This window comes from Azospirillum sp. CT11-132 (assembly GCF_047302835.1).
GTDB lineage: Bacteria > Pseudomonadota > Alphaproteobacteria > Azospirillales > Azospirillaceae > Azospirillum.
In genome coordinates, this window is sequence record NZ_JBGLZA010000003.1 from 1,861,277 (window position 1) to 1,972,185 (window position 110,909).

Annotated in this window: 109 protein-coding genes, 3 tRNA genes and 1 other RNA gene (1 of these 113 cut by a window edge); 47 read left to right on the top strand and 66 right to left on the bottom strand. The window is 67.7% G+C overall.

Features of this window, described 5'->3' with window-relative positions:
* Positions 1-64 precede the first annotated feature (64 nt).
* Both ACCD06_RS14615 and ACCD06_RS14620 read left to right on the top strand, forming a co-directional pair.
* Positions 65-499: a CBS domain-containing protein gene (locus ACCD06_RS14615; RefSeq protein WP_109156972.1), complete on the top strand. Its 435-nt coding sequence runs from the start codon at positions 65-67 to the stop codon at positions 497-499.
* Positions 500-532: 33 nt separating this feature from the next.
* On the top strand, positions 533-799 hold the full coding sequence (locus ACCD06_RS14620) for a DUF2934 domain-containing protein (RefSeq protein ID WP_109154475.1): 267 nt from the start codon (positions 533-535) through the stop codon (positions 797-799).
* A gap of 27 nt (positions 800-826) precedes the next feature.
* Here ACCD06_RS14620 and ACCD06_RS14625 read toward each other — a convergent pair whose 3' ends face one another.
* From ACCD06_RS14625 to ACCD06_RS14635, 3 genes are all read right to left on the bottom strand, one after another.
* Positions 827-1,648 carry a cold shock domain-containing protein gene (locus tag ACCD06_RS14625; RefSeq protein WP_413341463.1) on the bottom strand — a complete coding sequence of 274 codons (822 nt, stop codon included), beginning with the start codon at positions 1,646-1,648 and terminating at the stop codon, positions 827-829.
* A gap of 172 nt (positions 1,649-1,820) precedes the next feature.
* Complete coding sequence (locus tag ACCD06_RS14630; RefSeq protein WP_413341465.1) at positions 1,821-2,036, bottom strand: hypothetical protein; 216 nt, start codon at positions 2,034-2,036, stop codon at positions 1,821-1,823.
* Positions 2,037-2,074: 38 nt separating this feature from the next.
* Positions 2,075-2,641 carry a hypothetical protein gene (locus ACCD06_RS14635; protein ID WP_413341467.1) on the bottom strand — a complete coding sequence of 189 codons (567 nt, stop codon included), beginning with the start codon at positions 2,639-2,641 and terminating at the stop codon, positions 2,075-2,077.
* A gap of 222 nt (positions 2,642-2,863) precedes the next feature.
* Here ACCD06_RS14635 and ACCD06_RS14640 point away from each other — a divergent pair, with 222 nt between their 5' ends.
* Positions 2,864-3,802 carry a DMT family transporter gene (locus ACCD06_RS14640; RefSeq protein ID WP_413341469.1) on the top strand — a complete coding sequence of 313 codons (939 nt, stop codon included), beginning with the start codon at positions 2,864-2,866 and terminating at the stop codon, positions 3,800-3,802.
* Between the two features lie 9 nt (positions 3,803-3,811).
* Here the strand turns inward: ACCD06_RS14640 and ACCD06_RS14645 are convergent, their stop codons facing one another.
* The 7 genes from ACCD06_RS14645 to ACCD06_RS14675 form a co-directional block, all read right to left on the bottom strand.
* The gene (locus ACCD06_RS14645; RefSeq protein ID WP_413341471.1) at positions 3,812-6,343 is read right to left on the bottom strand and encodes an ATP-binding protein; all 2,532 of its coding nucleotides are present in this window, start codon (positions 6,341-6,343) and stop codon (positions 3,812-3,814) included.
* A gap of 141 nt (positions 6,344-6,484) precedes the next feature.
* A complete protein-coding gene (gene maiA / locus ACCD06_RS14650) occupies positions 6,485-7,135 on the bottom strand; it encodes a maleylacetoacetate isomerase (RefSeq protein ID WP_136704560.1) in 651 nt (216 codons plus the stop codon).
* A gap of 50 nt (positions 7,136-7,185) precedes the next feature.
* Entirely contained in the window at positions 7,186-7,890 is a 705-nt protein-coding gene (locus ACCD06_RS14655; protein ID WP_413341473.1) for an ABC transporter ATP-binding protein, read from the bottom strand.
* A 14-nt stretch (positions 7,891-7,904) separates the two neighbouring features.
* Positions 7,905-8,729 (bottom strand): ABC transporter ATP-binding protein, encoded by an 825-nt coding sequence (locus ACCD06_RS14660; RefSeq protein WP_109156965.1) that lies wholly within the window; start codon positions 8,727-8,729, stop codon positions 7,905-7,907.
* Entirely contained in the window at positions 8,726-9,673 is a 948-nt protein-coding gene (locus ACCD06_RS14665) for a branched-chain amino acid ABC transporter permease (RefSeq protein WP_109154483.1), read from the bottom strand. The genes ACCD06_RS14660 and ACCD06_RS14665 overlap by 4 nt, the downstream gene beginning before the upstream one ends.
* Positions 9,674-9,687: 14 nt before the next feature.
* Positions 9,688-10,563, bottom strand: coding sequence for a branched-chain amino acid ABC transporter permease (locus ACCD06_RS14670; RefSeq protein ID WP_109156963.1), 876 nt, complete (start codon positions 10,561-10,563; stop codon positions 9,688-9,690).
* 254 nt (positions 10,564-10,817) lie between these two features.
* Complete coding sequence (locus tag ACCD06_RS14675; RefSeq protein WP_413341477.1) at positions 10,818-11,984, bottom strand: ABC transporter substrate-binding protein; 1,167 nt, start codon at positions 11,982-11,984, stop codon at positions 10,818-10,820.
* Between the two features lie 438 nt (positions 11,985-12,422).
* Here ACCD06_RS14675 and paaX point away from each other — a divergent pair, with 438 nt between their 5' ends.
* The 4 genes from paaX (at position 12,423) to ACCD06_RS14695 (ending at position 16,472) form a co-directional block, all read left to right on the top strand.
* The gene (gene paaX, locus ACCD06_RS14680) at positions 12,423-13,367 is read left to right on the top strand and encodes a phenylacetic acid degradation operon negative regulatory protein PaaX (RefSeq protein WP_109156961.1); all 945 of its coding nucleotides are present in this window, start codon (positions 12,423-12,425) and stop codon (positions 13,365-13,367) included.
* A gap of 129 nt (positions 13,368-13,496) precedes the next feature.
* A complete protein-coding gene (locus ACCD06_RS14685; RefSeq protein ID WP_109156960.1) occupies positions 13,497-13,982 on the top strand; it encodes a BLUF domain-containing protein in 486 nt (161 codons plus the stop codon).
* 248 nt (positions 13,983-14,230) lie between these two features.
* Complete coding sequence (locus tag ACCD06_RS14690) at positions 14,231-15,259, top strand: diiron oxygenase (protein ID WP_109156959.1); 1,029 nt, start codon at positions 14,231-14,233, stop codon at positions 15,257-15,259.
* 160 nt (positions 15,260-15,419) lie between these two features.
* The gene (locus ACCD06_RS14695) at positions 15,420-16,472 is read left to right on the top strand and encodes a 2Fe-2S iron-sulfur cluster-binding protein (protein ID WP_109156958.1); all 1,053 of its coding nucleotides are present in this window, start codon (positions 15,420-15,422) and stop codon (positions 16,470-16,472) included.
* Between the two features lie 16 nt (positions 16,473-16,488).
* Here the strand turns inward: ACCD06_RS14695 and ACCD06_RS14700 are convergent, their stop codons facing one another.
* The 3 genes from ACCD06_RS14700 to ACCD06_RS14710 all read right to left on the bottom strand — a co-directional run bounded on the left by ACCD06_RS14700 (position 16,489) and on the right by ACCD06_RS14710 (position 21,056).
* Complete coding sequence (locus tag ACCD06_RS14700) at positions 16,489-18,567, bottom strand: methyl-accepting chemotaxis protein (RefSeq protein WP_413341480.1); 2,079 nt, start codon at positions 18,565-18,567, stop codon at positions 16,489-16,491.
* Positions 18,568-18,850: 283 nt separating this feature from the next.
* On the bottom strand, positions 18,851-19,867 hold the full coding sequence (locus ACCD06_RS14705) for a fumarylacetoacetate hydrolase family protein (RefSeq protein ID WP_413341482.1): 1,017 nt from the start codon (positions 19,865-19,867) through the stop codon (positions 18,851-18,853).
* A 64-nt stretch (positions 19,868-19,931) separates the two neighbouring features.
* Positions 19,932-21,056: a homogentisate 1,2-dioxygenase gene (locus ACCD06_RS14710; protein WP_413341484.1), complete on the bottom strand. Its 1,125-nt coding sequence runs from the start codon at positions 21,054-21,056 to the stop codon at positions 19,932-19,934.
* Between the two features lie 207 nt (positions 21,057-21,263).
* On the opposite strand from ACCD06_RS14710, the gene ACCD06_RS14715 reads away from it, so the two are divergent.
* Both ACCD06_RS14715 and ACCD06_RS14720 read left to right on the top strand, forming a co-directional pair.
* Positions 21,264-21,770 (top strand): MarR family winged helix-turn-helix transcriptional regulator, encoded by a 507-nt coding sequence (locus ACCD06_RS14715; RefSeq protein ID WP_413341486.1) that lies wholly within the window; start codon positions 21,264-21,266, stop codon positions 21,768-21,770.
* A gap of 112 nt (positions 21,771-21,882) precedes the next feature.
* A complete protein-coding gene (locus tag ACCD06_RS14720; RefSeq protein WP_413341488.1) occupies positions 21,883-22,824 on the top strand; it encodes a GNAT family N-acetyltransferase in 942 nt (313 codons plus the stop codon).
* A 106-nt stretch (positions 22,825-22,930) separates the two neighbouring features.
* On the opposite strand, the gene ACCD06_RS14725 is transcribed toward ACCD06_RS14720, so the two are convergent.
* Entirely contained in the window at positions 22,931-23,557 is a 627-nt protein-coding gene (locus tag ACCD06_RS14725; RefSeq protein WP_413341490.1) for a transferase hexapeptide repeat family protein, read from the bottom strand.
* Positions 23,558-23,819: 262 nt separating this feature from the next.
* Between ACCD06_RS14725 and ACCD06_RS14730 the strand changes: the two genes are divergently transcribed.
* From ACCD06_RS14730 to ACCD06_RS14740, 3 genes are all read left to right on the top strand, one after another.
* Positions 23,820-25,475, top strand: a complete 1,656-nt coding sequence (locus ACCD06_RS14730; RefSeq protein ID WP_413341492.1) for an FAD-dependent oxidoreductase — start codon at positions 23,820-23,822, stop codon at positions 25,473-25,475.
* Between the two features lie 26 nt (positions 25,476-25,501).
* Entirely contained in the window at positions 25,502-25,699 is a 198-nt protein-coding gene (locus ACCD06_RS14735) for a DUF2783 domain-containing protein (protein ID WP_413341494.1), read from the top strand.
* Positions 25,700-25,966: 267 nt separating this feature from the next.
* Positions 25,967-27,340 carry a CocE/NonD family hydrolase gene (locus tag ACCD06_RS14740; protein WP_413341495.1) on the top strand — a complete coding sequence of 458 codons (1,374 nt, stop codon included), beginning with the start codon at positions 25,967-25,969 and terminating at the stop codon, positions 27,338-27,340.
* 97 nt (positions 27,341-27,437) lie between these two features.
* Here the strand turns inward: ACCD06_RS14740 and infC are convergent, their stop codons facing one another.
* The 5 genes from infC to ACCD06_RS14765 form a co-directional block, all read right to left on the bottom strand.
* Positions 27,438-27,965, bottom strand: coding sequence for a translation initiation factor IF-3 (gene infC, locus ACCD06_RS14745; RefSeq protein ID WP_109075960.1), 528 nt, complete (start codon positions 27,963-27,965; stop codon positions 27,438-27,440).
* An 83-nt stretch (positions 27,966-28,048) separates the two neighbouring features.
* Positions 28,049-30,013 (bottom strand): threonine--tRNA ligase, encoded by a 1,965-nt coding sequence (gene thrS, locus ACCD06_RS14750; RefSeq protein WP_109075946.1) that lies wholly within the window; start codon positions 30,011-30,013, stop codon positions 28,049-28,051.
* 186 nt (positions 30,014-30,199) lie between these two features.
* On the bottom strand, positions 30,200-31,456 hold the full coding sequence (locus ACCD06_RS14755; protein WP_413341498.1) for an EAL domain-containing protein: 1,257 nt from the start codon (positions 31,454-31,456) through the stop codon (positions 30,200-30,202).
* 117 nt (positions 31,457-31,573) lie between these two features.
* The gene (locus ACCD06_RS14760; protein WP_109075945.1) at positions 31,574-32,647 is read right to left on the bottom strand and encodes a quinone-dependent dihydroorotate dehydrogenase; all 1,074 of its coding nucleotides are present in this window, start codon (positions 32,645-32,647) and stop codon (positions 31,574-31,576) included.
* Entirely contained in the window at positions 32,644-33,018 is a 375-nt protein-coding gene (locus ACCD06_RS14765; protein ID WP_109075944.1) for a DUF952 domain-containing protein, read from the bottom strand. Before ACCD06_RS14765 ends, ACCD06_RS14760 begins: the two co-directional genes overlap by 4 nt.
* A 312-nt stretch (positions 33,019-33,330) precedes the next feature.
* On the opposite strand from ACCD06_RS14765, the gene ACCD06_RS14770 reads away from it, so the two are divergent.
* A complete protein-coding gene (locus ACCD06_RS14770; RefSeq protein ID WP_109075943.1) occupies positions 33,331-33,549 on the top strand; it encodes a hypothetical protein in 219 nt (72 codons plus the stop codon).
* Positions 33,550-33,575: 26 nt separating this feature from the next.
* Here ACCD06_RS14770 and ACCD06_RS14775 read toward each other — a convergent pair whose 3' ends face one another.
* The 10 genes from ACCD06_RS14775 to ACCD06_RS14820 form a co-directional block, all read right to left on the bottom strand.
* Positions 33,576-33,896: a hypothetical protein gene (locus ACCD06_RS14775; RefSeq protein ID WP_109075942.1), complete on the bottom strand. Its 321-nt coding sequence runs from the start codon at positions 33,894-33,896 to the stop codon at positions 33,576-33,578.
* Between the two features lie 171 nt (positions 33,897-34,067).
* Positions 34,068-35,594: a phage terminase large subunit gene (terL, locus tag ACCD06_RS14780; RefSeq protein ID WP_109075941.1), complete on the bottom strand. Its 1,527-nt coding sequence runs from the start codon at positions 35,592-35,594 to the stop codon at positions 34,068-34,070.
* Positions 35,591-37,621: a glycosyl hydrolase family 28-related protein gene (locus tag ACCD06_RS14785; RefSeq protein ID WP_109075940.1), complete on the bottom strand. Its 2,031-nt coding sequence runs from the start codon at positions 37,619-37,621 to the stop codon at positions 35,591-35,593. Before ACCD06_RS14785 ends, terL begins: the two co-directional genes overlap by 4 nt.
* Positions 37,622-37,808: 187 nt before the next feature.
* Entirely contained in the window at positions 37,809-38,624 is an 816-nt protein-coding gene (locus tag ACCD06_RS14790; RefSeq protein WP_413341501.1) for a hypothetical protein, read from the bottom strand.
* A complete protein-coding gene (locus ACCD06_RS14795; protein ID WP_109075958.1) occupies positions 38,624-40,519 on the bottom strand; it encodes a hypothetical protein in 1,896 nt (631 codons plus the stop codon). Before ACCD06_RS14795 ends, ACCD06_RS14790 begins: the two co-directional genes overlap by 1 nt.
* 13 nt (positions 40,520-40,532) lie before the next feature.
* On the bottom strand, positions 40,533-41,102 hold the full coding sequence (locus ACCD06_RS14800) for a hypothetical protein (protein WP_109075938.1): 570 nt from the start codon (positions 41,100-41,102) through the stop codon (positions 40,533-40,535).
* A gap of 78 nt (positions 41,103-41,180) precedes the next feature.
* A complete protein-coding gene (locus ACCD06_RS14805) occupies positions 41,181-41,453 on the bottom strand; it encodes a hypothetical protein (RefSeq protein ID WP_413341503.1) in 273 nt (90 codons plus the stop codon).
* A gap of 62 nt (positions 41,454-41,515) precedes the next feature.
* On the bottom strand, positions 41,516-42,334 hold the full coding sequence (locus tag ACCD06_RS14810) for a phage capsid protein (RefSeq protein ID WP_109075936.1): 819 nt from the start codon (positions 42,332-42,334) through the stop codon (positions 41,516-41,518).
* Between the two features lie 501 nt (positions 42,335-42,835).
* Positions 42,836-43,060, bottom strand: coding sequence for a hypothetical protein (locus ACCD06_RS14815; protein WP_109152216.1), 225 nt, complete (start codon positions 43,058-43,060; stop codon positions 42,836-42,838).
* Entirely contained in the window at positions 43,057-43,503 is a 447-nt protein-coding gene (locus ACCD06_RS14820; protein WP_149197905.1) for a Fur family transcriptional regulator, read from the bottom strand. Before ACCD06_RS14820 ends, ACCD06_RS14815 begins: the two co-directional genes overlap by 4 nt.
* A 141-nt stretch (positions 43,504-43,644) precedes the next feature.
* On the opposite strand from ACCD06_RS14820, the gene ACCD06_RS14825 reads away from it, so the two are divergent.
* Positions 43,645-44,208, top strand: coding sequence for a superoxide dismutase family protein (locus tag ACCD06_RS14825; protein WP_413341506.1), 564 nt, complete (start codon positions 43,645-43,647; stop codon positions 44,206-44,208).
* Positions 44,209-44,527: 319 nt separating this feature from the next.
* On the top strand, positions 44,528-46,033 hold the full coding sequence (locus tag ACCD06_RS14830; protein WP_109075933.1) for a DEAD/DEAH box helicase: 1,506 nt from the start codon (positions 44,528-44,530) through the stop codon (positions 46,031-46,033).
* 78 nt (positions 46,034-46,111) lie between these two features.
* On the opposite strand, the gene gstA is transcribed toward ACCD06_RS14830, so the two are convergent.
* The 7 genes from gstA to ACCD06_RS14865 form a co-directional block, all read right to left on the bottom strand.
* Entirely contained in the window at positions 46,112-46,726 is a 615-nt protein-coding gene (gene gstA / locus ACCD06_RS14835) for a glutathione transferase GstA (RefSeq protein WP_413341508.1), read from the bottom strand.
* A gap of 80 nt (positions 46,727-46,806) precedes the next feature.
* Entirely contained in the window at positions 46,807-47,631 is an 825-nt protein-coding gene (locus ACCD06_RS14840) for an acyl-ACP desaturase (protein ID WP_413341510.1), read from the bottom strand.
* Between the two features lie 273 nt (positions 47,632-47,904).
* On the bottom strand, positions 47,905-48,321 hold the full coding sequence (locus tag ACCD06_RS14845) for a F0F1 ATP synthase subunit epsilon (protein WP_109075930.1): 417 nt from the start codon (positions 48,319-48,321) through the stop codon (positions 47,905-47,907).
* Between the two features lie 145 nt (positions 48,322-48,466).
* Positions 48,467-49,888 (bottom strand): F0F1 ATP synthase subunit beta, encoded by a 1,422-nt coding sequence (gene atpD, locus ACCD06_RS14850; RefSeq protein WP_109075929.1) that lies wholly within the window; start codon positions 49,886-49,888, stop codon positions 48,467-48,469.
* Between the two features lie 86 nt (positions 49,889-49,974).
* The gene (locus tag ACCD06_RS14855; RefSeq protein WP_109075928.1) at positions 49,975-50,862 is read right to left on the bottom strand and encodes a F0F1 ATP synthase subunit gamma; all 888 of its coding nucleotides are present in this window, start codon (positions 50,860-50,862) and stop codon (positions 49,975-49,977) included.
* An 87-nt stretch (positions 50,863-50,949) separates the two neighbouring features.
* Positions 50,950-52,479 carry a F0F1 ATP synthase subunit alpha gene (atpA, locus tag ACCD06_RS14860; protein WP_109075927.1) on the bottom strand — a complete coding sequence of 510 codons (1,530 nt, stop codon included), beginning with the start codon at positions 52,477-52,479 and terminating at the stop codon, positions 50,950-50,952.
* On the bottom strand, positions 52,479-53,048 hold the full coding sequence (locus tag ACCD06_RS14865; protein WP_109075926.1) for a F0F1 ATP synthase subunit delta: 570 nt from the start codon (positions 53,046-53,048) through the stop codon (positions 52,479-52,481). Before ACCD06_RS14865 ends, atpA begins: the two co-directional genes overlap by 1 nt.
* Positions 53,049-53,433: 385 nt before the next feature.
* Between ACCD06_RS14865 and ACCD06_RS14870 the strand changes: the two genes are divergently transcribed.
* Positions 53,434-53,817, top strand: coding sequence for a hypothetical protein (locus ACCD06_RS14870; protein WP_109075925.1), 384 nt, complete (start codon positions 53,434-53,436; stop codon positions 53,815-53,817).
* Between the two features lie 97 nt (positions 53,818-53,914).
* Here ACCD06_RS14870 and ACCD06_RS14875 read toward each other — a convergent pair whose 3' ends face one another.
* Together ACCD06_RS14875 and ACCD06_RS14880 are read right to left on the bottom strand one after the other, a co-directional pair.
* Complete coding sequence (locus ACCD06_RS14875; RefSeq protein WP_413341514.1) at positions 53,915-54,421, bottom strand: cache domain-containing protein; 507 nt, start codon at positions 54,419-54,421, stop codon at positions 53,915-53,917.
* A 196-nt stretch (positions 54,422-54,617) separates the two neighbouring features.
* On the bottom strand, positions 54,618-56,834 hold the full coding sequence (locus tag ACCD06_RS14880; RefSeq protein WP_413341516.1) for a primosomal protein N': 2,217 nt from the start codon (positions 56,832-56,834) through the stop codon (positions 54,618-54,620).
* Positions 56,835-57,029: 195 nt separating this feature from the next.
* On the opposite strand from ACCD06_RS14880, the gene fsa reads away from it, so the two are divergent.
* The 4 genes from fsa to ACCD06_RS14900 all read left to right on the top strand — a co-directional run bounded on the left by fsa (position 57,030) and on the right by ACCD06_RS14900 (position 61,878).
* On the top strand, positions 57,030-57,686 hold the full coding sequence (fsa, locus tag ACCD06_RS14885) for a fructose-6-phosphate aldolase (protein WP_085090287.1): 657 nt from the start codon (positions 57,030-57,032) through the stop codon (positions 57,684-57,686).
* A gap of 17 nt (positions 57,687-57,703) precedes the next feature.
* A complete protein-coding gene (locus ACCD06_RS14890) occupies positions 57,704-58,426 on the top strand; it encodes a DUF484 family protein (protein ID WP_109075923.1) in 723 nt (240 codons plus the stop codon).
* Positions 58,423-59,388 carry a tyrosine recombinase XerC gene (locus ACCD06_RS14895; RefSeq protein WP_413341519.1) on the top strand — a complete coding sequence of 322 codons (966 nt, stop codon included), beginning with the start codon at positions 58,423-58,425 and terminating at the stop codon, positions 59,386-59,388. The genes ACCD06_RS14890 and ACCD06_RS14895 overlap by 4 nt, the downstream gene beginning before the upstream one ends.
* 309 nt (positions 59,389-59,697) lie before the next feature.
* On the top strand, positions 59,698-61,878 hold the full coding sequence (locus ACCD06_RS14900) for a methyl-accepting chemotaxis protein (RefSeq protein WP_413341521.1): 2,181 nt from the start codon (positions 59,698-59,700) through the stop codon (positions 61,876-61,878).
* A gap of 234 nt (positions 61,879-62,112) precedes the next feature.
* On the opposite strand, the gene ACCD06_RS14905 is transcribed toward ACCD06_RS14900, so the two are convergent.
* The 3 genes from ACCD06_RS14905 to ACCD06_RS14915 all read right to left on the bottom strand — a co-directional run bounded on the left by ACCD06_RS14905 (position 62,113) and on the right by ACCD06_RS14915 (position 64,979).
* Positions 62,113-62,475 carry a hypothetical protein gene (locus ACCD06_RS14905; protein ID WP_413341523.1) on the bottom strand — a complete coding sequence of 121 codons (363 nt, stop codon included), beginning with the start codon at positions 62,473-62,475 and terminating at the stop codon, positions 62,113-62,115.
* 360 nt (positions 62,476-62,835) lie between these two features.
* On the bottom strand, positions 62,836-64,233 hold the full coding sequence (lpdA, locus tag ACCD06_RS14910; protein WP_109075919.1) for a dihydrolipoyl dehydrogenase: 1,398 nt from the start codon (positions 64,231-64,233) through the stop codon (positions 62,836-62,838).
* Positions 64,234-64,391: 158 nt separating this feature from the next.
* On the bottom strand, positions 64,392-64,979 hold the full coding sequence (locus ACCD06_RS14915; RefSeq protein ID WP_413341525.1) for a Uma2 family endonuclease: 588 nt from the start codon (positions 64,977-64,979) through the stop codon (positions 64,392-64,394).
* A gap of 174 nt (positions 64,980-65,153) precedes the next feature.
* Between ACCD06_RS14915 and ACCD06_RS14920 the strand changes: the two genes are divergently transcribed.
* Positions 65,154-65,312, top strand: coding sequence for an entericidin A/B family lipoprotein (locus tag ACCD06_RS14920; RefSeq protein WP_014248797.1), 159 nt, complete (start codon positions 65,154-65,156; stop codon positions 65,310-65,312).
* Between the two features lie 178 nt (positions 65,313-65,490).
* Here ACCD06_RS14920 and ACCD06_RS14925 read toward each other — a convergent pair whose 3' ends face one another.
* The 3 genes from ACCD06_RS14925 to rfaE1 all read right to left on the bottom strand — a co-directional run bounded on the left by ACCD06_RS14925 (position 65,491) and on the right by rfaE1 (position 67,860).
* Entirely contained in the window at positions 65,491-65,859 is a 369-nt protein-coding gene (locus tag ACCD06_RS14925) for a DUF6481 family protein (RefSeq protein ID WP_109075956.1), read from the bottom strand.
* 148 nt (positions 65,860-66,007) lie between these two features.
* A complete protein-coding gene (locus ACCD06_RS14930) occupies positions 66,008-66,217 on the bottom strand; it encodes a cold-shock protein (RefSeq protein WP_109052004.1) in 210 nt (69 codons plus the stop codon).
* 197 nt (positions 66,218-66,414) lie between these two features.
* Positions 66,415-67,860 (bottom strand): D-glycero-beta-D-manno-heptose-7-phosphate kinase, encoded by a 1,446-nt coding sequence (rfaE1, locus tag ACCD06_RS14935; protein WP_413341528.1) that lies wholly within the window; start codon positions 67,858-67,860, stop codon positions 66,415-66,417.
* Between the two features lie 130 nt (positions 67,861-67,990).
* Between rfaE1 and ACCD06_RS14940 the strand changes: the two genes are divergently transcribed.
* The 3 genes from ACCD06_RS14940 (at position 67,991) to ACCD06_RS14950 (ending at position 70,642) form a co-directional block, all read left to right on the top strand.
* The gene (locus ACCD06_RS14940; RefSeq protein ID WP_413341530.1) at positions 67,991-69,460 is read left to right on the top strand and encodes a sensor histidine kinase; all 1,470 of its coding nucleotides are present in this window, start codon (positions 67,991-67,993) and stop codon (positions 69,458-69,460) included.
* Positions 69,461-69,579: 119 nt separating this feature from the next.
* Positions 69,580-69,768 (top strand): hypothetical protein, encoded by a 189-nt coding sequence (locus tag ACCD06_RS14945; RefSeq protein WP_085090296.1) that lies wholly within the window; start codon positions 69,580-69,582, stop codon positions 69,766-69,768.
* Positions 69,769-69,847: 79 nt separating this feature from the next.
* Positions 69,848-70,642 (top strand): methyltransferase domain-containing protein, encoded by a 795-nt coding sequence (locus ACCD06_RS14950; protein ID WP_413341532.1) that lies wholly within the window; start codon positions 69,848-69,850, stop codon positions 70,640-70,642.
* Between the two features lie 27 nt (positions 70,643-70,669).
* On the opposite strand, the gene ACCD06_RS14955 is transcribed toward ACCD06_RS14950, so the two are convergent.
* Both ACCD06_RS14955 and ACCD06_RS14960 read right to left on the bottom strand, forming a co-directional pair.
* Positions 70,670-71,293 (bottom strand): AAA family ATPase, encoded by a 624-nt coding sequence (locus tag ACCD06_RS14955; RefSeq protein WP_413341534.1) that lies wholly within the window; start codon positions 71,291-71,293, stop codon positions 70,670-70,672.
* A gap of 11 nt (positions 71,294-71,304) precedes the next feature.
* Positions 71,305-72,909 carry a CYTH and CHAD domain-containing protein gene (locus ACCD06_RS14960; RefSeq protein WP_109075914.1) on the bottom strand — a complete coding sequence of 535 codons (1,605 nt, stop codon included), beginning with the start codon at positions 72,907-72,909 and terminating at the stop codon, positions 71,305-71,307.
* 303 nt (positions 72,910-73,212) lie between these two features.
* Here ACCD06_RS14960 and ACCD06_RS14965 point away from each other — a divergent pair, with 303 nt between their 5' ends.
* The 6 genes from ACCD06_RS14965 (at position 73,213) to ACCD06_RS14990 (ending at position 80,334) form a co-directional block, all read left to right on the top strand.
* On the top strand, positions 73,213-74,406 hold the full coding sequence (locus tag ACCD06_RS14965; RefSeq protein ID WP_109075913.1) for a phosphoglycerate kinase: 1,194 nt from the start codon (positions 73,213-73,215) through the stop codon (positions 74,404-74,406).
* A gap of 221 nt (positions 74,407-74,627) precedes the next feature.
* An RNA gene (ffs, locus tag ACCD06_RS14970) (signal recognition particle sRNA small type) lies at positions 74,628-74,725 on the top strand.
* Positions 74,726-74,829: 104 nt separating this feature from the next.
* Positions 74,830-76,704 carry a DNA polymerase III subunit gamma/tau gene (locus ACCD06_RS14975; RefSeq protein WP_413341537.1) on the top strand — a complete coding sequence of 625 codons (1,875 nt, stop codon included), beginning with the start codon at positions 74,830-74,832 and terminating at the stop codon, positions 76,702-76,704.
* 3 nt (positions 76,705-76,707) lie between these two features.
* Positions 76,708-77,031, top strand: a complete 324-nt coding sequence (locus ACCD06_RS14980; protein ID WP_085090301.1) for a YbaB/EbfC family nucleoid-associated protein — start codon at positions 76,708-76,710, stop codon at positions 77,029-77,031.
* A gap of 182 nt (positions 77,032-77,213) precedes the next feature.
* On the top strand, positions 77,214-77,807 hold the full coding sequence (recR, locus tag ACCD06_RS14985) for a recombination mediator RecR (protein WP_085090302.1): 594 nt from the start codon (positions 77,214-77,216) through the stop codon (positions 77,805-77,807).
* 361 nt (positions 77,808-78,168) lie between these two features.
* Entirely contained in the window at positions 78,169-80,334 is a 2,166-nt protein-coding gene (locus ACCD06_RS14990) for a phytoene desaturase family protein (RefSeq protein ID WP_413341540.1), read from the top strand.
* 10 nt (positions 80,335-80,344) lie between these two features.
* Here ACCD06_RS14990 and gluQRS read toward each other — a convergent pair whose 3' ends face one another.
* Both gluQRS and ACCD06_RS15000 read right to left on the bottom strand, forming a co-directional pair.
* The gene (gene gluQRS / locus ACCD06_RS14995) at positions 80,345-81,208 is read right to left on the bottom strand and encodes a tRNA glutamyl-Q(34) synthetase GluQRS (protein WP_413341542.1); all 864 of its coding nucleotides are present in this window, start codon (positions 81,206-81,208) and stop codon (positions 80,345-80,347) included.
* A 77-nt stretch (positions 81,209-81,285) separates the two neighbouring features.
* Positions 81,286-81,453, bottom strand: a complete 168-nt coding sequence (locus tag ACCD06_RS15000; RefSeq protein WP_014248815.1) for a hypothetical protein — start codon at positions 81,451-81,453, stop codon at positions 81,286-81,288.
* A 418-nt stretch (positions 81,454-81,871) separates the two neighbouring features.
* On the opposite strand from ACCD06_RS15000, the gene ACCD06_RS15005 reads away from it, so the two are divergent.
* Positions 81,872-82,435 (top strand): HNH endonuclease, encoded by a 564-nt coding sequence (locus ACCD06_RS15005; protein ID WP_042688610.1) that lies wholly within the window; start codon positions 81,872-81,874, stop codon positions 82,433-82,435.
* A gap of 39 nt (positions 82,436-82,474) precedes the next feature.
* On the opposite strand, the gene ACCD06_RS15010 is transcribed toward ACCD06_RS15005, so the two are convergent.
* A complete protein-coding gene (locus ACCD06_RS15010) occupies positions 82,475-83,059 on the bottom strand; it encodes a demethoxyubiquinone hydroxylase family protein (protein WP_413341544.1) in 585 nt (194 codons plus the stop codon).
* Positions 83,056-83,592, bottom strand: coding sequence for a disulfide bond formation protein B (locus tag ACCD06_RS15015; protein ID WP_413341546.1), 537 nt, complete (start codon positions 83,590-83,592; stop codon positions 83,056-83,058). Before ACCD06_RS15015 ends, ACCD06_RS15010 begins: the two co-directional genes overlap by 4 nt.
* A 216-nt stretch (positions 83,593-83,808) precedes the next feature.
* On the opposite strand from ACCD06_RS15015, the gene ACCD06_RS15020 reads away from it, so the two are divergent.
* Positions 83,809-83,893, top strand: a tRNA-Leu gene (locus ACCD06_RS15020).
* Between the two features lie 50 nt (positions 83,894-83,943).
* Here ACCD06_RS15020 and ACCD06_RS15025 read toward each other — a convergent pair.
* Positions 83,944-84,297 (bottom strand): carboxymuconolactone decarboxylase family protein, encoded by a 354-nt coding sequence (locus tag ACCD06_RS15025; RefSeq protein ID WP_109152239.1) that lies wholly within the window; start codon positions 84,295-84,297, stop codon positions 83,944-83,946.
* A gap of 148 nt (positions 84,298-84,445) precedes the next feature.
* On the opposite strand from ACCD06_RS15025, the gene ACCD06_RS15030 reads away from it, so the two are divergent.
* The 3 genes from ACCD06_RS15030 to ACCD06_RS15040 all read left to right on the top strand — a co-directional run bounded on the left by ACCD06_RS15030 (position 84,446) and on the right by ACCD06_RS15040 (position 85,320).
* Positions 84,446-84,829 (top strand): rhodanese-like domain-containing protein, encoded by a 384-nt coding sequence (locus ACCD06_RS15030; protein WP_136704598.1) that lies wholly within the window; start codon positions 84,446-84,448, stop codon positions 84,827-84,829.
* A gap of 90 nt (positions 84,830-84,919) precedes the next feature.
* Positions 84,920-85,138 carry a hypothetical protein gene (locus ACCD06_RS15035; protein WP_413341549.1) on the top strand — a complete coding sequence of 73 codons (219 nt, stop codon included), beginning with the start codon at positions 84,920-84,922 and terminating at the stop codon, positions 85,136-85,138.
* Positions 85,138-85,320, top strand: coding sequence for a hypothetical protein (locus ACCD06_RS15040; protein WP_413341551.1), 183 nt, complete (start codon positions 85,138-85,140; stop codon positions 85,318-85,320). Before ACCD06_RS15035 ends, ACCD06_RS15040 begins: the two co-directional genes overlap by 1 nt.
* Before the next feature lie 109 nt (positions 85,321-85,429).
* Here the strand turns inward: ACCD06_RS15040 and ACCD06_RS15045 are convergent.
* Positions 85,430-85,514 (bottom strand) — tRNA-Leu (locus ACCD06_RS15045).
* A 255-nt stretch (positions 85,515-85,769) separates the two neighbouring features.
* On the opposite strand from ACCD06_RS15045, the gene ACCD06_RS15050 reads away from it, so the two are divergent.
* Positions 85,770-85,943 carry a hypothetical protein gene (locus tag ACCD06_RS15050; RefSeq protein ID WP_413341553.1) on the top strand — a complete coding sequence of 58 codons (174 nt, stop codon included), beginning with the start codon at positions 85,770-85,772 and terminating at the stop codon, positions 85,941-85,943.
* Here ACCD06_RS15050 and ACCD06_RS15055 read toward each other — a convergent pair whose 3' ends face one another.
* Positions 85,944-86,189: a hypothetical protein gene (locus ACCD06_RS15055; protein WP_109157492.1), complete on the bottom strand. Its 246-nt coding sequence runs from the start codon at positions 86,187-86,189 to the stop codon at positions 85,944-85,946.
* Between the two features lie 117 nt (positions 86,190-86,306).
* Positions 86,307-87,092, bottom strand: a complete 786-nt coding sequence (locus ACCD06_RS15060) for a competence/damage-inducible protein A (RefSeq protein ID WP_109157491.1) — start codon at positions 87,090-87,092, stop codon at positions 86,307-86,309.
* A 66-nt stretch (positions 87,093-87,158) separates the two neighbouring features.
* Between ACCD06_RS15060 and sfsA the strand changes: the two genes are divergently transcribed.
* Both sfsA and map read left to right on the top strand, forming a co-directional pair.
* The gene (sfsA, locus tag ACCD06_RS15065; RefSeq protein ID WP_136705792.1) at positions 87,159-87,896 is read left to right on the top strand and encodes a DNA/RNA nuclease SfsA; all 738 of its coding nucleotides are present in this window, start codon (positions 87,159-87,161) and stop codon (positions 87,894-87,896) included.
* Positions 87,897-87,952: 56 nt separating this feature from the next.
* Entirely contained in the window at positions 87,953-88,762 is an 810-nt protein-coding gene (gene map, locus ACCD06_RS15070; protein WP_413341555.1) for a type I methionyl aminopeptidase, read from the top strand.
* Positions 88,763-88,838: 76 nt separating this feature from the next.
* Here the strand turns inward: map and ACCD06_RS15075 are convergent, their stop codons facing one another.
* The 4 genes from ACCD06_RS15075 to ACCD06_RS15090 all read right to left on the bottom strand — a co-directional run bounded on the left by ACCD06_RS15075 (position 88,839) and on the right by ACCD06_RS15090 (position 91,137).
* Positions 88,839-88,976, bottom strand: coding sequence for a hypothetical protein (locus ACCD06_RS15075; RefSeq protein ID WP_413341558.1), 138 nt, complete (start codon positions 88,974-88,976; stop codon positions 88,839-88,841).
* Positions 88,977-89,834: 858 nt separating this feature from the next.
* Positions 89,835-90,341 (bottom strand): hypothetical protein, encoded by a 507-nt coding sequence (locus tag ACCD06_RS15080; RefSeq protein WP_413341560.1) that lies wholly within the window; start codon positions 90,339-90,341, stop codon positions 89,835-89,837.
* A 16-nt stretch (positions 90,342-90,357) separates the two neighbouring features.
* Positions 90,358-90,780: a LysM peptidoglycan-binding domain-containing protein gene (locus ACCD06_RS15085; protein ID WP_413341562.1), complete on the bottom strand. Its 423-nt coding sequence runs from the start codon at positions 90,778-90,780 to the stop codon at positions 90,358-90,360.
* 21 nt (positions 90,781-90,801) lie between these two features.
* Positions 90,802-91,137 (bottom strand): hypothetical protein, encoded by a 336-nt coding sequence (locus ACCD06_RS15090; RefSeq protein ID WP_199232137.1) that lies wholly within the window; start codon positions 91,135-91,137, stop codon positions 90,802-90,804.
* Positions 91,138-91,239: 102 nt separating this feature from the next.
* Here ACCD06_RS15090 and ACCD06_RS15095 point away from each other — a divergent pair, with 102 nt between their 5' ends.
* Both ACCD06_RS15095 and ACCD06_RS15100 read left to right on the top strand, forming a co-directional pair.
* Positions 91,240-91,581 (top strand): hypothetical protein, encoded by a 342-nt coding sequence (locus ACCD06_RS15095; protein ID WP_413341564.1) that lies wholly within the window; start codon positions 91,240-91,242, stop codon positions 91,579-91,581.
* 429 nt (positions 91,582-92,010) lie between these two features.
* Complete coding sequence (locus ACCD06_RS15100) at positions 92,011-93,027, top strand: S1C family serine protease (RefSeq protein WP_413341566.1); 1,017 nt, start codon at positions 92,011-92,013, stop codon at positions 93,025-93,027.
* A 100-nt stretch (positions 93,028-93,127) separates the two neighbouring features.
* Here ACCD06_RS15100 and ACCD06_RS15105 read toward each other — a convergent pair.
* The 5 genes from ACCD06_RS15105 to ACCD06_RS15125 form a co-directional block, all read right to left on the bottom strand.
* A tRNA-Thr gene (locus ACCD06_RS15105) sits at positions 93,128-93,202 on the bottom strand.
* A 103-nt stretch (positions 93,203-93,305) separates the two neighbouring features.
* Positions 93,306-95,234: a DNA helicase RecQ gene (recQ, locus tag ACCD06_RS15110; protein ID WP_413341568.1), complete on the bottom strand. Its 1,929-nt coding sequence runs from the start codon at positions 95,232-95,234 to the stop codon at positions 93,306-93,308.
* A 411-nt stretch (positions 95,235-95,645) separates the two neighbouring features.
* Positions 95,646-96,089, bottom strand: coding sequence for a (deoxy)nucleoside triphosphate pyrophosphohydrolase (locus ACCD06_RS15115; protein WP_109157482.1), 444 nt, complete (start codon positions 96,087-96,089; stop codon positions 95,646-95,648).
* A 19-nt stretch (positions 96,090-96,108) separates the two neighbouring features.
* Positions 96,109-97,347 carry a bifunctional glutamate N-acetyltransferase/amino-acid acetyltransferase ArgJ gene (gene argJ, locus ACCD06_RS15120; RefSeq protein ID WP_136704605.1) on the bottom strand — a complete coding sequence of 413 codons (1,239 nt, stop codon included), beginning with the start codon at positions 97,345-97,347 and terminating at the stop codon, positions 96,109-96,111.
* 196 nt (positions 97,348-97,543) lie between these two features.
* Positions 97,544-98,524, bottom strand: a complete 981-nt coding sequence (locus ACCD06_RS15125) for a peptidylprolyl isomerase (RefSeq protein WP_109157480.1) — start codon at positions 98,522-98,524, stop codon at positions 97,544-97,546.
* 501 nt (positions 98,525-99,025) lie between these two features.
* On the opposite strand from ACCD06_RS15125, the gene secA reads away from it, so the two are divergent.
* The 3 genes from secA to ACCD06_RS15140 all read left to right on the top strand — a co-directional run bounded on the left by secA (position 99,026) and on the right by ACCD06_RS15140 (position 105,279).
* Positions 99,026-101,761 (top strand): preprotein translocase subunit SecA, encoded by a 2,736-nt coding sequence (gene secA / locus ACCD06_RS15130; protein ID WP_109157479.1) that lies wholly within the window; start codon positions 99,026-99,028, stop codon positions 101,759-101,761.
* A 193-nt stretch (positions 101,762-101,954) separates the two neighbouring features.
* Positions 101,955-102,407, top strand: a complete 453-nt coding sequence (gene mscL / locus ACCD06_RS15135; protein ID WP_109155093.1) for a large conductance mechanosensitive channel protein MscL — start codon at positions 101,955-101,957, stop codon at positions 102,405-102,407.
* Positions 102,408-102,531: 124 nt separating this feature from the next.
* Positions 102,532-105,279 carry an EAL domain-containing protein gene (locus ACCD06_RS15140; protein WP_413341572.1) on the top strand — a complete coding sequence of 916 codons (2,748 nt, stop codon included), beginning with the start codon at positions 102,532-102,534 and terminating at the stop codon, positions 105,277-105,279.
* Positions 105,280-105,293: 14 nt separating this feature from the next.
* Here the strand turns inward: ACCD06_RS15140 and ACCD06_RS15145 are convergent, their stop codons facing one another.
* The 3 genes from ACCD06_RS15145 to ACCD06_RS15155 are packed head-to-tail and all read right to left on the bottom strand — an operon-like array spanning position 105,294 to position 106,477.
* Positions 105,294-105,767 (bottom strand): SRPBCC family protein, encoded by a 474-nt coding sequence (locus ACCD06_RS15145; protein WP_109157478.1) that lies wholly within the window; start codon positions 105,765-105,767, stop codon positions 105,294-105,296.
* Positions 105,764-106,102, bottom strand: coding sequence for an ArsR/SmtB family transcription factor (locus ACCD06_RS15150; protein WP_109155091.1), 339 nt, complete (start codon positions 106,100-106,102; stop codon positions 105,764-105,766). Before ACCD06_RS15150 ends, ACCD06_RS15145 begins: the two co-directional genes overlap by 4 nt.
* Before the next feature lie 51 nt (positions 106,103-106,153).
* A complete protein-coding gene (locus ACCD06_RS15155; protein WP_109157477.1) occupies positions 106,154-106,477 on the bottom strand; it encodes a DMT family transporter in 324 nt (107 codons plus the stop codon).
* A 193-nt stretch (positions 106,478-106,670) separates the two neighbouring features.
* Between ACCD06_RS15155 and ACCD06_RS15160 the strand changes: the two genes are divergently transcribed.
* The 4 genes from ACCD06_RS15160 to ACCD06_RS15175 form a co-directional block, all read left to right on the top strand.
* Entirely contained in the window at positions 106,671-108,239 is a 1,569-nt protein-coding gene (locus tag ACCD06_RS15160; protein ID WP_413341575.1) for a lysine--tRNA ligase, read from the top strand.
* A 516-nt stretch (positions 108,240-108,755) separates the two neighbouring features.
* Entirely contained in the window at positions 108,756-108,971 is a 216-nt protein-coding gene (locus ACCD06_RS15165) for a hypothetical protein (RefSeq protein WP_413341577.1), read from the top strand.
* Between the two features lie 208 nt (positions 108,972-109,179).
* Entirely contained in the window at positions 109,180-110,106 is a 927-nt protein-coding gene (locus tag ACCD06_RS15170) for a hypothetical protein (protein ID WP_413341579.1), read from the top strand.
* Positions 110,107-110,329: 223 nt separating this feature from the next.
* Positions 110,330-110,909, top strand: partial view of a DUF2336 domain-containing protein gene (locus tag ACCD06_RS15175; protein WP_413341581.1) — the start only. It continues 596 nt past the right edge of the window; only the first 580 of its 1,176 coding nucleotides appear in the window; it begins with the start codon at positions 110,330-110,332; its stop codon lies beyond the right edge, outside the window.

Below are 110,909 nucleotides of genomic sequence, written 5' to 3' on the forward strand. Positions count from 1 at the left end.
GCGCCTCTCCACCACTGTGCCCGATGCCACCGTGCCCTCCGCCACTGTTCCAGGAAGCTCCCGCATGAAAATCCGCGAGATCATGACCCGCGACGTGCAGACGGTACGGCCCGACGACAGCATCCGCCGGGCCGCGCAATTGATGGACCAGTTGAACGTCGGCATCCTTCCCGTCTGCGACGGGCGGGATCTGATCGGCGTGGTGACCGACCGCGACATCACCGTCCGGGCGATTTCCGCCGGGAAGCAGCCCGACCGCTGCAAGGTGTCGGAGGTGATGACCGCCAACCCGCGCTATTGCTACGAGGACGACCCGGTCGGCAGCGTGACCGAACTGATGGCCGGCCAGCAGGTCCGGCGGGTGCCGGTGGTGGACCGCAACGACAGGCTGACCGGTATCGTCTCGCTGGGCGACCTTGCCACCGATGCCAAGAACGACCGCGCGGTTCAGGACGCGCTGGAACGGATTTCCTCCCCCTCCCAGCCGGACCGGACCTGACCAGCCCCCCTTCAGCAACTGGAGCCGACCATCATGGAACACACTCTGGGTCCCAACGACCCGCGGGTCCGTGAACGGGCCTATCAGCTTTGGGAACAGGAAGGGCGGCCCGACCACCGCCATCTCGACCATTGGGCGCAGGCCGCGCGCGAGATCGAGGAGGAGGACCGCCGCAACTCCGGCGGCCCCCATGTCAACAGCCCGGAAGCCGGGCTGGCGGTCCCGGATGACGTCGCCGCCCGCAACCAGCGGGAAGCGGCGGCGCATCTGGGCCAGTCCTCGGTGCCGTCGGACAGCTGACGGCCGGCATTGAAGCGGGGGAAGCGGTCACTCGATCTTGAGGCTGACCGCTTCCATCCCCTTTTCACCCTGGCGGACGGTCATGCGCACGCGCTGCCCGTCATCCAGACCGCGCAGGCCGGCGCTTTCCAGCGCACGGGCGGGAATGAAGACGTCGCGACCGCCGTCGTCGGGCTGCGCGAAGCCATAGCCCTTGCCGCCGTTGAACCACTTCACGGTCGCGCCCACCTCGCTGGTCGGGCCGCTGGCCTGCGGCCGGCGCGGGCCGCGGTCCTGGAAGCCGCGATCCTGGCCCCGGTCTTGGAAGCCGCGATCCTGGAAGCCACGATCCTGGCCGCGATCCGGCCCACGGCCCTGGAAGCCGCCGCGGTCGCCGCCCCGATCACCGAAGTTGCGGTCGCCGAAGTTGCGCTCACGCGGACCGCCGGCATCGCGGCGCGCCCCGAACCCGCGATCACCGGGACCACGATCACCGGGACCACGATCGCCAAACCCGCGATTCCCACGGTCGCCGAATCCCCGATCGCCGCCCCGATCACCAAAGCCGCGGTCGCGCGCCTGCGGGCGGGCGGGAGCGGCGGTGGAAAGGTCGACGGAATGCAGGACGCTGACCTGCTGGCCCTTGCGGTCCTCGACAATGTCGACGACGACGGTGGCGCCGTCCGGCAGGGTGGTGTGGCCGGCGGGCACGACGAGCGAGGCCGGCAGCAAAGCGTCCTTGCCGCTGTCGCCGACCTTGACGAAGCCGTAGCCGCGCTCGGGGTTGAACCATTTCACGGTGGCCGTCACCTGGGTGGCGACGACGTTGGGCTGGCGATAGACGTGGCTGCGGGGCGGCTGATTGTGCATGGGAAACCCGAACTCCGGCAAACAGAAGCGGCGCCCTTGCCAGCCCATCTATGGACCGGTGGACGCCAACCCCTGACAAATCGCCCGTCCGGGCGCTCTTGGCAAGTCGGGACCGCTCCGAATAGGCCGGACGGGCCATGAAATCACACAAGTGAAGCCATACGGGCTGGCCTCAGCCCATCAGTCGGTCCATCAACTGGTCCGGGGCCAACTGGTCCGGGGCCAGACGGTCCGGTGCCGGCGGCGGCTCACGCGGCGGAACGGGGATCGGCCCCGGCGGCTCCCCCAGCGGCGGGCGCGACGGATCGCCCGGCACCGGCATCGGCTCGTCGGGCACGGACGGCTCGCGCGGCGGTGCCGGCGGAAAGGGTCCAAGACTGAAGGTCATGCATCGCTCCTCGACTCTGTTCAGGGCAACCGGCTCCATCAGCCGCCATGGCCGCCGGGGGCGGTCCGCGACAGGCGGCGGGCGTCGTTCAGGCTGTTCATGCAGCGGGTCTCGTCGCCGTCGCGGGCGGCGCTGCGGGCGGCGGTCACAAGCGATTCCAGCTGGGCGTTCCGCGCCGCCTGCCCCATCAGCCCGTCGCCCCCGCCGGAACCACCCGGACCGCTGTCCGGCGTGGCGCGCGAATTGGCCTGCGGACTGACCGAGGGAGCAGTCGGCATGTTGCTGCCGATGGCCGGCGGTTCGATCACCGCCTGATCGCCGACGGCGGGCGGAGCCACCATGCCACCGGATTGTGCCAGCTCTCCGCTGCTGACGCCCGACCCCTGCTCGTCGCGCGGCGAGGAGCCGGACAGGCCGGGCGCGGCGGTGCCGGGAACGGCGACCGGCGGCGGTTCGGTCGACAGGCCCTGGTCGGCGGCGAACTGCTCCACCATCGCGGCGCAGCCCGCGGGGGCCGCTCCTCCCGTCTGGGCCGCCGCCGGCTGGATGGTGAGAAACCCGGCCGCCAAGATGAGGGCGACGGGGGCGACGGTGCCAAGCCTCATGAAATCTGTCCGCATCGGTCGCGTGCTCCTCGGATCGGCAATGCCACAAGAGGCGTGTTCCGACCGAATCAACGGCAGGGGGAGGGGCGCGGTTCCGGCGGACGGACGGAAGATCGGCCCGGCCATGCATCTTGCTCATTTCGCGGGCAGCGTGCGACGGCTGTAGAGTGCGGGTCCCCCTTCTCAACCCCCCATCTCCAACAAACGGTCCGTATTTCCATCATGATCGCCAACATGGCCGCGCTGGGCGCGGCGCTGTGCTGGGCCGCGGGCGGCCTGATCGCCATCGGACCGGTGCGGGTGCTGGGCTCCATCGCCTTCAACCGCGTGCGGCTGACCATCGTCGCCACCGCGCTGCTGATCGCCACGACGCTGATGGGCGGCTGGCAGACGCTGGATACGGGATCGGCGCTGACGCTGGCTCTGTCGGGTCTGCTGGGGATCGTGGTGGGGGACATGGCGCTGTTCTGGTCGCTCAGCCGGCTGGGACCGCGCCGCAACGTGGTGATCTACGCCGCCAACGCGCCGCTGACCGCCCTGCTCGCCTATGCCCTACTGGGAGAGGCGCTGGGGCCCTGGACCGTCCTGGGCGTGGCGCTGGTCACGCTGGGGGTGATGCTGGCGGTGGCTCTGCGCTCCGGCTCCACCCACAGCTGGGAGGCGATCCAGGGCAGCCTGCTGGCCGGCGTGTCGGTCTGCCTGCTGGCGGCGGTCGGACAGGCCGCCGGCTCGATCATCGCCAAGCCGGTGATGGCGGCGGGCGCCGACCCGATCGCCTCGGCCGCGGTGCGGGTCACCACGGCGGCGCTGATGTTCACGGCGATCGGCGCCCTGTCGGCGATCCGCGGCGGTGGTGCGGCGATGGCCGGCGGCGAGATGCCCGGCGGACGGTTCGGCGGGATGCTGTTGCCGCGCGGGCTGACCCCGAAGCTGATGCTGCAGATCGCCGGCAACGGGTTGCTGGGCGTCGGGCTGGGGATGACGCTGCTGCTGGTCGGGCTGGCCCACGGCAATGCCGGGGTGGTCGCCACCCTGTCGGCCCTGAGCCCGGTGCTGATCCTGCCGATGATGTGGCTGCTGACGGGCCAGCGCCCGGCGCTGGGCGCCTGGGTCGGCGCCGCGGTCGCCGTGGCCGGAGTCGCCCTGATCGTCAACCGGTAAAGGAAAGCCTCAGCGCGCCGTCTCCACCGCCACGCCCAAGGTGGGCAGCGCCGCCTGAAGCGCGGCGGAGGCGCGGTTGACGGCGTCGCGCAGGTCCGCCTTCAGCATCGGCGCGTCCGGCCGATCCTGTTCGCAGGCATGCTGCAGCTTGCGGGCGATGCGCGACAGTTCCAGCAAGCCGACATTGCCGGCCAGCGACACCATGGCGTGGGCATCGGCCGCCGCGGCTTTCGCCGTCTCCGCCTCGCTGATGCGGTCGGCGCGCAGGGCCAGCTCGGCCAGCGTTCCGTTGACGAAGCGGGGCAGCACCTCGGCGCCCAGCGTTTGGGCGAGCGTGTCCAGCGTCGCGAGGTTCAGCACCGGCGGAGTGTCGGAAACCGGAGCCACTCCGGCCAGCACGGCCGCGTCGTCCAGGGCGTCCTCCGCCCCGGCGTCGAGCCAGCGGTCGACCGCCGACAGCAGGGTGTCGCGCTCGATCGGTTTGGTCACATGGTCGTTCATTCCGACATCCAGGCAAAGCTGCAGCTGATCGGTCAACGCATTGGCGGTCAGTGCGATGATGGGCACGGCACCCCGCCGTCCGCCAAGCTGACGGATCGCCGCGGTCGCCTGCAAGCCGTCCATGCGTGGCATCTGCATGTCCATCAGGACGAGGTCGAACTCGCCCTTGCGCATCGCCTCGACCGCCAGCACGCCGTCCTCCACCACCTCGACCGTATGGCCGGCCTTGCAGAGGATGGAGGAGGTGACGATCTGGTTCATCGGCACGTCTTCGGCCAGCAGGATGCGGGCGCAACGCGTCGCCGCTGCCTCCCTGCGTTCGGCGGCCAGCCCCGGTGCGGCGGCGACCGGCAGCGGCAGTTCGAACCAGAAGGTGCTGCCGACGCCCGGACTGCTCTGCACGCCGATCCGCCCGCCCATCAACTCCGACAGCTGTTTCGAAATGATGAGGCCGAGCCCGGTGCCGCCATAGCGCCGGGTGGTGGACCGGTCGCCCTGGCTGAAGCGCTGGAACAGGTTGGCCTGTTCGGCCGACGCGATGCCGGGGCCGGTGTCGCTGACGGAGAAGCGCAGCAGGACCGGAGCCCCCTCGCCGTCCTCCGCCGACAGCAGCCCGGCCGATACCAGAACTGACCCGCGTTCGGTGAACTTCACCGCGTTGCCGACGAGGTTCAGCAGGATCTGGCGGATGCGCGCCTCGTCGCCATGGACGAAACGCGGCACGGTGCCGCCCAGCGACAGCTGCAGCAGCAGCCCCTTCTGCGAGGCGGCGTTGCTCATCAGGTCGCGGCAGTCGCGCAGCAGCCGGTGCAGGTCGAAGGCGCGTTCCTCCAGCTCCAGCTTGCCGGCTTCGATCTTCGAGTAATCCAGGATATCGCCGATGATCGCCAGCAGGCCGCGCCCGGCCTCGCGCTGGAGCGCCACATACTGGCGCTGTTCGGCCGACAGGTCGGTGCCCAGCAGCAGGTCGGCGAAGCCGATGACGCCGTTCAGCGGCGTGCGGATCTCGTGGCTCATCGAGGCCAGGAACTCCGACTTCACGCGGTTGGCAGCCTCCGCCTCGGCGCGGGCGGCGGACAGCTCCTCCTCATAGCGCTTGCGCTCGGTCACGTCGCGGACGACGCCGACCACCACGAACTCGCCGTCGGCCCCCACCGTCGGGCGCATGCTGGATTCGACCCACAGGTAATGGCCGTCGCGGTGGCGCAGCCGGTGGGTGAAGGTGACGGGAGGCGATCCCGCCTTCATGCCGGCGAAGGCCGTCGCGGCGCTTTCCACATCGTCGGGGTGCAGCAGGGTTGCCGGGGCGCGGCCGACGATCTCCGCCGGATCATGGCCCAGGATGTCGCGCACCGACGGCGACAGGTAGCGCACCGCCCCGTCCGCCTTCATCTCCAGGATCATGTCGGTGGCGTTGTCGGCCAGCAGGCGGTAACGCGCCTCGCTCTCCCCCAGCCGCCGTTCGGCGTCGTGCTGGCGCTGTTCGCGCAACAGCAGGCCACCCAGGAACAGGGTGCCGAGCGGAACGATGGCCAGCAGCGGCGGTGCGGTGCGCTGTCCCACCTGCAGCGCCAGTTCCAGGGTCGGCAGCAGCAGCAGGGTCAGCAGCGACACCAGCGTCAGCAGCAGGCCGAAGCCCAGCAGCGACACGGCGCCGAGGACCACGCCACGCCGCTTCACCCACATCGCGAAGCCGACGCCGGTCAGGAAGGACAACAGCGCGTTGGCGACGCCGGCCTCCATCCCCACCCCGCCCAGATAGAGGCGATAGCCGGCGACCGTGGCGGCGGTGATGGCGGCGGACAGCGGGCCGCCGAACAGGGCGCTGAGCCCGACCAGCGGCGTGCGCCCGTCGATGAAGATGCCCGGCCCGACATGGATGGGATGGACCATGGAGAACAGGGCGGTCAGCGCCATCACCGCGCCGAAGACGACCTGGCGGGTGTTCAGCCTCCAGCCGTCGGAGCGGCGGATCAGGAAGGTGTAGGCGAGAACGACGAAGGCGCTTGCCGCGATGTTCTCGGCAAGGTCGTACGCCATCGAAGAAAAGTTGCCCAACATCGTCCGGCCGCCGTCCCCACCCGAATTCCGGCTAGCTCTATACCACGGAAGGGTGTCGCGAAACCGCTAACACCAACGGGCGGGGATGTGATCTGCCGGGGACAAAAGGCGGGCGCCGGATCAGGCCTCCGCGTCGGGCTGGCGGGCGGGTGCGGCGGCGGCGAAAGCCGGCAGGGCGCGGCAGGCCTCGTCGATACGCAGCAGGGTGGGAAAGCCGTCCAGCGGGCAATCGAGCCGGCGGGCATTCGCCATCTGCGGCACCAGCAGGATGTCGGCCAGTCCGGGTTCGTCGCCATGGCAGAAGCGCCCGGTGCGCGGATCGGTCGCGAGCTGCGCCTCCAGCGCGGTCAGCCCGACGGCGATCCAGTGCCGGTACCAGCCGTCGACCTCCTCCTGGCTATGGCCCATCGTCTTCAAATGGTTCAGCACCCGCAGGTTGTTCAGGGGATGGACGTCGCAGGCCACCGCCAGCGCCAGCGCCCGCACCCGCGCCCGGCCCAGCGCATCGGCCGGCAGCAGCGCCGGGGTCGGGTGCGTCTCGTCCAGATACTCGATGATGGCGAGCGACTGGGTCAGCACATGGTGCCCGTCCGGCCCGTCGACCTCCAGGGCCGGCACCAGATGCTCCGGGTTGAGGTCGGCATAGGGCGGCTTGGCCTGCTCGCCCCGGCGCAGATGGACGAAGGCCTGCTCCGGCGCCAGCCCCTTCAGGTTCAGGGCGATGCGCACGCGGTAGGCGGCGGAAGAACGGAAATAGGTGTGGAGTTTCACGGGTTTGGGTCCGTTGATGTGTCGCGGCGATAGTGTTGCGTCAGATCCTATCACAGCCCCAGATAAGCCTGCCGCACCCGCTCGTTGCTCAACAGCGTGGCGCCGCTGTCGCTCAGCACGATCTCGCCGGTCTCGATCACGTAGCCGCGGTCGGCGATTGCGAGTGCCGCATGTGCGTTCTGCTCCACCAGCAGGATGGTCGTCCCCTCCCGCTTCAGCCGCTGCACGGCGTCGAAGATCTCCGCCACCAGCAGCGGCGCCAGCCCCATGCTGGGCTCGTCGAGCAGAAGCAGGCGCGGCTTCGCCATCAGCGCGCGGCCCAAGGCCACGATCTGCTGCTGGCCGCCCGACAGGGTGCCGGCGGGCTGGTCGCGCTTGACCTTCAGCACCGGGAACATCTCGTAAAGCCGGTCGATGTCGTCGTCCGGCTTGCCGCTGCCGCGGCGGTAGGCGCCGAGGCGGAGGTTGTCCTCCACGCTCTGCGGGCCGAACAGCTGCCGGCCCTCCGGCACCTGCACCACCCCTTCGGCGACGCGGCGCGACGCCTTCATCCGGGTGATGTCGCAGCCGTCGAAGGTGATGCGCCCGCTGCTGGCGGGGTGGACGCCGGACAGGGTGCGCAGCAGCGTCGTCTTGCCGGCGCCGTTGGCGCCGACCAGCGCCACCAGCTCGCCCTCCCGCACGGTCAGGCTGGCCGATTTCAGCGCGTGGATGCGGCCGTAATGGCTGTTGAGGCCCTCGATCTCCAGAAGCATGCTCCGCGCCTCCCTCACGGTGCCGCGCCGAGATAGGCGGCGATGACGTCCGCGTTGGCCGCCACCTCCTGCGGCGTGCCCTCGGCCAGCATGCGGCCCTGGTTCAGGGCGGTGATCCGGTGAGAGATTCCCATCACCATCTTCATGTCGTGTTCCACCAGGATGATGGTGACGCCGGACGCCGCGACGGTCTTGATGACCTCGTCGATCTCGCGGCTTTCGGTGGCGTTCAGGCCGGCCGCCGGCTCGTCCAGCAGAAGCAGCTTCGGCTCCGACGCCAGCGCGCGGGCGATCTCCAGCCGTTTCAGCGCGCCGTAGGGCATGGAGGCGGCGTCGGCGTCGATGTATTTCTCCAGCCCGACCTCGGTCATCAGCTGCGCCGCCCGGTCCTTCGCCTCGCGGTCCTTGCGCACCAGCGACGGAAAGCGGAACAGCGCCGGCAGAAGCCGCGTGTTCAGGTGCAGGTGCCGCCCCACCATGACGTTCTCCAGCGCCGTCATGTTGAAGAAGATCTGCAGGTTCTGGAAGGTGCGCGACATGCCGCGGGCGGCCAGCTTGTAGGGCGCCATGCCCGACACGTCGGCCCCGTCGAACAGCACCCGGCCGCCCGACGGCTTGTAGACGCCGGTCACCAGATTGAACAGCGTGGTCTTGCCCGCCCCGTTCGGCCCGATGATCGAATGGATGTCGCCGGCGGCAATGGTGAAGCTCAGATCGCCGATGGCGAGCACGCCGCCGAACTCGCGGCTGAGATGCTCCACCTTCAGGATCGGCGGGCCGACGCGGCGGGCCTGGGACGTGGTATCGGGGGAAAGATCGGTGGTCGCCAGCATCTTCATGCCCGCCTCCGCGCCGGGAGCAGCGCCGCCAGGGTGGGGAGAAGGCCCTTCGGCATGAACACCATCGTCGCCATCAGGATGCCGCCCAGCACGATCTGCTGGTAATCCTGGAAGACGGTCAGCGCCTGCGGCAGCAGCGTCAGCACCACCGCGCCGACGACCGCGCCGAAGGTCGACGCCATACCGCCGAACACCACCATGGTCACCAGCTCGATCGACTTGAAGAAGTCGGCCTTGGCCGGGGTGATCAGGCCGGCGTAATGGGCGAACAGGCTGCCGGCCACGCTGGCGAACACCGCCGAGACCACGAAGACCAGCACCTTGAAGCGGGCGGTGTCGACGCCCACCACCTCGGCCGCCACCTCCGACCCGTGGACGGCGCGCAGCGCCCGGCCCATCGGGCTGTCGATCAGGTTCAAGGACAGCCAGACCACGCCGACCAGCAGCACGCCGACCACCCAGTACCAGACCTTTTCGCCATACAGCTCAAAACCGAAGATCCTGAACGGCTCCACCATCATGCCGTCGGGACCGCCGGTCAGCCCGCTTTCGGTGCGCAGCACGATCGACACGATGATGCCGATGCCCAAGGTCGCCATGGCGAGATAATGGCCCTTCAGCCGCAGGATCGGCTTGGCGACCAGGAAGGCCAGCAGCCCGACCACCACGGCGCCGGTCAGCAGCGCCAGGATCGGCGGCCAGCCATAGACGCCGACCAGCACGCCCGAGGCATAGGCGCCGATCCCGAAGAAGCCGGCATGGCCCAGGCTGATCTGTCCGGCATAGCCGATCAGCAAATTCAGCCCGACGCAGACCACGGCGTTGAAGCCGGCCAGTATGGCGATGTCGAGATAGAAGTTGTTGGGCAGGAATGCCGGCAGGACCGCGATCACCGCGCCCAGTGCCAGCAGGCCGGTCAGCCGCCCGTGAAGGAGTGCGTTCATCGGTTCTACTGTCCTTACACCCGTTCGGTGCCGCGCTTGCCGAACAGCCCGTTCGGCATGAAGAGAAGGACGGCCAGGATGATGACGAAGGCCACCGCATCCTTGTAGGCCGAGGAGATGTAGCCGGCGCCCAGCGCCTCCGCGACACCGACGATCAGCCCGCCGGCCACGGCACCCGGCCCATGGCCGAGGCCGCCCAGAACCGCAGCGGTGAAGCCCTTCAGCCCCAGCATGATCCCCATCTCGGTGTAGGAGAAGGTGATGGGGGCGACCACCGCCCCGCCGATGGCGCCCAGCGCCGCCGACAGCGCGAAGGAGGCGAGCACCACCCGCTTCACGTCGATGCCGACCAGCTGTGCCGCCAGACGGTTGTGCGAGGTGGCGAGGATCGCCTTGCCGGTCAGGGTCCTGTTGAAGAACAGGCCGATGGCGACGATCAGCACCGCGGCGGTGCCCACCACCCACAGCGACTGCGGCTGCATCGAGGCGCCGAGGAACTGGATCGGCGTTTCGCCGGAAAAGGCGTCCAGCCGCTTGAAGTCCTTGCCCCAGACCAGTTCAGCCACGCCGCGCAGGAAGATCGAGGCGCCGATGGTGATGATGATGAGGGTGACGGTCGAGGCGTTGCGCGCCCGTTCGACCGCGAATTTCGCCACCAGCACGCCGACCAGCATGGCGCCGCCGCAGCCGATCAGGATCGCCAGCGGCAGCGGCACGCCCGACGCGGTCAGGGTGGCCGACGCCATGCCGCCGATCATGATGAACTCGCCCTGGGCGAAGTTGATGACGTGGCTGGCGTTGTAGATGATCGAAAAGCCGAGTCCCGCCAGCGCATAGATCGCGCCGATGGTCAGCCCCGACAGCATGTATTGCAGCAGTTCCGCGAACATCGTTGGGTTCCTGATGTTCCTCTCCCGCCAACTCCCCCTCTCCCCCCCGCTCACGCGCAAACTTCGTTTGCGCTGACGCGACACGCGGATCGAAGATCCGCCGAAAGCGGGGAGAGGGTCGGGGTGAGGGGGATGCATGGGGTGGATTCAGGGGAATGATCGCGGCATCACTATTCTTGTGAATCCAAGCAATGCATCCCCCTCACCCTAACCCTCTCCCCGGGGGGGAGAGGGGATCCGAGCGGCGGATCGGCTCACTTCACCAGCGACCAGTCGCCCTGCTTGACCTCCACCATGTGGAAGGCGTCCAGCGTCAGGCCCATGTGGTCCTTCGGGCTCATGGTCACGGTGCCGCCGGTGCCGACATAGCCCTTGGTCTGCTCGATGGCGTCGCGCAGCTTGGCCTTGTCGGTGCCGCCGGCGCGCTTCACCGCGTCCAGCGCGATCATCAGACCGTCATAGGCATGGCCGGCGAAGGTCGAGACCTCCGAATTGAAGCTGTCCTCATAGACCTTGGTGAACTCGGTCACGACCTTCTTCTGCGGGTCGCTGTCGGGCAGCTGGGCGGCGACGACCAGGCCGGCGGCCGGCAGGCGGACACCCTCGGCGGCACCGCCGGCCAGACGGATGTACTCCTTCGACGCGACGCCGTGCGACTGGTAGAGCGGCAGCGACATGCCGAGCTGGCGGTAGTTCTTGGTCACCACCGCCGGACCCTGGCCCAGGCCGAACACCAGAACCGCCTGGGCGGCCGCGGTGTTCTTGATCTTGGTCAGCTGTGCGGTGACGTCGGTGTCCTTGGCGCCATAGGTCTCGTCGGCGACCAGTTCGATCCCGCGCTCCTTGGCGACGGCGACGGTCTGCTCGCGGCCCGACTTGCCGAAGCCGGAATCCTCCGACAGCAGCGCCAGCTTGGTCAGCCCGCGCTTCTTCATGTCCTCCATCACCTTTTCCGCGGCCATGCGGTCGGTGTGGGGGGTCTTGAACACCCACTTCTTCACCGGCTCCACGATCACCACCGCGCCGGCCAGCGAGATGAAGGGCACGCCGGCACGCTCCACCAGCGGCACCGCCGCCATGGTCGCCGCCGTCGTGGTGCCGCCGACGATCACGTCGACGCCGTCGCTCTCGATCAGGCGCTTGGTGAAGGAGGCCGCCTTGTCGGCAGCGCCGCCGTCGTCATAGACGGTCAGCTGCACCTGACGGCCATCGACGCCGCCCGCCTTGTTGATGCGGTCGGCATACAGCTCCAGCACCTTCTTCTCCGGATCGCCGAGGAAGGAGGCCGGACCGGTGGCCGAGATGATGGCGCCGACCTTGATCGGGTCCGCGGCCTGCGCCGCCCCGGACAACAGCCCGGATGCCGCCGTCATGGCGGTCATGGCGGTGAAGGCGATGGTGGCAAGCAAACTATTGCGCATGATGTCCTCCCGATTGCTGCCCCCCTTTGCACGAGTGACCGGACCGAAGCCCGATCCCTCGTGCTGAGGGACGATTTGTTTCACATAATGTTTCAAACGAAATGATTTCGAAAGACCAATTTCAGCTCCCGCAACCACAATCGAAATACGGATGTTGCGGCCCGCTTCCCCTCCCCTTTGCGATCCTTCCCGCTTCTGGCCGGGAGATCGTCATTTCGTTTTATGACACAAATTTACTTTGAGACGCCAACCTAGTGTATCACGTTATTGATTGTCAAACGGAAAGTCCGGATTGCCTCCTATCGGCCGCCCGTCAGTTCATCCACGCTGTCGGGGCACTGGCCCAACCGGCATCAGGTTTCGTATACAATTCCATCGCGCCGCCTCACTCCGGTCCATCCGCATCACAAGCCGTATCGATAAGGACACCCCACCCGCATGGCCCGCCCGCGCCGCCCCGAAGACCTTGCCGCCCAACTGACCGAAGCGATCGCGCCGCGCGCGAAGTCGCTGATCATCACCGTCTATGGCGACGCGGTGCTGCCGCATGGCGGGTCGCTGTGGTTGGGCAGCCTGATCGAGCTGATGGGACTGTTCGGCATGAGCGAGCGGATCGTCCGCACCTCGGTCTTCCGTCTGGGCAAGGACGACTGGCTGACCAACACCCAGATCGGCCGGCGCAGCTTCTATCGCGTCACCGACAGCGGGAAGGAGCGCTTCGCCGCGGCGGAACGGCGCATCTACGCGCCGCTGGCCCGCGAGTGGGACCGCGGATGGGACCTGCTGATGGTGCCCCCCAACGCGCTGGACGCCGAGACGCGCGACGCTTTGCGGCGGGAACTGACCTGGCAGGGCTTCGGCACCGCATCGGCCACCGTCTATGCCCATCCCAACTGCGACGAGGCGGCGATGCACCGCTCGCTGGCCGAGTTGGGGGTCGCCGACAAGATCGTCCACATGAAGGCCAGCCTGGACCGGACGGAAGGGTTCGGCGCACTGCGCGATCTGGTGCGCGGCTGCTGGGACATCGACCAGCTCGAACACGACTATGCGGCGTTCCTGGATCACTTCCGTCCGGTCTGGGCGGCGATCGACGCCGCCGAGGCGCCGGACCCCGCCGCCTGCTTCGTCCTGCGCACGCTGATGATCCATGATTTCCGCCGCATCCTGCTGCGCGACCCGATGCTGCCGCCCGACCTGCTGCCGGCGGACTGGCCGGGCCAGGAATCGCGGATGCTGACCCGCAACCTCTACCGCCGCCTCGCCGGCCCGTCGGAATCCTTCCTGATGCAGGCGGCGACCACCGCCAACGGACCGCTGCCCGACGCCCAGCCCGCCTTCCACGGCCGGTTCGGTGGGTTGGAGACCATACCGGCGGGTTGACCAGCGATCTGCGACAAAGGGTGCCCGCGGAAGCCAGTCCCTCAGCCTAAAGTTTATACATAAAATGCAAGGCATCGCGGTAAACTGGGGTGGCAGCCGTCCGATCCAACCGTTCCCGGGACACCGCCCATGCTGACCATCGTCTACCGCAGCGAGGCCGTCGACCGGCTGCCCTACAGCGCCCTTGCCGACATCTGTCTGTTCAGCGCCCGCAAGAACCGCGAGCTGGGCGTCACCGGTTTCCTGGTGGAGTTCGAGGGCATCTTCCTGCAGGTGCTGGAAGGCGAACCGGATGTGGTGGAGACGCTTTTCGCCCATATCGCCGCCGACACGCGCCACAGCAATGTCGAGCTGCTGCTGCGCGAAACCACGGTCGGACAGCCCAATTTCGGCTTCTGGGCGATGAATTTCGGCCCGCTCGACACCCCGACCTTCTGGCAGGCGGTCTTTGGCTCTCCGGTTCGGATCGAGGAGTTCCGCCGCCGCTCGCACGACGCCGATTTCGCGCTGGACGTTCTAGCGCGGGCCTACATGCACGCCTGCATCGCCGCCGACGTCGATGCAGCGACACGCGATCTGGTGCGCGGCAACATCCCCTGTTTCGAAGCCGCCTGACCCCGGCGGGGTTCAGCCTTTCGATACCGCACTGTCGGATAAACTCCGTTTTGCGAACGAATTGATCTGGATCAATTCGGCGCATTCGCATGCATTCTGTTTCTAAATCAAGAGGTTGGCGGATTTTCCCGGCCGGCTTAAGTGATACAGATGCCGTTGATGGATGCAAAATTCTGTGTCATATAAAGACCACAGGGCGCCAGTGGTAATGTGAGCGCCCGCGGAATGCCCCCGGAGGAAACGCCCCCATGTCCAAGGACTACACCCCCATCGCCAACACGATGGAGTTCCCCCCCGCCACGCCGCAGCCGAACGTCTATCCGCTGTCCTGGGTGTCGCAGACCAAGAAGCTGGAAGAGGTCTACGCCGCGGCCCAGCGCGAGAACTGGGACCCGGCCAAGCTGCCCTGGGACAGCTTCGACGTGTCGCGCTACAGCTGGGAGGAGCGGGAGGCCATCGCCTATTGGTGGACCATCCTGTCGGTGTTCGACGCCTCGGCCCCGCCGGTGTTCGCCCATGCCCTGATCAAGACCTACGAGGTGCATGAGGAGGACCCGGTCCGCCGCTGCTTCTTCTCCGTCACCCGCGACGAGCAGAACCACGAGCAGATGTGCGGTCTGGCCATCACCAAGCTGCTGGAGGCCACCAGCCCGCTGACCTACGAGCCGAAGACGGAACTGGGCCGCCGGCTGCAGAAGAACGCGCATTGGCTGTACTACAATGGCGGGCGCTATTGGGACGGCTACAAGAAGGCGGTTCCGAAATACTCGCTGGCGGTTCTGTTCAGCTCCTTCCTGATGGGCGAGATCGCGGCGGCGACCATCTTCCACCAGATGGCGGCCGGCTGCACCGAGCCGGTGTTCAAGGAGGCCTTCCGCAACATCGGCCGCGACGAGGGCCGCCACATGGCGATCTGCATGTCGGTGATGGAGCGCGACTATCCCCATCTGGCGGTGGAGGACCGGTCGATCATCACCAAGCAGATCCGCGCCGGCTACCTGTTCCTGTCCGCCGTGCTGTTCGAGCCGCCGCCCCAGTTCTGGGACCTGCCCGACGACTTCATCGCCACCCAGCGCGAGGCCGAGGCCATCGCCCGCAACGCCGGTTTCCACATCCCGGATTACGAGGCGAAGAAGGAGAACTGGCGCAACGCCATGCTGAACCTGAAGGGCGTTCTGGACCGCTACAACATCCCGTTCCCGGCGATCCCGGAGGTCGGCATCACCGGCGAGGAAGTCCGGGACGTCGACATGGACGAGATCATTCCGGTGTTTTGAGGCGCCGGCCCTATTGCCCCCACCCTAACCCTCCCCCGCTTCGCAGGGGAGGGGACTGCCGCCGCTCTCTCGCATCAGCACTCGCTCCCTCCCCTGCGAAGCGGGGAGGGTCGGGGTGGGGGCAAGAATCTCTCTGTAAAACGACCCCAAGGATCCCCCGGTGAGCCGCATCCGCCTCCACCCCTCGGGCCGCACGGTCGAGTGCCGTGACGGCGAGACCGTCCTGTCGGCGCTGGAACAGGCCGGCTACGCCCTGCCCAACAACTGCCGCGCCGGCGCCTGCGGCGAATGCAAGGTCAAGGTCCTCAGCGGCCAGTTCGACCAGGGCATGGTCCTGGACATGGCGCTGTCCCAGTCCGAGCGGAAGGACGGCTATGGCCTGATGTGCATGGCCAAGCCGATCTCCGACGAGCTGGTGATCGAATACGGCACCGCTGACGCCCAGCCCAAGCTGTTCCCGCCGCGCGAGAACGTGCTGTTCATCGTCACCGACCGCATCCCGCGCACGCCCCGCATCGTGGAGCTGCGCCTGCGCCCGCTGGGCCAGCCGCTGCGCTACTGGCCGGGCCAGTATGTGATGTTGGGCGACGCATCGGCCGGCGCGCCGCCGCGCTGCTATTCCATCGCCAACGCGCCCCGTCCGGACGGCGAGATCGTGCTGCAGGTGACCCGAGTCGATGGCGGCCCGACCAGCGGCTGGATCCACGACACGCTCACCGTCGGCAGCATGGTGAAGCTGTCCGGCCCCTACGGCACCTTCATCGGCGACCCGTCGGTGGACAGTCCGGTGCTATGCATGGCTGCCGGCTCCGGCCTCGCTCCCATCCTGGCGCTGACCGACGCGGCGCTGCGCCGCGGCTACCGCCCGCCTGTGACGCTGCTGTTCTCCGCCTGCACCCAGGCCGATGTGTATGAGTTGGGGCTGCTCAGCTATTGGCAGGCCAAATACCGCAACTTCAAGGTCAAGGTGACCCTGACGCGCGAGGATGCACCCAATCATCTGAAGGGCCGCATCCCCACCATCCTGCCCGACCTGTTCCCCGACCTGTCCGGCCACGCCATCTTCACCGCCGGCAGCCCCGCCTTCGTCGAATCCTGCGTCGCCGCCGCCCGTGCGCTCGGCGCCCGGGACGATCAGATCCACAGCGAAGGCTACGTCTCGCAGCACATCCCGGAGACGCTGCCTGCCGACCGGCTGATGGCGGTCGGCTGAGACAGACGGACCGGCCTCACGCCCTGTGGACGCCGGCGATGAAGCCGTCGATCTCGCGGCTCAGGTCCTTCGACTGGCCGGCAAGCGCGGCGGCGGCGGCGAGAAGCTGATCGGCCGCCGCCCCGGTCTCCCCGGCGCCGGCCCGGATGTCACCCATGCCGCCGCTGACCTCCTGCGCCCCGTCGGCGGCCTGGATCACGCTGCGGGCGATCTCCTGGGTCGCCGCCGCCTGCTGGTCCACCGCCGCGGCGATGCCGGACGCGATGCGGCTGACCTGGGCGATGGTTTCGCTGATGCCCTGGACGGCGGTGACCGCCTCCTGCGTGGCGTCGCGGATGCCCTTGATCTGGCCGACGATGTCCTCGGTCGCCTTGGCGGTCTGGTTGGCGAGATTCTTGACCTCCGAAGCCACCACGGCGAATCCCTTGCCGGCCTCCCCCGCGCGCGCCGCTTCGATGGTGGCGTTCAGCGCCAGCAGGTTGGTCTGGCCGGCGATGGAGTTGATGAGTTCCACCACGGCACCGATCCGCTCGGCACTTTCCGCCAGCACGACGACGGCCTCGTCGGCCCGTCTGACGTCGGTCACCGCCGCGTCGGCGATGCGGGCGGATTCCCCGACCTGCCGGCCGATATCCTGAACGGAAGCCGACAGTTCCTCCGTCGCGGCAGCGGCGGTCTGCACATTCTCCGCGGCGGCGCGGGCGGAAGCCGCCACCTGCTCCGACCGGCCCAGGCTCTGGTCGGCGATGCCGGTCAGGCCACGCGCGGTCGATTCCAGCTGCTGGGCGGCCGACGCCAGCGCGCCGGTCAGCCCGCCGACCCGTTCGTCGAAGCCTTTCTGCAAATCGGCGAGCGCCGCGGCGCGAGCCTCCTTGGCCTGCCAGTCGGCCTTCTGCTGGCGGTCCAGTTCGCGGGCGCGGACCAAGCCCTCCTTGAACACCTCGACCGCGCGGGCCATGCCGCCGGCCTCGTCGTCGCGGTCGGCACCGGGCACCGACGTTTCCAGATCGCCGGCGGCCAGCCGGGTCATCGCCCCGGTCAGCGACGCCACCGGACGGGCGATGCCGTCGCCGACCTTCCACGCCACCAGACAGCCGAGCGCGACGCAGCCCAGGCTGACCAGTACGGTCAGCAGGGTCAGCCGGTTGGCGTCGGCCATCACGCTGGACTGCGGCGCCGCCACCATGAAGGACCAGACGCCGTCGGCGCCGGCAAAACGGATCGGCGCCAGCCGCAGATAATGCGGCGCGCCGTTCAGCGGCACGATCCCGTCGAAGGCCCGCCCTTCGGCCACGGCCCGGCGGGCGGCCTCCGGCAGATCGTCGTCGGGCTTGGACAGCCGGGCGCCGTCGGGGTGAGCGGCATAAAGGCCGGAGCCGGTCAGCACCGCGGCATAACCATCGTCATAAGGTTTCACCGCGCGCACCAGATCGGTCAGGCCGGTCAGCGCCATATCGACGCCGGCCACGCCGATGACGCGCCCATCCTTGCCATCCGTCACCGGGGCGGCGGCGCTGGTCATCAGCCGTTTGGTGAAATCGTCGAGGTAAGGTTCGGTCAGCACCGCTTTCCGGGCGGTGGCCGCCGCCTTGTAATACTCCTTCTCCTGCACGTCGGAGAAGGGATAGCCTTCGCTGTCGTCGGCCTGAACCCCTTTGTCCCCCGGCAGCCACAGCAGGCTCATCCGCCCGGTCTTCGGCAGCCCGAGGATCTCGGTGGTCCGGTCGTGGGCGGCGAATTCCCGGTCGCGTCCGTCGAATCCGTCGTCGGCCATGTCCACCCACACACCGGCATAAAGCGGATTGGCTTCCGCCGTCCGGCGCAGATAGCGGTTCACCGTTTCGCGCCGCGGGCTTCCGGTAGAGCGCTCCACCTCCACCAGCGCCGCGGTGGCGCGGGCAGCGTTCAGGGCGGTGGACAAATCGGCGGCCACCCGGGCGCCGTGGCGGTCGGCCGTCTCGGCGGCCAGCAGCACGGCCGCATTGTGCGCGGCGTCGCGCGTCAGAACCAGCGACACCGCCGTCACCGCCGCCGCCCCCGCCGCCAGCACGGCGGCCACACCGATGATGATCTTCGTCCTGAAATTGGCCTTCATCGCGACACCGTTGTCCGGTCCGCCCAAAGTTCCGGGATGAACGGAAAGGCGGCACCAATTGGGGAACAGGGGGCCACCTTATATTCGATAATAACCGGCTGACATGCCGGTTTTTGCGATTCAATGACGAACTGTTCAATTACCCGGACAACTATGGATCGCGATGCCGACAACGAGACGAATTGCCGCAAGTGCGAAAAGGGCGCCTGCGGATTGCTTGTGCACCCCGCCGACGCCCTCAGCTCAACCTGCAGACCGGGCTGCAGACCTGACCGCTGCCGCCTCAAGCCCCCTCATACCGCACCACCTGCTGGTCGATGGCGCCGAACACGCTGGCGCCGTCCGTGTCGAACAGTTCGATCCGCACGCGGTCGCCGAAGCGCATGAAGGGGGTCTTCGGCGCGCCGTGCTCGATGGTCTCGATCATCCGCAGTTCGGCGAGGCAGGAATAGCCAACGCCGCCGGCCGACACCGGCTTGCCCGGGCCGCCGTCCAGCTTGTTCGACACCGTGCCCGACCCGATGATGCTGCCGGCCGCCAGATGGCGGGTCTTGGCGGCATGGGCGATCAGCGTCGGGAAGTCGAAGGTCATGTCGACCCCGGCATCCGGCTTGCCGAAGGCTTCGCCATTGAGCGTCGTCACCAGCGGCCGGTGCAGCTTGCCGCCGTCCCAGGCGTCGCCCAACTCGTCCGGCGTCACCGCGACGGGGGAGAAGCTGGAGGCCGGCTTGGACTGGAAGAAGCCGAAGCCCTTGCCCAGCTCCGCCGGGATCAGGTTGCGCAAGGACACGTCGTTGACCAGCATCAGCAGCCGGATCCGACCGCGCGCCGCCTCGGCCGAAACGCCCATCGGCACGTCGCTGGTGATGACGGCGATCTCCGCCTCGAAATCGATGCCCCAGGCCTCGGTCGCCGCCGGAATCGGGTCGGTCGGGGCCAGGAAACTGTCGGAACAGCCCTGATACATCAGCGGATCGGTCCAGAAGCTGGGCGGCATCTCCGCCCCGCGCGCCTTGCGGACCAGTTCCACATGGTTGACGTAGGCCGATCCGTCCGCCCACTGGTAGGCGCGCGGCAGCGGCGAGGCCGCCTCGGCCGGGTCGAAGGGCCGGCCGGCCGCCGGATCGGCGTTCAGCGCCCGATAGGCCTCCTCCAGCTTCGGCGCCAGCGCCGTCCAGTCGTCCAGTGCCGCCTGCAGGGTGCGGGCGATCTCCGGCACAGGGGTGGCGCGGGTCAGGTCGCGCGACACCACGACCAGGGTGCCGTCACGCCCGCCCGCCTTCAAACTTGCCAGCTTCATTCGTCTCTTCCCTTCCTCACAATTCAGCGTCCGGCAGCCTTGACCCTTGTTTCCGGGTGGGCGCTCATTTCGCCTTCCAGCTGTCGGCGTAGGCGCCCCATTCGACGCCTTCCATCGCCTGGTAGACATCCAGCGGATCGCGGGTGTCGATCATCACCGCGACCTCGTCGGTTTCCTTGCGCTCGAACTTCTGCGCCACCTCGTAGGCCTTCGGGTGCGGCCCGTGCGGGAAGCCCGAGGGATGGTAGGTGACCATGCCGGGATGGATGTTGTCGCGCGAGAAGAACTGGCCGCGGTGATAGAACAGCACCTCGTCGAAATCGTCGTTCGAGTGATAATAGGGCAGCTTCAGCGCCTCCGGATCCGACTCGATGGGCCGCGGCACGAAGGTGCAGATGATGAAGCGCCCTGCGATCCAGGTGCTGTGCGCCGAGGGCGGCAGGTGGTAGCGGTGGCTCATCAGCGGCCGGATATCGCGCCAGTTCAGCCGCACCGGCGCCAGATCGCCGTGCCAGCCCACCGCGTCCAGCGGGTTGAACGGATAGGTCATGGCGCAGAGCTGCCCGCGCTTCTTGACCCGGACCAGAGTCTCGCGCTCGTGCTTCTGCGCCTGGAAGGCGTCGTCCAGCGCCGGGACGTCCAGCACCGCCGGATCGAAGATGGCGTGGGTGCCGACCAGCCCCTTGTGCGGCAGCTTGTAGGCGTCGTTGGTGGCCTCCACCATCAGCACCATCACCGCCTCGTCCGTCTCCAGCCGCCAGCAGGTGTTGCGCGGCAGCACGACATAATCGCCCTCGCGCACCTCCAGATGGCCGTAGTCGCAGAACAGGTGACCGCCGCCCTGGTGGAAGAACAGCAGGTCGTCGCCATCGGCGTTGCGGGCCAGATGGTCCATCTTGCCCTTGAAGCGCCACAGCCGCACCTGGGTCGCCCCGTTGCCCATCAGGGCCGGTGCCTCCAACGGGCAGCCGGGCATGGAATCGACATGGTTCAGGTCGAAGGCGCGCGGGCGCAGCGGCCCGTCGAAGCTGGTCCAGCCGGTCGGCGGGTGGGCATGATGCATCTGGGTCGCCGGGCCGAAGAAGCCCTCGCGCCCCATCTCGCGCTCATAGGTGCCGGCGGGAAGCCGGACATGGGCCTGACGCGACGCGGTGCCCTCGACCTTCGGAAACGAAATCCAGTTCTTCATGGCGCTTCCCCCTGCTGTGCCGCCGATCCCGTTCACGACAGACGTCGGCAGACTTGTTCCGTTGCCGCCATTTTAGTTTCGTTTGAAACTGTTGCAAGAGCCAAATTACAGCGCAGGATGGGGGCACCCGCGACCTCCCTTACAGACGACACCCCGCCGATGCCGCCCGCCCGCCGTTCCCGCACCGCATCATCCAATCCCGCAGCCGTGCCGACAGAATTGCCGGCGCTGCACCTGACGCGCTTCCTGCCCTACCGGCTGTCGGTTCTGGCCAATACGGTCAGCCACACGCTGGCCAAGCTGTACGAGAAGCGGTTCGGCATCACGATCCCGGAATGGCGGATCATCGCCGTGCTGGGCGGTGGCGAGACGATGAGCGCGGGAGAGATCGCGCAGCGCACCGCGATGGACAAGGTGCAGGTCAGCCGCGCCATCAGCCGCATGCTCGATTCGGCGCTGATCCTGCGCGAATCGGGTGACACCGACCGGCGCAAGGCCCTGCTGACCCTGACGCCCAAGGCGCTGGCGATCTATGCCGAGATCGTGCCGATGGCCCTGACCTATGAGGAAGAGGTCACCGACGCCCTGTCGATCGACGAGCGGGCGCAACTCGATACGCTGCTGTCCCGGCTGCAGGCCCGCGCCGACCAGCTCGCCACCCGCCCGGCGCCGGTGGGCGCGCAGGTTGAGGAAGCGCAGAGCGAGGGAGACTGAGCAGCGTTGCTGTTGTGACGTAAGGCCGCATCGATCCGGATCGACCACCCCCTTCACACGCTCTGGTGGAATCGTTAACGTCGCCTCCACACCATCACCCGCTGGAGGCTGCATGGCTGCGCCCACCATCAGCATTCGCCCACTCGACCTGCACGACGCATCGGCAGCGGAATGGGCGGCCTTTCACGAGTTCCGTCGCATCCGCCACGCCGAATCCTGCCGTGATGAACCGCTGCTTCCCGATGCCGCGGTCGAGGCGTCCAGGCGCAAGCGGAGCCCCTATTGGCAGCACGTAGGCTGGGCGGCTTGGGAGGATACCGGGGCGGGCGAGCGGATCATTGGATACATCTATACCGATCTGCCGGACTGGAACCATCCGGAGATGGCATCCAATGGCCACCAGATGTTCGTTCACGGCAGCGTCTGCAAGGAATTCCGCCGCCGGGGCATCGGCACCAGTCTTCTCGGCAAGGTTGGCACCCTGGCGGCGGCTGCCGGGCGCAGTCTCGTGACATCCACCACCGAACAGGAGGACGGCCACGCCTTCCTGCGTCACTTCGGTGGGGAGGAAACGATGCGCTACGAAGAAAATCACCTGCGCCTCGACCAAGTCGATTGGGAGATGGTGGAGCGCTGGTTTGCCACCCTTCCCGCCGATCTTTCGCTCACCACTTATGCCGACCGCGTGCCGATGGCGGCGTTCGAGCGGATGCTGCCGGCAATCAACGCGATTGTCGCCGACATCCCGCGCGACCGGCTGAGCATCCCGGTCATCGAAAACTCTCCCTCAATGATCGAGGACTGGTACGGACGGCTGGGTCAGCGCCAAGGCCGCCATCATATGCTGGCGCTGACGGATGCGAATGGCGAGCTTGCCGCCATGGCGGATCTGCTCTGGTTCCCCGATACCCCCGACCGCGCCGGCCACAATCTGATGGGGGTTCGGCGGGACCGGCGCGGACAGGGGCTTGGCAAGGCGATCAAGGCCGCCGCGCTGTTGCATGTCCGCAAGTCGCTGCCGACCGTGGAACTGATGACCACGGGCAACAACTAGGTGAACGCGCCGATGCTGGCGATCAACCGCCAACTGGGCTTCTTCACCCACCGCAGCGGCGGCTTCTACGAGATCCCAGCGAACGCCCTGCCCCGCGGGTGAAGGATCACCCCCCCTTCACCTTGTGCAACGGCTGGCTCGTCCCCGCATCGACGCGGCCGCGGCCGGGCTCCTCCGCCTCCAGCGGAGCGCAGGCGACCATGGTGGCGAGCGAGCGGCGGGAGAGGCGCTGGTATTCCTCCGTGCCTTCCGACTTCCAGGCGACCTCGTCGGGCCGCAGCTCGCGCATCACCTTGGCCGGCAGGCCGGCCACCAGCGTGCGCGGCGGCACGACGAATCCCGCCTTGACGAAGGCCATGGCGGCGACGATCGACTCCTCGCCGATCTCCGCGCCGTCCATCACCACCACATTCATGCCGACCAGCGCGTTGCGGCGGACGACGCAGCCGTGCAGCACAGCACCATGGCCGACATGCCCGTCCTCCTCGACGATGGCGTCATGGCCGGGAAAGGCGTGGATCGTGCAGTTGTCCTGCACGTTGCTGCCCCGCTGCAGCACGATCCGGCCGAAATCGCCGCGCAGGCTGGCGCAGGGGCCGACATAGCAGCCCGGCCCCACCACCACGTCGCCGATCAGCACGGCGGAAGGATGGACGAAAGCAGTCGGGTCGATGACGGGGATCACGCCGTCGATCGCGTAGACGGTCGGGCGCGGCAAGGTGGGGGCGGTCATTATCGGGCGTTCCTCGGTGTCTCTATTCGGTCTTTTGCCGCAAGGTTACACCGCCGCACGCTGTACGCGATACTGATTTTCCGTCATAATGATCATGTCTGTATCGCTTCACCGGCAGTCCCGCCGATGATGAAGCGAAGGCTTGATTGGTATCAAATGCAACTGTATCGTTGGCAACAATAACAATCCGCCACAAGGCCGGCCGCTTCGCGGCCGGGCCGCCAACGCGTCCTGTCATGGTTTCCGGGGGAGGAAACGCCCAATGCACGCGACTTTCAGCTATCCGAAATACAGCTACGTTCCATCGGACGAACAGCGCACCGGCACCGTCCGGCGTCATCCTGTGGTGGTCATCGGCGCCGGCCCGGTTGGGCTGACCGCGGCGCTCGACTTCGCGCGCAAGGGCGTGCCGGTTGTGGTGCTCGACGCCGAGGACACCGTCAGCGTCGGCAGCCGCGCCGTCTGCTATGCCAAGCGCGCGCTGGAGGTGTGGGACCGGCTGGGCGTCGGCCAGCGCATGATCGACAAGGGCGTGGTGTGGAAGATCGGCAAGGTCTTCAACGGCGACAGCATGGTCTACCAGTTCGACCTGCTGCCGGAGCCGGACCACAAGATCCCCGCCTTCATCAACCTCCAGCAATATTACCTGGAGGATTTCCTGGTCAGGCAAGCCCAGAAAAGCGAGCTGATCGACCTGCGCTGGCTGTCGCGCGTCATCTCCGCCAAGCAGGAGGCCGACCATGTCGTCCTGCAGGTGGAGACGCCCGACGGCGTCCATGCGGTGGAGGCCGATTGGGTGATCGCCTGCGACGGCGCCAAGTCGTCGGTGCGCAAGATGCTGGGGCTGGAGTTCCAGGGAGAGGTGTTCAAGGACCGCTTCCTGATCGCCGACGTGGTGATGAAGGCCGATTTCCCGGCGGAACGCTGGTTCTGGTTCGACCCGCCCTTCCACCGCAAGCAGTCGGCCCTGCTGCACATGCAGCCCGACAATGTCTGGCGCCTCGACTTCCAACTGGGTTGGGACGCCGACCCGGAGGAGGAGAAGAAGCCGGAGCGCGTCATCCCCCGCGTCCAGGCGATGCTGGGCGCCGACACGCCGTTCGAGCTGGAATGGGTGTCGGTCTACACCTTCCAGTGCCGCCGGCTGGAGCGGTTCCGCCATGGCCGCATCCTGTTCGCCGGTGATTCGGCCCATCAGGTCTCGCCCTTCGGTGCGCGCGGCGCCAACAGCGGCGTACCCGACGCCGACAATCTGGTGTGGAAGCTGGCGCTGGTGCTGGACGGCAAGGCGCCCGACTCGCTGCTCGACAGCTACAGCGACGAACGGGTGGCCGCCGCCAAGGAGAACATCCTGAACTCCACCCGCTCCACCGACTTCATCACGCCGAAGAGCGAGATGAGCCGCGTCTTCCGCGACGCCGTGCTGGAGCTTGCGGTCGGCCAGCCCTTCGCCCGCTCGCTGGTCAATTCCGGCCGTCTGTCCACCCCCACCACCTACAGCGACAGCCCGCTGAACACGCCGGACGGCGACGTTTTCGCCGGCAAGATGGTGCCGGGCGCCCCCGCCACCGATGCGCCGGTGGAGCGCGACGGCCATCCCGGCTGGCTGATGGAGGCGCTGGACGGCCGCTTCACCGTACTCTACGCCGCCGGTGACGGGCCGGTTCCGGCCGAGGTGGCGGAGGCGCTGGACGGTCTCGCCGCCGGGCCGCTGCCGCTGGCCTGGCACGCGGTGACCGAGCGGCGTCGCGGCATCGCCGGGGAGCTGGTCGACAGTGCCGGCCGCCTGCGCGAACGCTACGACCTGACGCCGGGCAGCGTCTATCTGATCCGCCCCGACCAGCACATCGCCGCCCGCTGGCGCCGCTTCGACGCCGCGGCCCTGTCCGCCGCGCTGAACCGCGCCACCGGCCGCTGATCCCCCGATTTTCCGGAGTTGCACCCATGGCCAAACTGATGACCGAGCAGCGTTTCGCCAGCCCGGACGACGTGTACCAACTGCTGATCGACAGCCACCGCGACCTGACCCCCGACCAGAGCACCCGCCTGAACGCCAAGCTGATCCTGCTGCTCGCCAACCACATCGGCGACGCGGAGTTGCTGGCGGAAGCACTGCGCGTGGCGCGGCAGGGAGTGGAGTAGGACGGCGTTAGACCCCCACCTAACCTCCCCCGCTGGGCGGGGGAGGGACTGCCGCTGCCTTTCCGAACAAGCACTTGTCCCCTCCCCTGCCCAGCTCTCGCACAAAGCTATGCTTTGTGCTGACGCGGCAGGCGGACCGTAGGTCCGCTGAGAGCGGGGGAGGGTTAGGGTGGGGGCATCGGCAGCCGACACCTTCCTCCGCTGACGCCAAGCCAAAGTTGGCGTACAACTGCGCAGCCCCTTCCCCACGCGAAGACTGCGCCGACCATGACCCTGCGCCGCCTGCTCCCCCTGCTGTTCATGCTGCTGTGCTGCGGCCCCGCCCTGGCGGAGGGGCTGACGCAGACGGCGCTGTCGATCCCCGCGCGCTTCCCCGACGGCAGCTCCGCCGCGCTGGAGGCGATGCTGCTGCGGCCGGACGGTCCCGGCCCCTATCCCATCGCCGTTCTCAGCCATGGCACGCCGCGCGATCCGGCGGACCGGGCGCAGATGACGCCGCTGCGCTATCTGCCGGAAGCCCGCGAGTTCGCCCGGCGCGGCTGGGCGGTGGTGGCGGTGATGCGGCGCGGCTATGGCGGATCGGACGGTCCCTACAGCGAGACGACCGGCGCCTGCAGCAACCCCGACTACCTGCATTCCGCCCGCCAGAGCGCCGAGGATCTGCGTCAGGCCATCCGCTATGTCGCGGCCCAACCCTTCGCCGACGCCAGCCGCATCGTCGCGGTCGGCGTCTCGGCCGGCGGGCTGGCCAGCATCGCGCTCAGCGCCGATCCGCCGCCGGGACTGAAGGCCGCCATCAGCTTCGCCGGCGGCCGCGGCTCCGTCGCCGACAACGAGGTCTGCCAGGAGAACCGGCTGGTCGCCGCCTTCGGCACGCTGGGCCGCAGCTCGCGCGTTCCCACCCTGTGGATCTATGCCGAGAACGACCTGTTCTTCGGCCCCGACCTCGCCCGGCGCCTGTGGGAGGCCTTCATCCATGAGGGCGGACGAGCGGAGTTCATCGCCGCCCCGCCCACCGGAAAGGACGGGCATGGCTTCTTCAGCACCGCCATCCCGCAATGGACGCCGATGGTCGACCGGTTCCTGGCGAAGAACGGGCTGGTGCTGCGCGACACGCCGATGGCGCTGTCGCTGCCGGCGCTTCCCCCGCCGTCGGAGCTGTCCGCCGCCAACCGGGCCAAATTCCCCGCCTACATCGAGGCCGGCGGCAACAAGGCCTTCGCGGTGTCGCCCGATGGCGCCTATGGCTGGAAGTCGGGCATGCGCAGCCTGGACGAGGCGCAGAAGGGCGCGCTGGAGAATTGCGCGTCCCACACCCAGAAGGGCTGCCGCATCGCCTATCTCAACGACCGCCCGGCCGGCGCCGCCGCCGATGCCGCCGCCCCGGCGGAGGCGCCGCTCGGCACCCGCGTCAGCCTGGAGCCGCCGAAGGAGCTGTCGGCCTCCGGCCGCGACAAGTTCGGCGCCTATGTCGCGGCGGCCGGCCGCAAGGCCTTCGCTGTGTCGCAGGACGGCGCCTTCGGCTGGAAATCCGGCATGCCCAGCGAGGACGCCGCCCGCCGCGGCGCCCTTGACAGCTGCGCCAAATACACCCGCCACACCTGCTATGTCGTCATCGTCGACGACCGGCCGCTGCGGTGAGGAAGTTGGGGAGGGGGCAAGGCACTGCCGCATTCAGCAAAGAAAAAAGGCCCGTCCGGCATCCCGGACGGGCCTTTTCCGTAATCTCACCCCGGCGTCAGCGCGGAGCCAGCACCATGACCATCTGGCGGCCTTCGAGCTTCGGCATCTGCTCGACCTTCGCCAGTTCTGTCAGTTCGTCGCGGACGCGGACCAGCACATTCATACCCAGATCCTGGTGCGCCATTTCACGGCCGCGGAAGCGCAGGGTCACCTTGACCTTGTCACCTTCCTCGAGGAAACGGCGCGCCGAGCGCATCTTCACGTCATAGTCGTTGTCATCGATGTTCGGTCGGAGCTTGATCTCCTTGACCTCGATGATCTTCTGCTTCTTGCGGGCCTCGTTCGCCTTCTTCTGCGCCTCGTACTTGAACTTGCCATAGTCGAGGATTTTGCAGACGGGCGGTTCCGCCTGGGGAGCGATCTCGACCAGATCGAGACCGGCATCCTCAGCGGCCAGCAGAGCATCGCGCAACGACACCACCCCGATCATCTCGCCGTCGGCACCGACGAGACGAACGGAACGAGCCGAGATCTCCCGGTTAACCCGCGGGCCTTCGCGGGTCGGGGCGGCTTCGGACGGAATCCTGGCTATGGACGCTTCTCCATGGTCTGAAACCACGCGGAAGCCGGCCGTCCAGAGGAGGGCCGGCGGCGTCGCGCGGTCGGTTAAAACGGCGAATCGGTCACGGTTTCGCCGGCAGGCGATCTCGCTTCCTCAACCAGTTTAGCCACGGCGGCGTCGAGGGCAAGAATTTCCTGATCCTTGCCGCCCAGCACGCGGAGCGCGACCGTCCGTTCGTCCGCTTCCCTCTTTCCGACAACCAGCATCAGGGGGACCTTCTGCAGGCTGTGCTCGCGGACCTTCAGGTTGATCTTCTCGTTGCGGGTGTCGAGTTCGACGCGCAGGCCCTTGCGCTTCAACAGCTTGGCCACTTCCTCGGCATAGCCGTCGGCCTCGCTGGTGATGGTGGCGACGGTGACCTGCACCGGCGACAGCCACAGCGGGAACTTGCCGGCATAATGCTCGATCAGCATGCCGATGAAGCGCTCCATCGACCCCAGAATCGCCCGGTGCAGCATGATCGGCCGATGGCGAGCGCCATCCTCGCCGATATAGCTGGCATCGAGTCGTTCCGGCAGGTTCGGGTCGTACTGCAGCGTGCCGCACTGCCAGGTCCGGCCGATGGCGTCGGTCAGGTGGAACTCCACCTTGGGGCCGTAGAAAGCGCCCTCGCCCGGCAGTTCCTCATACTCCAGCCCGGCGTCGCGCAGCGCCTGGGCCAGCGCCCCTTCGGCCCGGTCCCACAGCTCGTCGGCGCCGGTGCGGACGTCCGGACGCAGAGCCAGCTTCACCGAGATCTTGTCGAAGCCCAGATCCCTGTAAACGCCGAGCTGCAGCTTGAAATACTCGGCCGCCTCGCTCTGCACCTGATCCTCGGTGCAGAAGATGTGGGCGTCGTCCTGGGTGAAGGCGCGGACGCGCATGATGCCGTGCAGCGCACCCGACGGCTCGTTGCGGTGGCAGGCGCCGAACTCGGCCATGCGGATCGGCAGGTCGCGGTAGGAGCGCAGGCCGTGGCGGAAGATCTGGACATGGCCGGGGCAGTTCATCGGCTTGATGCCCAGCAGCTTCTCGCCGCCGTCGGCCTCCACCTTGAACATGTTGTCGCCATACATGTCCCAGTGGCCCGACGCCTTGAACAGCGAGCTGTCGATCAGCTGCGGCGTCTTGACCTCGACATAGCCGGCGGCCTTCAGCTTGGTGCGGATGTAGGTTTCCAGCGTCTGGTAGAGCGTCCAGCCCTTCGGATGCCAGAAGACCGAGCCGACCGCCTCTTCCTGCACATGGAACAGGTCCAGTTCCTTGCCCAGCTTGCGGTGGTCGCGCTTCTCCGCCTCCTCGATCTGGTGCAGGTAGGCCTTCAGCTCCTTCTCGTCGCGCCAGGCGGTGCCGTAGATGCGCTGGAGCATGGGGTTGCGGCTGTCGCCGCGCCAATAGGCGCCGGCCACCTTCATCAGCTTGAAGCCCTGCCCGACCTTGCCCGTGGTCATGGCGTGGGGGCCGCGGCACAGATCCAGCCAGTCACCCTGGCGGTAGATCGACACCGGCTCGCCCTGAGGGATCGCCTCGATCAGCTCGGCCTTGTAATGCTCGCCGAGCTTCTTGAAGTAGGCGACCGCCTCGTCGCGGTCCCAGACCTCGCGCACGATCGGGATGTCGGCGCCGACGATCTCGCGCATCTTCGCCTCGATCTTCTCCAGATCCTCGGGCGTGAACGGCTCGTCGCGCGCGAAGTCATAGTAGAAGCCGGTGGCGATCGACGGGCCGATCGTGACCTGCGTGCCGGGATAGAGCTTCTGCACCGCATCGGCCAGCACATGGGCGGCGTCGTGGCGGATGACCTCGAGAGCGTCGCCGTGGTTGCGCGTGACGATCTCGATCTTGGCGTTGGTAGTGACGGTGGTGGTGAGGTCCTTCACCGTGCCGTCGATCTTGACGGCAAGCGCATCTTTGGCCAGGCGCGAACCGATGGACTGGGCAATCTCAAGCCCCGTCACCGGCCGGTCGAACTCCCGCACGCTGCCGTCGGGCAGCGTGATGGCGATGTTGGACGTCACCGAAGTCACCATTTCACTAGTGTTGGTCTCACCCGCATCGGGTGCCCGGACTTGGCCGGGAACGCGAAATTTCCATCGCCGCGTGGGGGAATGTCAAGCGCGGTGGCGGAAATCAAGGGGAGCGCGGCTCAAGCACTTGCCCCCACCCCAACCCTCCCCCGCCCAGCGGGGGAGGATAGGTGGGGGTCTTACGCCGCCTCACTCCGGCTTCCGGCTCAGCCGCGGTTCGCCGAACAGGTAGCCCTGGCCGAAGTCGAAGCCGGTGTCGAGCACCTCGACCAGCTGGTTCTCCGTCTCGATCTTCTCGACGATCAGGTCGATGCCTTCGGCGGCGCAGCGGTGGCGCAGCTCGCGGATGCGCGCGGCATTGGCGGGGTCGAGCACCAGGGCGCGGTCCAGCTTGATGCAGCGGAACTCGTGGCGCAGCAGCCGGTCCAGGTCGATGGCGAGGTCCGTCACCTGATCCATCGAGAAGCGGAAGCCCAGCCGCGCCAGCTGCGACAGGATGCCCATCGTCACCGCCCCGCCGGCGCGCAGATCCTGCTGGCTCAACTCGAACACCAGTTTCGGCACCAGGGCGTGGTTCTGCGCCATCATGTTCAGGAATTGGCGCATGAACTCCGCATCGGCCAGCGTCGCGGCGGAGATGTTGGCGAAGAATCCGATGGCGTGCTGGCGCCGCTCCGTCTCGCGGATCAGCTGAACGCAGCGGACCAGTAGCAGGTTGTCGATGGTGGCGATCAGCCCCTCGCGCTCGGCGATGTCGAGATAGCGGTCGGGCATGATCTGCTGCCCGTCGGCGGCCCGCACGCGCGAGAATACCTCGTAGAAGCGGTGCTTGCGCTGCGGCAGGCTGACGATGGGCTGGAGATAGACGTCGATGCGGTCGGCCTTCAGCGCGTCGCGCACCGCCTCCAGCACCGCGGCGTCGTCCATCGGCGCCGCCGGCGCGGCCTGAGAAGTGGCGGACGGGGCCGGCGCGGGACGGCGCTCGGCACTTGCGGCCGGCGGACGCGGAGCGCGCCGTTCGGTCAGGCGGGAGACCAGCGACTGCAGAAGCTTCACCTCCTGCATCACCGCGTCGTAGCGGACGCCACCGTCGGGCTGGGCGCCGGGATCGGCCGCCAGCCGCTGTTCCAGCAGATGGGCCAACTCCTCCACCCGGTCGTTCAGGCGGGCGATACGGCGGGCGGCCTTGCGTTCGCGCTCCAGCCGCGTCACCACGTCATGGACCAGGGCACCCGCCAGCACCACCAGCGCGCCGGCCAGCCACGCCACCAGCGGATCGGCCTCCGGACGCAGCGCCCACAGCGCCGCACCGGCCGAAACCCCGGCGATCAGATAGGCCAGCGCATAGACGAGGTGCGTCAGCAGGGTCATCGCGGGAACCAGGGTGAAGGGAACGGCCGCGGATGAGGCGGTTCCGGGGCGGAGGTCGGCGGTCAGGGCCTTCACGGGTGCGCAGCCTCTGGCAGGAGCATGACACGGAACCGTGGCGGGCTCCTCACTGTCGGGGCACCCGCTTGACGATCCGTTAATGCTACGCTCCTGCCCGCCGCATCCTGCGGACCCTCAGCGGTGATCCGCCCCCACCGCCTCGGCGACCGAGCGGAAGCCGTCGCGACGCAGCAGCTCCGCCAGTTCGCGGCGGATGCGGTGGACCACCGCCGGCCCGGCATAGACCATCGCCGAATAGAGCTGCACCAGCGAGGCGCCGGCGCGGATCTTGGCATAGGCGTCTTCGCCGGTCGCGACACCGCCCACGCCGACGATCGGCAGCTTGCCGCCGGTCAGCGCGTAGATCTCGCGCAGGACGGAGGTGGAGGCTTCGAACAGCGGCGCGCCGGACAGGCCGCCGGCCTCGCTGCGCATCGCCGCCGGGATGCTGTCGGGCCGGGCGATGGTGGTGTTGGAGACGATCAGCCCGTCGATGCCGCTCTCCAGCGCCACCGCGGCGATGTCGCTCTTGTCCTCAACCGTCAGATCAGGGGCGATCTTCAGCAGCAGCGGCGGGTTGCGGCTCAGGCCGCAGGCGGCCCGCGCCTCCAGCACCCGCTCCAGCAGGGCGCGTAGCGGGTCGCGGCCCTGCAGCGCGCGCAGTCCCGGCGTGTTGGGGGAGGAGACGTTGACGACCAGATAGTCGGTCAGCGGCGCCAGCCGGCGCACGCCGATCACGTAATCGTCGGCGGCATCCACCGTGTCCTTATTCTTGCCCAGATTGGCGCCGACGATGCCGGGCGCGCGCTTGCCGGAGTCACGGCGGCGTTCCAGCCGCTGGGCGAAGGCCTCCAGCCCCTCGTTGTTGAAGCCCATGCGGTTGATGACCGCCCGCTGCTCCACCAGCCGGAACAGGCGGGGGCGCGGGTTGCCGGGCTGGGGCCGCGGGGTGACGCTGCCGGGTTCGACGAAACCGAAGCCCAGGTTCAGCATGGCGTCGACCACCTCGGCATTCTTGTCGAAGCCGGCAGCCAGCCCGACCGGGTTGGTGAAGTCCAGCCCCCAGACGCGGGTGTGCAGCGCCGGTTCGTCCTTGCCGCGGGCCGGCGGGACCAGTCCGGACTTCAACGCCTTGATGGTCAGGCCATGCGCGGTCTCGGGGTCGAAGCGGAACAGCAGCGGCCCGGCAAGCGGATAGAGGTCGATCACGGAACGAGGTCCTGAAGGGTGAAGGGAAAGCCGGCCGGGAAGACATGGCGCCCGTCCGGCCCCAGCGGCAGCGGATCGACGCGCAGCACGGCATCCACCGGCAGCGGCCCATAGAGATGCGGGAACAGCTGCCCGCCGCGCGACGGCTCCCAGCGCAGGGCGTCGCCAAGCCGGTCGGCGTCCACCGTCAACAGCAGCAGGCCGTCCTGGCCGGCGCGGTGCTTTGCGGCGCTCTCCACCACCTGCGCGGCGGTCGAGAAATGGATGAAGCCGTCCCGGGCATCCTGGGACGAGCCGGGATAGCGGCCGGCCGGGCGGGCGGCGTCCCACTCGTCCGCGCGGCACATGTGATGAATGATACGGTCGGTCATGACGGTGGGACACTAACGCAACGCGCGGTCACCGGCCAGAGACCTCGAAGCCGCATGCTGCGGCCGGCAAGCGCCGGCACAACGCAAGATCGACTCCCCGAATGCAATTCCGCACGCTTCGCGCGTTGCATTTTGCAAAGCACACTCGAAACTATTCGGCATTTTGCGGGTATTTTTGAAATTCGGCGGCGGCCTTCCCCGCCGGATCGGTCGCTTCGCGCTCTCAACCTCCACGATTCCCTGACTTCAGGCCGTTCGCACCGGTTGGCATTGCTTTTGCTGTGACAGTTCCAAGTCAACGGAGGACCCGCCATGAACGCGATTTCCATGAGCCTGATGAAGAAGACCCAGCCCTGCGACGCGGAACTGGGCGGCTCGGTCACCGCCATGGGCGCACTGTGCGAACCGGGTCAGACCGCGGTCCCGCTGAAGCCGAGCGCCACCATGCTGGCTGCCGGCGCGCGGGCCGGCGGCGTGTCGGTCGAGGTCGCCTGGAAGATCTACCAGACGATGATCCACCACGCCGACTGAGCCGGCCCGCAAGGTCAAGGCCCCGGTCAGCGCCGCCCGCCCTCGAACGGCATGAAGCCCGAATCGAGCTTGGTCTCGATCCGCAGCAGATGGTCGGTCAGGCGTTGTTCCACGTCCTTGAGCGTCGCGAAGGAGACATAGGTCTTCGCGACCTCCAGCTTATAGGCGGCAAGGCTCTCGCGCACCTGCGCCTGGGCCTCCTCGGCCCGGCTGCGCAGATCGTCCAGCGCGCTGTCCGCATCCTTGCGCACCCGCGCGATCAGCCAGAACAGCCCGCCCATCGCCGGCAGCTCGACGGCGGTGATCCACCAGGCGAGATCCAGGCCTCCAGTCAGGGCATCATGCATCGGGGTCTCCCGTTCGTGTGGTGTGGGGATGTCGAAAGCAAAAATCTTCTCGGCTGCCTGCCCTTGAAGCCGGAACTCCGCCCAACCGACCGCTATCCGCGCGAAGGCGGGGATGACGGTCGAGAGGACGGGATGCAGACTTCCACTTCAGAGAGCGGGCGACCGCCACCCTCAAAGCTCCCAATCCGCCTCCGCCATCACCGCACCCGCACCGCGCCAGTCGGCGCGGTGGTCTGCCGGGGCGGTGCTGCGATCGAAGCGGTGGGGTTCGGCGCCCAGGCAGCCGGCAACCGCGTCCAGCCCGTCGTCGGGACCGCGATAGCGGCCGTCCGGGCGCCAGTCGCGCATCTCGCGGATAAACGACGTTTCCCAGACCTGCCGGTGGGCCAGAAGGCGGCGGTCGGCCAGCAGCGCGTCGAAGGCTTCCAAAATGCGCCGGACCTTGGGCGTGTGGCTGAACTCCTCCACCACCCCGGCGGCCAGCCGGTCATTGCGCAGCCGTTCGCGCAGCAGTCCGGGCAGGAAGCGGCCGATGCCGTTGATCTCGATGTGGACCGCCGGCAGATGGTTGTCGGCCAGAAAACGGGAGACCTGCCGGCATTGCTGGTCGGCCTCCGTCTCCGGCGCCTTGGGATCGACGGCGAGATACCGCACCCGGTGCAGATAGAGGCGCTTGTCCTCCCCGGCGAAGACCGCGGCGACCACGCTGCCGTCACCGCTCTTCACCCTGCCGTCCCCCTCCCCCGCTGGCCGGGCGAAGGCCGGGTCCCACCAGCAGGTGGCGGAGACCAGCTTCACCCCGTCCAGCGTCAGCACCGCGCGGCCCAGCGCCTCGCGATACTCCAACTCCGCCTCGTAACGGCCGAGCTTTTCGACGTCCAGCACCCCGTCGGCGACGCTGACCGGGCGCAGCAGCATCTGGCTGGTGAATTTGTTCGGACCGGTGGATTTGCGGATGCGGGCGACATGCGCCTCGCCGAAGCGCTCCTTCCAGGTGTAGGTGCGCTTGCCCTGCTCATCCTCGGTGTAGACCGGCAGGGCCAGCCGCTCGAACCCATCCAGGAAAGGCGGGCTGCCGTCGTCGGTTTCCTCGGCATAGAGGCTGTCCTGCGCATGCGGTGTGCCGACGTAAAGCTGCGCTCCGCCCGGCACCAGCACATACTCCAGCTCCGACAGACGCTCGCGCAATGCTGCGCGCTTCACCGCTGTGTCGGCGTTGCGCGGCACCTCCACGTCGTCGCAGATCACCACGTCGGCGCGGCTGCCGGTGATGTTGCCGCCGATCCCCGCCGCCGCCATCGACGGGTCGCGCAACTCCATCGGCCGCACCACGGTGAAACGGTCGGCCGCCCACTGGTCGCGCTCCTTGCTCGGCGGCTTCAGATGGCTGCAGCCGGGATGGCGTTCCAGGATGCGCTTGACGTTGCGCACCATCTTCATCGCCAGCTTCAGGTCGGCGGCCAGCACCAGCAGCCGGCGGTTGGGATCGCGCAGCAGCAGCCAGGCCGCGAACAGCCCGACCAGCGTCGATTTTCCCGACCCGCGAAAGGCCATCAGCAGCATCCGCCGGTTCGGCCCGGCCATGTGCTCCTCCAGCCAGCCGGCCATCTCCGCATGGTGGGCGGGGGTCTTCAGCTCCACCATGGCGTTCCAGCCATCGACGAAGCCGAAAAAGCTGTCGTCGTCCTTTCCCGTCATGGATTCCGCCCCAGGATGTGCCAGCCGGCGCCGTTGGACATCGCCGTCACCGCGTGGCCCTGCGCGGTCAGCGCGATGGCCTCGCTGTCCGGTCCGCCGCCACCAACCTGGGTGACGGTGACGCGGTTGCCGCCGGTATCGGACTTCTTGACGGTGACTGTCCGCCCGACCGCATGGGGGGCCGACGGCGCCGGCAGCCGCACCTCCACCGCCCCGCTCCAGGCGCTGACCAGATAGAGCTGCTGGTTCAGGTCCGGCTCGAACAGGCCGGGGGTGTCGTGATAATGGGCGTTGCCCGGCTGGCTGTTGCCGGCGACGATCCACCAGCCCGCCCCGTTCGACACCAGCGTGACGAAGTCATACCGGTTGCCGAGCGACAGCGTCCGCCCGTCCGGCCCCGGCCCGCCAAGCTCGGTCACCGTCAGCGGGTTGACCGACGCATCGGTGCGCTTGATCGTCACCGCATGGCCGTTGGCATCCCCGGCCTTGGGTAGACGCAACTCCACCGCCCCGCCATAGGCGCTGGCCAGATAGACCGAACTGCTCAGGTCCAGCGCCACCACCCCGCCCGTGGCCGGCTCCACATACTCGGTGTCGTAACGCAACGCCTCCACCACCAGTTCGGTGACGCGGCTGCGCTGAAACCGGTTCTTCTCCGGATAGCCGGCATTGACCGCCGTATACTGCCCGCCCGACCGGTCGAGGATCGCCGGCCCGGCGGCGGCGGAGAACAGGTTGACGATCGCCGTCTCCACCGACCCGGCATCCAGTTGCAGGTTCGGCAGGGCGCCCAGCGATTCGGCGTAGAAATTCACGATCAGCGTCTTGTCGGTGACGGCGCCGACACGGAAGCAGGCCTCCGCCTGCCGCCACAGATTGGCCTCGCAGTCGAAGAAGGCGTTGTTGAAGCGCCCCTGTTCGACGAAGAAACCGCAGCCGCTCATCGGCGCCGACAGCGAATAGACCCGCACGGCGTGGAAGCGGTTGGCGTTCGGCGTGTCGCCCGCCCCCGTCCGCGTCAGCCACACCCCGTGCCGCGACGGCCGCGCCACCAGCACGCGGGCGATGTTGTTCCAGTAGCAAGGCAGGTTCGGATCAATGTAGCCGTCGAAGACCAGCCCCACCTCCGGCTCCCACAGGGTCAGGTCGGTCAGGCTGTTCTGCACGCAAGGCCCGTCGCGCCCGAACAGCCGCACCCCCGCCTTGCCCTGCTCCAGCCGCAGGCCCGACAGGGTGGCGTAGCCGTCCGGCAGATGGATCAGATCGAAGCCGTTGGACGCGCCACGGATCACCGACGCCTGCCCCACCCCGTACAGCGTCCGCCCATAACCGAGCGTCAGCGTGTTGGCGATGCGGTAGGTTCCCGGCGGCACGAACACCGCGCGGGCCGAGGTCAGCGCCGTCTGCAGGGCCAGCGTGTCATCGACCAGCCCGTCGCCCACCGCGCCGAAATCCTTCACCGACGCGAGGTCGGCCAGCTTGTCGCGCACCGGCCGGGCGGTGGCCCCGGCACCCGGCGGCACATAGGTCGCCAGCGCCTCCTCGTCCACCGGCGGGCGGATTGTCGGATTGCCGGCGCTGTCGAAGGCCAGCAGCTTGCCCTGGCGCAAGGCCCGCTCCGGCAACAGCGGCGAAGCCGGCAGGTCGCTGTCGCCATAGCGCAGCATCAGCTCCTGGTCGCCCGCCACCTGCTGCAGCATCGCCGTCAGCCGGTCCAGCTCGCCATTGAGGGCGGAGGCCGGCAGCGGCCCGCTTTCGCCGAAGTCGCTGCGCCGTTCGATCGGCAGCCGGCGGCGCAGCAGCACGACGGTCCCCTCCGCCGGCGCCGTGGCGAAGGTCACCGCCCCGCCCGCGCCGGCGCCCGCCCCGCCGACAGCATAGCCGGTGCTCTGCAGCGCAGCGCCCAGGAAGACCTGCAGATCCGCGTCGGCGAAGATCGGGAACGGGTAGGTGAAGACCCGCTGCATACCGTCGGCGAGATACTGCACGCGCGGGGTCCCGCGCGGGATGAGAAGCGACGTGGACATCGGGGGTCTCCAAAAGAAAATGCCCTCTCCCGCCCCGGGAGAGGGAGGGGACCCGCCGCACAGCGGTGGGGAGGGTGAGGGGGAATACAAGAATCCCGAACCGCATGGTTCCTTGGATCACCCCTCACCCTTCCCAAGCTCCGCTTGGGCCCCTTCCCTCTCCCGGGACGGGAGAGGGAGCCGTCCCTCAGAAGAACTTGCTCATGTATTCCAGCCGCTGACGGTCGGCGAGTTGCGACAACTCCAGCAGGTTGCGGCGCTTGGCCTCGTCCAGGCTCTGCTGGATGGCGGCGCGCTTCAACTGGTCGGTCGCCTTGGCGTCCTTGCGCTCGGTCTCGCTGGAGTTGGTCAGGCCCAGCAGGATCGCCTCGCCGGAGCCGTCCTGCGCGGTGACGCCGCGCGCGCCCAGCCCGGCGCGGGTCTTGCTGACCGCCTGCCGCAACGCCGCCAGGCGGCGCTGTTCGGCGGCGTCCGCCGCCGCGGTCAGCTGCGCCAGCTGGGTTTGCGCGTCAGTTTCCTTGGCGCGGACCGCCTCCTCCTGGCTGGCGCGCAACTGGGCCAAAGTCTGTTCCTGGGACGAGCGGTAATCGTCCATTTCCTTCGCCCGCGCCGCAGCCGCAGCCGCAGCGGCGGCCTCATCCTTCTGGCGCTGCAGCTCCTCCTCCCGTTGCCGCAACTCGGCGTCATGGCTCCACTGGCGGGCCTGCGCCTCGGCCTCCAGCTGGGCCTGCTGCTGGCGGGCGGCGGCGGCGGCCTGGGCGCTGCGTTCCGCCGCCGCCGCTTCCTCGCGGTATTTCTGCTCCAGCGCAGCCTGGGCGGCGGCGGCCTGCACCGCGTCCTGCTGGCGCTTGTACTCAAGCTCGGCAGCGGCTTGCTGGGCGGCTTGCTGGGCGGCCTGTTGCGCGGCGGCGCCGGACTGGCCGGCACTGGCATTGCGCACGGTGCCGATGACGGAGTTCGCCAGCGGCAGCGCCGTGGTCACGAGGGGAGTGATTCCACCCATCAGTCATTCACCTTCAATTCCATGGTCACGGAAAGCAGCGTGAAGGGCAGCGGCGCATCCTGCTCGATGCGCCACAGCGGGACGTCGGTGTCATGGCGCCAGCCGAGCGCCCGCAACCGGCGGTCGCCGGACACGCGCGGCGGCACCCCGCCGGCCGGTTGCGGCCCCAGGCGGTGAAGCGGAAGTTCCTGCAACCCGCGCCCCAGATCGACGCGCAGCGCCGCCGTCTCCTCCAGCCGGAAGGTGACGGCGACCAGCCGGACGATGTCGGCCCCGGTCGCCTGCCCCAGCAGGTTGGGTGGCAGCGGCTCGACCCGGTGGGTGTAGGGCAGCCCGATCTCCACCTTGCGCGCCGGCGGGTCCAGCGTGACGCTGCCGGCCTGCACCGTGGCGGGGTTGCGGATCACTCCATCGGCGACGATGGCGACCGTCCGCCCCTCCAGATGCGCCAGCCCACCCCACACGGCGGTTGCCTCACCCCTTTCGCCGGTGATCGCCGCGTCGAGGTTCAGCGCGTCGTCGAACCGCTCGACGGTCCAGACGCCGCGCCGCTCGACCAGCGCATAGACCTCGTCCCCCACCGCGGCGACGGAGCGCACCGCCCCGTCGGTCTCCAGCAGGGTCCAGGCGGTGACGTCCTCCGCCCGGTAGGCGGTCAGCGCCCCCAGCGAGCCGTCCTCCATCGCCACGAACAGCAGCCGGCGGTTCTGGTCGTAATCCTGGTCGCGCGGGCTGGACACCAGATGGCGGGCCAACAGCGCCAGATCGTTGGCCTGATAGGCCGCTTCGGTGTCGGTATAGAGGAACTCGCGGATTTCGCGCCGGTTGCGCGGCACGAACAGCGTCGCCCCCTCCACATCGCGCGGCGGGATGGCGCGGTCCATCGGCGAGCCGATGCGCGTCTGCCGGTTGACCTGCATGCTCTGCGGGGTCAGCGGGTCGCCGGTCACCATATATTCGGCGCCGGAGGTGAAGACCTGCAGATGCCGGCCGGAGAAGACGGCGCGCACCGCGTTGACCTGATCGGACAGGATGCCGAACTCGATGGCCTGATCGTCCAGCCCCTCGCCCAGGTCGAAGTTCCAGATCTGGGCGGAGCGCGACAGCCACAGCCGGTTGGGCAGGTCGCGCGACCCGCCGATCACCAGCCGGTCCTGATGGAAGGCCGCCGACACCGGCCAGCCGCGCAATGCCGAGAAGGCCTGCTCCTCCCATTGCGTCGTCGGCTGGGTGTCGGCCAATGCCTCCTTGACCGTCGCGTTGACCTGCGTTGCCGACACCACGCCGGTCACCTGCAACTGCTTGCCTTTGATGCGGATGCGGGTGTCATCATGGCGGGGGTCGAACACCGGGGCCGACGCGGTGACGCTGATCGCCCCGCTGGTGCCGGACGGCGTCACCGTCACCGCCGGATCACCGAAGCGGTGGAAGGGCGTGCGCAGCAACTCCCCCTCGACGGCGAAGGCCCACTCCGCCAGCGTCCACCCGCCATTGTCGCCGCGCGTCAGCTTGCGCGGCGGCAGGTCGGGATGGCAGACCAGCAGCGTGTCGGCGCTCTGCGTCCAGGTGATCTGCGCCAGTTGCGTCAACGTCCAGGGCGCGGCAACCGAGGCCAGCTTGGTCCCGCCCTGGAACACGTCGATCCAGCCGTCGGTGAAGACCAGCAGATAGGTCTGCTCGGCATTGCGCTCGAACGCCACCAGCCGGCCGTCGCCACGGGCCAGTGCCGTGAAGGCAAGCCCCGACCGCCGGGTCACCCCGCCGGTCGGGTCGATGAACAGGTTGCGCAGGGCCAGCGCGCCGTTGTCATAGGCCTTGAGATCGCCGCGCCCGAGCAGGCGGCGCGACACCTCGCCGGCGGTGAAGTTGGTCTTGACCTGATGCAGCCGTCCCATCACGCCCTCCCCATCATGCCCGCGCATCGATCAGGGTGAAGTCCTCGAAGCCGGGCTGACTGTCCTGCTGGGCGTCGATCTGGCGGGCGCGGCGGAACTCGCTTTCGGCCAGTTGGGCCAGCAACTCCGCCCGCGTCGAGCTTTCGGTCAGCGGGATACAGAACTCGGAGGCGAGCCGGGCGATCAGCGCCTGATCGAAGAAGGCGGGAAACTCCTCCTCCGCCGGGCGGCCGATGTAGGACAGGGTGACGGCGCCGGCATCGCACAGCAGCGTCCGGCCAACGATGCGATAGGACAGGCCGCGCCCACGCCCGCCCCCGCCAGCCCCCAACGCCCGCAGGAAATCGGCCGGCAGCTGGAAGGCGCAGGCATAATCGGCGACCGGCGGCTCGGCCAGCCGCGGCAGCGTCGCCTGCATGCTGGCGAAGCTCCAGGCATTGGCCGACAACAGCGCGTCGCGCGTCGGTGCATAGAGGGCGGCGGCGACCTCCGCCTCGGCGGAGCCGTCCTCGAAGGAAGCGATGGCGGTGGCGCCGAGCTTGATCAGCGCCCGGCCGCACAGGCCGATGGCGGTCAGGGCCATGACGGGTCTCCCTTTCCAGGGTTCCGGAAAGGCGCAGCCCTCTATGGTCGAGGTGCGGCGCCTCTCCCCTTCGGCGGATCAGTCGCTGTTGGCGCTGCCGAACGGCGTCAGGTTGGCGACGTCCACCGCCCCATTGGCGCTGGCCGCCACCACCAGCACGCCGGTGGCCGGCGTGGCGGCGCCGACCGCACAGTTGGCCAGCAGCATATCGCCAACCCGCAGCAGGTCGGCCGCGCCGTTGAAATAGCCGGCGGTGTCGACGTCGGTCGCCGCGTCGTGCGTGGTGTAGTGCCAGAGCGTGAAGCCGTTCGCATAGGCGAGCACGCTCAAATCCTTGGACGCATAGGCCATGGATCGAAGTCTCCGGATTTTTGTGAGGGATGCGGAAGAGAGGAGGGATCACCCTCCCCCGCTCAGCTCTCCAGGCAGCGCAGGGTGACCACGCCGGTGGTGTCGATCAGCGCGGCGCCCTGGCTCATCATGTTGTTGACGAAATGCGCCGCGCGGTCACCGTGCCAGGTGATGTCGGTCTTCACGTCGGCGCCCGCCGCATGGCCGACCGCCGTCTTGTGGTACCAGTGGCAGAGCCGGACACCGCCGTTCAGCGTCAGGCCGGAATGCGGCAGCCACAGCGTGCCGAGCCAGCGCTTGGCCTGGGTGCCGCGCCAGGGCAGCTCGTCGGTGCCGACATAGTCGGAGCTGGCGAACTCCTCGATGCCCAGCAGCTGGCTCCACTGCTTCCAGCCGACGACGGCATAGCGCTGGCCGTCGTCCGGCACGTCGGCCTCGCCCATCATCTCGAAGGCGGCCAGGATCTTCGCCTTGGTCAGCCCGTCGGCGGCGCTGCCGGCATAATTGACGGACTTGTTCAGCTCGGCGATCAGCAGCTCGTCGGTCTTGCGGCCGAGCGCATAGGCGCCGGCATTGGCGATGATCTGGCGCTCGTCGATGTTGGTCTTCAGCTCGTCCAGCCGGTCGACCCAATCACCGGCATAAAAATCGTACAGCGCGCATTCCACCGGCGTGTGGTCCAGGTTCATCACCGGAACCGCGCCGTGCCGCGACTTGGTGGAGGCGGCGCCCTTCCCCACCTTCTGGAAGACGGTGGAGGCGCCCTGCACGTTGTTCTTGCTGCGCACCGTGTTGCGCAGCTTGGAGCCCATGCGCTGATAGGCCTCGTGGACCTCGCGCTCGAACTGCTTGACGAAAGCCTGGGCGATGCTGGTCGACATGGGGAAATTTTCCTTTCGCGTTCCTGCGGCTCCCGCTCGGGTGACGGCGGGAGGGATCGTTCCGCCATCCGGTTGTCGGGATGCGTGCGGGACGCAGCGCCGGCCGCGGGCGAAACGCGAAAACGAAAAGGGCCGGCCGGACCTTCGAGTGTCCGGCCGGCCCTTTTCGGACCGAAGCGAGGGGGGAGCTTTGGTGCTGTCGGGCGACCGGTCCGAGGGGCGGACCCATCGCCTTGACAGGATTGGTTCTAGGATTTTATGCGGTATTGGTCAAGGACTATTTTCATATATGCGCTGACTGACGAATGCCCCCACCCTGACCCTCCCCCGCTGGGCGGGGGAGGGGATTGGAGCTTTGTCGGCGTTCAGCGGCAGTCCCTCCCCCGTCCAGCTCTCGCACAAAGCTTCGCTTTGTGCTGACGCGACAGGCGGACCGTAGGTCCGCTGTGAGCGGGGAAGGTTAGGTGGGGGCATTCGTCAGCCGACACTCGCCCACCCCCCTCAATGCCGAACCGGCCCCGCCACCCAATGACTGACGATGGTCTCCGCCTGGGCCGGCGGGATCTCCGGATGGTGATAGCGATAGACCGTCACCGCCGCCTCCAGCGCATAGCGTTCCGGCTGGCCGCAGCGGCACAGGCCGGAGTAGCAGCGCTGCACCGCATCGCGGCAGGCGATGGCGTCGGCGATGGGCTGATCGGCCTCGAAGAAACGGGGATCGGTCATGGACGCTCCTCCTCATCCCGGGCGTCGTCACCGGCGTCGTCCAGCGGCACGCCGTAGATCTCCAGCCGGTGGCCGACGATCTTGTAGCCGAGTTCGTGGGCGATCCGCTCCTTCATCGCCTCCAGCTCCGGACTGGCGAATTCGATGATCCGACCGGTGCGGGTGTCGATCAGGTGGTGGTGGTGGTCGGCCGTCGCCTCTTCGTAGCGCGCACGCCCGTCGCCCAGATCGACGCGCTCGATCACCTGCGCGTCCTCCAGCAGACGCATGGTGCGGTAGACGGTGGCGATGGAGATGCGCGGATCGATCTGCACGGCGCGGCGATGCACCTCCTCGACGTCGGGATGGTCGTCCGCCTCCGACAACACCTGGGAGATGACACGGCGCTGCCCGGTCATCTTCAGCCCCTTCTCCATGCACAACGCTTCCAGACGCGACGTCATAACCCCAACCCTGGTCTTTGCTTGCCGATACCCCCATCATACTGAAAACCGTTCGCAATCCCAGAGCGGTTTCGCAGCGACGCGAAGTCGCGACCCCGCCGGCCGCTCACCCGCGCCGGCCAATATGGAGGACCCACCGGAATGTCGTGCACCCCGCCCCGCCATCTGCGTCTTGCCCCGGCCCTGCTGTTCGCCGGCCTGTCGCTGGCAGCCGCTCCGGCACTGGCCCAGCAGTCCGCCCCGGCCGCCCCGGCGCCCGCTCCCGCCGCCCAGGCCGCCATCGCCGATGCCCAGGGCAAGCCGCTGGGCACCGTCACCTTCACCAAGTTCCCGCACGGCATCCTGGTGCATGGCCAGTTGGAAGGGCTGCCGCCGGGCTGGCACGGCATCCACATCCATGAGAACGGCGCCTGCACCCCCGATTTCAAGGCGGCCGGCGGCCATTTCGGCGCCCAGGGCTCCAAGCACGGTCTCGAATCCGAGCACATGCATTACGGCGAGCTTCCCAACATCTGGGCCAACGAGGCCGGCAAGGCCGGGTTCGAGGCGATCACCCACATGGTCAGCCTGACCGACGGTGCCGATGGCCTGTTCAAGCAGGGCGGCACCTCGATCATCATCCACGCCCAGCCCGACGATTACCTCAGCCAGCCGGCCGGCAATTCCGGCGACCGCCTCGCCTGCGGCATCATCAAGAAGCCGTAAGCGCCGACGGACGGCTCCGGGGCGCGACCATATGCCGCAGGATTGTGACGCCGGCTCGCGCCCCCTCTCCTCCCGTCCAGCCTCCGCTTGATCCTCCCGAATCGGCAGGCGCACCCCTGCCGCGCAACGAGTTTGCTTGCCAAATCAAGCCACCGGCCCTATCTGTCCGGGGTCGGACGGCGCCCGGCGCCGCGCAGGACTTGCGCTCGCCTGATCGCCCGCCGCCCGACGGCTCCGCGCCAACCCGCCGCGGAGCGCGCAAGCCCGGCCGCTCCCTCCTGGCGCGGCCCCCATTCTGGTGACCAGGACCATCGCTTCCATGACCGAATTTTCCGGCCTCGGCCTGATCGAGCCTCTTCTGCGCGCCGTCGCGGAGGAGGGATACTCCACGGCCACGCCGATCCAGGCCGGCGCCATCCCGCTTCTGCTGGCCGGCCGCGACGTGCTGGGCCTCGCCCAGACCGGCACCGGCAAGACCGCCGCCTTCACGCTGCCGATGCTGCAGCGGCTGTTCCAGAACAAGAAGCGCGTGGCCGCCAAGTCGCCGCGCGCCCTGATCCTGACCCCGACGCGTGAACTGGCGCTGCAGATCGGCGACAGCTTCACCACCTACGGCCGCCATCTGCCGATTCGCCGCACCGTCATCCATGGCGGCGTCGGCCAGAGCCCGCAGGTCGCCGCCATCGCCCGCGGGACGGAGGTGCTGATCGCCACCCCCGGCCGCCTGCTCGACCTGATGGCGCAGAACCACGTCAATCTCGGCGGCATCGAGCTGTTCGTGCTGGACGAGGCCGACCGCATGCTCGACATGGGCTTCATCCGCGACGTGCGGAAGGTGGTGGCGGTGCTGCCGAAGGAACGGCAGACCCTGCTGTTCTCCGCCACCATGCCCGACGCGGTGGTCGACCTTGCGAACAGCATCCTGACTGATGCCGAGCGCATCGAGGTGACGCCGCAGTCGACGACGGTGGAGCGCATCAACCAGCGCGTCCTCTTCGTCGAGCGCAGCGACAAGCGCCGTCTGCTGGCCGACCTGCTGGAAGACAGCGCGATGGCCCGTACCATCGTCTTCGCCCGCACCAAGCATGGCGCCGACCGCATCGCCGACCATCTGAAGAAGGCCGGCATCGCCGCCGACGCCATCCATGGCGACAAGTCGCAGTCGGCCCGCGTCCGCGCGCTGGAAAGCTTCCGCGCCGGCGAATTGCGGGCGCTGGTGGCCACCGACATCGCCGCGCGCGGCATCGACATCGATGGCATCAGCCACGTCATCAACTTCGACCTGCCGAACGAGCCGGAGAGCTACGTCCACCGCATCGGCCGCACCGCGCGCGCCGGCACCGACGGCAGCGCGGTGTCCTTCTGCGACCATGAAGAGGTCGGCTATCTGAAGGACATCGAGAAGACGATCCGTCAGCCGATCCCGTCCGACACCACCCATCCCTACCACGCGGTGGACGTGGCGCAGATCCACGCCTCGTCCAAGCCGCCGCCCCGCCCCAAGGCGCCGGGCAGCAACCGCAACCAGAACAACCGCAACCAGCAGCAGGCCCGCCCGGCGAACGCGGCGCCGAAGGCAGCCCCGAAGGCGGCGCAGCAGCCTGCCAAGGCTCCGCAGGCTGCCAAGACCCCGCAGAAGCCCGGCAAGCCGGCCGGTGCGCCGCGTCCGGACGCCGCCCGCAACGACCAGAACCGCCACGACCGCCGCCCGGCTCCGCATGCCGTGTCGCACGGCAACAGCCAGGGCAACGGCAAGCAGGCACCGCGCGCCGCCGGTACCCCCGGCGGCAACACCCCGCTGCGCCGCAAGCCCAGCGCCGCCTGATCCGCGCGACGCCGACAAAGAAAAAAGGCCCCGCCTCACCGAGACGGGGCCTTCTTTTTTATTCCGACCGGCCGGCCGTCAGCCTTGGGCTTCGGCGGCGTGCGCCGCCTGCACCGCCGGACGGGCGGCGACGCGCTCGGCGAAGGCCGTCAGGTTCGGCCAGGGCGACAGGTCGAAGCTGATGCGCGGCATCCAGCTCAGCACCGTATAGGCATAGGCGTCGGCGACGGTGAAGACCTCGCCGGTCAGATAGGCCTTGTCCTCCAACTGCTGGTTCAACACCGACAGCTTGGCCCCCAGCACCTTGGCGGCGAAGTCGCGATAGCTGTCAGGCACCACCTCCTTCAGCATCGGGAACAGCGGGACGACGCCCTTGTGCAGTTCCGACCCGATGAAGTTCAGCAGTTCCTGCACGCGGTAGCGCTCCATCGTGCCGGCCGCCGGGACCAGACCGCTGTCCGGCACCTTGTCGGCGATGTACTGCACGATCACGGCACCCTCGGTCAGGATGCCGCCCTCGTCGAGCGCCAGCGTCGGCACCTGGCCCTTCGGGTTCACCGCACGGAAATCGCTGCCGTCGGCCAGCGTCTTGGTGACGAGATCGACCTTGACCAGATCGAAGGGCAGCCCGGCCTCGCGCAGGACGATGTGCGGCGACAGCGAGCAGGCGCCGGGCTTGTAATAGAGCTTCATGTCTCCGAGACCCTCTTTGGGTGGTTTACGCCGTCATGGCTACCCCAAAGAGGCCGGAACCGCCAGCGTCGCGGCGGGGGTCAGACCGCCTGCGCCGCCAGCTTTCTGGCCTGACGGTCGATGAACCACCATGCCCCGCGTGAGGCGACGCTGCACAGCCGGGTGTGCGGCTTCAGCCCACAAGCCTTGAACACCATAGCGATGGCGCGGTCGACATGCTTGCGGCGATAGCGGCCGAAGGCGCGGCGCTTGTAGGCGGCGTTGTAGAGCTTGTGCTCGTACGGGGCGTCGGCCGGGGCATTGGCGGCGTAGTAGGCATAGGCCAGCTCGTCGTCCTCCGACTCGCCGATGCGCGACAGCGCCACCTTCAGCCGCTGCACCTTGTTCAGCCCTTCGCGATCCAGATACTTCTTGGCGTAGGTGTAGAAGATCTTGTAGTGGCGCAGCTCGTCGGCGGCGATGTTGCGGCAGATCTCCTTCAGCACCGGCTCGTCGGTCGAATCACCGATGGCGGCGTAGTAGGAGCTGGTGCCGGTCTCCACCATGCAGCGGGCGATCATCTCGCCGGTGCGCGAGCCGCGGACCGAGGCGTCGAGGTCGATCGGCACGCGGTAGCCGGCGCGGAAGCGCTCGACCGCCGCGCGGAAATCGAAGGTTGGATCGACCAGCTCGGCCCAGCGGCCCAGCGCCTCGCCATGCTGGACCTCCTCGATCGCCCAGCCGCGGGCGGCCTCCTGGAACTCCGGATCGTCCTTGAAGACGTTGCACAGATAGGCTGTGTAATCGTCGGCGTTGAATTCCACCAGGGCCGCCGCCTTGATCAGCGGGACCAGATCGGAATCGATCTTGCCGGCGTCGAAACGGTCCCAGGGAAGCTCGTCGATCCGCCAATGCGCACGCGCCATGTCCGCTCTACCGCCTCGTTCGGGGCCGCGCTGCCGTTGCGGCCGGTTCATATCGGGAAAGGGTCCGTCGCTCCCATGTCCCCGCCTTTATGCCGTTGGGTACGGCGGGGTTCACGGTTCAGGCCTTCGAATGTAATCGCTCTTTTTCGCCATGCAACCAAGTCGCAACGCGAACGGGCGGCCTGGATGCCCAAGCCGCCCGTTTGACCGAAGGGATATATGCCGTTGGCTCCAGGATCCCGCACAGACGGGAACCGGGCCAACGGCCTCCGCTCAGTGAGCGGAGGTCTGGGTCAGCGCGTCCAGCTTGGCGCGCGCGACGGCCAGCTTGGACTCGGCGGCAGCGCGCTCGGCGTCCGACTTGCTGTCGTCCACGTCCTCGGACAGATCCTTGATCTGCTTCTCGACCGTGGCGCGGTCCAGGTCGGTCAGCGCCACCGCTTCCTCGGCCAGCACGGTGCAGCGGGCCTCGGTGACCTCGGCGAAGCCGCCGGCGACGAAGACGCGGTCGACCACGCGGTCGCCCTCATAGACGTCGATGACACCCGGACGCACGGTCGAGATCATCGGCGAATGACCGGCGAGCACGCCGAAATCGCCTTCCGAACCCGGCACCACGACCATGTCCACGGGCTGCGACTTCAGCAGCTTTTCCGGCGAGACCAGCTCGAATTCGACTTTATCGGCCATGGGTTTCCTGGTGCCTCTTCATAGGAACCCCCTCCCCCGATGACGGGGGGAGGGGGTGTGCTGATGTCGATTTCCGCCCGGCTTTCTCAGGCCCCTTCACGAGGCCGATGGAGCCGGGTCGGAATGCCGCAATCCCGGATGGGGATCAGGCGGCGGCCAGCTTCTTGGCCTTGGCGATCGCCTCGTCGATGGTGCCGACCATGTAGAAGGCGGCCTCCGGCAGGTGATCGTAGTCGCCGTTCACGATGCCCTTGAAGCCCTTGATGGTGTCTTCCAGGCTGACCAGCACGCCCGGCGTGCCGGTGAACACCTCGGCGACGTGGAACGGCTGCGACAGGAAGCGCTGGATCTTGCGGGCGCGGGCCACGACCAGCTTGTCCTCTTCCGACAGCTCGTCCATGCCCAGGATGGCGATGATGTCCTGCAGCGACTTGTAGGTCTGCAGAACCTTCTGGACCGAACGGGCGACCTGGTAGTGCTCCTCACCGACGACGCGCGGGTCGAGGATGCGGCTGGTCGAGTCGAGCGGGTCCACGGCCGGGAAGATGGCCATTTCGGCGATCGAGCGCGACAGCACCGTGGTGGCGTCCAGGTGGGCGAAGGAGGCGGCCGGGGCCGGGTCGGTCAGATCGTCGGCGGGCACGTAAATGGCCTGCACCGAGGTGATCGAACCCTTCTTCGTCGAGGTGATGCGCTCCTGCAGGGCGCCCATGTCGGTGCCCAGCGTCGGCTGGTAACCCACCGCCGACGGGATGCGGCCCAGCAGAGCCGACACTTCCGAACCGGCCTGCGTGAAGCGGAAGATGTTGTCCACGAAGAACAGCACGTCCTGGCCTTCCTCGTCGCGGAAGTATTCCGCGAGCGTCAGGCCGCTCAGCGCGACGCGGGCGCGGGCGCCCGGCGGCTCGTTCATCTGGCCGTACACCAGGGCCACCTTGGAACCCGGGCCGTCGAGCTTGATGACGCCCGACTCGATCATCTCGTGGTAGAGGTCGTTGCCCTCACGGGTACGCTCGCCCACGCCGGCGAACACCGACACGCCGCCGTGCGCCTTGGCGACGTTGTTGATCAGCTCCATGATCGTCACGGTCTTGCCGACGCCGGCGCCGCCGAACAGGCCGATCTTGCCGCCCTTGGCGTAGGGAGCCAGCAGGTCGATGACCTTGATGCCGGTGATCAGCACTTCGGCGTCCGTCGACTGGTCGACGAAGTCCGGAGCCTGACGGTGGATCGGCAGCGAGCGGGCGGCGTTGACCGCGCCGCGCTCGTCGATCGGCTCGCCGATGACGTTGATGATGCGGCCCAGGGTCTCAGGGCCGACCGGCACGGCGATCGGGGCGCCGGTGTCCGACACCTCGGCGCCACGCACCAGACCGTCGGTGCTGTCCATGGCGATGGTGCGGACCGTGCTCTCGCCCAGGTGCTGCGCCACTTCCAGAACGAGGGTCTTGCCGTCGTTCTGGGTGTGCAGCGCGTTCAGGATCGCCGGCAGGTCGCCGTCGAACTGCACGTCCACGACGGCGCCCGTGACCTGCGTGATCTTGCCGACAGAATTGGTGGTGGCCATGGAGTAAAGCTCCCTAGGAACTCGGTAAGTGTCGGTATGCCGTCGCCGGCGCAAATAGGCTGGACGCTACGTGTCGGATGCGGCCGTTACAGGGCCTCGGCACCGGAGATGATCTCGATCAGCTCCTTGGTGATGTAGGCCTGGCGCGTCCGGTTGTAGGTGATCGTCAGCTTGTTGATCATGTCGCCGGCGTTGCGCGTCGCATTGTCCATCGCGGTCATCCGGGCGCCCTGTTCGGACGCGGCGCTCTCCAGGAGGGCGCGGTAGATCTGGATGGACAGGTTGCGCGGCAGCAGTTCGGCGAGGATCTGCTCCTCGTCCGGCTCGAACTCGTACATCGCCTTGGCTTCCGCGCCGGCGGCCTCGGCGGCCTCGGTGGCGACGGCGAAGGGGATGAGCTGCTGAACCGTGACGACCTGCGAGATCGCCGACTTGAACTTGTTGAAGATGACCGAGCAGACGTCGAACTCGCCGGCGTCGAACATCGACAGCACCTTCGTCGCCACCATGTCGGCGTCGCTGAAGCCGAGCCGGCGGCGGCCGACATCCTCGTAGCTCTCGACGATCAGGGAGGCGAACTCGCGCTTCAGCTGGTCGCGGCCCTTGCGGCCGACGGTCAGCAGCTTCACGGTCTTGCCCTCGCCCTGCAGGCGGACGATCTGGCGCTTGGCCTCGCGGACGATGGAGCCGTTGAAGGCGCCGCACAGACCGCGGTCGGAGCTGATGACAACCAGCAGATGCACCTGATCGGCGCCCGTTCCGGTCATCAGCTTCGGGCCGTTGCCGCTGTCCTGCACGTTGGCGGCCAGGGAGGACAGCATGCGGCCCATACGCTCCGCGTAGGGACCGCTGGCTTCCGCCTGCTCCTGAGCGCGGCGCAGCTTGGAAGCCGCGACCATCTTCATGGCCGAGGTGATCTTGCGCGTCGACTGGACGCTCGCGATCCGGTTCTTTAGGTCCTTGAGGTTAGGCATGCCGGCCCTTCAATTCCGCTCGAGGTCGTTCCGTGCCCGTCTCTACAAGACGGTGGGGGGCGGTTTCCCGCCCCCGCGCGCGGTCGGTCAGGCGAAGACCTTGGCGAAGCCGTCGAGGAACGCCTTCAGCTTCTCTTCGGTCGCCGAGGTGATCTGCTTGTCGGTGCGGATCGCCGCCAGGATATCGGCGCCCTTGGCGCGGATTTCCGACAGGAACTTGGCCTCGAAGCGGTTCACGTCCTCGACGCGGATGGCGTCCAGGTAGCCCTTCACGCCGGCGAAGATCGACACGACCTGCTCTTCGACGGGCAGCGGCTGGAACTGGCCCTGCTTCAGCAGCTCGGTCAGACGGGCGCCGCGGGCCAGCAGGCGCTGGGTCGAGGCGTCGAGGTCCGAGGCGAACTGGGCGAAGGCGGCCATCTCGCGGTACTGCGCGAGTTCCATCTTGATGGTGCCGGCGACCTGCTTCATCGCCTTGATCTGGGCGGCGGAGCCGACGCGGCTCACCGACAGACCGACGTTGATGGCGGGACGGATGCCCTTATAGAACAGGCCGGTTTCCAGGAAGATCTGACCGTCGGTGATCGAGATCACGTTGGTCGGGATGTAGGCGGACACGTCGCCGGCCTGGGTCTCGATGACCGGCAGGGCGGTCAGCGAGCCGTTGCCATGGGCGTCGCCCATCTTGGCGGCGCGCTCCAGCAGGCGGCTGTGGAGGTAGAACACGTCGCCCGGATAGGCTTCGCGGCCCGGCGGACGGCGGAGCAGCAGCGACATCTGGCGGTAGGCGACGGCCTGCTTGGACAGATCGTCGTACACGATCAGGGCGTGCATGCCGTTGTCGCGGAAATACTCGCCCATCGTGCAGCCGGTGTACGGCGCCAGGAACTGCAGCGGAGCCGGCTCCGACGCGGTGGCGGCGACGACGATGGAGTATTCCATGGCGCCGGCGTCTTCCAGGGTCTTGACGATCTGGGCGACGGTGGAGCGCTTCTGGCCGACGGCGACGTAGATGCAGTAGAGCTTCTTGCTCTCGTCGTCGCCCTGGTTGATCGGCTTCTGGTTCAGGAAGGTGTCGATGACGACGGCGGTCTTGCCGGTCTGACGGTCACCGATGATCAGCTCGCGCTGGCCGCGCCCGATCGGAACCAGGCTGTCGACGGCCTTCAGGCCGGTCTGCATCGGCTCGTGCACCGACTTGCGCGGGATGATGCCGGGGGCCTTCACCTCGACGCGCTTGCGCTCGACGTCGACCAGCGGACCCTTGCCGTCGATCGGGTTGCCGAGGCCGTCGACCACGCGGCCCAGCAGGCCACGGCCGACCGGAACGTCGACGATAGTGCCGGTGCGCTTGACGGTGTCGCCTTCCTTGATGCCGCGGTCGTCGCCGAAGATCACGATACCGACATTGTCGGTCTCGAGGTTCAGCGCCATGCCCTGCAGGCCACCCGGGAACTCGACCATTTCGCCGGCGCGGACGTTGTCCAGGCCGTGCACGCGGGCGACGCCGTCACCCACCGACAGGACCTGACCAACCTCGGCGACATCCGCCTCGGTCCCGAAATTCGCGATCTGCTGCTTGAGGATCGCAGAGATTTCTGCGGCGCGGATATCCATCAGACTGATCCCCCTGAGGCCTTCATGGCGAGTTGCAATTTGTTCAGCTTCGTGCGCACCGAGGTATCGACCATGCGCGAGCCGAACTTAACGATCATGCCGCCGATCAGCTCCGGATCGACGGAGGTGTTCACCAACACCTTGGAACCGATGGACGCCTTGAGCGCGTCGATGACGGCGTCGCGCTGGGCGTCGTTCAGCGGCTGGGCCGTCGTGACCTGCGCCGTGACCTCGCCGCGACGCCGGGCCAGCTCGGCCAGGAAGCCTTCGATCATCCCGTCGATCGAGAACAGGCGGCGGTTGGCCGCCACCAGCCCGATGAAGCGCTTGGTCAGATCGGACACGCCGGCGCTGTCCAGGACAGCGGCCATGGCCTTGCCCTGATCGGCGCGGCTGATGACGGGGCTGCGGACGAGGCGACGGAGGTCAGCGCTCTCGGCCAGGATCTGCTTCAGCGTGGCCAGATCGCTCGCGACCGTGTCCAACGCCTGATTTTCGTCCGCAAGCTCGAACAGCGCGGTGGAGTAACGCGCGGCGAGTTCGGATACGCCTGTTCCTTCGGATGCCACCTGATCCCTCGAATTGAGTTCGGTAGACGGTGAATTCGGCGGCCTTATAGGGTGTCAACCCGAGGCACAAACACCCCGGCCGCGAAAGCGAGCGGTCCAATATCACAGGAATCGCCACCACGCAACGGGGTCTGGACAATTTGGCTGCGGCGTTTTGAGCAACTGCGGAATCATTGGTCGCAACTGCGTTCGCCGAGGACTCGGGCAACGCTCGACTGGTCATACCGGCTGTGACTTCGATGTGGCCCTATTCCCGGTTTAATTCAAGGTTAACCAATCTGATCCACGGTCGGCCGGAACCGTGCGGGCGGCCGATCCGACCTTGGGATTCCTGTCGTTTTGCCCCGCCGCAGCCGGTCCCGAGAGACCAGAGGCCTTATCCGCCATGACCATCCTGCCGACGACCGACACCCCTGCGGACACCGACGCCGGCGCCGGCTCCCGGCTGGAGGAGCGCGCGCCCAACGTCATCCAGTTCAGCCGCGCCCGCTTTACCCCGGACGATCTGGACGCCTTCGCCGCCGTGGCCGAACCGAAGATTCGCGACGGGCATTGGGTCGGCGTGCTGCGCGAGTCGGGGCGCACCCACGACCGGCTTCTGGTGCTGCTGCCGGAGGTCGACCGCCCGGTCTTCCGCTTCGAACGCGACGCCAAGGGCCGCTACAGCCTGTCCTTCCACGACCGCTCGGGCTGGTACGGCATCGGGGCCGGTGACAACGCCGCCGAATGCCTGTCGATCTGGCGCCCGCGCCGGCCGCGGTCGCCCTGACCTTCCTCGGATTTGGCCCCGTGGATTTGGCCGCTGAAATTTTCACCATGTAAAAAAGCGACCTGCGGCATCCCGCCGCAGCAGTTTCATAAAAGCCTCAACGATAGACGCCGACCGCCAGCATGTAGGGCTTGCCGTTCAGAACCAGACGGCGGGCGTGCATCGTCTTGCGCGCGACTTGGCCCGTAAGCGGGTCGATCCATTGATAGGTGACGTCGGTACGGCCGGCGCGCGCCACCCCGTCCAGCGCCTCGCGGATGAAGGGCTTGCCGTCGACGTCGCGCAGCTCCTTCAGGTTCGACCCGTTCAGCGTCGCGGTCCAGCCATGGGCGACCATCACGCCGGTGTCGTCCAGCAGCATCGGATAGAGGTCGCGGTCGGTGAAAGCGCTATCATGGGCGACAAAGGCTTCGGCCGCCGCGTCCGGACCGATCCGCTCCAGCAGCTGCTCGGCGCGGTCGATCATGGTCAGCGCTTCGGCATCGGTGCCGCGGGTGCGGGCCGGGGCGCCGGCGGCGAAGGCGATGACCACCAGCAGCAGAAGAACCGGCAGCACGGTCAGCAGGGTTTGCCGCTGAACGCGCAGACGAAGCTTGGAGATCATGCCGACCATCAGCCTGAACCTGTGCCTGTGACGTTTGGGTCCGGGAAGGAAGTTTGGATTCGGAACCATCCCGACCGTGGTAATACCATGCTCCACGCCGCGCAATGGACCAAACGTCACAGGTGCCATGTCGAACCCCTGCCGCGACCGGATCGTGTCAATTCGCCGCAGCCTGCCCTGCCGACGCTAACGCCCCTTAAAGGAAGCTATAGGGGTCGACATCGATCTGCACCCGGATGGCCGGCGGGATCTCCACCCTGTCCAGCCACTCCGCGATCAACGGCTGCACCTGGGTGCTGCGCGGCGCCTTCAGCAGCAGGCGGCGGCGGTGCCGTCCGCGCAGCAGGGCCAGCGGCGCCGGGGCCGGCCCCAAGATATGGACCGAGTCGCTGCGCGGTGCGGCCCGGCCCAGCGCCATCGCCACCCGCTCCACCAGCGTCGGATCCTCGCCGGACACGATCAGCGCCGCCAGCCGGCCGAAGGGCGGCATGCCGGCCTCCAGCCGCATCTCGGCCTCCAGTTGATAGAAGCCGTCGCGGTCGCCGGCGGCCAGCGCCTGCATCACCGGATGTTCGGGCATGAAGGTCTGCAGCATCACCCGCCCCGGCCGCTCGCCGCGCCCGGCGCGCCCGGCAACCTGATGCAGCAGCTGATAGGTGCGCTCCGCCGCCCGCAGGTCGCCGCCGTTCAGCCCCAGGTCGGCATCGACCACCCCCACCAGCGTCAGCATCGGAAAATGGTGGCCCTTCGCCATCACCTGGGTGCCGATGATGATGTCCAGCTCGTGCCGGCCGATGCTCTCGACCATCTCCTGGATGGCGCGCGGGCCGTGCAGGGTGTCGGACGCCATGATGGCGGCGCGGGCGTCGGGGAACAGTTCCGCCACCTCCTCGGCGATGCGTTCCACGCCGGGACCGCAGGCGGCCATCGTCCCCTCCTCCCCGCATTCCGGGCAGGCGTGGGGCAAGGGCTGCTGCAGGCCGCAATGGTGGCATTGCAGCTTGCGGGCGAGCCGGTGTTCGACCAGCCACGCCGTGCAGTTCGGGCATTGCATGCGGTGGCCGCAGGCGCGGCACAGGGTCAGCGGGGCATAGCCGCGGCGGTTCAGGAACAGCATCGCCTGCTCGCCCGCCGCCAGCGTGTCGGTCAGCGCCTTGCGCAGGCTGGGCGCCAGCCAGTGCCGGGCGGGAGGACGGTCGCGCCGCAGGTCGATCAGCTCGACGTCGGGCAGCACCGCACCGCCATGGCGGGCCGGCAGCTCGATGCGCGCATAGCGGTGGCTGTCGGCATTCACCTTGGTCTCCAGCGACGGCGTGGCGGAGACCAGCACGATGGGCAAGCCGCCCAGATGCGCCCGCGCCACCGCCATGTCGCGGGCGTGGTAGATCGCCCCCTCCTCCTGCTTGTAGGCGGAGTCGTGTTCCTCATCGACGATGATGACACCCAGATCCGGGTAGGGCAGGAACAGCGCCGAGCGCGCGCCCACCACCACCGGCACCTCGCCCTTGGACACCGCGCGCCAGGTGTCGCGGCGCTGCCCCCCGGTCAGCTCCGAATGCCATTCCGCCGGAGGCGCGCCGAAGCGGCGGGCGAAGCGGTCGAGCCACTGTGCCGACAGTGCGATCTCCGGCAGCAGCACCAGCGCCTGTTTGCCCTGTTCCAGCGCCGCCGAGATCGCCTCGTAATAGACCTCCGTCTTGCCCGACCCGGTGACGCCGTCGAGCAGCACGGTGGAATAGCTGCCGGATGCCACCCGCGCGCGCAAATCGTCGGCCGCCGCCCGCTGGTCGGCCGACAGGCTGGGTCCGGGCCGGCGCCAGTCGGGCCGGCCGAGCCGAGTCGGCTGCAGCATCACCGGCTCCAAAAGCCCGGCCTCGGCCAGCCCGCGCACCACCGTCACGCCGCAGCCAGCCTCCTCCGCCAGCTCCGCCGGGGTGCGGGGAGGCCCATCTTCCAGCAGCGCCAGGATGCGCTTGCGCGGGTCGGTCATCTTGAAGCCGGGGGGCGGCTCCGCCCCCTGCTTGCGCAGATAGGCCAGCATCGGCTTGGGCGGCTCCAGCGCCGCCGGCACGCTGACCGCCATGCGCAGGACGAAGCCCGGCGGCGTCATGGTGTAGGCGGCGACCCATTCGACGAAGCGGCGGCCGACCTCGGTCATCGGTGGCACGTCGAACCGCCGCACCACCGGCTTCAGCCGGCCGGACTCCAGCGCCCCCGCACCGGGGCCCCAGACGACGCCGATCACCCGGCGCGGGCCCAGCGGCACCTCGACGAAATCGCCGGGGACCAGCTCCATGCCGTCCGGCACGCGGTAGTCGTAGGCCTCGCGCAGCGGCAGCGGCAGCAGGACGGCGACTCGGCGGTCCAACCCGCGAGGCTGCGGCTTCGCCGGGGAATCGGTGGTTTCACGCACCAAATCGCCTTCGGGCTGCCCCGTTTCGGGCGTGTCCCCAAGAAGATCCCCCTGGAAGCCCGGGGCGGAACTGGCGGAAGTCGAACGCATCGGCTAGAGTGGCCTCATGTCCCGGGCACCGGGCGGGACGGCGCGTCGGTCAGCTTTCCGGCGCGGCCGGTTCCGGTCAACATCAGCAAGCATGGACCCTTCGTCATGAAGTTCTTCGTCGACACCGCCGACATTGCCGAGATCCGCGATCTGGCCGATACCGGTCTGCTGGACGGTGTTACCACCAACCCCTCCCTGATCGCCAAGTCCGGCCGTCAATTCCTCGACCTCGTGGCCGAGATTTGCGACGTCGTCAACGGTCCGGTCAGCGCCGAGGTGGCGTCCACCGACTTCGAGACCATGCTCGCCGAGGCCCACAAGATCGCCAAGATCTCCCACCGCGTCGCGGTGAAGGTGCCGCTGACCCCGGCCGGCCTGAAGGTCTGCAAGATCATCTCGTCCGAAGGCACGATGGTCAACGTCACGCTGTGCTTCTCCCCCGCCCAGGCGATCCTGGCGGCCAAGGCCGGCGCCAGCTTCGTGTCGCCCTTCGTCGGCCGCCTGGACGACATCGGCCAGGATGGTATGGGCATCATCAAGGACATCTGCGAGATCTATAACAATTACGACGCCTTCAAGACCGAGGTGCTGGTCGCCTCAATCCGCAACCCGATGCACATCGTCAAGGCCGCCCGTCTGGGCGCCCATGTCGTGACCGCGCCGGCGTCGGTGCTGAAGCAGCTGTTCAACCACCCGCTGACCGACAAGGGTCTCTCCCAGTTCGTCGATGACTGGAAGAAGACCGGCCAGTCGATCCTGTAAGGCGGGTCGGAGCGATCATGGCCGACAGGGGCCGCGAACCGGGCCACCCCCCGCGCCAGGCGTCGACGCTCTCTTCGGAGGATGTGCGCGCCTATCTGCGGACCCACCCGGACTTCCTGGCCCAGAACGCCGATCTGGTCCACCACCTGACCCCGCCGTCGGTCGACCGCGGGCGTGGGGTGGTGGACCTCCAGGCCTTCATGGTCGACCGGCTGCGCGCCGAGGTCCGCACCCTCAAGGACCAGCAGCGCGAGCTGATCGGCACCAGCCGGGCCAACCTGAACAGCCAGAACCGCATCCACGCCGCGGTCCTGTTCCTGCTCGACGCCCAGAGCTTCGAGCAGCTGATCCAGACCATCACCACCGACCTCGCGGTCCTGCTCGACCTCGACGTCGCCTGTCTGGTCATCGAATCCAACGGCAGCGACATTCCCCACGTCCACCGCTCCGGCGTGCGGGTGGTGGAGCCGGGCGCCATCGCCGACCGGCTGGGCCGCGCCGACGTGGTGCTGAACACCGACATCCAGGGTGATCCCGAGATCTACGGCCCCGGCGCCGGCCTAGTCCGGTCGGAGGCGCTGATCCGCATCCAGGTTTCCAGCGAGACGCCCGACGGCCTGCTGGCCTTCGGCAGCCGCGAGCCGGACACCTTCCACAACGGCCAGGGCACCGAACTGGTCGGCTTCCTCGCCCGCGTGATCGAACGGGTGATCCGCGGCTGGCTGGAGCTGCCGGCGTGATCGAACCTGTTCCCATTGCTCCAAGTTTGGGGTTTTCCGCCAAGCCCGACGTTCAGGACGTGCTGGCCCACTGGCGGCGCTGGATGGAGAGCGAGAAGGCGGTGTCCCGCCACACCCTGTCGGCCTACACCGCCGACGTCGCCGAGTTCCTGCGCTTCCTCACCGAATTCCGCGGCGGCTCGCCGCCCTCGCTGAACGACCTGGGCGACCTGAAGGCGGCGGATTTCCGCGCCTGGATGTCCCGGCTGGCGATGGACGGTCTGGTCGGGGCCAGCCGGGCGCGCAAGCTGGCGGCGGTGCGCAACCTGTTCCGCTGGATGGACCGCAGCGGCCGGCTGCACAACCCCGCCGTCGCCACCCTCGCCACGCCCAAGGTCAAGCGCCCCGCCCCGCGCCCGCTGACGGAGATCGATGCCGACCGCCTGCTGGAGGAGGCCGAGCGCGATCGCGACGAACCCTGGATCGGCAAGCGCGATCGCGCCCTGTTCACCCTGCTCTACGGCTGCGGCCTGCGCATTTCCGAAGCGCTCGGTCTGGCCCGAAAGGACGCGCCGCTGACCGACACGCTGCGCGTCACCGGCAAGGGGCGCAAGGACCGCATGATCCCGGTCCTGCCGGCGGTGACGGAGGCGGTGCGCGCCTATATCGAATCGTGCCCCTTCACGCTGGCCCCCGACGGCCCGCTGTTCGTCGGCACCCGCGGCGGCCGGCTGAACGCCAGCGTCGCCCAGCATCAGATGCAGAAGCTGCGCGCTCTGATGGGCATGCCCGACAGCGCGACGCCGCACGCCCTGCGACACAGTTTCGCGACCCATCTTTTGGCGGACGGCGGCGACCTGCGCGCCATCCAGGACCTGCTCGGCCACGCCTCGCTCTCCACAACCCAGCGTTACACGGACGTCGAGAACGAGCAGTTGATGAACGTGTACCGCAACGCCCATCCTCGGGCGCGCAAGGGCTGATCGGGACCGGTCTCCACAATCGTGGCCAAGCATACCGGGATATTCACGCCGATCCCCGTCGCAAATGTCGGCGGAGCCTTCGCGCATTGAATGCAGTCTCGCAACAATATGTCTGTCTGTGGGAAATGAAAATACATTTCCGGATTTCCCCATGAACGTTAGAATCAGTCGCAAATAGTGAAGCAATGCCGCGCAACCGTAATACTTTCGCATCAAAGGCCGTATTCTAACCCTTATCCAGGCTTCACCATTCGTTAAGGGGCGAATTCCACAGTGCCTTCAGCGTGTGATTCATGCTGGGGAAACACCATGCAAATAAGATCAATCCAATCGAAGATCGCGATGCTGTCGGGCTTGTGCCTGGCAGGCACCGTCGCCGTGCTCGTCGGCTTCGCCGTCCTGTCGACGCGCTCCAGCAACGAGTTCGTGACCGGCAACGTCGAACGGATCATCGAAAGCAAGACGACGGAATCCCTGCAGAATCTCGCGGCCACCCAGGCCGGCCTGCTGCGGTCGGAATTCGACACCGCGCTGAACGCCGCGCGGACGATGGCCAGCAGCTTCGCCAGCCTCGCCGACGACGGGGCGCCCGGCCACGTCCCGCCGGAAAAGCGGCGCGAGGCCTTCAACGGCGTTCTGCTGTCGGTTCTGAAAAACAACCCGCTGTTCAACGGCACCTATTCGGCGTGGGAGCCCGACGCGCTCGACGGCCGGGACGAGGAGTTCCGCAACCGCCGCGAAGCCGGCACCGACGCCACCGGCCGTTTCATCCCCTATTGGAACCGCGACCAGAACGGCCGCATCGCCATGCAGTCGTTGGTCGAGTATGACAGCCGCGACCGGCATCCCAACGGCGTGATGAAGGGCGGCTGGTACATCGGCCCGCAGGAGAACGGACGCGAAAGCGTGCTCGACCCCCTGCCCTACATCGTGCAGGGCAAGCAGGTGTTCCTGGCGACCCTGTCGGTGCCTGTGGTCATCGGCGGCAAGTTCCGCGGCGTGGCCGGCGCCGACTTCAACCTCGATTTCGTGCAGCAACTGTCGACCAAGGTCAGCGCCGCCGTCTTCAACGGACGCAGCCAGGTGGTCATCATCAGCAACATGGGCCTGATCGTCGCCCACAGCGCGCGGCCCGACCTGATCGGCCAATCGATTTCCACCTTCGATGCCTCTTGGCAGAACGATCTGACCAGTGTCCAGGCGGGCAAGCCGCATGTCGACATCGAAGCCTCCACCAACATGCTGCGTGCATTCGCTCCCATCACGCTCGGCAACACCGAAAAGCCGTGGGCCGTGCTGGTCCAGGTGCCGAAGGACATCGTGCTGGCCGACAGCATGGCCCTGGCCTCGGAACTGGGCGAGCGGGCCAACTCCAGCATCCTGTGGCAGGTCACCGTCGGCGCCCTGGTCGCCCTTGGCGCGGTCGCGGTGATGTGGGTGGTCGCCGGCGGCATCGCCCGGCCGATCCGCGCCAGCGTCGCCTTCGCCGAAGGCATCGCCGCCGGCCGCTTCGACCAGACGCTGGACATCCGGCAGGCCGACGAGGTCGGCGCCCTTGCCGACGCCCTGCGCAAGATGCTGGCCGACCTGAAGCGGATGATCGACCAGCGGGCCGAGGATCAGGCCAAGGCCGACGCCGAACGCCGCAAGGCCATGCTGCAGCTGGCCGACACTCTGGAAGCCCAGGTGATGAATGTGGTGGACGGCGTCGACCGCGCCGCCCAGTCGATGACCGGCACCGCCCAGACCATGACCGCCACCGCGACCCAGACCAGCCAGCAGGCCGGCGTGGTCGCCAACGCCTCGCAGGATGCCAGCAGCAACGTGCAGACCGTCGCCAGCGCGACCGAGCAGCTGTCCTCCTCGATCCAGGAGATCGGCGAGCGGGTCAACCGCTCCGCCCAGATCGCCCGCGAGGCGGTGGAGGCGGCCCAGCAGGCCAACGGGCAGGTGCTCAGCCTGACCGAGGCGGCGGAGAAGATCGGCACCGTGGTGCAGCTGATCCAGGACATCGCCAGCCAGACCAACCTTCTCGCCCTCAACGCCACCATCGAGGCCGCCCGCGCCGGAGAGGCCGGCAAGGGCTTCGCCGTGGTGGCGCAGGAGGTGAAGAGCCTCGCCAGCCAGACCGCCCGCGCGACGGAGGAGATCGCCGGCCACGTCACCGGCATGCAGCGGGTCACCGACGAGACCGCAAGCGCCATCAAGGGCATCGGCGGCATCATCGCCCAGATCGACGAGATCTCGACCGCCATCGCCGCCGCGGTGGAGGAACAGGGCTCCGCCACCGCCGAGATCGCCCGCAACGTCCAGCAGGCCGCCAGCGGCACCCAAGAGGTGACCAGGACAATCGCCGACGTCCGCAGCGCCGCCGTCGAGGCCGGCCATTCCGCCGAGACCGTCCTGTCGGTGTCCGGTCAACTCGCCGGCGACGCCGGCCGCCTGCGCACCGCGGTGAACGGCTTCCTGTCGACCATCCGCGCCGCCTGACCGGCTGACCATCGCTCGAAAACGAAAGGCTTCCCCGTCAGCCGGCGGGGAAGCCTTCTTGTTGCCACCGAACCTATGCCGAAATCCTTCCGGTGGTCACCGATGACAATCTCAACTGTCCACGCCGATGGGCGCAGCGCGCAGCCTCCGACCCGGACATCTCTCCAGTCGACAGCCGGCCGACTGTTCCGACGATCGCCTGACGTTGAGCCGCCGTAACTGCGGAACAGGCCACTACATCGAGCAGCCATATTTGGAGGCTCTCGAATCGATGCTCGCCTTTCTCAAAGACAACGTGAACCATCTTTTTGCTGTGTCCGAGCAAGTCCCATCGCTCGCGAACAGACAAGCGGCACCAGAGCAGCTTAGGAACACTCCCGTCGCAAATGCCTGGTCACCGGTCTGTTTATATTCATTCATTCCAACCCCAAGGCACCCGGCAAAGACGGTGCTCATCACCGGATGATCTATCAATATCTCCAACGCTTGCCTTTCAATTTTCGAGTGCTCCGACTTCAAATCGTCGCATACTTGAGAGAATCCATTTTGAGTCGCCATAAGCAAAAACAAGGCAGAAAGCAAAAGCTTGCTCTTCATGGCTTTTCTCCAGATTTCATCACAGAAAAGGCAAGTCAGCTCTCATGAGCCAAATTATCGCCAATTATCCTAAGGTGATTTAAAATAGTCAATGCATTATATAAAGAATTCAATTGTATTCTTTTGTGTTCCTATTGTTGATTGTCGCAACGCCGTCTAATCTTGCAAAAGACTTTAATTCAGGACATGCGTGAAATTGTCGTAACCATGCTTTCCCTTATGAGAGATCAAGAACACAGACAAATGCATTTGTTTTCCGATCCATAACTGAAGGAGAAAGCGGGCGCTTCGGCATAAAAAAGCCCTCCCCCGCCAATGCGGGGGAGGGCTTTTAGATCAGTACGATACTAAAGCTGTTTTTCAGATGTGCAGCGGACGACCGTCCACCGCCAGCGCCGCTTCCTTGACCGCTTCCGACAGGGTCGGGTGGGCGTGGCAGGTGCGGGCGACGTCTTCGGCGGACGCGCTGAACTCCATGGCCAGGACCAGTTCGCCGATCATCTCCGACACGTTCGGGCCGATCATGTGGACGCCCAGCACCTGATCGGTGGAGGCATCCGACAGGATCTTCACGAAGCCGTCGGTGTTGCCGCCGGCACGGGCGCGGCCGTTGGCGGTGAACGGGAACTTGCCGGCCTTGTAGGCGACGCCCGCGGCCTTCAACTGCTCCTCGGTTTTGCCGACGGCGGCGACTTCCGGCCAGGTGTAGACGACGCCGGGGACGAGGTCGTGGTTGACGTGGCTCTTCTGGCCGGCCAGCTGCTCGGCCAGCGCCACACCCTCTTCCTCGGCCTTGTGGGCCAGCATCGGGCCTTCGACCACGTCGCCGATGGCGTAGATGCCCGGCACGTTGGTCTGGAAATGGCCGTCGATCTTGACGCGGCCGCGCTCCAGCTCGACGCCCACCGCCTCCAGGCCCAGGCCTTCGGTGTAGGGGCGGCGGCCGATGGCGACCAGCACGGTGTCGGCCTCGATGGTCTGCGCGGCACCGCCGGCGGCGGGCTCGACCGTCAGGGTGACGCCGGTCTCGGTCACCGACGCGCCGGTCACCTTGGTGCTCAGCTTGAAGTCCATGCCCTGCTTGGCGAAGATGCGCTGGGCCTGCTTCGACAGCTCGTTGTCCATCGTCGGCAGCACGCGGTCGAGATACTCGACCACCGTCACCTTGGCGCCCAGGCGGCCCCAGACGGAGCCCAGTTCCAGGCCGATCACGCCGCCGCCGATGACGACCAGATGCTTCGGCACCTCCGGCAGCGCCAGGGCGCCGGTGGAGGACACCACGCGCTTCTCGTCGATGGCGATGCCCGGCAGCGGGGTCACGTCCGAACCGGTGGCGATGACGATCGCCTTCGACGCGGTGATGGTGCCGACGCCTTCGACCTCGACGGTGTTCGGGGCGGTGATCTTGCCGGCGCCCTTCAGCCAGGCAATCTTGTTCTTCTTGAACAGGAACTCGATGCCGGTGACGTTGTCCTTAACGACCTTGTCCTTGTGGGCCAGCATGCCGGGCAGGTCCAGGTCGACGCTGCCGACCTTGATGCCGAACTTGGCAAGGCCGTGGGCCGCTTCCTCGAACTTCTCCGACGCCGCCAGCAGAGCCTTGGACGGGATGCAGCCGACGTTCAGGCAGGTGCCGCCCAGCGTCCCGCGCTTTTCCACGCAGGCAACCTTGAAGCCGAGCTGCGCCGCGCGGATCGCGCAGACATACCCGCCGGGACCGCCGCCGATCACAACGACGTCAAAAGTGCTTTCAGCCATGAGAGGCTTTCCTTTCGCCATTCTTGCTCGTTGCCAAAAGCCGTCCCATCCAGCGGGGAGGGCCGCGAGATATTCCGCGGGGCGATTTATGCCCGCGCTCACGCCCCGTGGCAACGGGACACTTCGTCTCTGGATGCAGGGTTGCCCAATGAAGGAGGTCAGAACCCAAGGTCGCGGTACAGCTCCGCCAGCGGCATGTCGAGGCCGGCGGTTTCCAGCACCAGCCGCCCGTCCTCCTCCAGCACCTCGGGTGCGGCGGGCCAGAGATTGTCCGAATCGCGGCGGTGCAGTTCCGCCCGGATGGTCCGGGAGTCGAGGAACAGGATCTCCCGCACCGACGGCATGGCGGCATAGGCGTGCAGCTTGGCCCGCTGCGCCTTCTCCTCGGTCGGCGACAGGATCTCCACCAGCAGCACCGGCGCGGTGGTGTAGGGAATTTCCGGATCGAACGGCTCGCAGGTCACGGCAAGGTCGGCGACGCGGTAATTGTGGGTCGGGTCGAAATGCGGACGGACGCCGGCCTCGGACAAAGTCCGGCAACGGCTTCCGTCACGCTTGCCCTTCTCCCGCAGGGCATCGCGCAATGCGGCACCCAAAGCGATCTGCAAGGTGCTGTGTGCGGGGCTCGGATGTGCCTGCCCCACGATCTCGCCATCGACCAGTTCATACCGGCCATCGTCCCGGAACTCCATTGCCAGGAATTCACCGACGGTCGTCAGCGGAGTGAAGCGACGGGCGAACGGCATGGCGGTCTCCGGTCCGGACGGGACGTTCGGCAACAGCCCCAATGTAATCCATTCCCATGCCGAAGCGAAGGGCACCACCTTTGCGCAAGCCCCCTCCCCGATCGGATCGGGAAACCTTTACGGCTCCGCTCGCGTTCCCATCGGCATCACACAGCCACCGCAACGGAGACCACCATGACCACCGTCAAGAAGTTCGCTCTGCTCGCCGTCCTGGGCACGCTGCTGGGCACCACGCTGGCCGCCTGCAACACCATGGAGGGCGCCGGCCAGGATGTGCAGGCCGGTGGCCGCGCCATCGAACGGGGCGCCGACAACGTCCAGAAGAAGATGTAAATCCGCAGTCGGCTCGGCCTTGGAAATCCATCCTTCCAAGGCCGACCGCAAAACAGCCACCAACAAAACAGCCATGGAGCCTGATGCGGTCGATCCGAACCGCATCAGGCTCCATGGCTGTTTTGGTTTGACGGCCGGAGCGGCGCGTCACGTCGACTCCGGCATCCCGCGATGCGGGTCAGCGGCTCCGGGCCTTGCGCGCCGCATAACGGGCGTCGCGGGCGGCTTTCGCCTCGGCTGCCGTCGCCACCTGGCGCTTGGCCTGTTCGGCGATCTCCTGGGCGGCCAGCGCCTCGCGGGCGGCCCGCTCGGCCTGTTCCGCCTGCAGCGCTTCCTGTTCGGCGGCCTTGCGGGCTTCGCGCGCCGCATTGCGTTCGGCCTCGCGGGCCTCACGGGCGACGCGGACGGCCAGCCGGGCCTCTTCGCGCTCCATGAAAACCGGATCGTTCACACCGGGCTGCGCCTTGAACTTGTCCAGCAGTGCCTTCTTCGCGCCGGCGGCCGCGCTCAGACGCTCCGAAAGCCCTGCATCTTTAAAACCGTTCATGTCCATCCATTTCGTAAATTTTGCCGTACCCTCGGGACGATCATCCTTGGGAAGATCAGGGGGCCGGTCGGGCCGGGCATCGTCAACCGAGGAGGCGGGTACAAAAAAAGGCGGCCGGAGCCGCCCTTTCTCTTCGAACCTGCTGCGCTCAGAGAGCGCGGAGGTTCTCGGCTGCAACCTTGCCGCGGCGCGGATCGCGGATCGCGTCGAAGGACAGCTTCTGGCCTTCACCGAGATTGCTGATCCCGGCGCGCTCGACGGCAGAGATGTGGACGAACACGTCGGCCGTGCCGTCTTCCGGCTGAATGAAGCCGAAGCCCTTGGTGGAGTTGAAAAACTTGACGGTTCCGATAGCCATGGGTCAGTTCCCTTCCTGGCGTTGCGCCGCGCGAGTTTGCGCAGGCGCATCAATTTCACTTCAGGGAAGAGACCCAGATCCGCGTGACGGATCAGAATAACAAAGCCCAGAGCAACGTCGACCACCCATAGATGGGGCATGTGTCGGCAGCTTACAAGCGACAATCGACGCTCGCCGCCGATGCACGTGCGATTGTCTCAGCCCTTCATGCGTTTGATGGTGTTGGTCGTGCTCTGGCCCTGGACCAGCTCGGCCAGCACCACTTTCCCGCCATAGCTATGGACGAAATCCGCCCCCACCACCGTGGCGATGGTGTAGTCGGCTCCCTTCACCAGCACGTCGGGGCGCAGAGCGTGGATCAGCGTTTCCGGCGTGTCCTCGCCGAAGATCACCACCAGATCGACGCAGCCCAGCGATGCCAGCACGGTGGCGCGCGCCGTCTCGTTCTGCACCGGCCGGCTGTCGCCCTTCAGCCGCTTCACCGAGGCGTCGCTGTTCAGCCCGACCACCAGCACGTCGCAGGCCGCCCGCGCCTGCTTCAGCAGCGAGATGTGGCCGGGGTGCAGCAGGTCGAAGCAGCCGTTGGTGAAGCCCACCCGCTTGCCGCGCAGCCGCCAGCGCTCCGCCCGTTCCGCCGCGGCGTCGCGGGTCAGCACCTTTTCCTCGCCATGGCGCCATTGCTGCTCGTGCAGGCCCGACAGCAGCTCGGCCGAACGGACCACCGCCGTGCCGACCTTGCCCACCACGATGCCGGCCGCCAGATTGGCCAGCCGCGCCGAATCGACCAGATCGATCCCCACCGACAGCGCGGCGGTCAGCGTCGCCACCACCGTGTCGCCGGCGCCCGACACGTCGAACACCTCGCGCGCCTCGGCCGGCAGATGCACCGCGTCCTCAGCCGTCACCACCGACATGCCCTGTTCGCTGCGGGTGGCGACGACGGCGCCGATGCCGCAGGTGGCGATCAGGTGACGCGCGGCGGCGATCACCTCCTCGTCCGTGCGGGCCGGCAGGCCGGTGGCCTCCATCAGCTCCTTGCGGTTGGGCGTGACGATGTCGGCGCCGCGATAGCGGCGGTAGTCGCGCCCCTTCGGGTCCACCACGACGGTGCGCCCGGCGTCCCGCGCGGCGGCGATCACCGCCACCACCAGCTCGTCGGTCAGCACGCCCTTGCCGTAATCGGACAGGATGACGCCGCCCACCTCGGGCAGCAGGTCGCGCACGCGCTCCAGCACGCGGTCGGCGACGGTGATCGGCACCACCGTCTCGATGTCGGTGCGCAAAAGCTGCTGCTGGCCGGCGATGAAGCGGGTCTTGACGGTGGTCTGGCGCCCGTCCTCCACCACGATGGCGCCGTCGCTGACACCCTCGCGCCGCAGCAGGGCCAAGAGGTCGGTGCCGATGCCGTCGCGCCCGACCACCGAGACGAAGCGGCAGTCCGCCTCCAGCGCCACCAGATTGGCGGCGACATTGCCGGCGCCGCCCAGCTTGGGCACTTCGCGGTCCACGCGCAGGACGGGGATCGGCGCCTCCGGTGACACCCGGTCCACCGAACCATAGACGAAACGGTCGAGCATCACGTCGCCAAGGCACAGCACGTTGGCGCGCGACAGGGTGTCGATGTGACGGGCAAGGTCGCTCATGGCGCCTGTCTTACCAACGCCAAAGCGGTAACGCCAGCGCATCGGCGTCTTCACAGGGGTGACGCTCGTTTGTCACCGTCGTACGATGGCGTTCCGGCAACACCCCCTCCCATCCCCGCTGGTCCCCCGCATGCCCCGCCCCACCGTCGCGACCAGCCTGTCGGCCAAGCTGCTGCTGCTCACCATCCTGTTCGTGCTGCTGGCGGAGGTGCTGATCTACGCCCCCTCCATCGCCCGCTTCCGCATGAGCTACCTGGAGGAGCGGCTGGCCGCCGCCCACATCGCGGCCTTGTCGGTGGAGGCCGCGCCCGACCTGATGGTGACCAAGGAGCTTCAGGCGAAGCTGCTGGCCTACACCGGCACCCACGTCATCGACCTGATCCAGCCCGGCGCCCGCGTCTACATGCTGTCCAGCCCGATGCCGCCGCGGGTCGATGCGGTGTACGACCTGCGCGGCACCGGCATGGGCATGCAGGTCGTCGATGCCGGCAACGCCCTGTGGCTCGCCCTGGAGGGTCTCTTTGAACCGCAGCACGACCGGGTGATCCGGGTGATCGACCGCTCGCCCAACGATCCGGCCCAGCGCGTCGAGGTGACGATGGACGAACGGCCGCTGATCGACGCCATGCTGGACTTCTCCCGCCGCATCCTGGCGGTGTCGGTCGCCATCTCGCTGATCGCGGCGATCCTGGTCTATCTCACGCTGCATGCCCTGCTGGTGCGGCCGATGCGCCGGCTGACCGCGGAGGTCGTCGCCTTCCGCCGCGATCCCGATGGTGCACCGCCGCTGGTGCCCGGCAGCCGCAGCGACGAGATCGGCGTGGCGGAGCGCGAGCTTGCCGCCATGCAGGGCACGGTGCGCGCGGCGCTGCGCCAGCGCGAACGGCTCGCCACGCTCGGCACCGCGGTTGCGAAGATCAACCACGACCTGCGCGGCATCCTCTCCACCGCCTCCCTCCTGTCGGAGCGGCTGACCGAGAGCGCCGATCCGGAGGTGCGGCGGGTGACGCCACGGCTGGTCGCCTCGCTCGACCGGGCGGTGGAGCTGTGCAGCCAGACCCTGTCCTTCACCCGCGACGGCGTCCTGCCGCTCACCCCCGCGCCCACCGATCTGCACCGGCTGGCTGAGGAGGCGGGGGCCGAGGTTCTCGCCACCGCCCGCCCCGACGGCGGCCGGGTGGAGGCGGAGTGGATCAACGACATCCCCGCCGGCACCCTGGCCCAGGTCGATGCCGCCCAGCTCGGCCGCGCCCTGGTCAATCTCGGCCGCAACGCGGTGCAGGCCGGCGCCGACCGGGTACGTCTCTCCGCCCAGGCCGGGCGCGCGGGCGCACTGACCCTGACCATCGCCGACAACGGCCCCGGCCTCGCCCCGCGGGCGCGGGAAAACCTGTTCCAGCCCTTCGCCGGATCGGCGCGGGCCGGTGGGATCGGCCTCGGCCTCGCCATCGCGCGCGAGGTGCTGCGCGCCCATGGCGGCGATCTCAGGCTGGTGGAGAGCGGCGCCGAAGGAACGGCCTTCGCCCTTGACATACCGCAATGCAACGAGGACACCGGCCCTGTAGCTGTTGCAGGGCACAAGTCGTTTGTGTCGCATTGATTCCGCGGGCTCCCTCCCGCAGAATTCCTTCAACAGCGAAGCGTTCGCGGGCAGCCCGGCGGGGCGGGAGGCGGGCGCATCCACCCTGACAACGCCTTGTTCTGAAAGGACTCCGGGACGTGAAAGCCTTCTCCTTCTGGATCAACCCCATCCTCGCCGGCATCATGGCCTTCGTCGGCCTGCTCGCCTCCTCGCGCGCGGCGGACGAAGCCTTCGCGGCCGGCGGTCTGATCGTTTTCCTCGGCTGCGTGCTCTTCATCTTCGCGTCGATCGGCCGCTATTTCGACCGCATGGGCTCCGCCCACTGACCGTCCGCACAGGCGACCGGTAACGCGATGGCCGGGTGAAAGACCCGGGGGGCAGGCGCCCAACACAAGCGGGTGCCACATGGCTCTGAACATGGCATGGGACCCCAACGCCTTCGCGACGATTGACGTCCTGCGCCGCCGTCCCGTCATGGACCTGACGGCGGCGCTTCCCTTCTCCCTGGCTCCGAACACCATCGTCGATCTCGGCTGCGGTGCCGGACAGCTGTCCCGGCTGCTGGCGACGCGCTGGCCGCTGGCCGACGTGCTGGCGGTCGACCACTCCCCGGCGATGCTGCGCTGGGCCGCCGACACACCGTCGCGCGTGCGCTACCGGCAGGCCGACCTGACCGTCTGGCGTCCGCACTGGCCGGCCGATCTCGTCATCTCCGCCGGCGGGCTGCAGCATGTCGGCGGGCACGAGCGGCTGTTCCCCGACCTACTGCAAGCGCTCGGCCCCGGCGGGGTCCTCGCCGTCGCCCTGCCCCGCCCGCAGGACCAGACCGCCCACCGCCTGCTGCTGGAAACCGCCGCCGACGGCCCCTGGTCCGACCGTCTGCACGGCGCCTGGCCCGCCGCCCCGTCAATCGGCAGCCGCAGCTATGGCCCGCAGGACTACTATGACTGGCTCAGCCCCCAGGCCGCCGCCGTCGATCTGTGGGAGACCGAGTATTTCCACGCGCTGGACGGCGACGTCCCGCTTTTGCAATGGCTTCATCAGTCGGCGCTGGTCCCGGTGATGGACCGCCTGACCGGTCCCGAACTCGACCGCTTCCTCGCCGCCTACCGCCGCCGGCTGGAAACCGCCTATCCCGAGCATTCCAGCGGCAGCGCGCTGATCCCGACCAAATGGCTGTTCATGGTGGTGCGGGTGTAGGAGACACCCGCCCGCACCGGCCCGCCATCAAACCCCGTCGATGTAGCTCAGCAGCGGCTGCCAGTCGCCGCGATGCTCGGCGGCGCGCTTGCCCGGCATGTCGAACAGGCTGAGCCCGCTTTCGGCCGCGTCGGCATAGATCTGGCTGTCGCGCAGCCGGGTCACCACCTGATGGCCGACGCCGCCCAGGAAGCGGTCCAGCCGGTCGGCGGCCTTGGTGCGAGCGCGCATCCGGTTGCCGACGACCGCCACCATGGTCTTCTTCTTCGCGATGCGCTTCAGCTCATCCAGTTTGGTGAGGAAGCGCTGGGTCGCCTGCTCGTCGAAGGCGCCGGGGAGCACCGGCAGCACGACGACGTCGGCCATCTTCACCAGATCCTCGATCTGTCTGGTTTTCAGCGCGGCGGGCGCGTCGATCACCAGCCGCTTGGTCCCGCGTGGCGTGTCGGTGAAGTCCTTGGCCCAATCGAGCCCGACCAGCAGCGGCGCCTTCTCCGGCCGGCGCTCCAGCCAGCCGAGCGAGGAGCGCTGACGGTCGACGTCGGCCAGCACGGTGGGCAGGCCCGCCGCGGCGGACGCGGCGGCGAGATGGGTGGCGACGGTCGTCTTGCCGCAGCCGCCCTTGATGTTGGCGACGAGGATCGTGAGCATGGCCGTGGACTCTACACCGCGGCGTCCGGCTTCGACCAGAAATGCTTGGTGTCGATGAAATCATGCCACAGGGCGACCAGCGCCGCCTCGGTGTCGGCCACCCCGCGGGCATGCCAGCCGATGACGATGCCGGCGGCGCGCGGCTCGCCGGGGGCCGACCGGCTGCCGTCGTCATGCAGCTCGTGCAGAAGCCGGGTCGCCGTCGCCACGTCGTTCAGATGTCCCAGCGCGTCCTGCAGGGCGGCAAGCTGATGGATGTAGCGGCGCACCGGCTTGTCGTCATACAGGCTGCGGAAGAACTCCACGGCATAGCGCAGCTTCTTCAAGGCGATGCGCAGCTGGTGGCGCTGGGCCACCGGCAGATGGGCGAAGCCGTGGCCGGCCCGCTTGGCCTTCTTGTGGCGCTTGTTCAGCAGATGGTCGGCCAGCCCGATCACCGGCTGGAACAGCCGCACCGATTCCTCGCTGACCGGCTGGTCGCGCCAGCCGCGCTTCTCCACCCAGCTGCCGACGCCCAGCAGGAAGGCGGTGTAGCGCTCCGACCGGATCGCCTCGCGCACGCCCTCATAGGCGCGCAGCCGCTTGGCCTCGGCCGCCGCCGCCAGCGTGTCGAGATCCTCCACCGCCGAGCGGCCATGGCCGTCGGCCTTGTGGAAGGCGTCGCGCACGGGGGCCAGCAGTTCCTCGCCGAACACGTCCCAGTCGCGCGCCGGCCCCAGGCTGCCGGCCAGCCATTTGATCTCGCCGACCAGCCAGAGATATTGCGCGGCCGGAATGAAGGGCCGGAACAGCGCGGTGGCCGAGCGCAGCCGGCGCAGCGCGACGCGCATCTGGTGCACGCCCTCCGGATCCTCGCCGGCCAGCGTCACCGCCTCGTTCGCCACCAGATGTGCGAGGCAGGCACGCACGATGCGGGCGACCGCCCCTTCGACCGTGGTCTCCGGGTCCAGCACCAGCTTTTCCGCCTTCAGCGCCTTGTCGGCGCCGCCGTTGGCCAGCGCATGGCCGCGTTCCGCCTTGGTCCGCATCTCCAGCCGCAGCGGGGCGGACTTGGTCAGTTCCTGCGCCAGATCGTAGAGCGCGGCGGGCGTGCCGCTTTTCAGCTCCAGCTCCACCTCGCACAGGTCGCGGGATTGTCCGTCGGGCAGTTCGATCCGGCCGCGGTCGAAGGCGACCTCGATCAGGGTCGCGTCGCCGCCGTCGCCCAGCGTCACGTCCTGCGTGGTCCGTTCGACGATTGAGGTGAAGACCGGCCGCAGCTCCCTGTCGCTGAGCGACCCCAGCAGCTCGATCGCGGCGCCGTCGGCGATCAGCGTCAGGTCGGGTGCGGCGGAGGTCACCGCGCATTCCCACTCGCCGCGCCCCAGCCCGTCCTCGTCCGGTGCGGACTTGACCGTCTGGACGAAGCCGTCGCCGGTCTTGCGCACCCGCAGCGTCACCTTGCGCGCGGCGAGCCGGCGGTCCTCGGTGTCGTAATAGGTGCTTTCCAGGGTCCGTGTCGCCGCCGGGCCGGTGGCCCGGTCTGCGATGGCGGAAGCGGCGCGCAGCCTGTCGAAGTCTTCCGGCTTCGCCGCCAGCTTCAGTTCCGTCTCGCGGTTGATCTCGGCCTCAGCCATCGCCTGCGCTTCAACCCCCGTTTTGCGGCCCATTGGCCTACAGTTGGGTGTTTGCACAGGCTATGGACAGGGTCAAGTTACGGAAATGTTGCAGGAGCCTGCAGTTGCGGTACCCCCAGCCCCTGCATCCCGGTCCGTTCAGGAGCAGCCGGAACGACGCATCGAGCATGCGGTTGCAGGGTCATTATGCCCCATTTCACCCCACCCTTGGGACGTTGCAAAGCGTGCAGGGCTGTGGTTGGGTTCCCCGAAATCGAAACGGCCCGTCCCGTTGGGAGAGGCCATAATTGGGGAAGTGTGACGATGACCGATTTCAACACGATCGACGACCTTGAGGTGAGCGGCAAGACGGTGCTGGTCCGCGCCGACCTGAACGTTCCGATGCAGGACGGCAAGGTGTCCGACACCACCCGCATCGACCGCCTCGCCCCCACCCTGAAGGAGCTGTCCTCCAAGGGCGCCAAGGTCGTGGTCCTGTCGCATTTCGGTCGCCCGAAGAACGGCCCGGACGCCAAGAACTCCTTGCGCAACGTGCTGGACGCGCTCAGCGCCGCCGTCGGCCAGAAGGTCGCCTTCGCCGAGGATTGCGTCGGCGAGAAGGCCAAGGAGGCCATCGCCAAGGTGCATGGCGGCGCCATCGTGCTGCTGGAGAACACCCGCTTCCACGCCGAAGAGGAAAAGAACGACCCGGCCTTTGCCAAGCAGATGGCCGAGCTGGGCGACCTCTACGTCAACGACGCCTTCTCCGCCGCGCACCGCGCCCATGCCTCGACCGAGGGCGTCGCCCGCCTGCTGCCCAGCGCCGCCGGCCGCCTGATGGAAGCCGAGCTGAAGGCCCTGACGCTGGCGCTGGAGAAGCCGGAGCGTCCGGTCGCCGCCGTCGTCGGCGGTGCGAAGATCTCGACCAAGCTGGAGCTGCTCGGCAACATGGTCCGCAAGGTGGACCTGCTGGTGCTGGGCGGCGGCATGGCCAACACCTTCCTGTTCGCCCAGGGCACGGACGTCGGCGCCTCGCTGTGCGAGAAGGACATGGCCGACCAGGCCCGCGCCATCATGGCGACCGCCAAGGAAGCCAACTGCGAGATCCTGCTGCCGAAGGACTTCGTCGTCGCCAAGGAGTTCAAGGCCGGGGCCGCCAACCGCGTCGTCGCCTTCGACGCCATCGGTGCGGATGAGATGGCTCTCGACATCGGCCCGGCCACCGTCGAGTTCCTGGGCGTGAAGCTGCAGGGCGCCAAGACCATCGTCTGGAACGGCCCGCTCGGCGCCTTCGAGATCCAGCCCTTCGACGCCGGCACCAACGCGGTGGCCGGTCTGGTCGCCGCCCGCACCGAATCGGGCGGCCTGCTGTCGGTCGCCGGCGGCGGCGACACCGTCGCGGCGCTGGCCCATGCCGGTGCCGAGGACAAGTTCACCTACGTGTCCGCCGCCGGTGGCGCCTTCCTGGAATGGCTGGAAGGCAAGGAGCTGCCGGGTGTGGCCGCGCTGAAGAAGTAAGCGGTTCCACGGTTCAATGGGTTCGATTTAGGGGGGTGCCACGGCATCCCCCTTTTTCATTGCCTCCAGACACCCCCGGAGGGCAAAGGACCCGTTAGGGCCGATTATGGGCGGAACCATAAATTATAGTCCGAAAAATAATTGCCCATAGTCCGCCCTCGCCCCCGCACACGAGCCGTTTCCCCTTGCATCCGCCCCCACGAATCTCCATAACAGCGGCGGGAGGCTGGCGTCGGACGAGTCCCTCGCCAACCCGGTCAGGTCCGGAAGGAAGCAGCCGCAACGAGTTACGGCTCGGGTCGTTCGTCCAGTCTCCCACCCTATCCGAAAATTGCCAGCACGAAACAGACGGCGACAGCGCGGCGCCGGGACGCTATCCTGCGGCCCGAAATTCCCCTCCCGTCGTTTCGACAGGCCAGCCGCGTGACCGATACCACTGCCGAAATCACCGCCGCTCCCGCCGCTCCCACCACCGGGCAGGCTTACCGGGTGCTGGCGCGCAAATACCGGCCGAAGACCTTCGACGAGCTGATCGGGCAGGATGCGCTGGTCCGCACCCTGACCAACGCCATCCAGTCCGGCCGCATCGCCCAGGCCTTCATGCTGACCGGCGTGCGCGGCGTCGGCAAAACCACCACCGCCCGCATCATCGCCCGCGCGCTGAACTGCACCGGCCCGGACGGCACCGGCGGGCCGACGGTCAGCCCCTGCGGCGTCTGCGACAATTGCCGCGCCATCGCCGAGGACCGCCACGTCGACGTGATGGAGATGGACGCCGCCAGCCACACCGGCGTCGACGACATCCGCGAGATCATCGACGGCGTGCGCTACTCGCCCGTCTCGGCCCGCTACAAGCTCTACATCATCGACGAGGTCCACATGCTGTCGAAGAGCGCGTTCAACGCGCTCCTGAAGACGCTTGAGGAACCGCCGAGCCATGTGAAGTTCGTCTTCGCCACCACCGAGATCCGCAAGGTCCCGGTCACGGTGCTGTCGCGCTGCCAGCGCTTCGACCTGCGCCGCGTCGACGCCCAGGTGCTGAAGGAGCATTTCACCCGCATCACCGCCCTGGAGGGCGCCGACATCGAGGGCGACGCCGCCGCCCTGATCGCGCGGGCCGCCGACGGGTCGGTGCGCGACGGGCTGTCGCTGCTCGATCAGGCCATCGCGCTGGCCGCCGGCACCGTCACGGCGCAGCAGGTGCGCGACATGCTGGGTCTGGCCGACCGCACCCGCGTCATCGACCTGTTCGAGGCCGCCGTCTCCGCCCGTCCGGCCGAGGCGATGGACATCCTGGCCGACCTGCACCGCGTCGGCGCCGATCCTGTGGTGATCCTGCAGGACCTGCTGGACCTCGTCCACAACCTGACCCGCCTGAAGGTGGTGCCCGACAGCGCCAACGACCCCTCCCTGCCGGAGGCGGAGCGCACGCGCGGCGCCACCCTGTCGACCAAGCTCGGCATGCCGGCGCTGACCCGCGCGTGGCAGCTTCTGTTGAAGGGGCTGAACGAGGTGCAGGCCGCCCCGGTGCCGCAGCAGGCGCTGGAGATGGTGATCGTCCGCCTGTCCTACGCCGCCGACCTGCCGACGCCGGGCGAGCTGATCCGCCAGTTCCAGGCCCAGCAGGGCAGCGGCGGCGCCAATGGCGGAGCTGGCGCGCCGACGGGCCGCGGCCCCGGTGGTGGCGGCGGACCGGTCGCGGTCGCCAGCCAGTCCACCCACGCGGTTGCCCGTTCCATGGGCTCGGCCCAGCCGCAAAGCGCTCCCGTTGCGCAGGCGGCCCCCGCCCCCGCCACCACCCCCGCCGGTGAAGAGCTGTCGCCGATGCCGCACGACTTCCGTGCGCTGGTGCAGCTGTTCTCGGACCGGCGCGAGGGCGCGCTCTACGGCTACATGATGGAGACGGTCCAGCTGGTCCGCATGGAGCCGGGCCGGCTGGAGCTGAAGCTCCGCTCCGCCGCCCCGCCGACCCTGCCGGCCAAGGTCGGGCAGTTCCTGACCGAATGGACCGGCCATCGCTGGATCGTCGCCCTGTCCGAAGGCCCGGCCCAGCCGACGCTCGCCGAGCAGGACAAGGCCGAGAAGCGCCGCGCCTGGTCGGAGGCCGAGGCCAACCCGGTGGTGCGCGCCGTGCTCGACGCTTTCAGCGGTGCGAAGATCATCGACGTCCGCGACCTCGCCGAAGTTGCCGCGGCGGAGAGTGCAGCGGTTGCGGATGACGGCGAGACACCCGATTTCATGGTTCAGCAGCAGGACGATGGGGTCTATTACCCCCTCGACGACGAAGGAGAGTACTGACCGATGAAGAATATCGGCAACATGATGAAGCAGGCCCAGCAGATGCAGGCCAAGATGCAGGAAATGCAGGCGAGCCTGGAGCAGGTCGAAGTGACCGGCCAGAGCGCCGCCGGCATGGTCGTCGTGACCGTCAACGGCAAGAGCGAGATGAAGAAGGTCAAGCTCGACAAGTCCGTCGTCGATCCCGAGGACGTCGAGGTGCTGGAGGACCTGATCGTCGCCGCCTTCAACGACGCCAAGAAGAAGGTCGAACAGCACGTCGCCGAGGAAACCTCGAAGATGATGGGCGGCCTGAAGCTCCCGCCCGGCATGAAGCTGCCGTTCTGATTTCTTGCCCTCTCCCGCCCCGGGAGAGGGAGGGGACCCGCCGAAGGCGGGGAGGGTGAGGGGCGATCCGGACATGGATCCCCTGATCCTCGCATCACCCCTCACCCTTCCCATGGCTGACGCCATGGGCCCCTTCCCTCTCCCGGGGCGGGAGAGGGAGTTATGTGTCGGCCGCCAAGTGAATGATCGGACCTGAAATCGAACGCCTGATCCAGTTGCTGTCCAAGCTGCCGGGACTCGGTCCCCGGTCGGCGCGGCGGGCGGCACTGCATCTGATGAAGCGGCGGGACAGCCTGCTGGTTCCCCTGTCGGAAGCGATGGCGGCGGCCGGCGAGTCGATCCGCGCCTGCTCCATTTGCGGCAACCTGGACAGCCGTGATCCCTGCACCGTCTGCTCCGACCCCACCCGCGACCGTTCGGTCATCTGCGTGGTGGAGGATGCCGGCGACCTGTGGGCACTGGAACGCACCCGCGCCTTCCGCGGCACCTACCATGTGCTGGGCGGCCTACTGTCGGCCCTGCAGGGTGTCGGCCCTGACGACCTGAACATCGCCGGCCTCGCCGAACGCGCCAAGGACCCGGCGGTGCGCGAGATCATCCTGGCGCTGAACGCCACCGTCGACGGCCAGACCACCGCCCATGTGGTGACCGACCGCCTGACCGACTCCGACGTGTCGGTCTCCCGCCTCGCCCACGGCGTTCCGGTAGGTGGCGAACTGGACTATCTCGACGATGGCACGCTCACCGCAGCATTGAAGGCACGGCGGCCTTTGTAAGTGGCTGCGTAGTCCCCCCACCCCGACCCTCCCCCGCTGGGCGGGGGAGGGAGCAAGCGCTTGATCGGGAGAGTGGCGGCAGTCCCTCCCCCGCCCAGCTCTCGCACAAAGCTTTGCTTTGTGCTGACGCGGCAGGCGGACCGTAGGTCCGCTGAGAGCGGGGGAGGTTAGGTGGGGGTCTAACTTCCCCCGCACGTACACCCGCCCCAAAAGCGTACGCCCCCGCACTTCACGCATCGCGAACTGCCGTACGCCGCAGTTCACGAAGCCAGACCCACTCCTTACGCACCCGCACTGGCACGTACACCCGCCTGCCGACGATGGTCCTTCGCAACACACCCCCCGCGAAGGCACCCTCCCGATGCGCAAGCCCGCCAAGCTCCCAATCGTCATCCGCATCCTGCTGGGCTTCTCCCCCTGGCTGCTGTTCGGCGCCATCCTGCCGCTTGCCGGACTGCTACCGGCCTCCCTCACAGCGCTAACGGCCAGCCTCGCCCTCTGCGTCCTCGACAAGCTGCGCGGTTCCTACAAGGCGCCGGAGTTGGTCGCTGCCGCCTTCTTCGCCGCCCTGCCGCTCTGCTCACCGCTGGGCTGGGACTGGCCGGTGCACAATCTCGGTCTCGCGATCCATTTGGCCCTCTCGGCCATGGCCTTCGGCAGCATCGCGATCGGCAGCCCCTTCACCCTGCAATATGCCCGCGACGACTGGCCCCGCGAGTATTGGCACCTGCCGCAGTTCGTCGCCGTCAACCGGCTGATGACGGCCGTCTGGGGCGTGCTGTTCCTGATCGGCGGCCTCGGCTTCGCCGCCCTGCCCGGCTGGGAGGCTCCGGTCTCCATCGGCGCCAGCGCGCTGGGCATGATCGCCAACCGGCTGCTGCCGAACTGGCTCGTCACCATGGGAATGCGCCGCCGGCTGGCCGAAGCCGATCCGCACCCCTGGCCGGCCCCGGCGATCCTGAACCGCAAGCGCACCGCACCGAACGAGCGCGATGTGGTGGTGGTCGGCTCCGGGATCGGCGGGCTGACGGCGGCGGCTCTGCTGGCACGGGCCGGGGCGCGGGTCACGGTTCTGGAGGCGCATGACCGCCCCGGCGGCTTCTGCACCAGCTGGACGGTCAAGGCGCGCAACCGCCGCGAACCGGGGGGCGAGCCCTTCCGCTACGTCTTCGATGCCGGTGTCCACGACATCAGCGGTGCCCAGCCCGGCGGCCCGGTCGATCACCTGCTGCGCTCGCTCGGCGTCCACGACCGGGTGGACTGGCAACCGGTCAGCCGCGGTGTGGTGATGAACGGCAGGTTGCTCCAACTGGCCGACGATGCCGACGGACTGGCAACCCAGATCGCCGCCGACCACCCGCCCAGCGCCGCCGGTGCCGCCGCCTTCCTGGCGGAGATGCGGGCGATCCATGATGAGATGTTCCGCGGCTGCGCCGACCGCGGCCTGCCCAACATCCCCGATTCGGTGGCGGCGATGCGCCGTTATGTGGCGGATTGCCCGCATGCCTTCCGCTGGATGGGCCGCCCCTTCCAGGAGATGCTGGACCATTACATCCCCGACCGCGCCGGCCAGCGCCTGCTGACCGTGCTGACCGGCTATCTCAGCGACCGGGCGGACCTGCTGACCGCCGGCCAGATGGCACCGATCTTCGGTTACTGGTTCTCCGGCGGCCGTTATCCCGCCGGCGGGTCGCAGGCGCTGGCCGACGCGCTGGCCCAGTCGATTCGTGCCGATGGCGGTGAAATCCGCCTGCGCACCTCCGTCACCCGCATCCTGATCGAGGACGGCCGCGCCGCCGGTGTCGAGACTGCCGATGGCCGCATCATCCGCGGCCCCGCCGTGGTCTCCAACGCCGACCTGCGGCGGACCATGCTGGAACTGGTCGGGGCGGAGCATCTGCCGGCCGCCTACGCCGCCCGTTGCTCGGCGCTGCGTCCCTCGACCTCCGCCTTCATGGTCACGCTGGGGCTGGACGTCGTTCCCGCCCTGCCGGCGATGACGTTCCTGCCGTCCGATGAGGCCGGCTTCGGCATGGCCGTCGCCGTCCCCTCCACCCACGACCGCAGCCTTGCCCCCGCCGGCCATGCCGCGGTGACCCTGCTGCGGCTGGCCCCGGCCGATGCCGGCTGGAACCGGGCCGATCCCGCCTACAAGGCGCGCAAGCGTGCGGAGGGCGATGCAATGGTCGCCGCCGCCGCCCGCCTGATCCCCGATCTTGAACGCCACATCACCACCCGGCAGGAGGCGAGCGCCGCCACCTTCGCCCGCTACGCCCACACCAGCGCCGGTAGCATCTACGGCATCGCCCCCGACCAGCAACGGCTGACCCGCCGCAGCCCGATCCCCGGCCTGTGCCTGGCCGGGGCCGGCGTCTTCCCTGGTCCCGGCGTCGAAGCCTGCGTCATCTCCGGACGGCTGGCGGCCGAAGCCCTGCTGGGCAAGGAAAGCCTGAGGCCGGAAGCCCTGCGCGACACCGCCGGGCAATCCGTCCGCTCCCCCGCCCTGCCGGTGGCGCAGATGGGGTGAGCCCAAGTATTCAAATCTGGTCCGCGAACCCCGCCAGCGCCCGCACCTCGGCCGGGCTGCGGCCCTCGTCGCGGAGCGAGCGCAGGGACTGGGCGCGGTCGCGCTTGGCCAACCGCTCGCCAGCCGCGTTCCGCAGCAGGCCGTGATGGTGATAGTCCGGCGGATCGTAGCCCAGCAGCGCCTGCAGCAGCCGGTGTAGGTGGGTGGCGAAGAACAGGTCCTCGCCGCGGGTCACCAGCGTCACCCCCTGCAGATGGTCGTCGACGGTGACGCTGAGGTGATAGCTGGTCGGCGTGTCCTTGCGCGCCAGCACCACGTCGCCCAGCAGTTCCGGCGTCGCCTCCTGCCAGCCCCGCGCCCGGTCGTGCCAGCGCAGCGGCCCGGTCAGCCGCCGGGCGGCCTCCACGTCGAGTCGCAGCGCCCAACTGTCGCCACGGGCAATCCTCTCCGCCCGCTCCTCGATGGAGCGATGACGGCAGGTGCCGGGATAAAGCGGCCCATCCGGTCCATGAGGCGCCGCACCGGCCCGCGCGATCTCGGCGGCGATGTCCTTGCGGGTACAGAAACAGGGATAGAGCACGCCCAGCGACTCGAGCCGGGCCAGCGCCGCGCGGAAATCGTCGAAATGGTCGGACTGGCGCCGGACCGGACCGTCCCAGTCGAGACCGAGCCACGCCAGATCCTCGATCAGGTCGCGCTCGTATTCGGGGCGGCAGCGGTTGGGGTCGATGTCCTCGATCCGCAACAGGAAGCGGCCGGCGGCACTGCGGGGGGCGCTGCGGGCGGTGGTCCAGCCGAACAGCGCGGAATGGGCATGGCCCAGATGCAGGTGCCCGGTGGGGCTGGGGGCGAAGCGGGTGACGAGATCGCTCATCCCCGCTTTATAGCGGATCGCGCGCCGGACCGGGCGCGGGATGTGTCGGTCAGGCGGGACTTAGATGTAAGGCCAGATCAAATATAAGGATTGTCGCGGATCGGCTCGACCGGAATCTCTTCGCCTTCCAGATACAGCGCCAGACGGCGGCGCAGCTCGCGATCGAACGCGTCGATGCGGATCTGGCGCTCACGCTCCTCGCGTTCACGGCGCTTCTGGGCGAGGTCGATGATGACGGCGGTCATGGCGGACTTTCCTCGGGGTCGCTTCCGGCCGGTTCGGACCGGCGGGATCGGCTTGGATCAACGAGACCCACCATGGCGGCGTCATGGTTAACGAGCGGTAAGCGCACAAGGGAAGCGGCCGGACTTTCTGCCGATGTCATTGTCGATGTCACAGCCCCCGCGCGAAGGTCCGGATCGCCATCTGCCGCCTATCCGGGCATGTCCACAGCGCGAAAAAGGTTACACATCGGTGAAGAAATTCGGCCGCACCGGGTCAAGATGTTGAGTCCGGCCCCCTGATCCACTATGTATCTGGTTGTCCCGGATCGCCATCCGGCCGCCGGGGCGGAGCAAAGACGACCCCGCGCACAAGCCGCACCAGTGTCGCGTGCCGGGATCCAGACACGTCAGACAACGGTTTCAGATAAGGGAGTGGCCATTGGCTCCACCACCCGATCACTGTCCGGCTCTGGTGCTGAACGCGGATTTCCGCCCGCTCAGTTACTTCCCCTTGTCGCTATGGTCCTGGCAGGAAGCGGTCAAGGCGGTCTTTCTCGAACGGGTCAACATCGTATCGCACTATGACCGGGTCGTCCGATCCCCAAGTTTCGAAGTCCGGTTGCCCAGCGTCATTTCGCTGAAAGAGTTCATCCCGGCCACGCGCCGCCCGGCCTTCACCCGCTTCAACGTCTTCCTGCGCGACCGCTTCACCTGCCAGTATTGCGGCCGCCCCTTCCCCACCCACGACCTGACCTTCGACCATGTGATCCCGCGATCCCGCGGCGGTCGGACAACGTGGGAAAACGTCATCACATCCTGTTCGGCCTGCAATCTGGCGAAGGGCGACCGCCTTCCCCACGTCTGCGGCATGATCCCCCTCAGTCCGCCCTTCCAGCCCAGTGCCTACGAGCTGCAAGAGAACGGACGCGCCTTCCCGCCAAACTTCCTCCATGAAAGTTGGCGGGATTTTCTTTATTGGGACTCGGAATTGGACCCGATGTAACGCGGTGCGGATGGGGGGCGCTGTCGCCCCCTGCGCCCGTCACACCCTCTCGGCCACCCAGATCACCGCCCGGGTGCCGGCCTTGATCGCCGCCGACAGAATCGGATAGCCCGCCGCGCGCTCCGCCTCGTTCTGCAGCCCGATGTCGCGGTGCTCGACCTCTTCCGCCTGGAACTTGCGGATGCTGTCGGTCAGCTCCTGCTCCTCGGGGCCGAGATGCTTCAGCTGCGCCTCGTAATGCTCCTCGATCACCTCTTCCACTGCGACGGTGCAGGCCATCGCCGCGCGCTCGCCCAGGATCGCGGTGCCGGCGCCCAGCAGAAAGCCGGTGACGTGCCACAGGGGCTGCAGCAGGGTCGGCCGCACCCGGCGCCTGTTCAGCTGCTTCTCGAAATACTCCAGATGGACCAGTTCCTGCTCCGCCATGTGGCGCAGGGTCTTGCCGTGGCGCCCCTTGCCCATGACGGCGATCTGGCCCTCATAGATGCGCTTGGCGCCGTACTCGCCGGCATGGTCGACGCGGACGATGCGGGCCAGCCGCTCGCGCCGCGGCAAATCGCCGGGAAGCGAACCGGGAAGCGAGCCAGAACGGGAAACAGCGGTGGCAGACGTCGTTTCACTCACAATGCGGTCCTCGACACCGGGGTGCGGGTGTAGGCGATGCGTGCCGCGACGAAGGCGTAGGCCGCCAGCGCCAGCGAGATCACCACGTTGTAGCCCGCCATTGAGATCCCGAACAGCGACCACGCCACTTCGTCACAGCGGGTGACCGGGGCGGCCAACACCTGGGCGCGCAACGCCTCCAGCGAATTGGCCGGCGCCGACCCGCCGCAGGACGAGGTGCCGGCCCACCAATGCTGCTCCACCCCGACATGATAGGCGGCGATGCCGGCGCCGGCCAGCAGGGCCAGCCCGCTCACCACCAGCAGCGCGTCGCCCAGCCCCTTCCAGCGGCGGAACAGCCAGGTCACCAGCCCCAGCACCATCACCGCCACATAGGGCCAGCGCTGCATGATGCACAGCACGCAGGGTTGGTAATCCAGCACGAACTGGAAGAACAGGGCCGACAGCAGCACGCCGGCGCTGGCCAGCGCCAGCAGCAGGGCGGCCACGCGGGGATCGTCGAAGATGCGGGACATGAAGGGCTTGGTCGTCATGGCCGACAAGGTAGCGCGTACTGGGCCGTTCGGCCAGCCGTCCGCGACACCCGCGCCGCCCCTGCGACGGCATGGCAGGGGCCACGGCCGCTGCGGGGAATAAGCGGCACCGCGGCGGCGTCCCCGACGCCTGGCGATGTCCGGACGGAGAAGCCCGGACGCCCCGTTCTTTTGCACTTTCCGTTTCCGGACTGTTGCGTTAGAAGAGGCGTCGCTGCGGGCGTGGTGAAATTGGTAGACGCGCCGGACTCAAAATCCGGTTCCGCAAGGAGTGTCGGTTCGAGTCCGACCGCCCGCACCACCCGATCCCCTCACTTGGGATCGCGCTTTCCGGCCGGATCAGGTTTCCGATCAGCCGGCCACCTTTTCGGCGAACTGGTCGAAGGCCTCGACCGCCTGGGCGGCATACATCACCGACGGCCCGGCGCCCATATAAACCGCCATCCCCATCGTCTCCATTACCTCGTCGCGGCTGGCCCCCTGCTTCATCGCCGCTTCGGCATGGAAGGCGACACAGCCGTCGCAGCGGATCGCCACCGCAATGGCGAGCGCGATCAGTTCCTTGGTCTTGGTGTCCAGCGCATTCGCCTTCAGCGCCGCCTGGGCCATTCCGGAAAAGGCCTTCATGACGTCGGGCGCACCGCCGCGCAGTTCACGGATGGCGCCGGACAGCTCACCGGTCATCTGCGGCCAGTTCTTATGCATGGTCGTCTCCTGTTTTTGAAGGGCGCCCGCAGGACCATCTGTGCCCAGGCGGCACCGCCATTCATTGACAATAAATTAGAATATACTAATCTATAGGTCAAGAGCCGTCCGCGGCCGCCCCCCTCCCCCCTTGCAAGGACCACGATCCATGTCGCTGTGCTCGCTTTTCCGCCGCCTGATTCCCGCTGCACCCTCGGATGGACAGGGCGCCGCCGGCCGCATCCAGCAGATCGACGCGGCGACCGCGATCCAATGGCAGTCCAAGGGCGAGGCGGTGATCGTCGACGTCCGCGAACCGCACGAGCACGCCGCCGGCCACATTCCGGGCGCGATCCTGAACCCGCTGTCGCGGTTCGACCCGTCGCGCGTCCCGACCGAACCGGGCAAGCATCTGGTCTTCCATTGCCAGGGCGGCATGCGTTGCGGTCCTGCCGCCGAGCGCATGATGGCCGCCGGCCACACCGGCACCATCAACCGCCTGCGCGGTGGTTTCGCCGCCTGGGTCAATGCCGGCGGCAAGGTGGAGCGCTGATCGGGCGGCGGGCTCGTCGAAGCCGCTGGCCTGCGCGTAACCGGGAACGTATGAATCCTTACGCCGCAGGCAAGAAGCAGAGACCACCGCATGAAGCCCGCCTCCCCCTCGACTGCCCCTTCCTCGATCATTGTCGATGAAGTCGTCCCGCAGAGCTTCACCCTGACGGTGATGTTCAACGGCCAGCGCTTCGACTGCGGCAGCTATATCAGCCGTGCAGCCGCGATGCAGGCCGGCCGCCTGTTCCTTCAGCGCAAGGAGGGCGAGGCGGCCAACGGCCGGACCAAGCGGAAGCCGGGCAAGAAGTGATGCCAGGCAAGACGCCGGACGACGATCGCCCCCGCATGGCCGCCAATCTCGGCGCCGCCATCGCCATCATGATCGTCCTGATGCTGGGCTACTGGCTGATGGACGCCTTGATGCGGCAGTCGAAGACCGAAGACTGCCTGCTTGCCCACCGTCGGTCCTGCGGCCCGGTCGAGGCGCGGTGAGCGACCGCCGGTGCGGGAGCCGCATGGGTGGGGCCTGGGTGGGTTCCCGCCCCCTCCACGCCCGTTGGGACGCTCCCGCATCGGTCAGGAAAGCCATCGCTCGGCAAGATGGTGCGGGCGGCGGGACTCGAACCCGCATACCTTAGGGTGAGGGATTTTAAGTCCCTTGCGTCTACCGGTTTCGCCACGCCCGCGCCCCGGACTCTGCCACCGCAATCCAGCCCATGCGACCGGATCCGTACGGCAAAGCTCATGTCCACGGAGCGGTCCCGCGCCGCGCGCGCAGATTGCATACCTCGATATGCAACGCACCGTTCCGTGGTCATGACTTAGACAATCGCGGGGCTGCGGGTCAAGAGGCCTTCGCAAAACCGCAGGCATTCCCATATCGAAGGAAGCGCAACTGGGAGACAGGCCTGGGACTGGGCCGGCATAGGGAGGGAGGCAGCGTGAGCGAGACGCAATGGATGTCGCTGGTGACGCTGCTGATGGTCGCGGTCCTGGTGGTGCCGGCCGCCCTTCGCCGGAACCGCGGAGTCGTGCTGCGCAACGCCGCGCTCTGGCTGGCGCTGATCGTCGCCCTGGTCTGGGTCTATAACCGATTCGGACCGTTCGGCCTCTGATTAAGGACGGGTGTCCTCGTTCATCGTCATGATGCCGATTCCCATCGACACGCTGCCGAAGGTCAGCATCAGGCCGGCATAGAGCATCACCGTGGCGGTGATGCCGTAATCACTGTTGCCGATCAGCGTCGCCAGCTTGGCGACGTCGAACCACAAGAGACCGGTCGCCAGCACCACGGCGCCGACGACGCCGGCGAACAGATGGCGGAGAAGAAACAGCAGCGCTGCTTTCTCGAAGCTCTTCATGGCGGGACTCCCGCGGCAAAGCTGATTTGGATGACAATCTGTTAATGTAGGGCCTAAACGGTCCTCGACAATCGATCCGCCGACATAACCGTCATTTGGACCGGAGTCATAGCCCGACTACCCTTTCGTACCAATCGTGACGGTGGGCGTACCGCCCAGGCGGCGGACGATCTCCGCCAGCTCGTCGGTCGCGGCCGCCAATTCCTGCTCGTCGGTGCCGCGCAGGACCAGGCTGACGCCGAAGAAGCCGGCGCGGAAGTAAGGATAGCTGCCGATCTCCAGGGCCGGATGGCGGTCCTGCAGAGCGGACAGCTCGGCGGCGATCACCCCCTCCGCCAACTCGCAGGCCACCGTGCGGGCATGCAGAGCCGGCCCGCCGGCCAGCCGCGGCAGAATGCCGTCCAGCATCGCCCGCATGATGTTGGGCACGCCGGCCATGACGAAGACGTTGCCGATCTGGAAACCCGGCGCCTGGCTGATCGGGTTGTCGATCAGGATGCCGCCGGCCGGGACGTTGGCCATGCGCAGCCGCGCCTCGTTCAACTGGCCGGCGGCATAATGGCGCTCCAGCCGGGCGACCGCCTCCGGGTTGCGTTCCAGCGCCACGCCGAAAGCCTTGGCGACGCAGGCGGCGGTGATATCGTCATGGGTCGGGCCGATGCCGCCGGTGGTGAAGACATAGGTGTAGCGGGCGCGCAGCGCGTTGACCGCGGCGACGACCTCCTCCTCCACGTCCGGCACCACGCGGGCCTCGCGCAGCCGCACGCCGATCTCCGTCAGCTTCTCCGCGATGTGGCCGAGATTGGCGTCCTTGGTGCGGCCCGACAGGATCTCGTTGCCGATCACCAGGACGGCGGCAGTGGGATTTGCGGCAACCGGGTTTTCTGCGGCTTCGGACGTCATGGCGGTGCGGGTCTCCGTGGAACGCTCTTGTCGAGCGGGAAGGCCAAGGGTAGCGTCGCGGCCAAGATGCGCTTTCCCACCCCCCTTCTTCAAGGCCGCCTGATCCGCCGCTACAAGCGGTTTCTTGCCGATGTCCTGTTGGACGGGGTGGAGGTGACGGCGCATGTCCCCAATTCCGGCAGCATGATCGGGCTGGACCTTCCCGGCTCCGCCGTCTGGCTGTCGCGCTCCGACAACCCGAACCGCAAGCTGGCCTACACGCTGGAGCTGGTAGAGGCCGCCGCCCCCTGGGGCGAGGGGCTGGTCGGCGTCAACACCGGCCATCCCAACGCGCTGGTCGCCGCCGCCATCGCTGCCGGCACCATCCCGGAGCTGGCCGGCTACGACCGGCTGCGGCGCGAGGTGAAGTACGGCCGCAACAGCCGCATCGACGTGCTGCTGGAGGACGACCCGGCCAAGCCCGGCGCCCGCCCACTGACCTATGTCGAGGTCAAGAACGTCCACCTCCGCCGCCCCGACGGCCCGTATGGTGACGCCGCCGAGTTTCCGGACTGCGTCACCGCCCGCGGCGCCAAGCATCTGGAGGAGATGGCGGCGATGGTGGCCCAGGGCTGCCGCGCGGTCATGCTCTACCTTGTCCAGCGCGGCGATTGTTCCCATTTCCGCACGGCGGCCGATCTCGATCCGGCGTATCATGATGGTCTGCGCCGCGCACTGGATTCCGGGGTGGAGGCGCTGTGTTGGTCTTGCGCGATCACGCCCGAATCGATTGAATTGGACCGGCCGCTGCCGATCCGGCTTTAGGGCTGCGGCGGGCTCAAACATCCGGCTTTTGGTTACTTGGCATAGGGGCTTTCGTCTTGGAACAGGATCACGTCGAATCCAACCGCGTCCGTCTTCATGGTCCGGAGGGATTCGAAGGCATGCGCAAGGCCGGCCGTCTGGCCGCGCTGGCACTGGACTACATCGTCCCCTATGTGCAGCCGGGCGTCACCACGGGCGAGCTTGACCGCCTGCTGGAGCAGTTCATCCGCGACCATGGCGGCGTCCCTGCCCCGCTGGGCTATCGCGGCTTCCCGCGCGCCAACTGCATCTCGGTCAACCATGTCGTCTGCCACGGCATTCCCGGCGACAAGCGGCTGGTCGACGGCGACATCCTCAACATCGACGTCACTCCGATCGTCGACGGCTGGTACGGCGACAGCAGCCGCATGTATCTGTGCGGCGACGTCGGCGTGAAGGCGCGCAAGCTGGTCGACGTCACCTATGACGCGCTGATGATCGGCATCGCCGCGGTGAAGCCGGGCGCCACGCTGGGCGACATCGGCCACGCCATCCAGACCTTCGCCGAGTCCCACCGTTTCTCGGTGGTGCGCGATTTCTGCGGCCACGGTGTCGGCCGCGTCTTCCACGAGCCGCCGTCGGTCCTGCATTACGGCAAGCCGGGCGAGGGCCTGGTCCTGAAGGAAGGCATGATCTTCACCATCGAGCCGATGATCAACACCGGCCGCCCCGACGTGAAGATCCTGGGCGACGGCTGGACCGCCGTGACCAAGGACAAGTCGCTGTCCGCCCAGTTCGAGCATTCCATCGGCGTGACGGCCGATGGCGCGGAGATCTTCACCCAGTCGCCGGCGGGCTTCACCAAGCCGCCTTACGCGGTGGAGTGAGGCTGAGGGGTATTGTGGGGTTGAGTGGCGGGCGCCGTGTCGGGGGATGCGGCGCCCGTTTCCGTATGAGCAAGCTTCAATATCCGGCCATGGTTGCCGGCAGGACCGCCACACTGCCGGGGTTCCCGAGCAGATGGGGCGCCGGTTCCAGGGTTCGGGCGGCGGCCAGCACCCCCTGGGGATCGAACCACAGCGTGACACCGGTGACCGCCATGCCCTCCACGAGGACGCGGTGTCGGCCGAAACGGTAAGCGATTTCCCGCGTGCGATCGGGCCAAAGCCGGTCTGACGAGCCGGGTCCCAGAACGCGCAGCGTGCTTCCCACGGTGGATTGCCCAACCGTCAACACGACCGCAGCCCCGGCGGCGACCCCGGCGGTCGGAGCCGCCATGATGGGCGTGCCGGTCTGCCTGGGTGGCGCCGCTTTCGGCTTGCGTTGCGGAATTGGAGAGGCGGCCGCCAAGCGGGGCGGAGGCTGCTGCCGGCCCTGTTCAGCCGGCGCTGCCGCTGGCGGCGTCGGCATGGGGGATACAACCGGCACCACGGTCGGCGGAACAGGCAGAGGCTCCTCCGGCGTCGGCGCCATCGCCGGAGCCGTCTGCGTGACCGGAGGCTCCGGCGGCCTTGGCGCCTTAGCCGTCCGGACATCCGCCACCGGGCTTTGCGGGGCCGCGTCTGACGGCGCTTTCTCAGCCGGCGGCGGCTCTGCCGGGACCGTTGGCGCCGTGCCCGCAGCCATGGCGGCGGACAGCCGGCCCCAAAGTGCGGCAACGTCACCGGACGCCGGTTGCTGCGGAAGCACCACCGCCAGCCCGACAACCACCAAGCCGGCGGCCGCAAGTCCGGCCGCGGCGAGGGCCGCCAGCCGCGGCCTGGACCTTATCCATCCGCTTCGGCGCCGGTCGCCTCCGGACGGAGTCTCCTGTCCGTCCGCATCGGATTGTCCGCTCCCGCCGTCCTCCGCCTGCACCGCGTCGCTCTGCGCTTCGGTCGGAGCGGAGGCTTTTGCCTCATCGCCCTGGGCGTTGGGGGAGGCGCGGCGCCGTTTTCCAGTTCCCGTCGCCATGGCGCCTCAGCCCGCTGTCCGCAGCATGGAAGGCGAAAGATCCGCGACGGGATGGATCCGTCCCTGACGGTCGATCAATCGGGGCAGCACAGTAACCTTGTGAACGGGAAAATCGGTGAAGCTCGGATAATAGCGGTCGGTTCGGAACGCCATGCGCTCGACCAGATTTTTCTGATTGAAGAAGAAGTGAATGGTGTCGACCAGTTCGACCCGGGTCGTTCCGTCCTTCAGCCGGGATTCGGCCTGCACCGCGCGGAACGGGAAGACATATGTCACCTCGGTCAGGTTGCTGAAACGATCGAACCGAGGTCCCGTCTGCGGGGCACCCAACATGCCCAGCACGTCGCTTTTGTTGGCGCCGATCATGAAGACATAGGACGGCTCGATGACGCCTGCCGTCGGCTGGCCACCGGTGGTGGTGCAGGCGGCGGTGACCAGCACCGCCGCCGCAACCGCCAGCTTGCCAGCCGTCCGCAAGCCGGTACGGAGATTGGTATTCCCGAACATCGGCAACAGCGAAGCTCCGCCCTTACGGCACCGGCAGGGCGACCAGGGTGCCGGACGCCAGCCGTTCCTGCGGATCAAGTGACGGGTTCAGCCGGACCAGATCGGCCAGCGAAACACCGACCTTCCGGGCAACCGTTTCAAGCCGTCCGCCCCGCTTCACCTGATAGAAGCCGCGCACCTCCGGTCCGGCCGCATAGGCAACCGGCGCAGCGAGCACCGGAGCGGCCATCACAGGAGCGACCGCCATCGGCGCGGCGACCACTGGCGCCGCCATCACCGGCGCGGCGACCACCGGAGTTGCCATCACCGTTCCAACCGTCACCGCGGCCGTCGGTACGACCGTTCCCGCAACGACGGGGGTGCCGTAATAGGCGACCTGCGCCTGGGCGGACGAAGCGGCAGCGACGACGGACAATGCCGCAGCGGACCATATGGACAAGCGCATCACATGCCTCCCTTACCCAGCCTAGCGGACCCGGTAGACCGGCGCGGCATAGGTCGGAACCATGTAGGTCGGCATCGCGACAACCGGCGTGGCAACGACCGGCGCCGCCATCACCGGGGCAGCAACCACCGGAGAGGCGACCACCGGAGAAGCGACAACGGGCGCGCTCACCACCGGAGCCGCAACGACGGGAGAGGCGATCATGGCGGTCGGCGCAACGACCGTGGTCGCCATCACGGGAACTGTGACCACGGGCGCGGCCGCAACCACCGGGGTCGCATAGTAGACGACTTGAGCCTGAGCCGCGCCGGCCATACCGGCCACCAGCAACGTTGCACAAGCGAGTGCCTTCATCATCTCAGCCTCCTATCTGCAGCGCCGGGTGGTCAACGGACGTAGTAGACCGGCGAACCGGCGACCGGAGCGGCCATCACGGGAGCGGCCATCACAGGAGTGGAGATGACGGAGGTTGCCATAACCGGGGCCGCCATGACGGGTGCGGAAACCACCGGAGTGGCCATGACGGGGGTGGAGACGACCGGGGACGCCATCACAGGGGCCGCCATCACAGGAGTCGACACGACCGGGGACGCCATGACCGGAGCGGTCATGACCGGGCTGGCCACAACCGGGGAAGCCATGACTGGAGTGGCCATGACTGGGGTGGCCATAACCGGAGTGGCAACCACCGGAGTTGCAGTAACCGCGACGCCGGCAACGGTCGAACCGTTCGTGGTCGTACAACCGGCCAAGCCGGCGGAAACGAAAAGGGCAACAATGATTGGCATACGCATTGGTTAATTCCTTATTAGCCGTTCATCATTGGTTGCCCCATTTGGGCGACCACTTATGAGAGGCACTATTCCACGATATCTGGTTTTCGGGAACGGCTTTTGGACAATCAAAAATCATCATTTTGATTACAGGGCAGACACATAAAATTAGAGGTAATTTCATCGCATCCGCTGCCTGCCACTTGCCCTCAACGGCTTTACTCCGATCGCTTCAATCCCTGTGCCTTGCAGAAAATGCCTACCGGGCCAATTAGGGATAACTGGGAATATTTGTCCCGACACCCGGCAAAACCTGCCGCTTGGCTGCATTGCCCAAGGACTATGATGTTATCGGGAAAAGCAATATCCAACCAGTATCGCTAGGTTTTCCCTTTCCCCGGCCACTGGCTCCAGTTGGCATCGTTTTTGTTTGGCTGCTTCCAAGGAGGTACTCGCTATGCAAAGACTTGCTGCACTGGCGATGGCCATCGCCCTTTCCATACTGACGCTTGAACCGGTTTTCGCCGGATGCGGCCCGGCCGGCATCCAGCTGTTGCCGACCAGCGCGGCGTCGGCGGTGAAGATCACCATCCGGACCTCAAGCGGCCAGCCCGCGTTCGGGACGGGCTTCATCTGGGACAGCGATGGCCACATCGTCACCAATGACCATGTCGCCACGGTCGGAGACCTGCACATCGTCACCCTGGCCGACGGCGAGCGCCGCGCTGCCCGGATCGTGGCCCGCGCCCCCGACCTGGATCTGGCGCTGTTGTCCGTCGATGGCCCCCTTCCCCCGGCAGCACGGCGTGCGCCGGCCGGCAGCCTGCAGCCGGGCGACTCCGTGCTGGCGATCGGCAACCCGTTCGGCCAAGGGACCACCGTCAGCACCGGCATCGTTAACGGCTTCGGCCGCGAGGTCATCACGGCACCGGATCGCCACATGATGGGAATGGTGGAGACGACGGTGCCGCTGCGTCCCGGCAATTCCGGCGGTCCATTGCTGAGCTGCCGCGGGGAGGTTGTCGGCATCAACACGGCGGCGGTGCAAACCGCACCCGGCGGCTCGACATTGGGCTTTGCCATCCCGATGGAAATCGCCGATGCGGCGGTCGCGCGGATGTTGCGCGCCGACACCGCCGTCGCTGCGGCACCCGATTTCGGCTCGCGGTTCCCTGCGGAATCCGGAACCGTGCAGCGCGGATCGGCCCGTCCGGGACTGGGGCTCTATGTGGTGCCCGGCGGCAGCGCCCTTGTGGTCCAGCAGGTCGTCCCCGGTTCCCCCGCCGCCCGCGCCGGAGCAATGCCGGGAGACGCCATCATCGAGGCCAATGGCCGCATGGTCTCCTCGCCGGAGGAATTGCAATCCTTCGTCCACGACGCCACCGTAGGCACCATCGCGGTCCTGAGAATCCTCCGCTCCGGAGTTGCCCTCGACATGGCCGTACGGATCACGCCGGTGGTCTTCTCTCCATAGCGGCGGCACCGGGCGACGCCACCGTCAGCAACCCCCTTGGGGATCCAAGACCAGAAACGATCAAGGGCCCGGCAATTGCTTGCCGAGCCCTTGAAGAAACTGGTGCCGCAACAGGGATTTGAACCCCGGACCTACTGATTACGAATCAGTTGCTCTACCCCTGAGCTACTGCGGCGTCGTTGTGGCGCGGAACATAGCGATGTGCTCCGCGGGATGCAAGCGGTGAATTTCGGAAAAATCGACCGCTCCTCCTCAAGCCTGCCATGCACCCGAACGCCTCATCCATGCTGCCGGATCACCTCCAGGAAGGCATCGGCGTAGCGTTCCAGCTTGCGGCCGCCCACCCCCGGCAGATGGGCGAAGGCGGCATGGTCGCGGGGACGCTGGGCCACCATCTCCAACAGCGTGCTGTCGTGGAAGATCACATAGGGCGGCACGCTCTGCGCCTTCGCCAACGCCGTGCGGCAGTCCTTCAGCGCATGCCACAGCGCGTCGTCGGCCGCCGACAGCGCACCGCGGGCGCCGGAGCGCGACACGCCCTCCCCGCTCGATCCGCCGCCGATGGACCCGCCCCGCGCGGTGTGGCGGCGCAGGGCGTCGTGGACGCCGCGGCGGCGTTCCAGCACCGGGTCCTTGCGCAGCTTCACCACCCGCTGCCCCTTGATGACGGCCACCCCGGCATCGGTCAGGCGGAAGCCGCCATAGCCCTCCAGATCGACGGTCAGCAGCCCGGTCGCCACCAGCTGGCGGTAGACCGACTGCCATTCGACCTTGGTCAAATCCTTGCCGACGGCAAAGGTCTTCAATTGGTCATGCTGCTGCTGCACCACCTTCTCGGTGGCATTGCCGACCAGCACGTCGATCAGGTGACCGGCGCCATAGCGCTGCCCGGTGCGGTAGACCGCCGACAGCGCCTTCTGCGCGGCGATGGTGCCGTCCCAGGTCTCGACCGGATCCAGGCAGGTGTCGCAGTTGCCGCAGGGCTCCGGCAGCGTCTCGTTGAAATAGTTCAGCAGCACCTGACGGCGGCAGTCCGATGTCTCGCAGAAGCCCAGCAGGGCCTCCAGCTTGCCGCGCTCCACCCGGCGGTGGCTGTCGCCGGCCTCCGACTGTTCCAGCATCTGGCGCAGCATCACCACGTCAGCCATGCCGTAGGCCATCCAGGCGTTGGCGGGCAGGCCGTCGCGGCCGGCGCGGCCGGTCTCCTGATAATAGGCTTCCAGGCTCTTGGGCGGGTCGAGGTGGCAGACGAAGCGGACGTTCGGCTTGTCGATGCCCATGCCGAAGGCGACGGTGGCGACCATCACCAGACCCTCGCTCTTGATGAAGCGGTCCTGGTTGGCCTCGCGCACCTCGGCCGGCAGCCCGGCATGGTAGGGCAGAGCCTCGCGCCCCTGTTGGTTCAGCCAGGCGGCGACATCCTCCACCTTGTTGCGAGACATGCAATAGATGATGCCGGCGTCTTCCGGGTGGTTCTCGCGCAGGAAGGCCAGCATCTGCTGGCGCTCGCTTTTCTTCGGCACCACGCGGTAGGTGATGTTGGGCCGGTCGAAGCTGGACAGGAAGACGCGGGCGTCGGTCAGGCCCAGCTTGTCCTTGATCTCGGCGCGGGTCTGCACGTCGGCGGTGGCGGTCAGCGCGATGCGCGGCACCATCGGGTGGCGTTCGTGCAGGATCGACAGCTGCAGATATTCGGGACGGAAGTCATGCCCCCACTGCGACACGCAATGCGCCTCGTCCAGCGCGAACAGCGCCAGCCTGGTGCGGTCGAGCAGATCGAGGAAGCGCGGCGTCACCAGCCGCTCGGGTGCCACATAGACGAGGTCGATCTCGCCCTGCACCATCGCCCGCTCCACCTCCCGCGCCTCCGCCGGGCCGAGGGAGGAGTTGAGGAAGGCCGCGCGCACGCCCAATTCCCGCAGAGCCGTCACCTGATCGCGCATCAGGGCGATCAGCGGCGAGACCACCACCGTCACCCCGTCGCGCACCAGCGCCGGGATCTGGTAGCACAGCGACTTGCCGCCGCCGGTCGGCATCAGCACCAGCGCGTCGCCGCCGCGCACCACATGGTCGATGATGTCGGCCTGCTGACCGCGGAAGGAGTCGTAGCCGAACACCGTCCGCAGCGCGTCGAGCGCCGTGGCCGGTCGTTGACCGAGGGCATCGTCCGACGCACCCGGGTTGCTGTAGGAAAACAACGAATCCACGCCGATGCGGTTCAGGAAAGTGGTGCCGGAGATCCGGCTTGTCGTCTCAACGCCCCATCATGTGGCACAGATCGCCCCCACGGCAAAGCCGCAAAGGGACACGCCCGGGAACAAAGGTCGGACCCGCCCGGGCGCCACCACACATTGGTGTGAAACAGTGGCGCCCGCTCATCGTCCGCGTGTAAACTGAAAACGGCGGATGGGTGGTCCATCCGCCGTTTCAGAAGGAGGAAGGTGGCATGAAGAAGATGCCGTTCTTCCTGGTGCTCCAGTGGCGGAGATGGCGGATCGAAATCCGCTTGATCCACCGCTAAGCATCGGGAGCGTGCCGGCGGGTGCGGGAACACCTGCCGGCCACCTCCGAAAAATATACAGCCGCACGACCCGATTTTCAACGCGCGGTATTGGCCGCTACAGCAAATCCCGCAGCATCGCCACCAGCGGCACGTCGGCCGGCGGCATCGGATAATCGCCCATCCGGTTCGGGTAGACCCAGGCGAGTCTCTGCCCCTCCTGCGGCATCACGTCGCCCTCCCACACCCGGCAGACATAGAGCGGCATCAGCAGGTGGAAGCTCTCATAGCTGTGCGAGGCGAAGGTGAAGGGCGCGAGGCAGCTTGCCGCCGTGTCGATGCCCAACTCCTCCTTCAGCTCGCGCACCAGCGCCGCTTCCGGCGTTTCGTCGGCATGCACCTTGCCGCCGGGGAATTCCCACAGCCCCGCCAGCGACTTGCCGGGCGGGCGCTGGGCCAGCAGCACGCGCCCGTCGGCATCGACGAGCGCCACCGCGACGACCAGCAGCACCGGCAGCGAGCCGGGTGCGGGGGTGGAGCTGGGATCGAAACAGGCGGTCATCACTCAACTCCGGTGGCGGTCAGCTCCGATAGCTGCCGTTGATGTCGATGTAGCCGTGCGTCAGGTCGCAGGTCCACACCTTCGCCGTACCCTTGCCCAGGCCGAGGTCGATGTCGATGTCGATCTCCTTGCCCTTCATGTGGTTGGCGACCGGCGTCTCGTCGTAACCGGGGACTTCCATCCCGTCGGCGCAGATCAGGGTGCCGCCGACGGTGATCTTGATCAGGTCGCGGTCGGCGCGCTCGCCGGCGCGGCCGATGGCGGCGACGATGCGGCCCCAGTTGGCGTCCTCGCCGGCCACCGCGGTCTTGACCAGCGGCGAGTTCGCCACCGTCATGCCGATCCGCTTGGCGGCGGCGTCGCTGTCGGCGCCGCGCACGGTGATGGCGATGAACTTGGTCGCCCCCTCGCCGTCACGCACCACCTGCAGCGCCAGATCGAGCAGCAGATCCTCCAGCGCGGCGCGGAACTCCGCCAGCTCGGCGGCATCGGCGCTCGTCACCGGGGCGTTGCCGGCCTTGCCCGTCGCGAACAGCAGCAGCGTGTCGCTGGTCGAGGTGTCGCCGTCGACCGTGACGGCGTTGAAGGTGCGCTCGGTGAATTCCGACAGCATGTCCTGCAGCGCGGAGGCGGCGATGGCGGCGTCGGTGAAGACGAAGCCCAGCATCGTCGCCATGTCCGGCGCGATCATGCCGGAGCCCTTGGCGAAGCCGGCGATGGTCACCGTCGTCCCGCCGATCTTGGCGGTGCGCACCGAACCCTTCGGGAAGGTGTCGGTGGTCATGATGGCGCGGGCGGCCTTCTCCCACGCAGCGGAGTCCGCCGCGAGGTTCGGGGCCATCGGCGCCAGGCACTTGCCGATGGCGTCGGCGGCCAGCGGAATGCCGATCACGCCGGTCGACGCGATATAGACCTCGTCCGGGGCGCAGCCGGCCAGTTCGGCGGCGGCGGTGACGGTCGCCTGCACGGTGGCGTCGCCCGCCTTGCCGGTGAAGGCGTTGGCGTTGCCGGCATTCACCACCACGGCGCGAGCCGAGCCCTTGGGCAGGCTGTCGCGGCACCAGATCACCGGCGCCGAGCAGGTCAGCGACCGGGTCAGCACGCCCGCCACACTGGTGCCGGGATCCAGCACGGCCAGCAGCAGATCGTCGCGGCCCTTGTATCGGATGCCGCTGTTCGCCGTGGCGATGCGCACGCCCGCGATGGGCGGCAGCGTCGGGAAGCTGGCGGGAGCCAAGGGGGAGAGGGTCGTGGCCATGGAGGGGATTCCCGTGGTGGGGAGTGGTGGTGTGGTGGTGGAGTAAAAGTATCTTGACCGTCAAAGCGATGCCCCCTCCCTAACCCTCCCCCACCTACGGTGGGAGAGGGAACTGCCGCCGCTCTGCCATAAGGCACCCTCTCCCGCGAAGCGGGGGAGGGTTGGGGAGGGGGCGAGGGGGCCTAAACGCCTAACCTTACTTCTTCGCCGGCTCCGCCGGAGTGGCGGGCGCGGCCGGGGTCGCCGGAGCGGCGGCCGGCTCTTCCTTCGGCATCGGCGAGCCGTCGATCTGGAAGGTCTCGACCTTCGCCTTGCCGCGCAGCTCTTCGACCAGGGCGGTGACGATGTCCTTGGACAGCGCCTGCTCCAGCTGCGGCTTCACTTCCTCAAGCGTCGGCTGCGGCTGGGTGCGCTTGTCCTCGACCTTGATGATGTGCCAGCCGAACTGGGTCTTGACCGGCTCCTTGCTGACCTCGCCCGGCTTCATCGCGAAGGCGGCGTTGGCGAAGGGCTCGACCATCGCGTCCTTGGTGAAGTAGCCGAGGTCGCCGCCCTGGGCCGCGGCGGCGGCGTCCTTGGACTTCTCCTTGGCCAGCTTGGCGAAATCGGCGCCCTTCTTCAGCTGGGCGATGATGGCCTTGGCCTCGTCTTCCTTCTCGACCAGGATGTGGGCGGCCTTGACCTCCTCCTGTGCCGGGTTCTCCTTCAGGTAATCCTGATAGGCCTTGTTCAGCGCCTCGGGCGTGACGCGGGCCTTGATTTCCTTCTGGATGTAGGCGCGCTGCACCGCGCGCTCCTCGGCGCGCTTGATCTCGTCCTTCACCTCGGCCGAATCGGCCAGGCCGGCCTTGTAGCCGGCCGAGGAGACCAGCTTGCCGCTGATCAGCTGGTCGATCACCGCCGGATAGATCATCTCGATCGGCATCTGCTGCACCTGGGGCGGCAGCTGCGAGACCATGCGGGTGACGTCCGACTTGTGCAGCTCCTCGCCATTGACGCGGGCGACCACCGGATCGGCCGGGGTGGAAGCAGCCGGAGCGGCGGCCGGCGCCGAAGCGGCCGGAGCGGGAGTGGCGGGCGCCGGCGTCTGCGGGGCAGGCGTCTGGGCGTGGGCGGCCAGCGCGATGCCGCAGGCGGCAACCGACAGGAGCGCGGTGCGGAACACTCGTTGAACCATGGCGTGTCTGTTTCCTTCCGGCGGATGCTTCGCAACAAATGGGCGGCCGATGGACCGGCGCCCGTTTCGCATGGTCTGCGGCATCGGAGCCATCCGCCGCTCCGCGCCCGATTCCGCAGGGGATTAAGCATGGCTACGCCGCGCGGGGCAAGGGTCCCCGTCGCCCCATGGCCCGGCAATCGCCCTATAGCTGTGTGCCCCGCCAGGGGATACCAGCCCCGGCCGGCGCCAGCCAACCGCCGCGGCGCTTTCTGGACGCGAATTCATGAATCGGTCATGCCCGCACAGGGCGGCGGCGGTCATGGATGGTCCATGCACCCGCCCCGTCCGCTTCCCCACCCTTCGCCTGCCCATCCCCTGACCATCCCCCGCCCGAACCGGCCGCGCAAATGCCGCAACCGGCGCCCCACCGGCCCGGTCTCGTTGACAGGGCCTTGCCATAGTCCTATGTGAGACCCGTCGATAGGCTGGCCCACATTCCGCTTTACTCCCGAGGTTTTCATGTTCGGCGCTCTCGCCCGCAAGATTTTCGGCACCGCCAACACGCGCGCGGTCAAGGCGCTGCACAAGACCGTGGCTCAGATCAACGCGCTGGAGCCGTCGGTCGCCGCGCTGTCGGACGACCAGCTGAAGGGTCGCACCGACTGGCTGCGCGAGCGGCTGGCCAAGGGCGAGACGCTGGACGACATCCTGCCCGACGCCTTCGCCACCGTGCGCGAGGCGGCCAAGCGCGTGCTGGGCCAGCGCCATTTCGACGTGCAGCTGATGGGCGGCATGGTGCTGCACAGCGGCAAGATCGCCGAGATGCGCACCGGTGAAGGCAAGACGCTGGTCGCCACGCTGGCCGTCTACCTGAACGCGCTGGAAGGCAAGGGTGTCCACGTCGTCACCGTGAACGACTATCTCGCCTCGCGCGACAGCGGCTGGATGGCGCGGGTCTACGGCTTCCTCGGCCTGACCACCGGCTGCATCGTCCATGGGCTGGACGACGACGAGCGCCGCGCCGCCTACGCCGCCGACATCACCTACGGCACGAACAACGAGTTCGGCTTCGACTATCTGCGCGACAACATGAAGTTCCGGCTGGAGGAACTGGTCCAGCGGCCCTTCAACTACGCCATCGTCGACGAGGTCGACTCGATCCTGATCGACGAGGCGCGCACCCCGCTCATCATCTCCGGCCCCTCCACCGATTCGTCGGAGATGTATGTCCAGGTCGACCGGCTGATCCCGATGCTGGTGCCCGAGGATTACGAGAAGGACGAGAAGCACCGCTCCGTCAGCTTCACCGAAGCCGGCCAGGAGCACATGGAACAGCTTCTGGCCGAGGCCGGGCTGCTGAAGACCGGCGGCCTCTACGACATCCAGAACGTGGCGCTGGTCCACCATTCGCAGCAGGCGCTGCGCGCCCACATGCTGTTCCAGCGCGACAAGGATTACATCGTCAAGGACGACAAGGTCGTCATCATCGACGAATTCACCGGCCGCATGATGGAAGGCCGCCGCTTCTCCGAAGGCCTGCACCAGGCGCTGGAAGCCAAGGAGAAGGTGACGATCCAGCGAGAGAACCAGACGCTGGCCTCCATCACCTTCCAGAACTACTTCCGCATCTACCCGAAACTGGCCGGCATGACCGGCACCGCGCTGACCGAAGCGGCGGAGTTCGGCGAGATCTACGGGCTTGAGGTCGTCGACATCCCGACCAACGTCCCGGTCAAGCGCATCGACCACGACGACGAGGTCTATCGCACCGCGACCGAGAAATACCATGCGATGATCGACCTGATCGAGGATGCCCGCAAGCGCGGCCAGCCGGTTCTCGTCGGCACCACCTCGATCGAGAAGTCGGAACTGCTGGCGGAGCTGCTGACCAAGCGCGGCATCCCGCACAACGTCCTGAACGCCCGCCATCACGAGCAGGAAGCCTATATCGTGGCCCAGGCCGGCCGCGCCGGCGCGGTGACCGTCGCCACCAACATGGCCGGCCGCGGCACCGACATCCAGCTCGGCGGCAATCTCCAGATGCGGATCGAGGTCGAACTGGCCGACGTCCCGGAAGGCCCGGAGCGCGAGGCCCGCATCAAGCAGATCGAGGCCGAGATCGCCGAGGCGCGCGAGACGGTGAAGCAGGCCGGCGGCCTCTACGTCGTCGGCACCGAGCGGCACGAAAGCCGCCGCATCGACAACCAGCTGCGCGGCCGTTCCGGCCGTCAGGGCGACCCCGGTACCTCGAAGTTCTTCCTGTCGTTGGAAGACGACCTGATGCGCATCTTCGGGTCGGAGCGGATGGACAGCATGCTCCAGCGTCTTGGCCTGAAGGAGGGCGAGGCGATCATCCATCCCTGGATCAACAAGGCGCTGGAAAAGGCGCAGCAGAAGGTCGAGGCGCATCACTTCGAGGTCCGCAAGAACCTGCTGAAGTTCGACAACGTCATGAACGACCAGCGCAAGGTCGTCTATGAACAGCGCCACGAGGTGATGGAGAGCGAGGACATCGCGGAGGAAATCCGCGAGATGCGCCACCAGATCATCGCCAACATGGTGTCGGCCGCCATCCCGGCCAACAGCTACTCCGAGCAGTGGGACATCGACGGCCTGCACGAGGCGGTCAACCGCGTGCTCGGCATGGACCTGCCGGTGCACGAGTGGGCCAAGGAAGAGGGCATCGCCGAGCCTGAGATCGAGGAGCGCGTGCGCGAGGCCGCCGACCGCAAATATGCGGACAAGGAGGAGGCCTACGGCGCCGAGACGATGCGGCATGTGGAAAAGAGCATCCTGCTCCAGATCCTGGACCAGGAATGGAAGGACCACCTCCTCCAGCTCGACCACCTGCGCCAGGGCATCAACCTGCGCGCCTATGCCCAGAAGGATCCGCTGAACGAGTACAAGCGCGAGGCGTTCGAGCTGTTCGACTCGATGCTGATGGCCCTGCGCGAGCAGGTCACCACCATCCTGATGCATGTCGAAATCCGCATGGCGCCGTCGCAGGAGGAACTGTTCGCCCGCCAGATGCAGGAGATGCACGAGGGCCGCATGGACCCGGCGCTGGCGATGGCGGGCATGGGGGCGGGTGAAGGCGAAGCCTTGCCCGACGGCATGGTCCGCGCCTCGTCGCTCGCCGGCACGCCGGAAGACCAGCCGCTGCCGGCCGAGGTGATGGAAAACACCCCCCGCAACGCCGCCTGCCCCTGCGGGTCGGGCAAGAAGTTCAAGCACTGCCACGGCCGCATGGCGTAAGTGGGTGGTGGTTATCCCCTCTCCCCCCCGGGGAGAGGGTTAGGGTGAGGGGGAAGCGCGGCGAGGATTCTCAAGAATCCACCCTATGCATCCCTCTCACCCCGGCCCTCCCCCCCGGGGGGAGAGGGGGCTCTATGAAACCAACCCCTCCCCACCCCGTTTCCCATCCGTGACCACGGAAAAACGGGACGCCATGTTCGAAGAATTCAAGAAATTCATCAGCCGCGGCAATGTCGTGGAGCTGGCCGTCGGCATCATCATCGGTGCCGCCTTCACCGGGATCGTCAATTCCCTGGTCAAGGACATCCTGATGCCGCCGATCGGCTGGATCATGGGCGGCATCGATTTTTCGAACTATTTCATCAGCCTGTCGGGCGGCCATTACGACTCTCTGCAGGCCGCCGAGAAGGCGGGGGCGGCCACCGTCAATTACGGCCGCTTCATCAACAGCTGCATCAATTTCCTGATCGTGTCGGGCGCCCTGTTCATGATCGTCCGGCAGGTCAACCGCCTGCATGTCCTGCACAAGGAAGCGCCGAAGACCCCGCCGCGGCAGGAGCTGCTGCTGGAGGAAATCCGCGACGCCCTGCGCGCCCAAGCCAAAAGTGAACCCGGCACCCGGCCGCCCGCCGACCACACCCCCTGATCGCCCGGCGGTCCTGAGCCACTTTCCCTCACTGCGGGAGCTTGTCACAGGGTTGGGAGAACCCCTCGTTGCCGCAGCGCGTCGAACGGGTTACCCTGTCTGATAAGCTGGCGATGGCGGTGAGATGGCGAAGGCCTCGCCCGCCTGCGCTGTCCATGACCTCGGCAAGGGCCATGTCCATGTCCGCCAAGCGCTGTGCGCCGACCGTCCCTGCCGGGGCGCCACCATGATCCGCTCCACAGCCTGCATGGCTGCTGTGCGGTTGCTTGGCATCCTTCTTCTGTTCCTTCTGGCCGGCGACCCTGCGGCGGCGATCAACACGCCGGCACCGGCGGCGGCAACTCCGGACGCAGGTCCGCGCCCGGCGGAAATCCGGGTGACGCTGGACGACAATTACCCGCCCTACAGCTTCCGCACCCCCGACGGCGTCCATGTCGGCATCGTGAAGGATCTGTGGGCGCTGTGGTCGCAGAAGACCGGAATCCCGGTCCAGATGATGCCCACCGACTGGAGCCTCGCCCGCCAGACCATCGACACCGGGGCCGCCGACGTCATCGAGACGATCTTCCGCAACAGCGCGCGCGACGTGCTCTATGATTTCTCGAAGCCCTATGCCCGCGTCGACGTGCCGATCTGGTTCAGCGCCGACCTCAGCGGCATTACCGGAGTGGAGTCGCTGCGCGCCTTCACGGTCGGGGTGAAGGACGGCGATTTTTGCGCCGAATGGCTGACCGACCAGGGCATCACCGCCTTCCAGCGCTACCCCGGTTTCGAAGCGATGGTGGAGGCCGCGGCGCGGCAGGAAACCCGGGTCTTCTGCATGGACGACCCGTCCGCCCGCTATTACATGACCAAGCGCGGCGTGCAGGGACGCTTCCGCTACACCGATCCGCTCTATACCGGCGAACTGCACTGGGCGGTGCGCAAGGGCAATGTCACGCTCTACCGTTTGATCGCCGACGGCTTCGCCCGCATCACCCCGCAGGAGCGCAAGGCGATCGAGGAGCGCTGGCTCGGCCGCAGCCTCACCGGCATCGTCAGCCCCCAGATGATGGACCTGCTGCTCAAGCTGCTGAGCGGACTGGCGGTGCTGGGCTTCGGCGCGCTGGTGTGGGTGCTGCTGCTGCGCCGGCAGGTTGAAAGCAAGACGCAAAGCCTGCGCACCGCGGTGGCGGCCCTGACCGCCAGCGAGGAGCGGGTCCGCACCATCTTCGACAGCGTCACCGACGCCATCCTCATCCATGACCTGGACAGCGGCGCCATCCTGGAGGGCAACCGCCGGATGAAGGAGATGTACCGGGTGGGCGACACCCCGCTGTCGGACATCAATGTCGGAATGCTCAGTTCCGGCGTGCCGCCCTACACGCGGGAAGACGCGGCGGCCTGCATCCGCAAGGCGGCGGACGGCGAACCGCAGCTGTTCGAATGGCATGCCCGCCGGCTCGACGGATCGCTGTTCTGGGTGGAGGTCAGCCTGCGGCGCGCCGTCATCGACGGCAACGACCGCCGGCTGCTCGTCCTGGTCCGCGACATCACCGAACGCAAGGCGGCGCAGGAACGGATGGAATATCTGTCGCGCCACGACGCGCTGACCCTGCTGCCCAACCGCGTCCTGGTGCAGGACCGCACCGAACAGGCGCTGGCCCGGTCGGAGCGCAACGGCCGGCTGGTGGCGCTGGTCGCCTGCGGCCTCGACCGCTTCAAGACGGTGAACGACAGCCTCGGTCACGCCGTCGGCGACGCCCTGCTGCGCGCGGTGGCGGAGCGGCTGAAGGCGGCGGTGCGCGACACCGACACCGTCAGCCGCGGCGGCGGCGACGAGTTCATCCTGCTGCTGTCCGGACAGTCCGACATCGATTCGGTGGTGGAGACGGTCGCCTCCCTGCACGAGGCGATGGCCGAGCCCTTCCAGGTCGGCGGGCACGAGCTGACCGTCACCCTGTCGTCGGGCGTGGCGCTGGCCCCGGCCGACGGCAAGGACTTCGCCACCCTGCTGAAGAACGCCGACACCGCGCTCCACCACGCCAAGGCGGCCGGCCGCGACACCCACCGCTTCTATGCCGAGGCGATGAATGCCGAGGCGGTGGCCCACCTGTCCACCCGCAGCGGCCTGCGCCGCGCGCTCGACCGTGGGGAGTTCCTGATCCATTACCAGCCGCAGGTCAGCCTGGAGAGCGGCGCCGTCACGGGTGCGGAGGCGCTCCTGCGCTGGAACCACCCGGACAAGGGCATGGTCCCGCCCGGCGACTTCATCCCGATCGCCGAGGACAGCGGCCTGATCGTGCCCATCGGCGCCTGGGTCCTGACGGAGGCCTGCCGGCAGGCGGCGGCATGGCATGCCCGCGGCCTGTCGCTGTCGGTGGCGGTCAACCTGTCGGCTTTGCAGCTTCAGCGCAACGACCTCGTCGCCACGGTGACGCGGGCCCTGACCGACAGCGGGCTCGACCCGCTGCTGCTGGAGCTGGAGCTGACCGAATCGATGCTGATCCAGAACACCGAACTGGTGATGGACAATCTGCGCCGCATCAAGGCAATGGGCGTGCAGGTCTCGATCGACGATTTTGGCACCGGCTATTCCAACCTGTCCTACATCGGCCGTCTGGCGGTGGACAAACTGAAGATCGACCGCAGCTTCGTCGCCGACCTCACCCGCAACCACGACAGCGCCAAGATCACCGCCGCCGTCATCCAGATGGCCCACAGCCTGAACCTGACCGCCGTGGCCGAAGGCGTCGAGGACGCCGAAACGCTGGAAGCCCTGCGCACCCTGCACTGCGACATCGCCCAGGGCTATTACCTGGGCCGCCCCGGCCCCGCCGAGGCGGTCGAACGCGCCGCCCGGCAGGTGAACCCGTTCAAGGTCGGGGCTTAAGGCCGCCCCTTTCCTTACATGCCCTTCACCAGGGCGACGAGCTGGTCGAGCGCGGCGCTCCAGCCGTGATGGAAGCCCATCTCCTCATGCTGCGTCTTCGCCGCTTCGTCCTTGTGGATGGCGACGGCGGTATAGAGCGTGCCGCCGGCCGACGGCTCGATGGTCACGGACGCGGTCATGAAGCCGCCGCCGGTGGGGCGGAAGCCCGGACCCAGCGCATCGGTGAAGACCAGCCGCCGCTCGGGCTCCACGGCCAGGAAGCATCCGGTGCTGTCGTTCCTCTCGCCGTTCGGCCCTTCCATCACCGTGCGGAACTTGCCGCCGGGCCGCAGGTCGATCTCGCAGGCGGTGGTGCGCCAGGGTGCCGGCGTGAACCACTTCATCAGCAACTCCGGCTCGGTCCAGGCCCGCCAGACGAGGCCCGGCGGCACCGCGACCTCACGCTTCAGTTCAAGGTCGAGCTGCGGGTTGAAAACCACATCGGTCATGGTGTCCCTTCCTCCCGTTTGTTCAGGTCCAGCACCAAGCTGTCCAATTGATCGAGCCGCTTGGTCCACAGGCTCCGCTGGGCCTCCAGCCAGCTTTCCGCGGCCGCCAGCGCCTCCGGCTTCAGCGTGCAGGTGCGCACCCGCCCCTCTTTGCGCGTTTCGACCAGCCCGCTGTCCTCCAGCATCTTCAGGTGCTGGAGAAAACTGGGCAGAGCCATGCCGAAGGGTTTCGCAAGGTCGCCGACCGATGCCGGTCCGCGTCCCAGCGCCTGGATCACCGCCCGGCGCGTGGGGTCCGCCAGCGCACGGAACGTCCTGTCGAGTGCTGCATCCATGACGGCACCCTAGCGGAAGAAAATACTTAGGTCAATGCCTAACTATCGCGGTCAGGCTGCGCCGTTCGCCAGATGCAGGCTGATGACCCCAGCGACGATCAGGGCGATGCCGACCACCTTCATCACCGTCACCGACTCGCCGAAGACGAACACGCCGATGGCGGCGATGGCCGCGGTTCCCGCCGCCGACCAGATGGCATAGGCGATGCCGACCTCCATGCTGCGCAGCGCCTTGGCCAGCAGCACGAAGGCGACGCCGTAGCACACGACCACCGCCGCCGCCGGGCCGAGCCGCGTCATGCCGTCCGACATCTTCATCGCGGACGTGCCGACCACCTCGAACAGGATCGCCACCACCAGATACAGCCAGCTCATCGCCTTGCCACTCCGCCAACTCCCGCAAGGCCGATCCCGCGGGGCCGCAGGATGGACCGGGCGAAGGGGCGCCGCAAGAGGGCCCCCGGCACATCCCACTCCAGATACCCACGGTTGACGCCACGCCCGGCCGGCCCTAGGGTCTTTGCCCTCATTCCCAACTTTATCTATGTGGTTTCGAAAGGGTCCGACGATGACCGGCGAACGGGATCTGGCGTTGCAGGCGAAGGCATGGCCGTTCGAGGAGGCGCGCAAACTGGTCGCGCGCTTCGCGAAAGCGCCGCCCGCCAAAGGCTATGTCCTGTTCGAGACCGGCTATGGTCCGTCGGGCCTGCCGCATCTCGGCACCTTCGGCGAGGTGGCGCGCACCAGCATGGTGCGCCACGCCTTCCAGACCATGAGCGACATTCCGACCAGGCTGTTCTGCTTCTCGGACGACATGGACGGCCTGCGCAAGGTCCCCGACAACATCCCCAACAAGGAGATGGTGGCGGCCAATCTCGGCAAGCCGCTGACCCAGGTGCCCGATCCCTTCGGCACCCATGACAGCTTCGGCGCCCACAACAACGCCCGGCTGCGCGCCTTCCTCGACAGCTTCGGCTTCGAGTACGAGTTCCAGTCCTCCACCGACTGGTACAAGTCCGGCCGCTTCGACGAGGCTCTGCTCGGCATCCTGCGTCATTACGACGAGGTGATGGCGGTGATGCTGCCCACCCTCGGCGCCGAGCGTCAGGCGACCTACAGCCCCTTCCTGCCGGTCTCCCCCTCCACCGGCCGGGTCCTGCAGGTGCCGATGCTGGAGCGCAACGTCGATGCCGGCACCATCGTCTTCGAGGACGAGGACGGCAAGAAGGTGGAGCTTCCGGTCACCGGCGGCCATGTGAAGCTGCAGTGGAAGCCCGACTGGGGCATGCGCTGGTTCGGCCTGGGCGTCGATTACGAGATGTACGGCAAGGACCTGATCCCGTCGGCCGATCTCGCCGGCAAGATCTGCAAGATCCTCGGCGGCACCCCGCCGGAAGGCTTCAATTACGAGCTGTTCCTGGACGACAAGGGCCAGAAGATCTCCAAGTCGAAGGGCAACGGCCTGACGATGGAGGAGTGGCTGGCCTACGCCCCGCAGGAAAGCCTCGCCCTCTACATGTTCCAGAAGCCGAAGTCGGCCAAGCGCCTGTATTTCGACGTCATCCCGCGCGCCGTCGACGAATATCTGACCTTCGTCGACAAGGTGCATGGGGAGGAGCCGGCGAAGAAGCTGGAGAACCCGGCCTGGCACATCCACAACGGCAAGCCGCCGGCGGTACGCTCCGACGTGTCCTTCAACCTGCTGCTCAACCTGGCCGGCGCCGCCAACGCCGAGACCAAGGACACCATGTGGGGCTTCATCCGCCGCTACGCGCCCGACGCCACGCCGGAGAACAGCCCCTTCCTGGACAGCATGGTCGGCTACGCCGTGCGCTACTATCAGGATCAGGTGAAGCCGACCAAGCGGTTCCGTGCGCCCACCGACGCCGAGCGCGCCGCCCTGCAGGACCTGCTGGCCAAGCTGGACAGCCTGCCGGCCGACGCCCGCGCCGACACCATCCAGAACGAGGTGTTCGAGGTCGGCAAGACCCACGGCTTCACCGAACTGCGGGCGTGGTTCCAGGCGCTGTACGAGGTGCTGCTGGGCCAGACCACCGGCCCGCGCATGGGCTCCTTCATCCAGCTCTACGGCATCGACGAGACCAAGGCGCTGATCCGCGAGAAGCTGGCTGCCTGACGTCCACCGGTTTCCGTGGAACTGACGGGAGGCGTCGAAAGGCGCCTCCTTTTTTCGTTTCCGAACTAATCCGAACGCAACTATTTTCGCAATCGATCGTTCGTCTGACCCGCGACCGGCCTTATGCCCGAAAAGAGTGCGGAAAACTGCCTTTCCGCCCACTAGATGGGCATACCTAACGATATTCCATACCGCGCTATGCGGATGTCGCACCGCACCAATTCGAAAAGGGTGGTACCGCTAACACGGCAGCAGGCTTAAACTCCGCCTCGTTACTGCATTTTGCAGTGCGTTTCCTCCCTAGACTAAAGGCCGCGCCCGCATGGGCAGCGGCCTTTTTTTTGCGCCTATATGTTTGGAACCCTTCAGTTACGGCAGCTGTCGAGCCGCACACAATCGGATGCATCTTTAAGTGGAGTTATGCGTACAATTTTTTGCGCAATGGCAGTATTCTCCTCCGGCAGTCGATGAATCTTACGATTCCATCGAGGTAACCAGAAGATGCTTGGAGGACAAATGGAATTCAAAATCCACACGCTGAACATTGATCTTATCAATGATAAGGCGTCAATTATCTTAATCCGCGAAGAACAACCAAAGTCCACTCTCGTGAGCGTGGATGTTCCGATCACCACGCCAGGAAACCAGCCCGAGCATCATCTTAAGAAAATTGCTATTGATGAGGCCAAGAAGGCGCTTCGAGAGGCTATTGACGTGCTGGACAGGGCGTAATTGGAAAGAAGCCCCGGAGATCACCCCGGGGTTTCTTCGTCTCCTGAATCCGCTACAGCTCTAATCTCTCAATGCGCTGAGACTTGCACTTCCCCCTCCCCTGTGACGGTCGTCACAGCCAAGATAGATAAAATACCAGATAAATTGTTCCGGTAACCGCGACTGGCCCCTATGGCCGACCGGGATGCATCGGGAGGGAGGGTGTGGGATGACCGCCGATCCGCCGCCGTTCGAACGCCACCATCGCACGGCGCAAGCTCTGGTCAGCACCTTTCAGGAGGCGCTGGAGCCGCAATTCACCGCCAAGGGCGTGCTGTCGCGCGACGAATTCACCCGCGCCATGGGGCTGATGATGGCGCACTGGCCGTCGGTGCTGCCGCTGTTCGCCTCGATCTGCCAAGCCTGTACCACATCTTCCTGTACTGCGGCCTCCTGCACCGCGTCCGGCTGCGGCGGCTGCGCGACGGCGGGGGACGGGCAACAGCCTCTTCATCACGATGGACGCCGCCGCGATTTCGTCACCCGCCTGATGGTCTCGGCCCTGCGCACCCGCCTGCCCGACAGCATGGACCCGATCACCGGCGCCAGCTTTCCCCAGGTGATCCTCCCCGGCCTGCAATCGACGCTGACCGCCCTGTTCTACGAGAAGGAGTGGGAGGCAATGAACGCCAGCGCCATCGCCCTGTTCAACCGGCTGGGGACCGACCGCGATGCCGAGGTCTGGCGGCGGCTGGCCCATGAGGAAACGCTGGCGGTGCTGGCCGACACGCCGTTCATCCGGGTGATGCTGCGCTTCCGCCAGTTCCACCAGCAGCGCCAGACCTTCATCCGGCGGATGACCGACCATCTGCGCGACCGCCATTTCGTGTTCGCCGATGAGCATTTCCAGGCGCTGTTCGACGCCCTGTTCGGCCGTCTGCGCGACAGCCTGCGCACCGAACTGGACCGCGCCCGCACCGACATTCATTACGGCGAGGGCACGGCGGAGGCGTTGCTGCGCATCTTCGACCAGTTCGACAAGCACCGGCTGGAGCAGTCGGTTCCGGTCCGCGTGCTGGGCGGCAGGCAGGTGCCGCGCCCGATGCTGGCGCAACGCAACATGCTGGGCGCCACCCCTGCCGCCAAACGGCGCTGAGCCCCGCGGCCGGCCGTGCCGGATGTCACAAGCCGGACCTGTGCCGAATTAGGACGCCGTTAACCAGGGGGGCGCTTCGATGGACCGCATGATCCCACCACTGCCGCTCCGGCCCCGCCGCGGCACAACCACAAGGCTTCAGGTCCGGTGACAGCCCGGCGCTCCCCCCCGCCCCTCTCCCCGACTCCTGCCGGAGGCGGACTGCGGCGTCGCGCCCGAACTGATGGACTACCTGTTCGCCGGGTCACCGGAGCCGGAACCGCTCCAGGCAGCGCCCTCTGCACCGCCCCCTGCACCGCCCCCTGCGCGCCCCTCTCCGCCCGGCCGCGGCATCGCCCGTCAGGTCGGCGACGTGCTGGTCGAATCGCGGCTGGCCGGGATGGGCGATGCCGACGTGCGCTCCACCCTCGCCCGCAAGCTGTGCCGTCTGCTGCCCGACCTGCCGCCGGGCGGGGCCGACACCGTCAGCACCGTCGCCGTCCGTGCGCTGGAACAGCTGGCCCGCGACCACATCGTCCGGGTGCGCGAGGCGCTGGCGACGGCGATCAAGGACATCGCCTGCGCCCCGCCCTCGGTGGTGGCGACGCTGGCGCGCGACGTCGAACGGACGGTGGCGGAGCCGGTTCTGCGCTGCTGCGCGGCGCTTAGCGACGAGGATCTGCTGGACATCGTCGCTGCCGCCCCTGCCGGCTGGGCATTGTCGGCCATCGCCCGGCGCCACAGCATCGGCGCCGCCCTGTCCGACGCCATCGCCGGCAGCGGCCATGCCGAGGCCACCGGGATCCTGCTCGACAACAGCGGGG

Excerpts from the sequence above, each read along its gene's own strand:
- ACCD06_RS14820 (WP_149197905.1), bottom strand. The coding sequence starts at position 43,503 with ATGACGTCGCGTCTGGAAGCGTTGTGCATGGAGAAGGGGCTGAAGATG.
- paaX (WP_109156961.1), top strand. The coding sequence starts at position 12,423 with ATGGCCCGCCCGCGCCGCCCCGAAGACCTTGCCGCCCAACTGACCGAA.
- ACCD06_RS14890 (WP_109075923.1), top strand. The coding sequence starts at position 57,704 with ATGGCCGACAGGGGCCGCGAACCGGGCCACCCCCCGCGCCAGGCGTCG.
- ACCD06_RS14615 (WP_109156972.1), top strand. The coding sequence starts at position 65 with ATGAAAATCCGCGAGATCATGACCCGCGACGTGCAGACGGTACGGCCC.
- ACCD06_RS15025 (WP_109152239.1), bottom strand. The coding sequence starts at position 84,297 with ATGCATAAGAACTGGCCGCAGATGACCGGTGAGCTGTCCGGCGCCATC.
- ACCD06_RS15100 (WP_413341566.1), top strand. The coding sequence starts at position 92,011 with ATGCAAAGACTTGCTGCACTGGCGATGGCCATCGCCCTTTCCATACTG.
- ACCD06_RS14875 (WP_413341514.1), bottom strand. The coding sequence starts at position 54,421 with ATGATCTCCAAGCTTCGTCTGCGCGTTCAGCGGCAAACCCTGCTGACC.
- gluQRS (WP_413341542.1), bottom strand. The coding sequence starts at position 81,208 with ATGAGCGATCTCGTCACCCGCTTCGCCCCCAGCCCCACCGGGCACCTG.
- ACCD06_RS14870 (WP_109075925.1), top strand. The coding sequence starts at position 53,434 with ATGACCATCCTGCCGACGACCGACACCCCTGCGGACACCGACGCCGGC.
- recR (WP_085090302.1), top strand. The coding sequence starts at position 77,214 with ATGATCGGACCTGAAATCGAACGCCTGATCCAGTTGCTGTCCAAGCTG.
- thrS (WP_109075946.1), bottom strand. The coding sequence starts at position 30,013 with ATGGTGACTTCGGTGACGTCCAACATCGCCATCACGCTGCCCGACGGC.
- ACCD06_RS14810 (WP_109075936.1), bottom strand. The coding sequence starts at position 42,334 with ATGTCGACCAGCATCGCCCAGGCTTTCGTCAAGCAGTTCGAGCGCGAG.
- ACCD06_RS15035 (WP_413341549.1), top strand. The coding sequence starts at position 84,920 with ATGAAGCCCGCCTCCCCCTCGACTGCCCCTTCCTCGATCATTGTCGAT.
- ACCD06_RS14625 (WP_413341463.1), bottom strand. The coding sequence starts at position 1,648 with ATGCACAATCAGCCGCCCCGCAGCCACGTCTATCGCCAGCCCAACGTC.
- terL (WP_109075941.1), bottom strand. The coding sequence starts at position 35,594 with ATGACGGGAAAGGACGACGACAGCTTTTTCGGCTTCGTCGATGGCTGG.
- ACCD06_RS14990 (WP_413341540.1), top strand. The coding sequence starts at position 78,169 with ATGCGCAAGCCCGCCAAGCTCCCAATCGTCATCCGCATCCTGCTGGGC.
- ACCD06_RS14735 (WP_413341494.1), top strand. The coding sequence starts at position 25,502 with ATGGCCAAACTGATGACCGAGCAGCGTTTCGCCAGCCCGGACGACGTG.
- ACCD06_RS14775 (WP_109075942.1), bottom strand. The coding sequence starts at position 33,896 with ATGCATGATGCCCTGACTGGAGGCCTGGATCTCGCCTGGTGGATCACC.
- ACCD06_RS14730 (WP_413341492.1), top strand. The coding sequence starts at position 23,820 with ATGCACGCGACTTTCAGCTATCCGAAATACAGCTACGTTCCATCGGAC.
- ACCD06_RS15085 (WP_413341562.1), bottom strand. The coding sequence starts at position 90,780 with ATGCGCTTGTCCATATGGTCCGCTGCGGCATTGTCCGTCGTCGCTGCC.
- argJ (WP_136704605.1), bottom strand. The coding sequence starts at position 97,347 with ATGGCCACGACCCTCTCCCCCTTGGCTCCCGCCAGCTTCCCGACGCTG.
- ACCD06_RS14700 (WP_413341480.1), bottom strand. The coding sequence starts at position 18,567 with ATGAAGGCCAATTTCAGGACGAAGATCATCATCGGTGTGGCCGCCGTG.
- ACCD06_RS14980 (WP_085090301.1), top strand. The coding sequence starts at position 76,708 with ATGAAGAATATCGGCAACATGATGAAGCAGGCCCAGCAGATGCAGGCC.
- ACCD06_RS15160 (WP_413341575.1), top strand. The coding sequence starts at position 106,671 with ATGACCGGCGAACGGGATCTGGCGTTGCAGGCGAAGGCATGGCCGTTC.
- secA (WP_109157479.1), top strand. The coding sequence starts at position 99,026 with ATGTTCGGCGCTCTCGCCCGCAAGATTTTCGGCACCGCCAACACGCGC.
- ACCD06_RS15000 (WP_014248815.1), bottom strand. The coding sequence starts at position 81,453 with ATGACCGCCGTCATCATCGACCTCGCCCAGAAGCGCCGTGAACGCGAG.
- ACCD06_RS14620 (WP_109154475.1), top strand. The coding sequence starts at position 533 with ATGGAACACACTCTGGGTCCCAACGACCCGCGGGTCCGTGAACGGGCC.
- ACCD06_RS14920 (WP_014248797.1), top strand. The coding sequence starts at position 65,154 with ATGACCACCGTCAAGAAGTTCGCTCTGCTCGCCGTCCTGGGCACGCTG.
- ACCD06_RS14805 (WP_413341503.1), bottom strand. The coding sequence starts at position 41,453 with ATGGCCTATGCGTCCAAGGATTTGAGCGTGCTCGCCTATGCGAACGGC.
- ACCD06_RS14630 (WP_413341465.1), bottom strand. The coding sequence starts at position 2,036 with ATGACCTTCAGTCTTGGACCCTTTCCGCCGGCACCGCCGCGCGAGCCG.
- ACCD06_RS15140 (WP_413341572.1), top strand. The coding sequence starts at position 102,532 with ATGGCGAAGGCCTCGCCCGCCTGCGCTGTCCATGACCTCGGCAAGGGC.
- ACCD06_RS14950 (WP_413341532.1), top strand. The coding sequence starts at position 69,848 with ATGGCTCTGAACATGGCATGGGACCCCAACGCCTTCGCGACGATTGAC.
- ACCD06_RS14915 (WP_413341525.1), bottom strand. The coding sequence starts at position 64,979 with ATGCCGTTCGCCCGTCGCTTCACTCCGCTGACGACCGTCGGTGAATTC.
- ACCD06_RS15090 (WP_199232137.1), bottom strand. The coding sequence starts at position 91,137 with ATGATGAAGGCACTCGCTTGTGCAACGTTGCTGGTGGCCGGTATGGCC.
- ACCD06_RS14645 (WP_413341471.1), bottom strand. The coding sequence starts at position 6,343 with ATGGCGTACGACCTTGCCGAGAACATCGCGGCAAGCGCCTTCGTCGTT.
- ACCD06_RS14685 (WP_109156960.1), top strand. The coding sequence starts at position 13,497 with ATGCTGACCATCGTCTACCGCAGCGAGGCCGTCGACCGGCTGCCCTAC.
- ACCD06_RS14785 (WP_109075940.1), bottom strand. The coding sequence starts at position 37,621 with ATGTCCACGTCGCTTCTCATCCCGCGCGGGACCCCGCGCGTGCAGTAT.
- sfsA (WP_136705792.1), top strand. The coding sequence starts at position 87,159 with ATGCGCTTTCCCACCCCCCTTCTTCAAGGCCGCCTGATCCGCCGCTAC.
- ACCD06_RS14925 (WP_109075956.1), bottom strand. The coding sequence starts at position 65,859 with ATGAACGGTTTTAAAGATGCAGGGCTTTCGGAGCGTCTGAGCGCGGCC.
- ACCD06_RS14795 (WP_109075958.1), bottom strand. The coding sequence starts at position 40,519 with ATGGGACGGCTGCATCAGGTCAAGACCAACTTCACCGCCGGCGAGGTG.
- ACCD06_RS14900 (WP_413341521.1), top strand. The coding sequence starts at position 59,698 with ATGCAAATAAGATCAATCCAATCGAAGATCGCGATGCTGTCGGGCTTG.
- ACCD06_RS15040 (WP_413341551.1), top strand. The coding sequence starts at position 85,138 with ATGCCAGGCAAGACGCCGGACGACGATCGCCCCCGCATGGCCGCCAAT.
- ACCD06_RS14665 (WP_109154483.1), bottom strand. The coding sequence starts at position 9,673 with ATGAACGCACTCCTTCACGGGCGGCTGACCGGCCTGCTGGCACTGGGC.
- ACCD06_RS15170 (WP_413341579.1), top strand. The coding sequence starts at position 109,180 with ATGACCGCCGATCCGCCGCCGTTCGAACGCCACCATCGCACGGCGCAA.
- ACCD06_RS14960 (WP_109075914.1), bottom strand. The coding sequence starts at position 72,909 with ATGGCTGAGGCCGAGATCAACCGCGAGACGGAACTGAAGCTGGCGGCG.
- ACCD06_RS14710 (WP_413341484.1), bottom strand. The coding sequence starts at position 21,056 with ATGAAGAACTGGATTTCGTTTCCGAAGGTCGAGGGCACCGCGTCGCGT.
- ACCD06_RS14720 (WP_413341488.1), top strand. The coding sequence starts at position 21,883 with ATGGCTGCGCCCACCATCAGCATTCGCCCACTCGACCTGCACGACGCA.
- ACCD06_RS15060 (WP_109157491.1), bottom strand. The coding sequence starts at position 87,092 with ATGACGTCCGAAGCCGCAGAAAACCCGGTTGCCGCAAATCCCACTGCC.
- ACCD06_RS14845 (WP_109075930.1), bottom strand. The coding sequence starts at position 48,321 with ATGGCCGATAAAGTCGAATTCGAGCTGGTCTCGCCGGAAAAGCTGCTG.
- ACCD06_RS14675 (WP_413341477.1), bottom strand. The coding sequence starts at position 11,984 with ATGCGCAATAGTTTGCTTGCCACCATCGCCTTCACCGCCATGACCGCC.
- ACCD06_RS15150 (WP_109155091.1), bottom strand. The coding sequence starts at position 106,102 with ATGGATGCAGCACTCGACAGGACGTTCCGTGCGCTGGCGGACCCCACG.
- ACCD06_RS14930 (WP_109052004.1), bottom strand. The coding sequence starts at position 66,217 with ATGGCTATCGGAACCGTCAAGTTTTTCAACTCCACCAAGGGCTTCGGC.
- ACCD06_RS15030 (WP_136704598.1), top strand. The coding sequence starts at position 84,446 with ATGTCGCTGTGCTCGCTTTTCCGCCGCCTGATTCCCGCTGCACCCTCG.
- ACCD06_RS14660 (WP_109156965.1), bottom strand. The coding sequence starts at position 8,729 with ATGAAGATGCTGGCGACCACCGATCTTTCCCCCGATACCACGTCCCAG.
- atpD (WP_109075929.1), bottom strand. The coding sequence starts at position 49,888 with ATGGCCACCACCAATTCTGTCGGCAAGATCACGCAGGTCACGGGCGCC.
- ACCD06_RS14670 (WP_109156963.1), bottom strand. The coding sequence starts at position 10,563 with ATGTTCGCGGAACTGCTGCAATACATGCTGTCGGGGCTGACCATCGGC.
- ACCD06_RS14770 (WP_109075943.1), top strand. The coding sequence starts at position 33,331 with ATGAACGCGATTTCCATGAGCCTGATGAAGAAGACCCAGCCCTGCGAC.
- ACCD06_RS15075 (WP_413341558.1), bottom strand. The coding sequence starts at position 88,976 with ATGGCGGTCACCGGTGTCACGCTGTGGTTCGATCCCCAGGGGGTGCTG.
- ACCD06_RS15115 (WP_109157482.1), bottom strand. The coding sequence starts at position 96,089 with ATGACCGCCTGTTTCGATCCCAGCTCCACCCCCGCACCCGGCTCGCTG.
- ACCD06_RS14800 (WP_109075938.1), bottom strand. The coding sequence starts at position 41,102 with ATGGCCCTGACCGCCATCGGCCTGTGCGGCCGGGCGCTGATCAAGCTC.
- ACCD06_RS14635 (WP_413341467.1), bottom strand. The coding sequence starts at position 2,641 with ATGAGGCTTGGCACCGTCGCCCCCGTCGCCCTCATCTTGGCGGCCGGG.
- fsa (WP_085090287.1), top strand. The coding sequence starts at position 57,030 with ATGAAGTTCTTCGTCGACACCGCCGACATTGCCGAGATCCGCGATCTG.
- ACCD06_RS15165 (WP_413341577.1), top strand. The coding sequence starts at position 108,756 with ATGGAATTCAAAATCCACACGCTGAACATTGATCTTATCAATGATAAG.
- ACCD06_RS14765 (WP_109075944.1), bottom strand. The coding sequence starts at position 33,018 with ATGACCGACCGTATCATTCATCACATGTGCCGCGCGGACGAGTGGGAC.
- rfaE1 (WP_413341528.1), bottom strand. The coding sequence starts at position 67,860 with ATGAGCGACCTTGCCCGTCACATCGACACCCTGTCGCGCGCCAACGTG.
- ACCD06_RS15055 (WP_109157492.1), bottom strand. The coding sequence starts at position 86,189 with ATGAAGAGCTTCGAGAAAGCAGCGCTGCTGTTTCTTCTCCGCCATCTG.
- ACCD06_RS14905 (WP_413341523.1), bottom strand. The coding sequence starts at position 62,475 with ATGAAGAGCAAGCTTTTGCTTTCTGCCTTGTTTTTGCTTATGGCGACT.
- ACCD06_RS14740 (WP_413341495.1), top strand. The coding sequence starts at position 25,967 with ATGACCCTGCGCCGCCTGCTCCCCCTGCTGTTCATGCTGCTGTGCTGC.
- ACCD06_RS14725 (WP_413341490.1), bottom strand. The coding sequence starts at position 23,557 with ATGACCGCCCCCACCTTGCCGCGCCCGACCGTCTACGCGATCGACGGC.
- ACCD06_RS15125 (WP_109157480.1), bottom strand. The coding sequence starts at position 98,524 with ATGGTTCAACGAGTGTTCCGCACCGCGCTCCTGTCGGTTGCCGCCTGC.
- lpdA (WP_109075919.1), bottom strand. The coding sequence starts at position 64,233 with ATGGCTGAAAGCACTTTTGACGTCGTTGTGATCGGCGGCGGTCCCGGC.
- ACCD06_RS14965 (WP_109075913.1), top strand. The coding sequence starts at position 73,213 with ATGACCGATTTCAACACGATCGACGACCTTGAGGTGAGCGGCAAGACG.
- ACCD06_RS14855 (WP_109075928.1), bottom strand. The coding sequence starts at position 50,862 with ATGCCTAACCTCAAGGACCTAAAGAACCGGATCGCGAGCGTCCAGTCG.
- ACCD06_RS14825 (WP_413341506.1), top strand. The coding sequence starts at position 43,645 with ATGTCGTGCACCCCGCCCCGCCATCTGCGTCTTGCCCCGGCCCTGCTG.
- ACCD06_RS15095 (WP_413341564.1), top strand. The coding sequence starts at position 91,240 with ATGACGGAGGTTGCCATAACCGGGGCCGCCATGACGGGTGCGGAAACC.
- ACCD06_RS14840 (WP_413341510.1), bottom strand. The coding sequence starts at position 47,631 with ATGGCGCGTGCGCATTGGCGGATCGACGAGCTTCCCTGGGACCGTTTC.
- ACCD06_RS14640 (WP_413341469.1), top strand. The coding sequence starts at position 2,864 with ATGATCGCCAACATGGCCGCGCTGGGCGCGGCGCTGTGCTGGGCCGCG.
- ACCD06_RS15145 (WP_109157478.1), bottom strand. The coding sequence starts at position 105,767 with ATGACCGATGTGGTTTTCAACCCGCAGCTCGACCTTGAACTGAAGCGT.
- ACCD06_RS14655 (WP_413341473.1), bottom strand. The coding sequence starts at position 7,890 with ATGCTTCTGGAGATCGAGGGCCTCAACAGCCATTACGGCCGCATCCAC.
- ACCD06_RS14690 (WP_109156959.1), top strand. The coding sequence starts at position 14,231 with ATGTCCAAGGACTACACCCCCATCGCCAACACGATGGAGTTCCCCCCC.
- ACCD06_RS14940 (WP_413341530.1), top strand. The coding sequence starts at position 67,991 with ATGCCCCGCCCCACCGTCGCGACCAGCCTGTCGGCCAAGCTGCTGCTG.
- atpA (WP_109075927.1), bottom strand. The coding sequence starts at position 52,479 with ATGGATATCCGCGCCGCAGAAATCTCTGCGATCCTCAAGCAGCAGATC.
- ACCD06_RS14815 (WP_109152216.1), bottom strand. The coding sequence starts at position 43,060 with ATGACCGATCCCCGTTTCTTCGAGGCCGATCAGCCCATCGCCGACGCC.
- ACCD06_RS14955 (WP_413341534.1), bottom strand. The coding sequence starts at position 71,293 with ATGCTCACGATCCTCGTCGCCAACATCAAGGGCGGCTGCGGCAAGACG.
- ACCD06_RS14830 (WP_109075933.1), top strand. The coding sequence starts at position 44,528 with ATGACCGAATTTTCCGGCCTCGGCCTGATCGAGCCTCTTCTGCGCGCC.
- mscL (WP_109155093.1), top strand. The coding sequence starts at position 101,955 with ATGTTCGAAGAATTCAAGAAATTCATCAGCCGCGGCAATGTCGTGGAG.
- gstA (WP_413341508.1), bottom strand. The coding sequence starts at position 46,726 with ATGAAGCTCTATTACAAGCCCGGCGCCTGCTCGCTGTCGCCGCACATC.
- ACCD06_RS14790 (WP_413341501.1), bottom strand. The coding sequence starts at position 38,624 with ATGGGTGGAATCACTCCCCTCGTGACCACGGCGCTGCCGCTGGCGAAC.
- ACCD06_RS14705 (WP_413341482.1), bottom strand. The coding sequence starts at position 19,867 with ATGAAGCTGGCAAGTTTGAAGGCGGGCGGGCGTGACGGCACCCTGGTC.
- ACCD06_RS15015 (WP_413341546.1), bottom strand. The coding sequence starts at position 83,592 with ATGACGACCAAGCCCTTCATGTCCCGCATCTTCGACGATCCCCGCGTG.
- ACCD06_RS15155 (WP_109157477.1), bottom strand. The coding sequence starts at position 106,477 with ATGAGCTGGCTGTATCTGGTGGTGGCGATCCTGTTCGAGGTGGTCGGC.